107 protein-coding genes and 9 tRNA genes (1 of these 116 cut by a window edge) are annotated in these 114,190 nt (G+C 61.9%); 90 read left to right on the top strand and 26 right to left on the bottom strand.

Annotated features, from left to right (window positions below; translation table 11 throughout):
• Window positions 1-468 carry the 5' portion of a DMT family transporter gene (locus tag FEM01_RS05470; RefSeq protein WP_138218280.1) on the bottom strand. The gene continues 423 nt to the left of window position 1, outside the view, so only the first 468 of its 891 coding nucleotides appear in the window; the start codon lies at window positions 466-468; the stop codon falls past the left edge of the window.
• 81 nt (window positions 469-549) lie between these two features.
• Entirely contained in the window at window positions 550-1,317 is a 768-nt protein-coding gene (locus FEM01_RS05465; protein WP_138218279.1) for an AraC family transcriptional regulator, read from the bottom strand.
• 1,169 nt (window positions 1,318-2,486) lie between these two features.
• Between FEM01_RS05465 and FEM01_RS05460 the strand changes: the two genes are divergently transcribed.
• Window positions 2,487-3,302 carry a UDP-2,3-diacylglucosamine diphosphatase gene (locus tag FEM01_RS05460; RefSeq protein WP_138218278.1) on the top strand — a complete coding sequence of 272 codons (816 nt, stop codon included), beginning with the start codon at window positions 2,487-2,489 and terminating at the stop codon, window positions 3,300-3,302.
• Between the two features lie 66 nt (window positions 3,303-3,368).
• Here the strand turns inward: FEM01_RS05460 and FEM01_RS05455 are convergent, their stop codons facing one another.
• The gene (locus FEM01_RS05455; protein ID WP_138218277.1) at window positions 3,369-3,680 is read right to left on the bottom strand and encodes a DUF962 domain-containing protein; all 312 of its coding nucleotides are present in this window, start codon (window positions 3,678-3,680) and stop codon (window positions 3,369-3,371) included.
• Between the two features lie 156 nt (window positions 3,681-3,836).
• Between FEM01_RS05455 and FEM01_RS05450 the strand changes: the two genes are divergently transcribed.
• A complete protein-coding gene (locus tag FEM01_RS05450) occupies window positions 3,837-4,883 on the top strand; it encodes an AraC family transcriptional regulator (protein ID WP_138218276.1) in 1,047 nt (348 codons plus the stop codon).
• On the opposite strand, the gene FEM01_RS05445 is transcribed toward FEM01_RS05450, so the two are convergent.
• Complete coding sequence (locus tag FEM01_RS05445) at window positions 4,840-6,294, bottom strand: TrkH family potassium uptake protein (protein ID WP_138218275.1); 1,455 nt, start codon at window positions 6,292-6,294, stop codon at window positions 4,840-4,842. The two genes, FEM01_RS05450 and FEM01_RS05445, sit on opposite strands and share 44 nt — an antisense overlap.
• Window positions 6,295-6,465: 171 nt before the next feature.
• Here FEM01_RS05445 and FEM01_RS05440 point away from each other — a divergent pair, with 171 nt between their 5' ends.
• Entirely contained in the window at window positions 6,466-7,023 is a 558-nt protein-coding gene (locus FEM01_RS05440) for an NAD(P)H nitroreductase (RefSeq protein WP_138218274.1), read from the top strand.
• 23 nt (window positions 7,024-7,046) lie between these two features.
• On the opposite strand, the gene FEM01_RS05435 is transcribed toward FEM01_RS05440, so the two are convergent.
• From FEM01_RS05435 to FEM01_RS05410, 6 genes are all read right to left on the bottom strand, one after another.
• The gene (locus FEM01_RS05435; protein ID WP_138218273.1) at window positions 7,047-8,381 is read right to left on the bottom strand and encodes a sensor histidine kinase; all 1,335 of its coding nucleotides are present in this window, start codon (window positions 8,379-8,381) and stop codon (window positions 7,047-7,049) included.
• 69 nt (window positions 8,382-8,450) lie between these two features.
• On the bottom strand, window positions 8,451-8,867 hold the full coding sequence (locus FEM01_RS05430; protein ID WP_138218272.1) for a Spy/CpxP family protein refolding chaperone: 417 nt from the start codon (window positions 8,865-8,867) through the stop codon (window positions 8,451-8,453).
• A gap of 192 nt (window positions 8,868-9,059) precedes the next feature.
• Entirely contained in the window at window positions 9,060-9,737 is a 678-nt protein-coding gene (locus tag FEM01_RS05425) for a response regulator transcription factor (protein ID WP_138218271.1), read from the bottom strand.
• A 7-nt stretch (window positions 9,738-9,744) separates the two neighbouring features.
• Entirely contained in the window at window positions 9,745-10,131 is a 387-nt protein-coding gene (locus FEM01_RS05420) for a translation initiation factor 2 (RefSeq protein ID WP_138218270.1), read from the bottom strand.
• Between the two features lie 167 nt (window positions 10,132-10,298).
• A complete protein-coding gene (locus FEM01_RS05415; RefSeq protein ID WP_138218269.1) occupies window positions 10,299-10,598 on the bottom strand; it encodes a YciI family protein in 300 nt (99 codons plus the stop codon).
• Between the two features lies 1 nt (window position 10,599).
• The gene (locus FEM01_RS05410; protein ID WP_138218268.1) at window positions 10,600-11,196 is read right to left on the bottom strand and encodes a septation protein A; all 597 of its coding nucleotides are present in this window, start codon (window positions 11,194-11,196) and stop codon (window positions 10,600-10,602) included.
• 67 nt (window positions 11,197-11,263) lie between these two features.
• Between FEM01_RS05410 and FEM01_RS05405 the strand changes: the two genes are divergently transcribed.
• The 6 genes from FEM01_RS05405 to FEM01_RS05380 all read left to right on the top strand — a co-directional run bounded on the left by FEM01_RS05405 (window position 11,264) and on the right by FEM01_RS05380 (window position 17,721).
• Entirely contained in the window at window positions 11,264-12,124 is an 861-nt protein-coding gene (locus FEM01_RS05405) for a PHP domain-containing protein (protein WP_138218267.1), read from the top strand.
• Window positions 12,125-12,137: 13 nt separating this feature from the next.
• Window positions 12,138-12,767: an L-threonylcarbamoyladenylate synthase gene (locus FEM01_RS05400; protein ID WP_138218266.1), complete on the top strand. Its 630-nt coding sequence runs from the start codon at window positions 12,138-12,140 to the stop codon at window positions 12,765-12,767.
• Between the two features lie 125 nt (window positions 12,768-12,892).
• Window positions 12,893-13,591 carry a segregation and condensation protein A gene (locus FEM01_RS05395; RefSeq protein ID WP_171030923.1) on the top strand — a complete coding sequence of 233 codons (699 nt, stop codon included), beginning with the start codon at window positions 12,893-12,895 and terminating at the stop codon, window positions 13,589-13,591.
• Between the two features lie 11 nt (window positions 13,592-13,602).
• On the top strand, window positions 13,603-14,373 hold the full coding sequence (gene scpB / locus FEM01_RS05390) for an SMC-Scp complex subunit ScpB (protein ID WP_138218265.1): 771 nt from the start codon (window positions 13,603-13,605) through the stop codon (window positions 14,371-14,373).
• Window positions 14,374-14,606: 233 nt separating this feature from the next.
• Entirely contained in the window at window positions 14,607-15,671 is a 1,065-nt protein-coding gene (gene rluB, locus FEM01_RS05385; RefSeq protein WP_138218264.1) for a 23S rRNA pseudouridine(2605) synthase RluB, read from the top strand.
• 637 nt (window positions 15,672-16,308) lie between these two features.
• Window positions 16,309-17,721 (top strand): amino acid permease, encoded by a 1,413-nt coding sequence (locus FEM01_RS05380; RefSeq protein ID WP_138218263.1) that lies wholly within the window; start codon window positions 16,309-16,311, stop codon window positions 17,719-17,721.
• A 184-nt stretch (window positions 17,722-17,905) separates the two neighbouring features.
• On the opposite strand, the gene FEM01_RS05375 is transcribed toward FEM01_RS05380, so the two are convergent.
• Window positions 17,906-18,787 (bottom strand): LysR substrate-binding domain-containing protein, encoded by an 882-nt coding sequence (locus FEM01_RS05375; RefSeq protein WP_138218262.1) that lies wholly within the window; start codon window positions 18,785-18,787, stop codon window positions 17,906-17,908.
• 206 nt (window positions 18,788-18,993) lie between these two features.
• Between FEM01_RS05375 and ydiJ the strand changes: the two genes are divergently transcribed.
• Window positions 18,994-22,011, top strand: coding sequence for a D-2-hydroxyglutarate dehydrogenase YdiJ (gene ydiJ / locus FEM01_RS05370; protein WP_138218261.1), 3,018 nt, complete (start codon window positions 18,994-18,996; stop codon window positions 22,009-22,011).
• Between the two features lie 366 nt (window positions 22,012-22,377).
• On the opposite strand, the gene FEM01_RS05360 is transcribed toward ydiJ, so the two are convergent.
• From FEM01_RS05360 to phhA, 4 genes are all read right to left on the bottom strand, one after another.
• Window positions 22,378-23,568 carry an MFS transporter gene (locus FEM01_RS05360; protein WP_138218260.1) on the bottom strand — a complete coding sequence of 397 codons (1,191 nt, stop codon included), beginning with the start codon at window positions 23,566-23,568 and terminating at the stop codon, window positions 22,378-22,380.
• 97 nt (window positions 23,569-23,665) lie between these two features.
• On the bottom strand, window positions 23,666-23,794 hold the full coding sequence (locus FEM01_RS24485; protein WP_276610515.1) for a hypothetical protein: 129 nt from the start codon (window positions 23,792-23,794) through the stop codon (window positions 23,666-23,668).
• A gap of 242 nt (window positions 23,795-24,036) precedes the next feature.
• Window positions 24,037-24,393 carry a 4a-hydroxytetrahydrobiopterin dehydratase gene (locus FEM01_RS05355; RefSeq protein ID WP_138218259.1) on the bottom strand — a complete coding sequence of 119 codons (357 nt, stop codon included), beginning with the start codon at window positions 24,391-24,393 and terminating at the stop codon, window positions 24,037-24,039.
• A gap of 39 nt (window positions 24,394-24,432) precedes the next feature.
• Window positions 24,433-25,221: a phenylalanine 4-monooxygenase gene (gene phhA / locus FEM01_RS05350; protein WP_138218258.1), complete on the bottom strand. Its 789-nt coding sequence runs from the start codon at window positions 25,219-25,221 to the stop codon at window positions 24,433-24,435.
• A gap of 256 nt (window positions 25,222-25,477) precedes the next feature.
• On the opposite strand from phhA, the gene FEM01_RS05345 reads away from it, so the two are divergent.
• The gene (locus tag FEM01_RS05345; RefSeq protein WP_138218257.1) at window positions 25,478-27,037 is read left to right on the top strand and encodes a sigma-54-dependent transcriptional regulator; all 1,560 of its coding nucleotides are present in this window, start codon (window positions 25,478-25,480) and stop codon (window positions 27,035-27,037) included.
• A 95-nt stretch (window positions 27,038-27,132) separates the two neighbouring features.
• Here FEM01_RS05345 and FEM01_RS05340 read toward each other — a convergent pair whose 3' ends face one another.
• Window positions 27,133-27,387 (bottom strand): DUF2790 domain-containing protein, encoded by a 255-nt coding sequence (locus FEM01_RS05340; RefSeq protein ID WP_138218256.1) that lies wholly within the window; start codon window positions 27,385-27,387, stop codon window positions 27,133-27,135.
• Window positions 27,388-27,793: 406 nt separating this feature from the next.
• Here FEM01_RS05340 and acs point away from each other — a divergent pair, with 406 nt between their 5' ends.
• The 25 genes from acs to mgtE all read left to right on the top strand — a co-directional run bounded on the left by acs (window position 27,794) and on the right by mgtE (window position 50,010).
• Window positions 27,794-29,755, top strand: coding sequence for an acetate--CoA ligase (gene acs, locus FEM01_RS05335; RefSeq protein ID WP_138218255.1), 1,962 nt, complete (start codon window positions 27,794-27,796; stop codon window positions 29,753-29,755).
• 576 nt (window positions 29,756-30,331) lie between these two features.
• The gene (locus tag FEM01_RS05330) at window positions 30,332-31,117 is read left to right on the top strand and encodes an ABC transporter substrate-binding protein (protein ID WP_138218254.1); all 786 of its coding nucleotides are present in this window, start codon (window positions 30,332-30,334) and stop codon (window positions 31,115-31,117) included.
• Between the two features lie 92 nt (window positions 31,118-31,209).
• Window positions 31,210-31,899 (top strand): ABC transporter permease, encoded by a 690-nt coding sequence (locus tag FEM01_RS05325; protein WP_138218253.1) that lies wholly within the window; start codon window positions 31,210-31,212, stop codon window positions 31,897-31,899.
• Window positions 31,896-32,594, top strand: a complete 699-nt coding sequence (locus tag FEM01_RS05320; protein ID WP_138218252.1) for an ABC transporter permease — start codon at window positions 31,896-31,898, stop codon at window positions 32,592-32,594. Before FEM01_RS05325 ends, FEM01_RS05320 begins: the two co-directional genes overlap by 4 nt.
• 22 nt (window positions 32,595-32,616) lie before the next feature.
• Complete coding sequence (locus FEM01_RS05315) at window positions 32,617-33,381, top strand: ABC transporter ATP-binding protein (protein ID WP_138218251.1); 765 nt, start codon at window positions 32,617-32,619, stop codon at window positions 33,379-33,381.
• A gap of 104 nt (window positions 33,382-33,485) precedes the next feature.
• Complete coding sequence (gene argR / locus FEM01_RS05310) at window positions 33,486-34,466, top strand: transcriptional regulator ArgR (RefSeq protein ID WP_138218250.1); 981 nt, start codon at window positions 33,486-33,488, stop codon at window positions 34,464-34,466.
• Between the two features lie 342 nt (window positions 34,467-34,808).
• On the top strand, window positions 34,809-36,029 hold the full coding sequence (locus FEM01_RS05300) for an aspartate aminotransferase family protein (RefSeq protein WP_138218249.1): 1,221 nt from the start codon (window positions 34,809-34,811) through the stop codon (window positions 36,027-36,029).
• A gap of 137 nt (window positions 36,030-36,166) precedes the next feature.
• Window positions 36,167-37,186, top strand: a complete 1,020-nt coding sequence (aruF, locus tag FEM01_RS05295; RefSeq protein ID WP_138218248.1) for an arginine/ornithine succinyltransferase subunit alpha — start codon at window positions 36,167-36,169, stop codon at window positions 37,184-37,186.
• Between the two features lie 55 nt (window positions 37,187-37,241).
• Complete coding sequence (gene astA / locus FEM01_RS05290; RefSeq protein WP_138218247.1) at window positions 37,242-38,270, top strand: arginine N-succinyltransferase; 1,029 nt, start codon at window positions 37,242-37,244, stop codon at window positions 38,268-38,270.
• Window positions 38,271-39,734, top strand: a complete 1,464-nt coding sequence (gene astD / locus FEM01_RS05285) for a succinylglutamate-semialdehyde dehydrogenase (RefSeq protein WP_138218246.1) — start codon at window positions 38,271-38,273, stop codon at window positions 39,732-39,734. It abuts the gene before it with no gap.
• Between the two features lie 23 nt (window positions 39,735-39,757).
• Entirely contained in the window at window positions 39,758-41,107 is a 1,350-nt protein-coding gene (gene astB, locus FEM01_RS05280) for an N-succinylarginine dihydrolase (protein ID WP_138218245.1), read from the top strand.
• Between the two features lie 15 nt (window positions 41,108-41,122).
• Window positions 41,123-41,413: a topoisomerase II gene (locus tag FEM01_RS05275; protein ID WP_138218244.1), complete on the top strand. Its 291-nt coding sequence runs from the start codon at window positions 41,123-41,125 to the stop codon at window positions 41,411-41,413.
• 10 nt (window positions 41,414-41,423) lie between these two features.
• The gene (gene astE / locus FEM01_RS05270) at window positions 41,424-42,431 is read left to right on the top strand and encodes a succinylglutamate desuccinylase (protein WP_138218243.1); all 1,008 of its coding nucleotides are present in this window, start codon (window positions 41,424-41,426) and stop codon (window positions 42,429-42,431) included.
• A gap of 275 nt (window positions 42,432-42,706) precedes the next feature.
• Window positions 42,707-45,331 (top strand): alanine--tRNA ligase, encoded by a 2,625-nt coding sequence (gene alaS / locus FEM01_RS05265; RefSeq protein ID WP_138218242.1) that lies wholly within the window; start codon window positions 42,707-42,709, stop codon window positions 45,329-45,331.
• Between the two features lie 80 nt (window positions 45,332-45,411).
• Window positions 45,412-46,647, top strand: a complete 1,236-nt coding sequence (locus FEM01_RS05260) for an aspartate kinase (RefSeq protein WP_138218241.1) — start codon at window positions 45,412-45,414, stop codon at window positions 46,645-46,647.
• Between the two features lie 165 nt (window positions 46,648-46,812).
• Complete coding sequence (csrA, locus tag FEM01_RS05255) at window positions 46,813-47,001, top strand: carbon storage regulator CsrA (RefSeq protein WP_003254503.1); 189 nt, start codon at window positions 46,813-46,815, stop codon at window positions 46,999-47,001.
• A gap of 72 nt (window positions 47,002-47,073) precedes the next feature.
• Window positions 47,074-47,164: transfer RNA gene (locus FEM01_RS05250), tRNA-Ser, on the top strand.
• A gap of 48 nt (window positions 47,165-47,212) precedes the next feature.
• Window positions 47,213-47,289, top strand: a tRNA-Arg gene (locus FEM01_RS05245).
• A gap of 70 nt (window positions 47,290-47,359) precedes the next feature.
• A tRNA-Arg gene (locus tag FEM01_RS05240) sits at window positions 47,360-47,436 on the top strand.
• Between the two features lie 72 nt (window positions 47,437-47,508).
• A tRNA-Arg gene (locus FEM01_RS05235) sits at window positions 47,509-47,585 on the top strand.
• A 72-nt stretch (window positions 47,586-47,657) separates the two neighbouring features.
• A tRNA-Arg gene (locus tag FEM01_RS05230) sits at window positions 47,658-47,734 on the top strand.
• Window positions 47,735-47,806: 72 nt separating this feature from the next.
• Window positions 47,807-47,883: transfer RNA gene (locus FEM01_RS05225), tRNA-Arg, on the top strand.
• 72 nt (window positions 47,884-47,955) lie between these two features.
• Window positions 47,956-48,032: transfer RNA gene (locus tag FEM01_RS05220), tRNA-Arg, on the top strand.
• Window positions 48,033-48,104: 72 nt separating this feature from the next.
• A tRNA-Arg gene (locus FEM01_RS05215) sits at window positions 48,105-48,181 on the top strand.
• Between the two features lie 386 nt (window positions 48,182-48,567).
• Complete coding sequence (gene mgtE / locus FEM01_RS05210) at window positions 48,568-50,010, top strand: magnesium transporter (protein WP_138218240.1); 1,443 nt, start codon at window positions 48,568-48,570, stop codon at window positions 50,008-50,010.
• A gap of 95 nt (window positions 50,011-50,105) precedes the next feature.
• On the opposite strand, the gene FEM01_RS05205 is transcribed toward mgtE, so the two are convergent.
• Window positions 50,106-50,432 (bottom strand): Arc family DNA-binding protein, encoded by a 327-nt coding sequence (locus FEM01_RS05205; protein ID WP_138218239.1) that lies wholly within the window; start codon window positions 50,430-50,432, stop codon window positions 50,106-50,108.
• A 347-nt stretch (window positions 50,433-50,779) separates the two neighbouring features.
• Between FEM01_RS05205 and phnN the strand changes: the two genes are divergently transcribed.
• Window positions 50,780-51,391, top strand: coding sequence for a phosphonate metabolism protein/1,5-bisphosphokinase (PRPP-forming) PhnN (gene phnN, locus FEM01_RS05195; protein ID WP_138218237.1), 612 nt, complete (start codon window positions 50,780-50,782; stop codon window positions 51,389-51,391).
• 64 nt (window positions 51,392-51,455) lie between these two features.
• A tRNA-Arg gene (locus FEM01_RS05190) sits at window positions 51,456-51,532 on the top strand.
• Between the two features lie 42 nt (window positions 51,533-51,574).
• On the opposite strand, the gene FEM01_RS05185 is transcribed toward FEM01_RS05190, so the two are convergent.
• On the bottom strand, window positions 51,575-52,138 hold the full coding sequence (locus FEM01_RS05185; protein WP_205884542.1) for a hypothetical protein: 564 nt from the start codon (window positions 52,136-52,138) through the stop codon (window positions 51,575-51,577).
• 218 nt (window positions 52,139-52,356) lie between these two features.
• Between FEM01_RS05185 and FEM01_RS05180 the strand changes: the two genes are divergently transcribed.
• The gene (locus tag FEM01_RS05180) at window positions 52,357-53,355 is read left to right on the top strand and encodes a sensor domain-containing diguanylate cyclase (protein WP_138218236.1); all 999 of its coding nucleotides are present in this window, start codon (window positions 52,357-52,359) and stop codon (window positions 53,353-53,355) included.
• A 109-nt stretch (window positions 53,356-53,464) separates the two neighbouring features.
• Here the strand turns inward: FEM01_RS05180 and lpdA are convergent, their stop codons facing one another.
• From lpdA to FEM01_RS05160, 4 genes are read right to left on the bottom strand one after another with little or no spacing between them, the layout of a single operon-like run.
• Window positions 53,465-54,844: a dihydrolipoyl dehydrogenase gene (lpdA, locus tag FEM01_RS05175; protein WP_138218235.1), complete on the bottom strand. Its 1,380-nt coding sequence runs from the start codon at window positions 54,842-54,844 to the stop codon at window positions 53,465-53,467.
• A gap of 2 nt (window positions 54,845-54,846) precedes the next feature.
• Window positions 54,847-56,115: a dihydrolipoamide acetyltransferase family protein gene (locus FEM01_RS05170; RefSeq protein ID WP_138218234.1), complete on the bottom strand. Its 1,269-nt coding sequence runs from the start codon at window positions 56,113-56,115 to the stop codon at window positions 54,847-54,849.
• Window positions 56,116-57,174 (bottom strand): alpha-ketoacid dehydrogenase subunit beta, encoded by a 1,059-nt coding sequence (locus FEM01_RS05165; protein ID WP_138218233.1) that lies wholly within the window; start codon window positions 57,172-57,174, stop codon window positions 56,116-56,118.
• A 1-nt stretch (window position 57,175) separates the two neighbouring features.
• Complete coding sequence (locus FEM01_RS05160) at window positions 57,176-58,408, bottom strand: 3-methyl-2-oxobutanoate dehydrogenase (2-methylpropanoyl-transferring) subunit alpha (protein WP_138218232.1); 1,233 nt, start codon at window positions 58,406-58,408, stop codon at window positions 57,176-57,178.
• Window positions 58,409-58,604: 196 nt separating this feature from the next.
• Here FEM01_RS05160 and bkdR point away from each other — a divergent pair, with 196 nt between their 5' ends.
• Entirely contained in the window at window positions 58,605-59,090 is a 486-nt protein-coding gene (gene bkdR, locus FEM01_RS05155; protein ID WP_138218231.1) for a Bkd operon transcriptional regulator BkdR, read from the top strand.
• A gap of 147 nt (window positions 59,091-59,237) precedes the next feature.
• The gene (locus FEM01_RS05150; RefSeq protein ID WP_138218230.1) at window positions 59,238-60,575 is read left to right on the top strand and encodes an MFS transporter; all 1,338 of its coding nucleotides are present in this window, start codon (window positions 59,238-59,240) and stop codon (window positions 60,573-60,575) included.
• A 234-nt stretch (window positions 60,576-60,809) separates the two neighbouring features.
• On the opposite strand, the gene FEM01_RS05145 is transcribed toward FEM01_RS05150, so the two are convergent.
• The 4 genes from FEM01_RS05145 to flgA form a co-directional block, all read right to left on the bottom strand.
• The gene (locus FEM01_RS05145) at window positions 60,810-61,553 is read right to left on the bottom strand and encodes a flagellar brake protein (RefSeq protein ID WP_138218229.1); all 744 of its coding nucleotides are present in this window, start codon (window positions 61,551-61,553) and stop codon (window positions 60,810-60,812) included.
• A gap of 81 nt (window positions 61,554-61,634) precedes the next feature.
• Window positions 61,635-62,102, bottom strand: coding sequence for a flagella synthesis protein FlgN (locus tag FEM01_RS05140; RefSeq protein ID WP_138218228.1), 468 nt, complete (start codon window positions 62,100-62,102; stop codon window positions 61,635-61,637).
• A gap of 48 nt (window positions 62,103-62,150) precedes the next feature.
• Window positions 62,151-62,465, bottom strand: a complete 315-nt coding sequence (gene flgM, locus FEM01_RS05135) for a flagellar biosynthesis anti-sigma factor FlgM (RefSeq protein ID WP_138218227.1) — start codon at window positions 62,463-62,465, stop codon at window positions 62,151-62,153.
• A 186-nt stretch (window positions 62,466-62,651) separates the two neighbouring features.
• Complete coding sequence (gene flgA / locus FEM01_RS05130) at window positions 62,652-63,401, bottom strand: flagellar basal body P-ring formation chaperone FlgA (RefSeq protein WP_138218226.1); 750 nt, start codon at window positions 63,399-63,401, stop codon at window positions 62,652-62,654.
• Between the two features lie 63 nt (window positions 63,402-63,464).
• On the opposite strand from flgA, the gene FEM01_RS05125 reads away from it, so the two are divergent.
• The 49 genes from FEM01_RS05125 to flhB all read left to right on the top strand — a co-directional run bounded on the left by FEM01_RS05125 (window position 63,465) and on the right by flhB (window position 114,075).
• A complete protein-coding gene (locus FEM01_RS05125) occupies window positions 63,465-64,394 on the top strand; it encodes a chemotaxis protein CheV (RefSeq protein ID WP_138218225.1) in 930 nt (309 codons plus the stop codon).
• 50 nt (window positions 64,395-64,444) lie between these two features.
• Window positions 64,445-65,272, top strand: coding sequence for a protein-glutamate O-methyltransferase CheR (cheR, locus tag FEM01_RS05120; protein WP_138218224.1), 828 nt, complete (start codon window positions 64,445-64,447; stop codon window positions 65,270-65,272).
• Window positions 65,273-65,557: 285 nt separating this feature from the next.
• Window positions 65,558-65,965, top strand: coding sequence for a flagellar basal body rod protein FlgB (gene flgB, locus FEM01_RS05115; protein ID WP_138218223.1), 408 nt, complete (start codon window positions 65,558-65,560; stop codon window positions 65,963-65,965).
• A gap of 3 nt (window positions 65,966-65,968) precedes the next feature.
• Window positions 65,969-66,412, top strand: a complete 444-nt coding sequence (gene flgC / locus FEM01_RS05110; RefSeq protein ID WP_138218222.1) for a flagellar basal body rod protein FlgC — start codon at window positions 65,969-65,971, stop codon at window positions 66,410-66,412.
• 15 nt (window positions 66,413-66,427) lie between these two features.
• A complete protein-coding gene (gene flgD, locus FEM01_RS05105; RefSeq protein WP_138218221.1) occupies window positions 66,428-67,147 on the top strand; it encodes a flagellar hook assembly protein FlgD in 720 nt (239 codons plus the stop codon).
• Window positions 67,148-67,178: 31 nt separating this feature from the next.
• Window positions 67,179-68,540, top strand: a complete 1,362-nt coding sequence (gene flgE, locus FEM01_RS05100; RefSeq protein ID WP_138218220.1) for a flagellar hook protein FlgE — start codon at window positions 67,179-67,181, stop codon at window positions 68,538-68,540.
• 72 nt (window positions 68,541-68,612) lie between these two features.
• On the top strand, window positions 68,613-68,798 hold the full coding sequence (locus FEM01_RS05095) for a hypothetical protein (RefSeq protein ID WP_138218219.1): 186 nt from the start codon (window positions 68,613-68,615) through the stop codon (window positions 68,796-68,798).
• Window positions 68,799-68,982: 184 nt separating this feature from the next.
• Complete coding sequence (locus FEM01_RS05090) at window positions 68,983-69,723, top strand: flagellar basal body rod protein FlgF (RefSeq protein WP_138218218.1); 741 nt, start codon at window positions 68,983-68,985, stop codon at window positions 69,721-69,723.
• 47 nt (window positions 69,724-69,770) lie between these two features.
• Window positions 69,771-70,556, top strand: a complete 786-nt coding sequence (gene flgG / locus FEM01_RS05085) for a flagellar basal-body rod protein FlgG (protein ID WP_138218217.1) — start codon at window positions 69,771-69,773, stop codon at window positions 70,554-70,556.
• 33 nt (window positions 70,557-70,589) lie between these two features.
• Window positions 70,590-71,285 (top strand): flagellar basal body L-ring protein FlgH, encoded by a 696-nt coding sequence (flgH, locus tag FEM01_RS05080; protein WP_138218216.1) that lies wholly within the window; start codon window positions 70,590-70,592, stop codon window positions 71,283-71,285.
• A gap of 12 nt (window positions 71,286-71,297) precedes the next feature.
• Window positions 71,298-72,407, top strand: a complete 1,110-nt coding sequence (locus FEM01_RS05075; RefSeq protein WP_138219101.1) for a flagellar basal body P-ring protein FlgI — start codon at window positions 71,298-71,300, stop codon at window positions 72,405-72,407.
• Window positions 72,408-72,418: 11 nt separating this feature from the next.
• On the top strand, window positions 72,419-73,609 hold the full coding sequence (flgJ, locus tag FEM01_RS05070) for a flagellar assembly peptidoglycan hydrolase FlgJ (protein ID WP_138218215.1): 1,191 nt from the start codon (window positions 72,419-72,421) through the stop codon (window positions 73,607-73,609).
• 11 nt (window positions 73,610-73,620) lie between these two features.
• Window positions 73,621-75,675 (top strand): flagellar hook-associated protein FlgK, encoded by a 2,055-nt coding sequence (gene flgK, locus FEM01_RS05065; RefSeq protein WP_138218214.1) that lies wholly within the window; start codon window positions 73,621-73,623, stop codon window positions 75,673-75,675.
• Between the two features lie 13 nt (window positions 75,676-75,688).
• Window positions 75,689-77,260, top strand: a complete 1,572-nt coding sequence (locus FEM01_RS05060; protein ID WP_138218213.1) for a flagellar hook-associated protein 3 — start codon at window positions 75,689-75,691, stop codon at window positions 77,258-77,260.
• Between the two features lie 73 nt (window positions 77,261-77,333).
• On the top strand, window positions 77,334-80,900 hold the full coding sequence (locus tag FEM01_RS05055; protein WP_138218212.1) for a glycosyltransferase: 3,567 nt from the start codon (window positions 77,334-77,336) through the stop codon (window positions 80,898-80,900).
• Between the two features lie 181 nt (window positions 80,901-81,081).
• Entirely contained in the window at window positions 81,082-81,855 is a 774-nt protein-coding gene (rfbF, locus tag FEM01_RS05050; RefSeq protein WP_138218211.1) for a glucose-1-phosphate cytidylyltransferase, read from the top strand.
• Window positions 81,837-82,919, top strand: a complete 1,083-nt coding sequence (gene rfbG / locus FEM01_RS05045) for a CDP-glucose 4,6-dehydratase (protein WP_138218210.1) — start codon at window positions 81,837-81,839, stop codon at window positions 82,917-82,919. The genes rfbF and rfbG overlap by 19 nt, the downstream gene beginning before the upstream one ends.
• Window positions 82,920-82,961: 42 nt before the next feature.
• Window positions 82,962-83,522, top strand: coding sequence for a dTDP-4-dehydrorhamnose 3,5-epimerase (gene rfbC / locus FEM01_RS05040; RefSeq protein WP_138218209.1), 561 nt, complete (start codon window positions 82,962-82,964; stop codon window positions 83,520-83,522).
• The gene (locus tag FEM01_RS05035; protein ID WP_240791729.1) at window positions 83,519-84,391 is read left to right on the top strand and encodes an NAD-dependent epimerase/dehydratase family protein; all 873 of its coding nucleotides are present in this window, start codon (window positions 83,519-83,521) and stop codon (window positions 84,389-84,391) included. Before rfbC ends, FEM01_RS05035 begins: the two co-directional genes overlap by 4 nt.
• Window positions 84,381-85,448, top strand: a complete 1,068-nt coding sequence (locus tag FEM01_RS05030) for a class I SAM-dependent methyltransferase (protein WP_138218208.1) — start codon at window positions 84,381-84,383, stop codon at window positions 85,446-85,448. Before FEM01_RS05035 ends, FEM01_RS05030 begins: the two co-directional genes overlap by 11 nt.
• A gap of 17 nt (window positions 85,449-85,465) precedes the next feature.
• Window positions 85,466-86,203, top strand: coding sequence for a cephalosporin hydroxylase family protein (locus FEM01_RS05025; protein ID WP_138218207.1), 738 nt, complete (start codon window positions 85,466-85,468; stop codon window positions 86,201-86,203).
• A 32-nt stretch (window positions 86,204-86,235) separates the two neighbouring features.
• Entirely contained in the window at window positions 86,236-89,160 is a 2,925-nt protein-coding gene (locus FEM01_RS05020; protein WP_138218206.1) for a TIGR00180 family glycosyltransferase, read from the top strand.
• Between the two features lie 270 nt (window positions 89,161-89,430).
• The gene (locus FEM01_RS05015) at window positions 89,431-90,366 is read left to right on the top strand and encodes a ketoacyl-ACP synthase III (protein ID WP_138218205.1); all 936 of its coding nucleotides are present in this window, start codon (window positions 89,431-89,433) and stop codon (window positions 90,364-90,366) included.
• A gap of 249 nt (window positions 90,367-90,615) precedes the next feature.
• A complete protein-coding gene (locus tag FEM01_RS05010) occupies window positions 90,616-91,467 on the top strand; it encodes a flagellin domain-containing protein (protein ID WP_138218204.1) in 852 nt (283 codons plus the stop codon).
• A 71-nt stretch (window positions 91,468-91,538) separates the two neighbouring features.
• Entirely contained in the window at window positions 91,539-91,913 is a 375-nt protein-coding gene (locus FEM01_RS05005; protein WP_138218203.1) for a flagellar protein FlaG, read from the top strand.
• Window positions 91,914-91,992: 79 nt separating this feature from the next.
• Window positions 91,993-93,411 (top strand): flagellar filament capping protein FliD, encoded by a 1,419-nt coding sequence (gene fliD / locus FEM01_RS05000; RefSeq protein WP_138218202.1) that lies wholly within the window; start codon window positions 91,993-91,995, stop codon window positions 93,409-93,411.
• Window positions 93,412-93,544: 133 nt separating this feature from the next.
• On the top strand, window positions 93,545-93,940 hold the full coding sequence (gene fliS, locus FEM01_RS04995; protein ID WP_138218201.1) for a flagellar export chaperone FliS: 396 nt from the start codon (window positions 93,545-93,547) through the stop codon (window positions 93,938-93,940).
• 13 nt (window positions 93,941-93,953) lie between these two features.
• The gene (gene fliT, locus FEM01_RS04990) at window positions 93,954-94,250 is read left to right on the top strand and encodes a flagellar protein FliT (RefSeq protein ID WP_138218200.1); all 297 of its coding nucleotides are present in this window, start codon (window positions 93,954-93,956) and stop codon (window positions 94,248-94,250) included.
• A 167-nt stretch (window positions 94,251-94,417) separates the two neighbouring features.
• Window positions 94,418-95,893, top strand: coding sequence for a transcriptional regulator FleQ (gene fleQ, locus FEM01_RS04985; RefSeq protein ID WP_138218199.1), 1,476 nt, complete (start codon window positions 94,418-94,420; stop codon window positions 95,891-95,893).
• A gap of 160 nt (window positions 95,894-96,053) precedes the next feature.
• Entirely contained in the window at window positions 96,054-97,265 is a 1,212-nt protein-coding gene (locus tag FEM01_RS04980; protein WP_138218198.1) for a sensor histidine kinase, read from the top strand.
• Window positions 97,265-98,641, top strand: coding sequence for a sigma-54-dependent transcriptional regulator (locus FEM01_RS04975; RefSeq protein ID WP_138218197.1), 1,377 nt, complete (start codon window positions 97,265-97,267; stop codon window positions 98,639-98,641). Before FEM01_RS04980 ends, FEM01_RS04975 begins: the two co-directional genes overlap by 1 nt.
• Before the next feature lie 106 nt (window positions 98,642-98,747).
• Complete coding sequence (gene fliE, locus FEM01_RS04970) at window positions 98,748-99,080, top strand: flagellar hook-basal body complex protein FliE (protein ID WP_138218196.1); 333 nt, start codon at window positions 98,748-98,750, stop codon at window positions 99,078-99,080.
• 16 nt (window positions 99,081-99,096) lie between these two features.
• Entirely contained in the window at window positions 99,097-100,875 is a 1,779-nt protein-coding gene (gene fliF / locus FEM01_RS04965; RefSeq protein WP_138218195.1) for a flagellar basal-body MS-ring/collar protein FliF, read from the top strand.
• Window positions 100,868-101,887, top strand: a complete 1,020-nt coding sequence (gene fliG / locus FEM01_RS04960; protein WP_138218194.1) for a flagellar motor switch protein FliG — start codon at window positions 100,868-100,870, stop codon at window positions 101,885-101,887. The genes fliF and fliG overlap by 8 nt, the downstream gene beginning before the upstream one ends.
• 115 nt (window positions 101,888-102,002) lie before the next feature.
• Window positions 102,003-102,773 carry a flagellar assembly protein FliH gene (fliH, locus tag FEM01_RS04955; RefSeq protein ID WP_138218193.1) on the top strand — a complete coding sequence of 257 codons (771 nt, stop codon included), beginning with the start codon at window positions 102,003-102,005 and terminating at the stop codon, window positions 102,771-102,773.
• Window positions 102,763-104,124: a flagellar protein export ATPase FliI gene (gene fliI, locus FEM01_RS04950; RefSeq protein WP_138218192.1), complete on the top strand. Its 1,362-nt coding sequence runs from the start codon at window positions 102,763-102,765 to the stop codon at window positions 104,122-104,124. The genes fliH and fliI overlap by 11 nt, the downstream gene beginning before the upstream one ends.
• A gap of 3 nt (window positions 104,125-104,127) precedes the next feature.
• A complete protein-coding gene (gene fliJ / locus FEM01_RS04945; RefSeq protein ID WP_138218191.1) occupies window positions 104,128-104,580 on the top strand; it encodes a flagellar export protein FliJ in 453 nt (150 codons plus the stop codon).
• 124 nt (window positions 104,581-104,704) lie between these two features.
• Window positions 104,705-105,004, top strand: coding sequence for an STAS domain-containing protein (locus FEM01_RS04940; RefSeq protein ID WP_138218190.1), 300 nt, complete (start codon window positions 104,705-104,707; stop codon window positions 105,002-105,004).
• A 2-nt stretch (window positions 105,005-105,006) separates the two neighbouring features.
• Window positions 105,007-106,698: an ATP-binding SpoIIE family protein phosphatase gene (locus FEM01_RS04935; RefSeq protein WP_138218189.1), complete on the top strand. Its 1,692-nt coding sequence runs from the start codon at window positions 105,007-105,009 to the stop codon at window positions 106,696-106,698.
• A 66-nt stretch (window positions 106,699-106,764) separates the two neighbouring features.
• Window positions 106,765-107,112, top strand: a complete 348-nt coding sequence (locus FEM01_RS04930; RefSeq protein ID WP_138218188.1) for an Hpt domain-containing protein — start codon at window positions 106,765-106,767, stop codon at window positions 107,110-107,112.
• 71 nt (window positions 107,113-107,183) lie between these two features.
• Entirely contained in the window at window positions 107,184-108,506 is a 1,323-nt protein-coding gene (locus FEM01_RS04925) for a flagellar hook-length control protein FliK (RefSeq protein ID WP_138218187.1), read from the top strand.
• Between the two features lie 151 nt (window positions 108,507-108,657).
• On the top strand, window positions 108,658-109,155 hold the full coding sequence (gene fliL / locus FEM01_RS04920) for a flagellar basal body-associated protein FliL (protein ID WP_138218186.1): 498 nt from the start codon (window positions 108,658-108,660) through the stop codon (window positions 109,153-109,155).
• 10 nt (window positions 109,156-109,165) lie between these two features.
• Window positions 109,166-110,134: a flagellar motor switch protein FliM gene (gene fliM / locus FEM01_RS04915; RefSeq protein WP_138218185.1), complete on the top strand. Its 969-nt coding sequence runs from the start codon at window positions 109,166-109,168 to the stop codon at window positions 110,132-110,134.
• 47 nt (window positions 110,135-110,181) lie between these two features.
• On the top strand, window positions 110,182-110,637 hold the full coding sequence (gene fliN / locus FEM01_RS04910) for a flagellar motor switch protein FliN (protein WP_138218184.1): 456 nt from the start codon (window positions 110,182-110,184) through the stop codon (window positions 110,635-110,637).
• Window positions 110,638-111,099 carry a flagellar biosynthetic protein FliO gene (gene fliO / locus FEM01_RS04905; protein ID WP_138218183.1) on the top strand — a complete coding sequence of 154 codons (462 nt, stop codon included), beginning with the start codon at window positions 110,638-110,640 and terminating at the stop codon, window positions 111,097-111,099.
• Window positions 111,099-111,854 carry a flagellar type III secretion system pore protein FliP gene (gene fliP, locus FEM01_RS04900; protein ID WP_138218182.1) on the top strand — a complete coding sequence of 252 codons (756 nt, stop codon included), beginning with the start codon at window positions 111,099-111,101 and terminating at the stop codon, window positions 111,852-111,854. Before fliO ends, fliP begins: the two co-directional genes overlap by 1 nt.
• 22 nt (window positions 111,855-111,876) lie before the next feature.
• Window positions 111,877-112,146: a flagellar biosynthesis protein FliQ gene (gene fliQ / locus FEM01_RS04895; protein WP_138218181.1), complete on the top strand. Its 270-nt coding sequence runs from the start codon at window positions 111,877-111,879 to the stop codon at window positions 112,144-112,146.
• Window positions 112,147-112,153: 7 nt separating this feature from the next.
• Entirely contained in the window at window positions 112,154-112,930 is a 777-nt protein-coding gene (fliR, locus tag FEM01_RS04890) for a flagellar biosynthetic protein FliR (protein WP_138218180.1), read from the top strand.
• A gap of 2 nt (window positions 112,931-112,932) precedes the next feature.
• Window positions 112,933-114,075 carry a flagellar biosynthesis protein FlhB gene (flhB, locus tag FEM01_RS04885; RefSeq protein ID WP_138218179.1) on the top strand — a complete coding sequence of 381 codons (1,143 nt, stop codon included), beginning with the start codon at window positions 112,933-112,935 and terminating at the stop codon, window positions 114,073-114,075.
• Window positions 114,076-114,190: the final 115 nt, after the last annotated feature.

The raw sequence follows: 114,190 nt of genomic DNA, 5'->3' as shown, positions 1-114,190 counted from the left end.
TGAGAGCAACGCCCAGAGCAGCCCGCCAGTGGCTTTGCTGGCAAGGTCGAACTCAGGCGTCACCAGTACCAGGCCGATACTCACCAACACTACCAACAGGGCCTCGTTACGGCGGATGCGTTCGCGGAACAGCAGCCCTTCGAGGATCACCGTGAATGCCGGGAAGCTGGCGAAGCCCAGCGTGGCGATGGCTACACCACCTACCTTTACGGCGATGAAGAAACTTACCCAGTGTCCAGCCAGCAACACCCCGCCCAGCAACAGGCGGTGCAGGTCGGGCCTGCTCAATGTCTGCCAGGCCTGGCGCGTGAAGCCTGCGAACAGGCCCAGGGCGAGCACGGCGAAGACGGCGCGGCCAAAGACGATGATCGAGGGGCTGGCGCTGTTGGCCAGTTTGCCGAAGACGCCGGTTAGGCCGAAGAACAGCGCGCCGATGTGCAGGGCGCCGAGGGCGGTGCGGTGGTTCATGGGAGTCCTTTTGCAGGCGATGTTGATGCAACTGGCCAAGTCTAACGCTCAGGGCAAACGCCTGCTGTCGCCAGCCTTGCGTCAGTTGTCGCCAGACTCGCGCCGCAGTCTCAGTGGTGAGCAACCGAACGCCCGCAAGACTGCCGCCGAGAACGCGCTCTGCGACGCGTAACCCACCTGTGCTGCGATCTCGCCCACCGGCAAACGGGTTTCGTGCAGCAAGCGCCGGGCCTTCGACAGGCGGCGTTGACGGATGTAGTCCATTGGCGTCATCGCACATTCCTGGATGAAGCGTGCATGCAGGCGCGCGCTGGACAGGCCGGCCAGGCGGGCCAGGTCGGCTACCTGCAACGGGTGGGCGGCGTGCTGCTCGATATGCGCGTCGAAGGCGGTGTAGGGCAGGCGAGTGCTGGGTTTGATCTGGGCGGTGGCCTGCGGGTTGAGGCTGGCCAGCAGCAGTGCCGCGCCTTGGCGGGCGATCAGTGGGTCGTCCACCGGGCTTGCGGCGAGCCAGTCCACCAATTGCTGCTGGCGGTTGTCCAGGCCGAGGGCGGCGGGGTGGTCGAGCAGGCGGCGGCTGGCGTCGGCGTGGGCGCCTAGTTGGTCGCTGAGCCAATGGTCGCTTGGGATGTCCAGGACGAGGCAGTGGCTGCCGGTGGCGCTGGCGCAGGTGTGGTGGGCTCCGGCGGGGACTACGATCAGGCTTTGGCGGTCTATTCGGGCGCCTTGGCCTTGTACCTCGAAGTCCAGGCGGCCGTGGAGGCCGAACACCAGTTGTGGGTGGTCGTGGCTGTGGGCGATCAGGTCGTTGTGGTAGTGGCGTAAGGTGAGGAGGGGGCCGGTGGTCATCGGGGGATCCTTCTTCGCAGGGAGCAAGTGTACGCCCTGGTCTGGATTTGGCGCGGGTTTCGTGTTGGTTTGCTTGGTTACTGGTTTGTTTTTATAGATTTATGCGCATTCATTAGTGATGTCGACTTTGAGTCAACTTTCCGCCTTTACGGCGGGTCCCTTTTTGAAGCATCAAAAAGGAACCAAAAAATGCTCGCTCCATTCATTCGGCCCCTGCGCTTCGCTCCGGGGTTCCCTCGCTGCGGTGACTTGCGGGCCCGCGCGGCCTCCGACTTGCTACGCAAGTCTACATCTCGCGCCTTCGGCTGCGCCGAAGGGTGCTGCGCACCTTGGGCCCTCCAGCCACCTCCGCTCGGCCTACTGAAGTCGCGAAGTTACGGGTGGCGCCTGTACTTGCGCAGCTAACCGCTAGTTGCAGTTGTGGGGCCTCGGGATTACAGGACTGCGCCCAGCCTGAACCCAGCTCTGTACCTGTAGGAGATTACCCAGCCCTTTGGGCTGCGCTGTCGCGCAGAGAACTGATTTCGCAAGCGCGCCGCGTACCCTGTGGGAGCGGCGGTTCGGCGCCCCGACTTGCCCGCTCCCACAGATTCCTTCTAAATCAACAAGTTATGTGTAGTTCTATGAGGGCGGGCTCGCCCCGCGAACACCGGCGTAGCCGGTGCCATCCACTGCGAAATACATTCATCACTTCAAACAAATAATTCTGCTGCTCTTGCTCTTGCTCTTGCTCGGTGCTCTTGCTTCTAAGCGCGCAATAGCCCAGGCGCCGCCAATTGCGACTTCAGGAGGCCGAGTGTAGGCGTCTGTAGGGCCAGGTGCGCAGCACCCTTCGGCGTAGCCGAAGGCGCGAGATGTAGACTTGCGTAGCAAGTCGTAGGCCGCGCGGGCCCGAAAGGCGCCGGAGCGAGGGAACCCCTGCGCGCAGCGCAGGGGCCGGATGATGGAGCGAGCGGTTTTTGCCTACTTTTGCCCAAGAGCAAAAGTAGGTCGCCGTAAGGGCGAAAAGGTGACTAAAAGTCGACATCCAAAATGAATGTGCATACATCTCCAAAAACAAACCTCCTGATCCCGGAACCCGAACCCCCTCAGCTCAGATAGTCACAACCCCGCCACGAATCTGTCATCAACCCCTGCCAGTCTCCAGCAAACAGCGCCGGAGCCCCCCCATGACCCAAGCCGAACTCCCCCGCCCCTCACGCAAGCAGCGTGTCCGAACCCTGTGGATCTCCGACGTGCACCTCGGGACCCGGGACTGCCAGGCCGAACACCTCTCGCACTTCCTCAAGGGCTACCAGGCCGACCGTATCTACCTCGTCGGCGACATCATCGACGGTTGGAAGCTACGCAGCGGCATCTACTGGCCACAGGCCCACACCAACGTCATCCGCCGCCTGCTGACCCTAAGCAAGCGCGGCACTGAGGTGATCTACGTCACCGGCAACCACGACGAGTTCCTGCGCCGCTATTCCAAGCTCATCCTGGGCAATATCCAGCTGGTCGACGAGGCCGAGCACCTCACCGCCGATGGCCGGCGCCTGCTGGTGATCCACGGGGATCAGTTCGACGTGATCACCCGCTACCACCGCTGGCTGGCGTTTCTGGGCGATCGCGCCTACGAATTCACCCTGGTGCTCAACCGCTGGCTCAACCATTGGCGCGCCCGCTATGGCTACGGCTACTGGTCGCTCTCGGCGTACCTCAAGCACAAGGTCAAAGGTGCGGTGAACTTCATCAGCGACTTCGAAGATGCCATCGCCCACGAATGCACCAAGCGTGGTTTCCATGGCGTGGTGTGCGGGCATATCCATCACGCCGAGATCCGCCAGGTGGGCGAGGTCGAGTACCTCAATTGCGGCGATTGGGTCGAGTCGTGTACAGCGTTGATCGAGCATTGGGACGGGCAAATCGAGCTGTACCGCTTCGCTGATGCCCAGGCACGGGAGGCCGCGCAGCGTCTTGCAGAGCTTGGCGAACCGGCCTGAAGCGGTAATGATCTGATCGCAGGGCACGCTCGCATCTACGGCGCAGCGCCTGCCCTGCCGGCATTTTCAGAGGGCGATACGCCCCAGCAAGATGTCGCGGAACATGGCGAAATCGCCGATCAGGCTGTACCACGGGTGGCTGAAGGTGGCCGGGCGATTCTTCTCGAAAAAGAAATGTCCGACCCAGGCAAAGCCGTAGCCTGCCAACGGTACGACCAGCAGCAGCAACCAATTGCCACTGCCAAGGGTGTAGGCGAGCAGGGCAATTGCCAGGCTGGTCCCGACAAAATGCAGGCGTCTGCAGGTGGGATTATTGTGCTCGCCCAAATAGTACGGGTAGAACTCGGCAAAACTGCGGAACTGCGCTGTGCGGGTCATGGCGGTGCTTTCCGGGTCTGCGTGTCTGGAGGCAAGATACACGGCATGGAGCCTGAATCGAGTCTAGAGTGACTGAAAACGCCGACCAGTGACAATAAGCGCCAATTGAGTATCCTTTGGATTCATCGTTGGAGCGGTTAGCACAAGAAGCCTGTCATGAGTGAAAGAACCACGTCAGCCAGCTGGGCATCAGGGATCGTGAAGGCGCTAGAGCTGGAGGGGCTCGATTGCCAAGGTATGTTCAGGCAATTGGGGCTCGATTTCGCCGCCCTCGACGACCCCGACGCACGCTTTCCGCAGGACGCCATGACCCGTCTGTGGCAACTGGCGGTGGAGTTGTCCGGTAACGAGGCCATCGGCCTGAACATGGCTCGGGTGGTGCGTCCGGCCTCTTTCCACGTCGTCGGCTACGCGCTGATGTCCAGTCGCACCCTCGCCGAAGGTTTCGAACGCCTGGTGCGCTACCAGCGCATCATCGCCGAAAGCTCCGACCTGAGTTTTCGCTTGGGCCCGGAAGGTTATTCGCTGGTGTTGACCGTGCACGGCGACCACCTGCCGCCCACCCGTCACAGTGCTGAAGCGTCGCTGGCCTGCGCACTGTCGCTGTGTACCTGGCTCAGTGGTCGACCAATACAGCCTCGGCGCGTGCTGATTCAAGGGCCTCAGCCGAAGAATGTCGAACCCTACAAAGTGGCGTTCCACTCACCGCTGGTGTTCGATGCACCGCATGATGCGCTGGTGTTCGAGCGTGCAGACATGGAAGCGCCGCTACCTACCGCCAATGAAGCCATGGCTGTGCTGCACGACCGTTTTGCCGGCGAGTACCTGGCGCGGTTTTCCGAGAGTCGCGTGACTCATCGTGTGCGCCAGGTGCTTTGCCGTATCCTGCCTCAGGGCGAGCCCAAGCGCGAAAGCGTGGCCCAAGCCCTGCATCTGTCCCAGCGTACCTTGCAGCGGCGCCTGCAAGACGAGGGCACCAGCTTCCAGACCCTGCTCGACGACACCCGTCGGGAACTGGCTGAGCAGTATCTCGCCCAGCCTTCGACCACCTTGCTGGAAACCGCTTACCTGCTGGGCTTCGCTGACCCGAGCAACTTCTACCGGGCGTTCCGTCGCTGGTTCGATGTCACCCCCAGCGAGTACCGTGCGCGCCTGGCAGTCAGTGACGCCAAAACGCCGGCATGCACAATACCAGCACCGTGATGATCTCCAGGCGGCCCAGCAGCATGCCGCCAGCCAGAATCCACTTGGCCGCATCCGGTAGCGAAGCGAAGTTGCCGGCCGGGCCGATCACCTCGCCCAGCCCAGGGCCCACGCCGGAGACGGTGCTGGCCGCGCCGGTCAGCGCCGTCATCCAGTCTAGGCCGAGCAGCGACAGCAACAGGGCGATGATGCAGATGGTAATGGCGAAGAAGAACGAGAAGGTCAGGATCGAACGTACGATCTCTTCGTCGAGGCGGTGACCGTTGTACTTCTGCTTGATCACCGCGCGTGGGTGGATCAGTTGGTTAAGGCTCGCCTTGAGCAGGATGTAGGCCACCTGGAAGCGGAAGATCTTGATACCGCCGGCGGTGGACCCCGAGCACCCGCCAATGAACCCCAGGTAGAAGAACAGCATCAGCGAGAAGTTGCCCCACAGGCTGTAGTCGCCCAGGGCGAAGCCGGTGGTGGTCACGACCGAGGTGACGTTCAACGCGACGTGACGTAGGGCGTCGAGCCAGTGCAGGTTGGTGGTTGCCCAGTACCAAGTGCCGAGTACGATCCAGGTGGCCACCAGCAGCCCGAGAAAGCCCTGCACCTGCTGGTCGCGAAGCATGGCCTTGCGGTTGCCGCGCAGGGTCGCCACGTACAGTGTGAACGGCACACTGCCCATGATCATCACCACGACCGCGACCCAGTGCACGGCGGGGATGTCCCATTTGGCCAGCGACAGGTCGGAGGTGGAGAAACCCCCAGTGGAGATCGCCGACATGGCATGGTTTATCGCAGCGAACGGGCTCATCCCGGCCCACCAGAACGCCAGGCTGCCCAGCACGGTGATGCCGACGTATACCGCGACGATGTACTTGGCGACCATGTGCGAGCGCGGCATGACTTTCTCTGAGCGGTCGGACGACTCGGTCTGGAACAGCCGCATCCCACCGATGCGCAGCAGCGGCAGGATCGCCACCGCCATACCGATGAAGCCGATGCCGCCCAGCCAGTGCAGCATCGAGCGCCACATCAGGATACCCGGCGACATGCTGTCCAGTCCGCTGAGCACGGTCGAGCCGGTTGCGGTGATGCCGGACATGCTCTCGAAGAACGCGTCGGTGTAGCTGATGTGTTGGGTCAGCAGGAACGGCAAGGCGGCGAAGACGCAGACCACCACCCAACTGCTGACAGTCAGCAGGTACATGTCGCGTGGGCGCAGGTGCACGTGTTCGGGGCGTCCCTGGACCACCAGGCCTAGGCCTGCGACGAAGGTGATCATGCTCGACCAGAGGAACGACGGCATGTCGCCGGTGCGTTCGAAGACCACCAGGGTCGCCATGGGCACCACCATGCTCACCGCCAGGGTGATCAGGAAGATGCCGATGATGAAACCAATGATCCTTAAGGTCGGCAACGCCATGTGATCTGCTCTGACTGGCTATGAAAGGGGCGCCATTTTAAGCCGCAAGTTGCAAGCTGCAAGCTTCAAGTACGAACAAGGCGGTATCACGGCTGCTTTTTCTTGCGGCTTGCAGCTTGAAGCTTGCAGCTTGAGAATGGCGGCACTTTCAATCTGCCAGGAGGGTAGCCGATGGAGGCTCTCGACGCATTGCTCAACCGTGTTTCCGTGCCACGCCTGACCGAACCTGCGCCCAACGCCGCCCAGCGCGAGGCGTTGTTCCAGGCTGCGCTGCGTGCGCCGGATCACGGTCAGCTGCGCCCGTGGCGTTTCATTACCATCGAAGGCCAAGGCCGCGACAAGCTCGGTGAGCTGTTCGCCAGTGCCTTGCAGGCCAAGGGCGATGCCAGCCAGGCCGCGCTGGACAAGGCTCGCGCCATGCCGCTGCGGGCGCCCTTGTTGATCGTGGTGGTGGCGCGTTTGCAGGAACACTTCAAGGTGCCTAAGTCCGAGCAGCGCCTGGCCGCCGGTTGCGCCGCCCATGGCATCCTGATCGCCGCCCATGCCCAGGGCATCGGTGCGGTGTGGCGCACCGGCGACATGGCGTTCGATGCGCATGTGCACCAGGGCTTGGGGCTTGACGCCAATGAAGAGTTGATCGGCTACCTGTACGTCGGCACACCGGCCGCCGAGCCGCGCACGGCGCCAGTGCTGGCAACCGAGGATTACGTCAGCGCCTGGGGTGAGTAAACCGCTCCTGCGCCTGGGGGCGTTTATCCCCGGGCGCTGACGGGCTGGGGCAATTCCAGCGTTGCCACGAATCCACCCTGCGGGTGATTCGCCAGGCTCAGACTACCGCCATGGCGTTCGACTGCCTTGCGTGCGATCGCCAGCCCCAGCCCATGCCCCGGTGCTTGCTGTCCGGGTGCACGATAGAACGGCTCACCCAGCTGTGCCAGGTGCTCTGCTGGGGCGCCTGGGCCATGGTCGCGTACGCTCAGCACGATGCGTGTTTGCTCGTTTTTGGCACAGATCTCGATGGGTTGTCCGACCGGGTTGAAGCGCAGCGCGTTGCGCACCAGGTTGTCCACCGCCCGTTCGATCAGCGTTGGCCAGCCCAGCAGTGTCAGGCCTGGTTGTGCCTCCAGGCGTAGCTCCTGCTCTGGCGCGCTGAGTTGCGCATCCTTACGGACGCTGCCCAGCAGTGCGTTGAGGTCCACCGGCTCGGCGTGGGCCTGTTCGGCATCGACCCGCGCCAGTTCGAGGATTTCACTGATCAGCGCCTCCAGGCGATCGCACTCGCGGGTCAGGCGTGGCCACAGCACCTGGCGTTGTTCGGGCTCCGCCCGTTCGGCCAGGGCCAGGGCGATGCGCAGGCGTGCCAGTGGCGAGCGCAGCTCATGCGATACGTCGCGCAGTAGCTGGCGTTGGCTGCCGATCAGGCTTTGCAGGCGGGCGCCCATCTTGTTGAAGTCATTGGCCAGCACGCCGAACTCGTCACGGCGTACCGCCAGTCTTGCGAGGCTGTTCTGCTGGTAGCTGGTCTGTCCCAGGTCGTGTACTGCGCTACGCAGGCGGCTAAGGGGGCGGGTGATCGACAGCGTCACCAGCAAGCTGAACAAGGTCAGTACCACCAGGGCGATGCCCAGGGCGCTGATCGGCCAGATCAGGCTATCCCGGTGCCATTCCTCCAGCGCTGGATGCGGGATGCGGTAGATCAGTAGGTAAGTCTGGCCGGTGGTGGGGCTGGTGTACTCCTCGGTCAGCCGGCGCCAGGGCAGGCGGCGCTCGTCATTGTTCTGGCGCGCCTCGAAGGCGGCGGCGCGGCGCGGGAAAGTACCCGGCACAACCGCATCACCGCTGTCGTCTAGCACCTGCACGTCGATCTTGTAGCGCTCTTTACGTCGCTCCAGAAAGCGTTGCGAGGCATCCAGGCCCTCTTGCTCGTAATGCTGCGCCCAGCGGCTGGCCAAGGTGTTCAGCCCCGGATGACGACTGAGAATCCAAGTGTCCTGGTTGAGCATGTGGCCAAGCAGGATCGACAAGCCGGCGACCAGGGCGATAGCCAACCAGAAGCTGGCCAGGATGCGCCAGAACAGTGAACGCAAGACGAGCACCTCCGTGGAATGACAAAAGCCCGGCCCGCGAACAAGCGGGCCGGGCGTGGGGCTCACAGCTTACTGGGCCTTGCTGGCTTTTTCAGCTTTCCAGGCCTGGAACTCTTGCCACTCGGCCTTGCGTGCGGCGCGTTCCTTTTGCAGCTCGTCGAACTGCTTCTGCTGATCGGGCTTGAGCAGTGCGCGCACTTGGCTGTCGGTCTTGTCGTGGCTGGCCTTGAGCTCAGCCTGCATGGCTTTCTGCTCAGCGGCTGGGAGCTTGTCCAGGTAGCGTTCGGTGATGTCGCGGCGTTGCTTCATTTGCTCGCCCATCAGCTTGCCGATCTGCTGGCGTTGCTCGCGGCTCAGGTCCAACTGGGCGAACGGCGCGTCACCCCGGTGATGCGGGCCTTCGTGACGTGGGCCGCCTTCAGGCATGGCCATGGCCACGGTTGGCAGGGCGGCGGCGAACATCAGGGCGATAAGGGTCTTGCGCATGGTGTCTCTCCTGTCATGGGCCGGTGTTTACCGGATGAGCCCAGTCTAGGGAGATCAAGGTCAAGGGCGGTCAGGTGAGGGTAAAGGCTGGGTAAAGAGGAGCTAGCTTCAAGCTGCAAGCTGCAAGAAAGGGTGGGCCAGCATGCGATCTGCTCTTTCTTGTCGCTTGCAGCTTAAAGCTTGTGGCTGCCTTCAGAGGCTGTAGTAGTAGCCGCGGCTGCGCAGGGCGACGATGCGTGGGCGCCCGTCAGGGTGCGGGCCGATCTTCTTGCGCAGGTTGCTTACGTGCATGTCCAGGCTGCGATCGTACAGCGTGAGTTTTCGGCCCAGGCCAATCTGCGCCAGCTCCTGCTTGTCCAGCGGCTCGCCAGGCTGGCGCAGCAGCGCTTCGAGGATGCGGCTTTCGGAGAGCGTGAGAGTCATTTCGCGCTCGTCGATGCTCACCACCCCGCGCACCGGGCTGAAGGCCAGGTCGCCTATCTCGACCTGCGTGGCTGGTGCAGTGGGGTGGCTGCGGCGTAGCACCGCGCGCAGGCGGGCGGTCAGCTCGCGCGGGTCGCACGGCTTGGCCAGGTAATCGTCTGCGCCCAGTTCCAGACCCAGGATGCGGTCCAGCGGCTCGCCACGGGCCGACAGCATCAGCACCGGCAGCTCGGCGTGCTCGCTGCGCAATTGCTTGAGCAGTTCCAGGCCACTGCCGTCGGGCAGCATCACGTCCAGTACCACTGCCGCCGGAGCCTGGGCGGCCAAGGCCTGGCGCGCGCTCTGGCCATCGTGGCAGGCGCGAACGGCAAACCCTTCCTGGGTCAGCCAGCTGCCGAGCAGCTCGCAGAGTTCCTGGTCATCGTCAATCAGTAACAGCTCGCTCATGTCTCACTCAATTCAACCATTGACGGCGTCTTCTGTGTCCGCCGCTGGCTAAGATACCGCAGACGACCGATAACAGTGCAACGCCCGAGCCAATCAGGAACCATTGTTGCTGATCGGTCAGTAGGCGTTGCGAGGGGGTGGCGCTGGCTTGCAGCTCCTTTATGGACAGCTTGAGGCGTTGATTGTCCTGGCGCAGGCGGGCGAGTTGGGCGCTCTCGCGTTCGCTGACCTGGCTTTGCAACTGCTGTGCGAGCAGGTCGCGTTGTTTCTCGCTGTCTTCCAGGCGTTGCTGCAATTCGGTGATCCGTGCCCCGGCTTCCAGCGACAGCGGCTGTTCGGCCTTGGCCAGGGGGGAGAGCAGCAACAGGCAAAGCAGGATTGGACCTTGGCGCATTGGAACTCCTGATTGGAATCGGTTCAGGAGGTTGTCGGCCGTTACGCCGATTATCTGAATGGTCCTGACACAGAGTCGTCCCGTTCGCGGGTAAACCGGCTTCCAGTGGCATCGATGAACCTGTGGGAGCGGCTTTCCCCGCGAGCGGGGCAACTCGGTCTAGCGGTTTACGGCAGCACTTGCTTGAAAGGCTTGACCACCACCTTGTCGTACACGCCCGCTGCGATGTAAGGGTCGGCATCGGCCCAGGCTTGCGCTGCGGTTAGCGAGTCGAATTCGGCGACGATCAGGCTGCCGCTGAAACCGGCCTCGCCTGGGTCGTTGCTGTCGATGGCTGGATGCGGGCCGGCCAGGACCACGCGGCCTTCTGCCTTGAGCTGCTGCAGGCGCTCGATGTGCGCAGGGCGCGCGGCCAGGCGTTTTTCCAGGGAATTGGCGACGTCGCTGGCGATGATAGCGTAGAGCATGTCAGTCCTTGGGTTTGGAAGTGGACGGGTCGGTGTCGTGCAGGTGACGCGAAAGATACAAGCCTTGGGCCACCAGGAAGAGCACGGTCATGCCCAGGCTGCCGAACACCTTGAAGTCGACCCAGAAGTCCTGGAAGGTGAACGCGACGAACAGGTTTGCGGCGCCGCAGACCAGGAAGAACGCGATCCACGCGACGTTCAGGCGGTTCCAGATGGCATCGGGCAGGGTCAGCGCGTGGCCCATGATGCGCTTGATCAGCACCCGGTCGCCGATGAAGTGACTGCCGGCGAAGGCCAGGGCGAACAGCCAATTGACCACCGGTGCTTTCCACTTGAGGAAGGTTTCGCTGTGGAACGCCAGGGTCAGGCCACCGAACACCAGGCATGCCACCAGGGTGAGCAATTGACCTTTTTCCAGCTTGCCATGACGCAGGAACAGCGCGCCGTAGACCACTACCGAACTGGCGATCAGCATTGCCGTGGCGCTGTAGATGCCGCCGAACTCGAACGTGTGGCCAGCCAATTCGACCGTGCGTGGGTCCAGTTTGTAGACGATGAAGAACAGCAGCAGCGGGATGAAATCGATGAATTGTTTCACAATGGCAGCCAGAAGCGGGATGTGACGGCATAATAACAAACATCGATTCTTGCGAAAGCGCTTCACCATGAATGTTGATCTGCACTGTCACAGCACGGCCTCCGATGGCGCCCTGTCGCCCACGGCACTGGTCGCCCGGGCCCATGAGCATGGGGTGCAAACGCTCTCGCTCACCGATCACGACACCCTCGAAGGCCTGCCTGAAGCGCGCCAGGCCTGCACCGAGCTTGGCATGCGTTGGGTCAGCGGGGTGGAGCTGTCGTGCACCTGGGGGGGCGCCACCATCCACGTGCTGGGTTACGATTTTGCCCTCGATGCAGCGCCGTTGCTCGAGGCCATCGAGAGCCTGCATCGTGGCCGCTGGCTGCGCGCCGAGGAAATCGACCGCAAGCTCGCGGCAAAGGGCATGCCGGGCGCGCTGGAGGGCGCACGTGCAGTGCAGCAGGAACTGGGCGACAGCGGCAACGCCCCGGCCCGCCCGCATTTTGCCGAGTTCCTGGTGCGTGCAGGTTTCGTCAAGGACCGTGGCGAGGCGTTTCGCAAATGGCTGGGCGCTGGCAAGCTGGGAGACGTCAAGCTGCATTGGCCGACGCTCGAAGAAACTGTCGGGACGCTGCGCGAGTCCAACGCATGGGTGAGTCTTGCGCATCCGATGCACTACGAGCTAACCCGCAGCAAGCGCAGACGGCTGATTGCCGACTATATTCAGGCAGGTGGGCAGGCACTGGAAGTGGTCAACGGGATGATGCCGCCCGAGCAAGTGGGGACGATGTCGATCCTCACCCGTGAGTTCGGCCTGCTGGCAAGTGCTGGCAGCGATTTCCACGGCCCCGGCACCTGGGGCGAGATCGGTGCCTATCGGCCATTGCCCGAGGACCTGCCACCCCTGTGGCACCGATTCCGACATGAACAGCCTATGGCGGTATGAACAGGAAGACTCCGTGAGCCAATTTTTCCAGATCCACCCGGAAAACCCGCAGCCGCGCCTGATTCGTCAGGCCGTAGAGATCATCCGCAAGGGCGGGGTGGTGGTGTATCCGACCGATTCGGCCTATGCCTTGGGTTGCCAGATCGGCAACAAGGCTGCCATCGAACGTGTCAGGCGCTTGCGTGGCCTGGACAAGACCCACAATTTCACCCTGATGTGTTGCGACATGTCACAGCTGGGGCTGTACGCCAAGGTCGACACCGGCACGTTCCGTCTGCTCAAGGCCCACGTACCCGGCCCCTACACGTTCATTCTCAATGGCACCCGCGAGGTGCCGCGTTTGTTGCTGCATGAGAAGCGCCGCACCATCGGCCTGCGTGTGCCGGATCACGCCATTACCCTGGCGTTGCTGGCCGAGCTGGGTGAGCCGCTGATGAGCGTGAGCCTGATCCTGCCCGGCGACCATGAGCCAATGGTCGACCCCTACGAGATCCGCGAGCGCCTGGAGCACCACGTCGACCTGGTGATCGACGGCGGTTTCGGCGACCTGAAGGCTTCCACCATCATCGACCTGTCGGGCGATGAGCCCGAACTGATCCGCGAGGGCTGCGGAGACCCGAGCCCATTCATGGCCAACGTGTGAGCTTGGAAAACGCGCCCCAGGCGCAGGTCCCCGAGGCCCAGACGCCGTTCCAGATGCAACTGGCGCTGGTGTATGGCGAGGCGCTCACCGAAATGCCGGTGGACCTGTACATTCCGCCAGATGCCCTGGAGGTCTTTCTCGAAGCCTTCGAAGGGCCTTTGGACCTGCTGCTGTACCTGATCCGCAAGCAGAACGTCGATATCCTCGACATTCCGGTGGCCGAGATCACGCGCCAGTACATGAGCTACGTCGAGTTGATGAAAAGCGTGCGTCTGGAGCTGGCCGCCGAGTATCTGGTCATGGCCGCGATGCTGGCTGAGATCAAGTCGCGCATGCTGCTGCCGCGCTCGGCCGATGTCGAGGAAGAGGAGGGCGACCCGCGCGCCGAGCTGATCCGTCGCCTGCAGGAGTACGAACGCTTCAAGGCCGCCGCCGAAGGTATTGACGGGTTGCCGCGAGTGGGGCGCGATGTCCTTGTGCCACGCCTGGATGCGCCTCAGGCCAAGGCCCGCAAGCTGCTGCCCGAGGTGGCCCTGGAAGAAATCCTGCTGTCCATGGCCGAAGTCATGCGGCGCAACGATCTGTTCGAGAGTCACCAGGTTACCCGCGAAGTGTTGTCGACCCGCGAACGCATGAGCGACGTGCTCGAGCGCCTCAAGGGCGGCGGCTTCGTGCCGTTCGTTGAGCTGTTCAGCGCCGAGGAAGGCAAGCTTGGTGTGGTGGTCACCTTCATGGCGATTCTGGAGTTGGTGAAGGAATCGCTGATCGAACTGGTGCAGAATGAGCCCTTCGCCCCGATCCACGTCCGCGCCCGGACAGAGTGACCTGACGACCGATGAACCTGAATGAACCTCGCGAACTTGCCTCATTGATCGAGGCCTTTCTGCTTGCCTCGGGCAAGCCGCAATCGCTTGAACGCCTGTATGAGTTGTTCGAAGAGGCTGAGCGCCCGGCACCTGCGATCTTCAAGAAAGCCCTCGAGGTGCTTGCCAAGTCGTGCAATGGTCGGGCCTTCGAGCTCAAGGAGGTCGCCAGCGGCTATCGCCTGCAGATCCGCGAAAGCTATGCCCCCTGGGTGGGCCGGTTGTGGGAGGAGCGCCCGCAGCGCTACTCGCGTGCACTGCTCGAAACCCTGGCGCTGATTGCCTACCGTCAGCCGATCACGCGTGGCGAAATCGAGGATGTGCGCGGTGTGGCTGTCAACAGCAATATCATCAAGACGCTGATCGAGCGCGAGTGGATCCGTATCGTCGGCTACCGTGAGGTGCCCGGCCGCCCGGCGATGTTCGCCACCACCCGGGCGTTTCTCGACCATTTCAATCTCAAAAGTCTCGACGCGTTGCCAGCGCTGGCCGAATTGCGCGAACTGGAGCCTGAGCCGGAACCTGCGTTCGACCCGGACGATGCGCCCGTCCCGGCGTACCTGCAGGCCCTGGCCGATGCCAGTCTGGCGGAGGAAGAGGCGCCAGACGAGGCGAAGGCACAAACCAGCTTCCGCTCGCTGCTGGTGGAACTCGATGCCATGGAAGAGGGATTGAAGATCGATTTCGATGATTTGCGCGATGAAGCGCATGAGGATTCGGCGCAAGAAGACGGCAAGCTGTAATCCTGATTGCCTTTTAATGCCGCCTGCACCGCTAGTGAGGTGAGCGCCTCACCTGTGGGAGCGGGTTTACCGGAGTGCCGGACCACCGCGAAAGGGCCGGCACCGGCAACGGATAACCGTCAGGCAGAAAATCCTCTTGGGGTGCATAAAACCCTCTACCCTCCAGATGCGTTAATTGCTCAAACCGCGTATAGTGCGCGCCCGCTTTCACTACTACACCGGGAGGTGCCCAGATGAGTGACAAAGACCTGCAAGACCAACAACCCACCCCTCCGTCCGGCGAAAAACTGCAAAAGGTACTGGCGCGCATCGGCGTCGGTTCGCGTCGTGACGTCGAGGCCTGGATCAGCCAGGGCCGTATCAAGGTCAACGGCGTCGAGGCGACCTTGGGCCTGCGCGTCGACCTGCACGACGCCATTACCGTCGACGGCAAGCTGATCAAGCGCGTCGAGGCCGCTGAGGCGACCCGCCGGGTGATCATGTACAACAAGCCCGACGGCGAAATCTGCACCCGTGACGACCCTGAAGGCCGTCCGACCGTGTTCGATCGCCTGCCGCGCCCGAAAGAGGGGCGCTGGATCAACATCGGCCGCCTCGACATCAACACCACCGGCCTGCTGCTGTTCACCACCGACGGCGAGTTGGCCAACCGCCTGATGCACCCGTCCTACGAGATGGACCGCGAGTACGCGGTGCGTGTGCGGGGTGAGGTCGACGACGATATGCTTGAGCGCCTCAAGGCTGGTGTGATGCTCGAAGATGGTCCTGCCAAGTTCACCGATATCCAGAAAGCGCCGGGCGGCGAAGGCTTCAACCACTGGTTCCATTGTGTGGTTATGGAAGGTCGCAACCGCGAAGTTCGTCGCCTCTGGGAATCCCAGGGCGTGGTGGTGAGCCGTCTGAAGCGTGTGCGTTTTGGTCCGGTGTTCCTCAATTCCGACCTGCCCATGGGGCGCTGGCGCGAAATGAGCCAGAACGAAATCGACATCCTCTCCGCCGAGGTCGGTTTGCAGCCGGTAGCGCTGCCAGAGATGAACCTCAAGGCCAAGGACCGTCTGGAGCGCATGCAGCGCAAATCGACCCGTCCATTGGGCCGTGGCGAGCGCGTGCGTACCCTGCGTCCGGCCCAGGAGGGCGGCGCCGAACGTCCGGCCCGCGCACCACGCGAAGAGGCCGCACCACGCAAAGGTAGCCGTGGCAGTACGGTGGCTGAGCGTCCGAGCGAGATGCGCAAGCGTCCAGCGCGTGCGGAGGGCGACAAGCCGACTGGCCGTGGTCGCGGCAAGCCGCGCGGCTGATTCAGCCCGGTAGCGAAACAGCCAGCCTTCGGGCTGGCTTTTTTGTGGGTGCTGCAAATGCCCAAGCCACTGAATAGAAAACAGATTTTGCGCAGCTGGAAAGTTTTCAGACCATCTTGTAAAGAAATTTGTACGCTGGTTGCCAGGATTCGCTTCAAAATCCGATTTTTCCGGCACCTGTAAAAGAAACTTTCCAATCGTCGGCTGCCCTAGGCGCTCGCCCCTGGTCCAGGCCCCTTCCCAAATCCCCGCCCAACCGCTGAGATAGCGCCATTGCCACGTGCACAGCCGGGCCGCAGAGCCGGGCGAACAGAACAACAAATGGAGGCGCTATGTACGCCGATCACCTCGCCTTTTCGGGCCTTCACCCCAGGAACGCTGCGCTTTTTCTCAAGGAAACGGTGCAACGCGTTGACGCCTGCGCGTTTGCAGGGGTATACAGTGCGCCGCGTTTTACCTGTGACCCCTTTGCGTACCGCGCACTCTTGCTGACACCCGGCTGATCGGACTGGGCTCCTTGCCCTTGCGTCGATTGCCCGTCCAAGAAATCAAGGTAACCACCTTGCCCATTCCGCTGCGCCACGAGCGCGGTGGGTCCGATTCCGTCACAGATAAAAACAAGCAGGTGACTTCGTTCATGAGTGGACACAACCCTCAGACCGGCGAGCTCAAGCGTGGCTTGAAGAACCGCCATATCCAACTGATCGCCCTTGGTGGCGCCATCGGTACCGGATTGTTCCTCGGCTCGGCCGGGGTGATGAAATCCGCTGGCCCATCGATGATCCTCGGCTATGCCATCTGTGGTTTCATTGCCTTCATGATCATGCGCCAGCTGGGCGAGATGATCGTAGAGGAGCCTGTGGCCGGTTCCTTCAGCCACTTCGCGCACAAGTACTGGGGCGGTTTCGCAGGCTTCCTGTCGGGCTGGAACTGCTGGGTGCTGTACATCCTGGTTGGTATGTCGGAGCTGTCGGCAGTAGGCAAGTACGTGCATTACTGGTGGCCGGAGATCCCGACCTGGGTCACTGCTGCGGGCTTCTTCCTGCTGATCAATGCCATCAACCTGATGAACGTGAAGATCTTCGGTGAAGCCGAGTTCTGGTTCGCCATCATCAAGGTCGTGGCGATCGTGGCCATGATCGGCCTGGGCGCTTGGCTGCTGACTAGCGGCAATGGCGGCCCTGACGCTTCGCTGAGCAACCTGTGGTCCCACGGCGGCTTCTTCCCGCACGGGGTCAGTGGGTTGGTGATGGCCCTGGCGTTCATCATGTTCTCCTTCGGTGGCCTCGAAATGCTCGGTTTCACCGCCGCCGAGGCCGACAAGCCGAAGACTGTGATCCCGAAGGCGATCAACCAGGTCATCTACCGCATCCTGATCTTCTACGTAGGTGCCCTGGTGGTGCTGCTGTCGCTGACCCCGTGGGACAACCTGGTGGCGAGCATCGATGCCTCTGGTGGCAGCTACGGTTCCAGCCCGTTCGTCCAGGTGTTCTCGTTGCTCGGTAGCGACGTTGCCGCCAACTTGCTCAATTTCGTGGTCCTGACCGCCGCATTGTCGGTGTACAACAGCGGCACCTATTGCAACGCGCGCATGCTGCTGGGCATGGCCGAGCAGGGTGACGCTCCCGCGGCCCTGGCCAAGGTCGACAAGCGTGGCGTACCCGTACGCGCGATCCTGGTGTCGGCGGCGGTGACCCTGATCGCTGTGCTGCTCAACTACTGGATGCCGCAGAACGCCCTGGAGCTATTGATGTCGCTGGTGGTCGCGACCTTGGTGATCAACTGGGCGATGATCAGCTACTCGCACCTAAAATTCCGTCAGCACCTCGACCGTACCGGCCAGAAGCCGCTGTTCAAGGCGCTGCTGTACCCCTACGGCAACTACCTGGTGCTGGCGTTCGTGGTGCTGATCCTGGGTATCATGCTGCTGATTCCAGGGATCCAGATTTCGGTCTATGCGATTCCGGTGTGGCTGGTGGTGATGTACGTGGCTCACTTGCTCAAGGGCAAGCGTGGGGCGCAGACACGCGAAGGTAGTGTGGCCAGGTAAGCGACGCGGCTTCGCAAAAGCCCGATGTCAGGTAACTGGCATCGGGCTTTTTGTTGCCTGTGCTGGCCTTTTCGCGGGTAAACCCGTTCCCACAGAACGACGCATAACTTGTTGATTGAGCAGGGACCTTTGGGAGCGGGTTTGGCGCACATCCTGTGGGGCGGCAGCGCAAAGCATGCAAGGATCAAATTTGCTCCAGCAACCACCCACGAAACGCTCGCAACGATGGCAGCGCCTCGTTGCGGGGTGGGTAGATTAGGTAATAGCTGCGCTGGCTGGCGATCGGTGCGCCAGCGCTGACCAGCTCGCCACTGGCCAGCTCTTCCTCCACCAGGATGCGCGGCACAAGGCCGATGCCAATTCCGGCGCGAACTGCCTGGATCAGGTGCGAGGTCAGCTCGAAGCTAGGCCCCAGGCGCATAGCGCGGTGCGGCAGGGCGTGGTGGGAGAACCATTCTCCCCAGGCGTGCGGGTTGTTGGCCACGTTCAGCAACACCTGGCCGCTGATCCGCGTCGGGTCCCATTGGCCGTCGGCAGCACCCTGTGGCGGCAGGATCACTACCAGTTCCTCGGCGTGCAGGCGGTGACAAATGAGTCCGGGCAGGTCGTGGCTGGCCACGCCGATGGCGGCGTCGATCTCGCTGGTATCAAAATTGATCGCTTCGATACGTGAATGAATATGTACGAGCATGCCTGGGTGTGCGCCGTAGAACGCGTGCAGGCGCGGCAGCAGCCACTTGGAGCCGAAGGTCGGCAGGGTGGCCAGGCGCAGGGTGCCGACCCCGGACTGGTAGGCCAGTGCCTGCAACGTGGCGCTGCGGATACGCCCCAGGGCCTCGCTGAGTTCGCGTTGGTACAGGCGGCCGACGTCGGTCAGTTGCACCTGGCGGCCTTCGCGGCGGAACAGGGTCAGCCCCAGTTGCTGCTCCAGTGCCTGTACCTGGCGGCTCACCGCGCTCTGGGTCAGCGAAAGCTCTGCGGCGGCGCGGGTGTAGCTTTCATGCCGGGCGGCCGCTTCGAAGGCCAGCAGCAGCGACATCGATGGGGTCAGGTGGCGGTAATTCATTCATAAAGCTCATCGATAGCGGCAGGAATATCCGTTTGCCCCTGGCGCGAAACTACAGGAACATTGGTGCATACGTCATCCGCTGCGAATCCATTCATGCGCGAATGACAACTAAACGCATCTGTGCAAGCGAGCGAGCCCGCTTTCACAGCCCAGGCCTGACGCCTGAAACCGTGAACCAGCCCATACCAAGAGGCCATCCCCTGATGATCGCCCAGTTGCCGACCCGTGCGCCTGCCGCCAACTATCCTGAATTCCTCGAAGCGCTTAAGAACAGCGGCTTCCGCGGCCAGATCAGCGCCGACTACGGCACCCGCACGGTACTGGCCACCGACAACTCGATCTACCAGCGCCTGCCCCAGGCTGCGGTGTTCCCGCTGGACGCCGACGACGTGGCGCGGGTCGCCACGCTGATGGCCGACCCGCGTTTTCGCGACATCAAGCTGACCCCGCGCGGTGGCGGCACTGGCACCAATGGCCAGTCGCTGACTGATGGCATCGTCGTCGACCTGTCGCGGCACATGAATCGCATCCTCGAGATCAACGTCGAGGAGCGCTGGGTCCGGGTGCAGGCTGGTGTGGTCAAGGATCAGCTCAACGCCGCGCTCAAGCCGCATGGCCTGTTTTTCGCGCCTGAACTGTCCACCTCCAACCGCGCCACCGTCGGCGGCATGATCAACACCGACGCCAGCGGCCAGGGCAGCTGCACCTACGGCAAGACCCGCGACCATGTCCTTGAGCTGAACAGCGTCCTGCTGGGGGGCGAGCGCCTGCACAGCCTGCCGATCGACGACGCCACGCTGGAGCAGGCCTGTGCCGCCCCTGGTCGGGTCGGCGAAGTGTACCGCATGGCCCGCGAGATCCAGCAAACCCAGGCCGAGCTGATCGAAAGCACCTTTCCCAAGCTCAACCGCTGCCTGACCGGTTACGACCTGGCGCACCTGCGCGATGAGCAGGGCCGGTTCAACCTCAATAGCGTGCTGTGCGGCGCCGAGGGCTCGCTGGGCTACGTGGTCGAAGCCAAGCTCAATGTGCTGCCGATCCCAAAATACGCAGTGCTGGTCAACGTGCGCTACACCAGCTTCATGGACGCCCTGCGCGATGCCAATGCGCTCATGGCGCACAAGCCGCTGTCGATCGAGACCGTCGATTCCAAGGTGCTGATGCTGGCGATGAAAGACATCGTTTGGCACAGCGTCGCCGAGTACTTCCCGGCCGACTCCGAGCGGCCGACCTTGGGCATCAATCTGGTGGAGTTCTGCGGCGATGAGCCGGCCGAGGTCAACGCCCGGGTGCAGGCCTTCGTCGAACACTTGCAGGCCGATACCAGCGTCGAGCGCCTGGGTCATACCCTGGCCGAGGGGGCCGAGGCCGTGACCCGGGTGTACGTGATGCGCAAGCGTTCGGTGGGGCTGCTGGGTAACGTCGAGGGCGAAGTACGCCCGCAGCCGTTCGTCGAAGACACTGCCGTGCCGCCGGAACAGTTGGCTGACTACATCGCTGACTTCCGCGCGTTGCTCGATGGCTATGGGCTGGCCTATGGCATGTTCGGCCATGTCGATGCCGGGGTGTTGCACGTACGTCCCGCGCTGGACATGAAGGATCCGGCCCAGGCCGCGCTGGTCAAGCCAATCTCCGATGCGGTGGCGGCACTGACCAAACGTTATGGCGGCCTGCTGTGGGGCGAGCACGGCAAGGGCCTGCGCTCGGAATACGTGCCGGAGTACTTCGGCGAACTGTACCCGGCCTTGCAGCGTCTGAAGGGTGCGTTCGACCCGCACAACCAGCTCAACCCTGGCAAAATCTGCACTCCGCCGGACAGCGCTGAAGGCTTGACCCCGGTCGATGGCGTGACCCTGCGTGGCGACCTCGATCGGACTATCGACGAGCGTGTCTGGCAGGACTTCGGCAGCGCCGTGCACTGCAACGGCAACGGCGCCTGCTACAACTACGACCCCAACGACGCTATGTGCCCGTCGTGGAAGGCCACCCGTGAGCGTCAGCACTCGCCCAAAGGGCGCGCCTCGCTGATTCGCGAATGGCTGCGCTTGCAGGGCGAGGCCAATATCGATGTGTTGGCCGCCGCCCAGCGCAAGGCATCGTGGTTCAAGGGCCTGCCAGCGCGGCTGCGCAACAGCCGGGCCAAACATCAGGGCCAGGCCGATTTCTCCCATGAGGTGTACGACGCCATGGCGGGCTGCCTGGCGTGCAAGTCGTGCGCGGGGCAATGCCCGATCAAGGTCAATGTGCCGGACTTCCGCTCGCGCTTCCTCGAGTTGTACCACGGCCGCTACCAGCGCCCGCTGCGTGACTACCTGATCGGCTCGCTGGAATTCACCATTCCGTACCTGGCCCACGCGCCTGGGCTGTACAACGCGGTGATGGGGTCGAAGTGGGTCAGTCGCTTGCTGGCGGACAAGATCGGCATGCTCGACAGCCCGCTGATCAGCCGCTTCAACTTCCAGTCCACCCTGACCCGCTGCCGGGTCCAGGTGGCCAGCGTGCCGGCCCTGCGCGAACTGACGCCTGCCCAGCGCGAGCGCAGTATCGTGCTGGTGCAGGACGCTTTCACCCGCTACTTCGAGACGCCGTTGCTGGCGGCGTTCATTGAGCTGGCCCATCGCCTAGGCCACAAGGTATTCCTGGCGCCCTACAGCGCCAACGGCAAGCCGCTGCATGTGCAGGGCTTCCTTGGCGCGTTCGCCAAGGCGGCGATCCGCAATGCCACCCAGCTCAAGGCGTTGGCGGACTGTGGTGTGCCTCTGGTGGGCTTGGACCCGGCCATGACCCTGGTGTATCGCCAGGAGTACCAGAAGGTCGATGGCGTGGACTGCCCGCCCGTGCTGCTGCCTCAGGAGTGGCTGATGAATGTGCTGCCTGAGCAGGCTGCGCCTGGCGCGGGCAGCTTCCGTCTGATGGCCCACTGCACCGAGAAAACCAACGTGCCGGCCAGCACCAAGCAGTGGGAGCAGGTGTTCGCGCGCATAGGGCTCAAGCTGGTCACCGAGGCCACTGGTTGCTGCGGCATGTCCGGCACCTATGGGCACGAGGCGCGTAACCAGCAGACCTCGAAGACCATTTTCGAGCAGTCCTGGGCGACCAAGCTGGACAAGGACGGTGAGGCGTTGGCGACCGGCTATTCGTGCCGCAGCCAGGTCAAGCGCATGACCGAGAAACAGTTGCGCCATCCGCTGGAGGTGGTGCTGCAGTACGCGCAGCGCTGAGTGGTCTCAAGCCTGCACCGGCCTCTTCGCGGGTAAACCGGGGCGCCGAACCACCGCTCCCACAGGATTGCGCGAAACCTGAATCCAGCGCTGTACCTGTAGGAGATCACCCAGCCCTTTGGGCTGCGCTGTCGCGCAGAGAACTGATTTCGCAAGCGCTCCGCGTACCCTGTGGGAGCGGGCTTGCCGGAGTGCCGGACCACCGCGAAGCAGGCGACTCGGTGTATGGCACCGGCTTTGCCGGTGTTCGCGGGCAAGCCCGCTCCCACAGGATTGCGCAGGGTCTCAAGCTTGCGCTGTACCTGTGAGAGCGGCGGTTCGGCGCCCCGGTTTACCCGCGAAGAGGCTGGCGCAGATTCGAGCAGATCAGCTGTTCTGGCGCAGTCGCCGTGCCTGCCGGTACAGATACAAACTCAACACCAATCCACACGCCGCCGCCGCTGCTGCAAACAAAAACATCGAAGCGAACCCGAACCCCGCTGCCACCGCGCCCACCAGTGGGCCGGTGATCCCCAACGACAGGTCGATGAACAGCGAGTACGCGCCCACCGCCGCGCCCCGGTTGGCCGCCGACACTTGATTTACCGCCTCGACCCCCAGTGCGGGGAACACCAGCGAGAAGCCGAACCCGCTCAATGCCGCACCGGCCAAGGCCAGGTGCGGGTTGGGCGCCAACCACAGCATCAGCAGCCCCAGCGTCTCCACCGACAGGCAGGCGATGGCCACGCGAAAGCCGCCAATACGGTTGATCAGGTTGCCGAACATCAGCCGCGCGCAAATGAAGCTAGCGCCGAACAGGCTCAGGGTCAGAGCTGCGTTCGGCCAGTTGCGACTGGTGTAGTACAGGGTGATGAATGTGGCGATTGTACCGAAGCCGATCGAGCCCAGGGCCAGCCCCGACCCATGTGGGAAGACTTTGCCCAATACCCGCAGGAACGGCAGACGCACGCCAGCCACCACCGGGGCGGCGCGCTTGGGCCAGGCCAGCAACACCCCCAGCACGCCGAGCAGGATGATGCTCACGCCCATGCTCCACATCCCGAGGTTCTTGACCATCAGTACGCCCAGCGGCGCGCCGATGGCCAGTGCGCCGTAGCTGGCAATGCCGTTCCAAGAGATGACCTTGGCGGTATTGTTCGCGCCAACCCGGCCAATGCCCCAGCCGATCGAGCCCGAGCCCACCAAGCTTTCAGCGCTGCCTAGCACCAGGCGACCGATCAGCAGGCACGCAAGGCTCAGCCAAGGCCAGGCCGTGAGGAAGTTGCAGGCCAGCATGAATACGCCGCTCAGGCCGCAGCCGGCCAAACCCCACATGACCGCCTTTTTGCTGCCGAGGTTGTCGATGATGCGGCTGGCGGTCGGGCGGCTGAGCAGGGTGGCGAGGTACTGCACACTGATCACCAGGCCCGCGATTACGGCGCTGAAGCCCAGTTGGTTGTGTACATAGCCTGGCAGGACGGCGAGGGGAATGCCGATGTTCAGGTAGCCGATGAAGGTGAACAGAACGATGGAGACGACTTGCAGGGTGACCGCAAGGGGGCGCGGTGAATCGGGCATGGGGGCCTTCGGTGGGCAGAGGGTCTGGACGGTGTGAAAACGCGATGACGGGGAGGTTCCCACAAGCCAGCCGTTTTCACACTGTCGATGGGCGCGGTTAGTCCTGGTCGGCGCTGGATTGATCGTCGCTGCCAGGTTCGACGGCAGGCGTCGGTTCGGCGTGGGCAGCAACGGATTGCTCTTCGGGGTTCAGGCTTGGGAAGGGAAGATTCGGGATTTCATGCATCTCGTCGTTCCTCGCAAGTGTGAGTGAGAAGGCTGCGCTTGGCGCGTGAGGGCTTCGAAAAGCTGGGGCAGGATACCGCAGTGCGGATGACAGTTTGAAAATTTTCCGGCACGTCTGTCGGTTTTGCGTGCGGATATCGGACGGGGAGGAGGTCGTGAGTGTATTGATAGTCTGGGCGCAAGCAAGGCACTTGCGGGTACCGCGAGCACCGGCGAAGCCGGTGCCATCCACGTGGTACGGACCTATTTGCGGCCTTCTGCGCCTTTCGCCACCTCATCGGTGCGTGCGCACATGATGAAGTCGTTGCGGTGCAGGCCCTTGATCGAGTGGCTCCACCAGGTAACGGTGACCTTGCCCCATTCGGTCAGCAAGCCTGGATGATGGCCTTCGGCCTCGGCGATGTCGCCGACGGCGTTGGTGAAGGCCAGGGCGTGCTTGAAGTTCTTGAACAGGAACACACGCTCAAGCTCCATGTGGCCGTCGCGTACTTCGATGCTCCAGTCCGGGATCTCGCGGATCAGCTCCGCCAGCTCTTCATCGGTAACCTTCGGCGCGTCGGCGCGGCAGGCTTCGCAGTGGGCTTGGTTCAAGGCATTCATGGTGATTTTCCGGTTTGAATTGTTATCGACAAGGGCGGCTCACGCCGCCGCCTTCGGGGGAAACTTCGGGGCGTGTAGCCCCAACTGCATGGCCTGTTGGACCATGCCTGCGATGTCCTCGTGAGCCAGGTCGAACAGGCGCTTGAGGTTGGGTAGCACGAAGTACACAGGCTGCAGGATATCGATACGGTATGGCGTGCGCATGGCCTCGATGGGGTCGAAGGCCTGGTACTCAGGCTCGCCGGACAGGCTGTAGACCGTCTCCTTGGGCGAGGAAAGGATGCCGCCGCCATAGATCTTGCGGCCCTGGGCGGTGTCCATCAGGCCAAATTCGATGGTCATCCAGTACAAGCGTGCCAGGAACACGCGCTGTTCCTTGCTCGCGGCCAGGCCAAGCTTGCCGTAGGTGTGGGTGAATTCGGCGAAGAATGGGTTGGTCAGCAGCGGGCAGTGGCCGAAGATCTCGTGGAAGATGTCGGGCTCTTGCAGGTAGTCCAGCTCCTGCGGTGTGCGGATGAAGGTGGCCACCGGGAAGCGCTTGCTGGCCAGCAGCTCGAAGAACGTCTGGAACGGGATCAGCGCCGGCACCCGGGCGACCTGCCACCCGGTCGTGGCGCCCAGCACTTTGTTGATCTCGCCCAACTGCGGGATGCGCTCATGTGGCAGCTTGAGCTGCTCGATGCCGTCGAGATATTCCTGGCACGCCCGGCCTTCGATGACCTTCATCTGACGGGTGATCAGGGTGTTCCATACCCTATGCTCTTGCTCGGGGTAGTCGATAAAGCCGTGCGCATCGGGCTCGCGTGCCACGTAGTGCGTCTGTTTCATGTGGCTCTCCAGGTGAGGGCTTCTTGTTATGAGTGGAACATGCCCTAGAAATATCCCGGCCAGAGCAGCTTTGCAGGGGGGAGAGGCTGAGGTAAACGGCGGCGCGATCGCTGTTTTTGTAACGTTTATTTTACAAAAATCGCGATGTCGCGGAAAATCGGGTGCCTGAGGCTGGCTGTCGTGGGGTTTTTGTCAGCTTATCTTTACGACTTTTCTGCGTGACGAAGCGAAACTTCCCGCGCTCCTGGGGTTTTCCATGCGTATCAAAGTGCATTGCCAGAACCGCATCGGCATTCTGCGCGACATCCTCAACCTGTTGGTCGAGTACGGTATCAACGTGCTGCGTGGCGAAGTCGGCGGCGACCATGGCAATGCCATCTACCTGCATTGCCCGAACTTGATCAACTTGCAGTTCCAGGCGCTGCGGCCGAAGTTCGAGTCCATCGCCGGGGTGTTCGGGGTCAAGCGGGTCGGGCTGATGCCCAGTGAGCGGCGGCACATGGAGCTCAACGCGTTGTTGGGGGCGCTGGATTTCCCGGTGCTGTCGGTCGATATGGGGGGCAGTATCGTCGCCGCCAACCGGACGGCTGCGCAGTTGCTCGGGGTGCGCGTGGATGAGGTGCCGGGGTTGCCGCTGTCACGCTATGTCGAGGATTTTGACCTGCCAGAGTTGGTGCGGGCTAACCAGTCGCGCATCAATGGGCTGCGCATCAAGGTCAAGGGCGATGTGTTCCTGGCCGACATTGCTCCGCTGCAATCGGAGCACGATGACAGCGAGGCATTGGCAGGCGCGGTACTGACCCTGCACCGCGCCGACCGTATTGGCGAGCGCATCTATAACGTACGCAAGCAGGAACTGCGGGGCTTTGACAGTATCTTTCAAAGCTCGCGGGTCATGGCCGCGGTGGTGCGCGAGGCGCGGCGCATGGCGCCGCTGGACGCGCCGCTGTTGATCGAGGGCGAAACGGGTACTGGCAAGGAACTGCTGGCGCGTGCCTGTCACCTGGCCAGCCCGCGTGGCCAGGCGCCGTTGATGGCCCTCAATTGCGCGGGCTTGCCCGAGTCGATGGCCGAAACCGAGCTGTTCGGCTACGGCCCAGGTGCCTTCGAGGGGGCACGGGCCGAGGGCAAGCTCGGGTTGCTGGAGCTGACTGCCGGGGGCACCTTGTTCCTCGATGGGGTTGGCGAGATGAGCCCTCGCTTGCAGGTGAAATTGCTGCGTTTTCTCCAGGATGGATGCTTCAGGCGGGTCGGCAGCGACGAGGAGGTGTACCTGGATGTGCGGGTGATTTGCGCGACCCAGGTCGACCTGTCCGAATTGTGCGCGCGCGGCGAGTTCCGCCAGGACCTGTATCACCGTTTAAACGTGCTGTCGTTGCACATTCCGCCGTTGCGTGAGTGCATGGATGGGCTGGATGGGCTGGTACAGCACTTCCTCGACCAAGCCAGTCGGCAGATCGGTTGTGCAATGCCGCGCTTGTTACCCACGGCGATGGACAAGTTGGCGCACTATCATTGGCCAGGCAATGTACGGCAATTGGAAAATGTATTATTCCAGGCCGTTTCATTATGCGAAGGCGGCGTGGTGAAGGCGGAGCATATTCGTCTGCCAGATTATGGTGCACGTCAGCCGTTGGGTGAATTTTCCCTGGAGGGCGATCTTGCGCAGATTGTCGGGCGCTTTGAAAAAGCGGTGTTGGAACGTTTGCTGAATGACTTTCCAAGTAGTCGGGCGCTGGGCAAAAGATTAGGTGTTTCACACACGACGATTGCCAATAAGTTACGTGATTATGCCGTGGGCAAGTCGGCGCAGTGAAATAGAAAGTTCACGTGTCGAGCGGATCTCAAGGGCCGGCCTGCGGCCACATGATTGTCGTGGTGCAGGCCGGTCTGGCGATGGGGTTGGGCGAATCAACCGTTGGAGCAACCGTTACCCATGACGCGGTATTCGAGAATGTGCTTCTGGCCCTTGGAGTCCTCGTAGGTCATGCGCGCGGGCACCACTTCGCAGACATTCGGAACTTCGCTCATGGAAATGACGCGGGCGATATCCAAGTGCTGCGCGTAACTGTACTGTTCGACCGGAATCTGCTCGGCATCTTTTGCCTCGCCGGCCATTGCCGCGCCGCAAAGACTGCCAAGTACCAATACCAGTAAAGCTTTCATTTTCAATTTACCTGTCTAAGGTCGTAAGGGGGCACGCGGCGCTTGTGGCGCCGCGAGTACAACGAGTTTCAATGTTCTGAATGAACTGCCGATTAACTTGCCTGCGTGGGGGTGTTAGCGGAAGTTAATCGCATTGCCGTTGCTGGCGAGATGAATTTTAGGGGCGCTGGCGCGCCTGAAACAGAGCGGGTTTTGATAAAGACTGTTGGCGGAATCTGTAACAATCACCGCTCGACAGTAAAGCGGTCTTTGTGGAAGTGGCTGTATGCCATGACCTAGAGCGGTCGTTCCATTTTCCTGGGGGTGCAGTCGGTCGTGTTACTACCAACGTCGAATGGCCTATGACGCTCTGGTACAGTTACAAACGGTCCCATACAAAAACAACTATTACACCGAGGTAACACAGATGAGTGCGGCTCCACTGTATCCCGTTCGTCCCGAGGTTGCGGCCAGTACCCTGACCGACGAGGCCACCTACAAGGCCATGTACCAGCAATCGGTGATCAACCCGGACGGATTCTGGCGCGAGCAAGCCCAGCGTCTGGACTGGATCAAGCCTTTCACCAAGGTCAAGCAGACCTCGTTCGACGACCATCATGTCGATATCAAGTGGTTCGCCGATGGCACTCTGAACGTTTCCTCAAACTGCCTGGATCGTCACCTCGAAACGCGCGGCGACCAGTTGGCGATCATCTGGGAAGGCGATGACCCTTCCGAGCACCGCAACATCACCTACCGCGAACTTCACGAGCAGGTCTGCAAGTTCGCCAACGCCTTGCGTGGCCAGGACGTGCACCGTGGCGATGTGGTGACCATCTACATGCCAATGATCCCTGAGGCCGTCGTCGCCATGCTGGCGTGCGCCCGTATTGGCGCGATCCACTCGGTCGTGTTCGGTGGTTTTTCTCCCGAGGCCCTGGCTGGGCGCATCATCGACTGCAAATCCAAGGTGGTGATCACCGCCGACGAAGGGGTGCGCGGTGGTCGCCGCACGCCGCTCAAGGCCAATGTCGACCTGGCCCTGACCAACCCTGAAACCAATAGCGTGCAGAAGATCATCGTGTGCAAGCGCACCGGTGGCGACATCGCCTGGCACCAGCATCGCGACATCTGGTACGAAGACCTGATGAAGGTCGCCTCCAGCCACTGCGCGCCGAAGGAAATGGGGGCCGAAGAAGCGCTGTTTATCCTTTACACTTCCGGTTCCACCGGCAAGCCCAAGGGGGTGTTGCACACCACTGGCGGTTATCTGGTGTATGCCGCACTGACCCATGAGCGGGTCTTCGACTATCGCCCGGGCGAGGTGTACTGGTGCACCGCGGATGTGGGTTGGGTCACCGGCCACAGCTATATCGTGTATGGCCCGCTGGCCAATGGTGCGACCACCTTGCTGTTCGAAGGCGTGCCTAACTACCCGGACATCACTCGTGTGTCGAAGATCATCGACAAACACAAGGTCAACATCCTCTACACCGCCCCCACCGCCATTCGCGCCATGATGGCTGAAGGCCAGGCTGCGGTGGCCGGTGCCGACGGTTCCAGCCTGCGTCTGCTGGGTTCGGTAGGTGAGCCGATCAACCCGGAAGCCTGGAACTGGTACAACAAGGCCGTGGGCAAGGAGCGTTGCCCGATCGTCGATACCTGGTGGCAGACTGAAACCGGCGGCATCCTGATCAGCCCGCTGCCGGGTGCCACGGCGCTCAAGCCTGGCTCAGCCACGCGTCCGTTCTTCGGCGTGGTGCCGGCACTGGTGGACAACCTGGGTAACCTGATCGATGGCGCCGCGGAAGGCAACTTGGTGATCCTCGACTCCTGGCCGGGCCAGTCGCGTTCGCTGTACGGCGACCACGACCGCTTCGTCGATACCTACTTCAAGACCTTCCGCGGCATGTACTTCACCGGTGACGGTGCGCGTCGCGACGAAGACGGCTACTACTGGATCACAGGCCGGGTGGACGATGTGCTCAACGTCTCGGGCCACCGTATGGGGACCGCCGAGATCGAAAGCGCCATGGTCGCCCACTCGAAAGTCGCCGAGGCGGCGGTGGTGGGCGTGCCGCACGACATCAAGGGGCAGGGTATCTATGTGTACGTCACCCTCAATGCAGGCGAAGAGCCGAGTGAGCAGCTGCGCCTGGAACTGAAGAACTGGGTGCGCAAGGAAATCGGCCCGATTGCCTCGCCGGACGTGATCCAGTGGGCCCCGGGATTGCCGAAGACGCGTTCGGGCAAGATCATGCGACGTATCCTGCGCAAGATCGCCACCGGCGAATACGACGCACTGGGTGATATCTCCACGTTGGCTGATCCGGGTGTGGTGCAGCACCTGATCGACACCCACAAGGCCATGAGCCTGGCGTCGGCTTGATCGAGGTAAGCCGTGTCGGTGGCGTGCGAGCGGCGTTAGGGCCAGATCTGCCCTGACAGACATCGCACCGGCTATGTGAAGCCGCCTAATGAAAACCCCGCCGGGCAACCGGCGGGGTTTTTGCTTTACTCAAGGGAGGAGGGAACTGTTACTCCGACATTCATCGGTAACTGATGTTGTCGGAGCTTTCGCACAATGCTGGGGCTTGTGGAAACACTCATGCGCCAAACCGGGGCGTTTTCGTCGTCTTTTTACCTGAGGTGACACGCTGGACTTGCCGGAATTCAAGGGTTTGCGAATAATGGGCCCGCTTATTGCTTTGGATAAAGGTTATTTTCCTTTTGCTCTTGCATAATTTGCAAGGGCTGTCAACATCGCCCGCCGCGGTTTCAGGCGCTTCTATAACTAGTTGTCGCTTTGAAGAAATATCGACTAAAGGGCTGTCGTTAGAATGCCACTCACTCGCTCGTGGTCTGCGACCTTGGTCGAAACCTGCGCGGCTCGCGTTGTACCCATTCGCATAGCGGGCAGCCGTTACAACTGCCTCGTATTGCCCCGTACCGATGGAGTTACCTGATGAAGAAGCTCGCACTGTTTGGCGCCCTGGCGCTTTCCATGTTTTCCCTGGTATCGCAGGCCGATGAAAAGCCGTTGAAGATCGGTATCGAGGCTGCTTACCCACCCTTCGCCTTCAAGCAGCCTGATGGCAGTATTGCTGGGTTCGACTACGACATCGGCAACGCCCTGTGCGAAGAGATGAAAGCCAAGTGCACCTGGGTCGAACAGGAGTTCGACGGCCTGATCCCGGCGCTGAAAGTGCGCAAGATCGACGCGATCCTGTCGTCGATGTCGATCACCGAAGACCGCAAGAAATCCGTCGATTTCACCAAGCGCTACTACCTCACCCCAGCGCGCCTGGTCATGAAGGAAGGCGCTGTGGTCAGCGATAGCCTCGATGAGCTCAAGGGCAAGAAGATTGGCGTACAGCGCGGCTCGATCCATGACCGCTTCGCCAAGGAAGTGCTGGCCCCCAAAGGCGCTACTGTCGTGCCGTATGGCACGCAGAACGAAATCTACCTGGATGTCGCTGCCGGTCGCCTGGACGGCACCGTGGCTGATGCGACCCTGCTCGAAGACGGTTTCCTGAAAACCGATGCCGGCAAAGGCTTCGCCTTCGTCGGTCCGGCGTTCACCGACGTGAAATACTTCGGCGACGGTGTGGGTATCGCTGTGCGCAAGGGCGACAAGGCTAACGCCGAGCGTATCAACGCCGCGATCGACGCCATCCGCGCTAACGGCAAATACCAGGCAATCGAGAAGAAGTACTTCAACTTCGATATCTACGGTCCGGAATCCAAGTAAGCCGTCGAGTCTCACCTGTGCAATGGTGCAAACAGCAGGATCGCTGAGGTTTGCACCATTTTTTCATTCCCAAGCCCTGAGGAATTCCAATCATGTTGAAAGGCTATGGGGCAGTCATCCTCGACGGGGCGTGGCTGACGCTGCAGCTCGCCCTGTCGTCGATGGCCCTGGCCATCGTCCTCGGCCTGATCGGCGTGGCGCTGCGTTTGTCGCCGGTGCGTTGGCTGGCCTGGCTGGGGGATCTGTACTCCACGGTGATCCGTGGCATCCCGGACCTGGTACTGATCCTGCTGATCTTCTACGGTGGCCAGGACATCATCAACCGGGTCGCGCCGCTGGTTGGCTATGACGACTACATCGACCTGAACCCGATGGCGGCCGGTATCGGTACGTTGGGCTTCATTTTCGGTGCCTATCTTTCGGAAACCTTCCGTGGCGCCTTCCTGGGGATTCCCAAGGGCCAGGCCGAGGCCGGTGCGGCGTATGGCATGAGCGGGGTGCAGGTGTTCTTCCGAATCATGGTGCCGCAGATGATCCGTCTGGCGATTCCAGGTTTCACCAACAACTGGCTGGTACTGACCAAGGCCACGGCTCTGATTTCGGTGGTGGGCCTGCAAGATATGATGTTCAAGGCCAAGCAGGCTGCCGACGCCACCCGCGAACCCTTCACCTTCTTCCTGGCGGTGGCTGCGTTGTACCTGGTGCTCACCAGTGTCTCGCTGCTGGCGCTGAAGTACCTCGAGAAGCGCTACTCGGTTGGCGTCAAGGTGGCTGAGCTATGATTTTCGACTACAACGTGATCTGGGAGGCCATGCCGCTGTACGTGGGCGGCCTGCTGACCACCCTCAAATTGCTGGCGCTGTCGCTGTTCTTTGGCCTGCTGGCGGCGATTCCGCTGGGCTTGATGCGAGTGTCGAAACAGCCGCTGGTGAATATGAGCGCCTGGCTCTACACCTACGTGATCCGTGGCACGCCGATGCTGGTGCAATTGTTCCTGATCTACTACGGCCTGGCTCAGTTCGAGGCGGTGCGCGAGAGCGTCCTGTGGCCGTGGCTGTCCAGTGCGACCTTCTGCGCTTGCCTTGCGTTCGCCATCAATACCAGTGCCTACACCGCCGAGATCATCGCCGGCAGCCTCAAGGCCACGCCGCACGGTGAGATCGAGGCGGCCAAGGCGATTGGCATGTCGCGCATGAAGATGTACCGCCGCATCCTGCTGCCCTCGGCGCTGCGCCGTGCGCTGCCGCAGTACAGCAACGAGGTGATCATGATGTTGCAGACCACCAGCCTGGCGTCGATCGTCACCCTGATCGATATCACCGGTGCCGCACGCACGGTCAATGCCCAGTACTACCTGCCTTTCGAGGCCTACATCACGGCAGGCGTGTTCTACCTGTGCCTGACCTTCATCCTCGTACGCCTGTTCAAGATGGCCGAACGCCGCTGGCTCGGCTACCTGGCGCCGCGCAAGCACTGACCGCTCTGTGAGAACCGACAGCATGTACAAACTTCAAATCCAGGACCTGCACAAGCGCTACGGCAGCCACGAGGTCCTCAAGGGCGTCTCCCTCGAGGCCAAGGCGGGCGATGTGATCAGCATCATCGGCTCCAGCGGCTCGGGCAAGTCCACCTTCCTGCGCTGCATCAACCTGCTCGAGCAGCCCCACGGCGGCAAGATCCTGCTCAATAACGAAGAACTCAAACTGGTGGCTGGCAAGGATGGCGCGCTCAGGGCTGCCGACCCGAAGCAGCTGCAGCGCATGCGTTCGCGCCTGTCGATGGTGTTCCAGCACTTCAACCTGTGGTCGCACATGACGGCCCTTGAGAACATCATCGAGGCACCGGTTCACGTGCTGGGCGTGAACAAGAAAGAGGCCCTGGAAAAGGCTGAACACTACCTGGCCAAGGTGGGTGTGGCCCATCGCAAGGACGCTTTCCCGGGGCATATGTCGGGGGGCGAGCAGCAGCGCGTGGCAATCGCCCGCGCCTTGGCCATGGAGCCTGAGGTGATGCTGTTCGATGAACCCACCTCGGCGCTCGACCCGGAGCTGGTAGGCGATGTGCTCAAGGTGATGCAGTCGCTGGCCCAGGAGGGTCGCACCATGGTCGTGGTTACCCATGAGATGGGCTTTGCCCGCGAGGTTTCCAACCAGCTGGTGTTCCTGCACAAAGGGTTGGTGGAGGAGCGTGGCTGCCCGCGCGAAGTGCTGGTCAATCCGCAGTCGGAGCGGCTCAAGCAGTTCCTCTCGGGCAGCCTGAAGTAAAGCTGCACTTTTGCACCAGAATGGGGCATGCTGCGTGGTGCACGTAGCCTGCTTCCTGCGCCACAGGCGCGCACCACCTTCTTTCAGGTTTCGGACCACGCCCTATGACCACCCAGCGAATCGGATTTCTCATCTGGCCCAGCACGCGGCCGCTGACCCTGGCGTTGGCCGAAGAAGTGTTGCTGGTGGCTCAGCGGGTGCATCCGGATGTGGTCTACGAGCAGGTATTCCTGCACGCCGAAGCGGCTCAGGAGGGCGCCTGGCGCTTGCCGGGCGAGGCCTGGAATGGGCGCCTGGAAGGTTGCCATAAGCTCTTTCTGATGGCGGATGAGCCGCCTGCCGCGGTAGGTGCGGCGTTGTCTGCGGCGCTCAAGCAACTGGCCCGGGGTGGCTGCATGATCGGCGGCTTGTCGGCTGGCGTGTATCCACTGGCTGCATTGGGTTTGCTCGATGGCTACCGGGCCGCAGTTCATTGGCGCTGGCAGGACGATTTCGCCGAGCGCTTCCCCAAAGTGATCGCTACCAGTCACCTGTTCGACTGGGATCGTGACCGCCTGACGGCCTGCGGCGGCATGGCACTGACCGACCTGCTGCTGGCGGTGCTGGCCCGCGACCATGGTGCGGAGCTGGCGGGCGCGGTGTCCGAGGAGCTGGTGGTCGAGCGCATTCGTGAAGGGGGCGAGCGGCAACGTATTCCGCTGCAAAACCGTCTAGGTTCTAGCCATCCCAAGCTCACCCAGGCCGTGCTGCTGATGGAGGCCAATATCGAAGAGCCTTTGACCACGGATGAAATCGCCCAGCACGTGTGCGTCTCGCGGCGTCAGCTGGAGCGCATCTTCAAGCAGTACCTGAGCCGCGTGCCGAGTCAGTATTACCTGGAGCTGCGCCTGAACAAGGCGCGGCAGATGCTGATGCAGACCAGCAAGTCGATCATCCAGATCGGCTTGTCGTGCGGATTCTCGTCCGGGCCGCATTTCTCCAGCGCCTACCGCAACTTCTTTGGCGCCACCCCGCGTGAAGACCGCAACCAGCGGCGCAGCAGCAGCCCGTTCGAGCTGAGTTCGGCGCCTGCCGAAAAGGGCTGATTTCTTTATTGCTTGTGCTGGCCCTTTTCGCGGGCAAGCCCGCTCCCACTGGACCTGCACAGCATTTGAAACCTGTGCGGTCCCTGTGGGAGCGGGCTTACCCGCGAAAGGGCCGGGACAGGTAACATCCTTTCTTATGTGAACACCCGTTCACCCAGCCCCTGTCTCCCTTTACACTGCGCGATTGCGACACTGTTTGTCGCATTGCCGAAAGCCTTGTTAAAACAGGGTTTGGCGCTGTAACAAGTTGTCGCCTGGCAGCAAGGACAGGCGCCGATCAGTCCTTACAATCCCCCCATCGCTGGCCACTTCCAGACCAGCGTTCCTCTTCAGGAGACTCAGATGTCCGTTGAGCAAGCCCCGGTGCAACGTGCCGATTTCGACCAGGTGATGGTCCCCAATTATTCTCCGGCGGCCTTCATTCCTGTGCGAGGCGAGGGTTCCCGAGTATGGGACCAGTCGGGTCGCGAGCTGATCGACTTTGCCGGCGGCATCGCCGTCAACGCGCTGGGTCACTGCCATCCGGCGTTGGTCAAGGCCCTGACCGAGCAGGCCAACACCCTCTGGCACGTCTCTAATGTGTTCACCAACGAGCCGGCACTGCGCCTGGCGCACAAGCTGGTGGACGCGACCTTCGCTGACCGGGCGTTCTTCTGCAACTCCGGCGCCGAGTCCAACGAAGCGGCCTTCAAGCTGGCCCGTCGCGTGGCCCACGACCGTTTCGGTGCGGAAAAAAACGAGATCATCGCCACCGTCAACAGCTTCCACGGCCGCACCCTGTTCACCGTGAGCGTGGGTGGCCAGCCGAAGTACTCTGACGGTTTCGGCCCGAAGATCACCGGCATCAGCCACGTGCCATACAACGACCTGGAAGCGCTCAAGGCACAGATTTCCGACAAGACCTGCGCTGTGGTGATTGAGCCGATCCAGGGTGAGAGCGGCGTGGTGCCGGCTGATAAGGCCTACCTGGAAGGCGCGCGCAAGCTGTGTGACGAGCACAATGCCCTACTGATCTTCGATGAAGTGCAGACCGGCGTTGGCCGCACCGGCTCGCTGTATGCCTACCAGCACTACGGCGTGACCCCGGATATCCTGACCAGCGCCAAGAGCCTGGGCGGCGGTTTCCCGATCGGCGCGATGCTGACCACCAGCGAGCTTGCCAAGCACCTGGCCGTCGGCACCCACGGCACCACCTATGGCGGCAACCCGCTGGGCTGCGCGGTGGCGTGTGCGGTGCTGGACGTGATCAACACCCCCGAGACCCTGGCGGGCATCAAGGCCAAGCACGCGCGTTTCAAGACCCGTCTCGAGAAGATCGGCCAGGATACCGGCCTGTTCAGCTTGGTGCGCGGCGTGGGCTTGCTGATCGGCTGCGTGCTGAGCGAGGCCTGGAAGGGCAAGGCCAAGGACGTGCTCAACGCGGCTGAAAAAGAAGGCGTCATGGTGCTGCAGGCAGGCCCTGACGTGGTGCGTTTCGCCCCGAGCCTGGTGATCGAGGATGCCGACATCGACGAAGGCATGGACCGTTTCGAGCGCGCCGTGGCGCAACTGATCAAGGCCTGACCGGCCTTGTTCGCCGGCCCTGTGCAGGGCCGGCGGCACCTGAATTCAAGGCGGGCACCTGCTGGCAGGTGGTGGCGTGTGCCCGCTGTTTTTCCGTGTCGATGTGAGCGGCACGCTTTCCCCAAAGGAGTGACACCATGCTGGTGATGCGCCCCGCGCAAATGGCGGATCTGAACGAAGTGCAGCGCATGGCTGCCGACAGTCCGGTGGGTGTCACCTCGCTACCGGACGATGCCGGCCGCCTGGGCGACAAGATCGCCGCCTCGGAAACCTCCTTCGCCGCCGAAGTGAGCTTCAACGGTGAAGAGAGCTATTTCTTCGTGCTCGAGGACAGCGACACCGGCAGGCTCGTCGGGTGCTCGGCCATCGTCGCCTCGGCCGGCTATTCCGAACCGTTCTACAGCTTTCGCAACGAAACCTTCGTGCATGCCTCGCGCGAGCTGAAAATCCACAACAAGATTCATGTGCTGTCGCTGTGCCATGACCTGACCGGCAACAGCCTGCTGACCAGCTTCTATGTGCTGCCCGAGTTGGTGGACAGCGGCTGGGCCGAGCTGAATTCGCGCGGCCGCCTGCTGTTCATGGCCTCGCACCCTGAGCGTTTCGCCGATGCAGTGGTCACCGAAATCGTCGGCTACAGCGACGAGCAGGGTGAGTCGCCGTTCTGGGATGCCATCGGACGCAATTTCTTCGACTTGAACTACGCCGATGCCGAGCGTCTGTGCGGCTTGAAGAGCCGTACCTTCCTGGCTGAGCTGATGCCGCATTACCCGATCTACGTGCCGCTGTTGCCTGACCAGGCCCAGGAGGCCATGGGGCAGGTGCACCCGCGCGCGCAGATCACCTTCGACATTCTCATGCGCGAAGGCTTCGAGACCGAACACTACATCGACATTTTCGACGGCGGGCCGACCCTGCATGCGCGCGCCTCGGGCATCCGCTCGATCGCCCAGAGCCGTGTAGTACCGGTCAAGCTCGACGATAGCCCGGTCAAGGGCACGCGCCCGTACCTGGTGTGCAATGGTCAGTTGCAGGATTACCGCGCCGTACTGCTGGAGCTGGATTGGGTGCCGGGCAAACCGGTCATCTTGAATGCACAGGCAGCGGATGCACTGGGTGTCGGCGAGGGCGCCAGTGTGCGCCTGGTCGCGGTCTGAAACGCCGGAACAGTGAGTTTTGCGGCAGGCCACGCCCGCTGCACAAGGAGAAAGCATGATCGTTCGTCCCGTACGCAGCAGCGATTTACCCGCGCTGATCGACCTGGCCCGCAGCACTGGAACTACCGGGCTGACTACACTGCCGGCCAATGAAGAGCGACTCGCCCGGCGTGTGGGTTGGGCCGAGAAGAGTTTCAGCGGCCAAGCCGAGCGCGGCGACACGGACTACCTGTTCGTGCTGGAGAACGATGAGGGCCTGGTGGTGGGCATCAGCGCCATCGCGGGTGCCGTGGGTTTACGCGAGCCTTGGTACAACTACCGGGTCGGCCTGACTGTCAGCGCCTCTCAGGAACTGAACATCTACCGTGAAATCCCCACGTTGTTCCTGGCCAATGACCTGACCGGCAACTCGGAACTGTGCTCGCTGTTCCTGCGCAGCGATTACCGCAGCGGGCGTAACGGTCACCTGCTGTCCAAGTCGCGGATGCTGTTCATCGCCGAATTCCCCGACTTGTTCGGTAAGAAAATCATCGCCGAAATGCGCGGCATGTCTGATGAACACGGCCGTTCGCCTTTCTGGGAAAGCCTGGGCCGACACTTCTTCAAGATGGAGTTCAGCCAGGCCGACTACCTCACCGGCGTTGGCAACAAGTCGTTCATCGCCGAGCTGATGCCCAAGTTCCCGTTGTACACCTGTTTCCTGTCGGAGGCTGCGCGCAGCGCGATTGGTCGCGTGCACCCGGACACCGAGCCTGCGCTGGCGATGCTCAAGCGTGAAGGCTTCAACTACCAGGGGTTCGTCGACATCTTCGACGCCGGCCCTGCCATCGAATGCGAGACCGCCAAAATCCGCGCGGTGCGCGAAAGTCAGACCCTGGTGCTGGCCGTCGGTACCCCGGGCGATGACGCGACGCCTTACATCATCCATAACCGCAAGCGCGATGACTGTCGTATCACTGCCGCCCCCGCGCGCCTGGCAGCCGGTACCTTGGTGGTCGATCCCTTGACCGCCAAGCGCCTACGCATGGGGGTCGGCGACAACGTGCGCGCGGTGCCGCTGACAGCCAGTCGGGAGGCCCAGTAAATGACCACGCATTTCATTGCCGGTGCATGGCAGGCCGGGCTCGGCGAGCCGCTGCAATCGCTCAATCCAGTCACCCAGGCCGTGGTTTGGGCTGGGCAGGGTGCCGATGCGAGCCAGGTCGAGGCCGCCGTTGCGGCGGCGCGCCAGGCTTTCCCTGGCTGGGCGCAACTGAGCCTGGATGCGCGCATCGCCGTCCTCGAAGCATTTGCCGCTTCACTCAAGGCCCGCGCCGACGCGTTGGCGCAGTGCATTGGCGAGGAAACCGGCAAGCCGTTGTGGGAGTCGGCGACTGAAGTTACCAGCATGGTCAACAAGGTGGCGATCTCGGTGCAGAGCTACCGGGAGCGTACCGGCGAAAAAAGCGGCCCACTGGCTGACGCCACCGCTGTGTTGCGGCACAAGCCGCACGGTGTGGTGGCCGTGTTCGGCCCATACAACTTCCCTGGACACCTGCCCAACGGCCATATCGTCCCGGCGCTGTTGGCGGGCAACTGTGTGGTGTTCAAACCCAGCGAGCTGACCCCTAAGGTCGCTGAGCTGACGGTGCAATGCTGGATCGAAGCCGGGTTGCCGGCAGGGGTGCTCAATCTGTTGCAGGGCGCCCGAGAGACAGGCGTCGCCTTGGCTGCCAACCCTGGCATCGACGGCTTGTTCTTCACCGGCTCTAGCCGTACCGGTAACCTGCTGCACCAGCAGTTCGCCGGGCGCCCTGACAAGATTCTCGCCCTGGAAATGGGCGGCAACAATCCGCTGGTGGTCGACGAGGTCAAGGACCTGGATGCGGCGGTGTACACCATCATCCAGTCGGCGTTCATTTCTGCCGGGCAGCGCTGCACGTGTGCCCGTCGTCTGCTGGTGCCGCAAGGCGCCTGGGGCGACCGTTTGCTTGCGCGCCTGGTGGAAGTCAGCCGTGGCCTGAGCGTCGGCGCCTTTGATCAGCAACCGGCGCCGTTCATGGGCTCGGTGATTTCGCTGCAGGCTGCACAGGCGCTGCTGACAGCCCAGGCCGAACTGCTCGGCAAGGGCGCTGTGGCCCTTTTGCCAATGACCCAGCCGCAGGTCGGTTCCGCGTTGCTCACCCCTGGTCTGCTGGATGTCACCGGGGTGGCCGGGCGCCCGGACGAAGAGTTGTTTGGGCCGCTGTTGCAGGTGATTCGCTACGCCGACTTCGATGCTGCCATCGAGGAGGCCAATAACACCCAATATGGCCTGGCCGCTGGCCTGTTGTCGGACTCCAACGCGCGCTACCAGCACTTCTGGTTGCGCAGCCGTGCAGGTATCGTCAACTGGAACAAGCAACTGACTGGCGCTGCCAGCAGCGCGCCGTTCGGGGGTGTCGGTGCCAGTGGCAACCACCGCGCCAGTGCGTATTACGCAGCCGACTATTGCGCCTACCCTGTGGCATCGCTGGAGACCGCCAGCCTTGCATTGCCGGCGACTCTGACGCCGGGCGTCACCCTATAACAACCGGTCTCGGAGCCTAGCCGATGAAATCCTACGAAGTGAATTTTGATGGCCTGGTGGGGCCGACCCACAACTATGGCGGCTTGTCCTACGGCAACGTGGCCTCGCAGAGCAACAGCCAGCAGGGTTCCAACCCGCGCGAAGCGGCGCGCCAGGGCCTGGCGAAGATGAAAGCGTTGATGGACATGGGCTTCAAGCAGGGCGTGCTGGCTCCGCAAGAGCGCCCGGATGTGGCAGCACTGCGCCGCCTGGGCTTCTCGGGCAGTGACGCCGAGGTGATTCAAGGTGCCGCCAAGCAAGCCATGCCCTTGCTGGTGGCCAGTTGCTCGGCGTCGAGTATGTGGGTGGCCAACGCCGCGACCGTCAGCCCGAGCGCCGATACTGCCGATGGTCGCGTGCACTTCACTGCCGCCAACCTCAATTGCAAGTACCACCGCAGCATCGAGCACCCGACCACCAGCCGCGTGCTGGGGGCGATGTTCCACGACGCGCGCGTTTTTGCCCATCACGAGGCGCTGCCGGCAGTGGCGCAGTTCGGTGACGAAGGGGCGGCCAATCACACGCGTTTCTGCCGCAGCTACGGCGAGGCCGGCGTCGAGTTCTTCGTCTACGGCCGCAGCGCCTTCGACAGCCGCTACCCGGCGCCTCAGAAGTATCCGGCGCGCCAGACCCTGGAGGCTTCGCAGGCAGTGGCGCGTCTGCACGGGCTGAGCGAGGGTGGGGTGGTCTACGCTCAACAAAATCCCGCGGTGATCGACCAGGGGGTGTTCCACAACGATGTGATCGCGGTGGGCAACGGTGAGGTGCTGTTCTACCACGAGGACGCGTTTCTTGAAACCGAAGCGGTGCTTGCCCAGCTGCAGGCTAAACTGGCCAGCAAGGGCGGTAATTTCCAGGGCATTTGCGTGCCGCGTTCGGCGGTTACGGTAGAGGACGCAGTGCGCTCCTACCTGTTCAACAGCCAGTTGCTCAGCCGCGACGACGGCTCGATGCTGCTGGTCGTGCCGGAGGAGTGTCGCAACAACGAGCGCGTATGGGACTACTTGCAGCAACTCACCCACCAAGGCGGTGCGGTGAAGGAGGTCAAGGTATTCGACCTCAAGCAGAGCATGCAGAACGGCGGCGGCCCGGCTTGCCTGCGCTTGCGCGTGGCGCTGAAAGAATCGGAACTGGCGGCGGTCAATCCAGGCGTTATCATGACCGCCCCGCTGTACGACACCCTGGTGCAGTGGGTCGACAAGCACTACCGCGATCGCCTCGGTGAAGCGGACCTGGCCGACCCACAGTTGCTGGACGAATGCCGCACGGCACTGGATGAACTGACCGGCATTCTCAAGCTGGGCTCGGTCTATCCGTTCCAACGCCAACCTTGATAGAGAGAATTTGCAATGTCCGATGCCCTGCGCCTGATCCTGGAAGATGAAGACGGCACCCAGCTGGAAACTTCCTGCACCCGCTTTGCCGTGGTCTGGCAAGGCAAGGAGGTCTGGATTCAGCAGGACGGCCGTGGCCAGTTGCTGATCGGTGTCGACGTCGAGGAAGGCGATGCGGAGTACGCCAACCTGCTGCTGCGCCCGATGGCCACCAACCTGGTGAGCCTGCAACTGGAGATGGAACCGGCCGATGCCGGTGAAGACGACGATCACGTCCACGGCCCGGACTGCGGCCACCACCACTAAGGAAGCGCCTATGCTCGCCCTTGGCAAATTGCTTGAGCTGACCCTGACCGATCACGAACCGGCCGAGAAGACCCAAGTGACTCCCAGGGGCGTGCGTTTGCGCTGGCTGGGGGAGGGCGCGCTGGAGGTGCGTCCGCCCGAAGCCGAGGACTGCCAGCTCGACCTGTTGCTGTCGGCCGGGATCCATGGCAACGAGACTGCGCCGATCGAGCTGCTTGAACGGCTCCTGCATGGGGTGGCCAACGGCAAGATCAAGCCTCGGGCCAGGATATTGTTCCTGTTCGGCAATCCGGCGGCGATCCGCAAGGGCGAGCGTTTCATCGAGCAGGATATCAATCGCCTGTTCAATGGCCGGCATGAGCTTTCCAGTGGGTTCGAGGCGTTGCGTGCTGCAGAGCTCGAGCAGTTCGCTCGGGTGTTCTTCAGCAAGCCTGAGCGTACCCGCCTGCACTACGACCTGCACACGGCCATTCGTGGCTCGAAAATCGAGCAGTTCGCACTTTATCCGTACAAGGAAGGGCGCAAGCACTCGCGCCGCGAGTTGGCCCGCCTGGCGGCGGCCGGTATGGAAGCGGTGCTATTGCAGAGCAAGTCATCGATTACCTTCAGCGCTTTCACCTACGAGCAGCTCGACGCCGAGGCCTTTACCCTGGAGCTGGGCAAGGCGCGTCCGTTCGGGCAGAACGAGCAGGTCAATCTTGATCGGCTCGAAGCGCGGCTGATTCAGATCATCGAGCACACCGAGCCTGAAACCGAGCAGTCCCTCGAGGGCCTGAAACTGTTCAGCGTGGCCCGTGAGATCATCAAGCACAGTGACAATTTCCACCTGCACCTGCCCGCAGACATCGAGAACTTCTCCGAACTGAGCAAGGGCTACCTGCTGGCCGAGGACCTCGCCGAGACGCGCTGGATCGTGGAGGAGGAGGGGGCGCGGATCATCTTCCCTAACCCCAAGGTACGCAATGGCTTGCGCGCCGGCATTCTGATCGTGCCGGATTCGGGGCAGCGCCTGGACTGACGGCCGCCCGCGCGTTTAGGTGGGATCCTGATCGGGGTTGAATGCCCTTTCATCAGCACCTATTCGCTTTTCCCCTCCCTTGGCTGCTAATCGGCTTGCCAGTGACGAAAGCCTGCATTTAGCATCGCGCCATGTCTTTTTGGTTTTCAAGCCGCTAAAAACCGTCCAAACGACGGTTTCTATCGCATAAACACACTGCACCCAGACTGCAGGACCGATATAATGCGGCCCTTTGCCGTCGTTTCGACGTGGCCGCCGTTTCCGTGGAAGAACCTATGAAAAGCGCAGAAATCCGTGAAGCCTTCCTTCGCTTCTTCGAAGAGCAGGGACACACTCGCGTCGCCTCCAGCTCCCTGATCCCGGGCAATGACCCGACCCTGCTGTTCACCAATGCCGGTATGAACCAGTTCAAGGACTGCTTCCTCGGTCAGGAAAAACGCGCCTACACCCGCGCGGCCAGCAGCCAGAAATGCGTGCGCGCCGGCGGCAAGCACAACGACCTGGAAAACGTCGGCTACACCGCTCGTCATCACACCTTCTTCGAAATGCTGGGCAACTTCAGCTTCGGTGACTACTTCAAGCGCGATGCCATCACCTTCGCCTGGACCTTCCTGACCTCGGACAAGTGGCTGAACCTGCCGAAGGAAAAACTCTGGGTCACCGTCTACGCCAGTGACGACGAAGCCTACGACATTTGGACCAAGGAAGTCGGTGTGCCGGCCGAGCGCATGGTGCGCATCGGTGACAACAAAGGCGCCCCGTACGCCTCCGACAACTTCTGGACCATGGGCGACACCGGCCCTTGCGGCCCGTGCACCGAGATCTTCTATGACCACGGCGCCGACATCTGGGGTGGCCCGCCTGGCTCGCCAGAAGAAGACGGTGACCGTTACATCGAGATCTGGAACAACGTCTTCATGCAGTTCAACCGCACTGCCGATGGCGTCCTGCACCCGCTGCCAGCCCCGTCGGTGGACACCGGCATGGGCCTTGAGCGCATCAGTGCGGTGATGCAGCACGTGCACTCGAACTACGAGATCGACCTGTTCCAGAACCTGCTGGACGCGGCGGCCAAGGCCATCGGTTGCAGCAACGAAGGCCAGGCTTCGCTGAAAGTGGTCGCCGACCACATCCGCTCCTGCGGCTTCCTGATCGCCGACGGCGTGCTGCCGTCCAACGAAGGCCGCGGCTACGTGCTGCGCCGCATCATTCGTCGCGCTTGCCGGCATGGCAACAAGCTGGGGGCCAAAGGCAGCTTCTTCTATCAGATCGTCGCGGCCCTGGTGGCCGAGATGGGCGAGGCCTTCCCGGAACTCAAAGGCCAGCAGGCACACATCGAGCGCGTGCTCAAAGCTGAAGAAGAGCAGTTCGCCAAGACCCTGGAGCAGGGCCTGCGTATCCTCGAACAGGACCTGGCCCAGCTCGAGGGTTCGGTAGTGCCGGGTGATGTGGTGTTCAAGCTGTACGACACCTACGGCTTCCCGATGGACCTGACCGGCGACATCGCCCGCGAGCGCGAACTGACCCTCGACGAGGCCGGCTTCGAGCGGGAAATGGAAGCTCAGCGCGAGCGTGCCCGTTCCGCCAGCGCCTTTGGCATGGACTACAACAGCCTGGTCAAGGTCGACACGGCTACCGATTTCCTCGGTTACGACGTCACCGAAGGCCAGGGCAAGGTGATTGCCCTGTACAAGGACGGTCAGGCTGTCGAGCAGTTGGGCGAAGGCGAGCAGGGCGTCGTGGTCCTGGACCGCACCCCGTTCTATGCCGAGTCCGGTGGCCAAGTGGGCGACACCGGCTTCCTGCAAGCCGGTGCAGTGCGCTTCGACGTGCGTGACACCACCAAGACCGGTGGCGCCTTCCTGCACCACGGCGTAGTCGCCAGCGGTGCGCTGAGCGTCGGGGCCACGGTCGAGGCCAAGGTCGACGCCGAGGTGCAGCACGCCACGTCGCTGAACCACTCCGCGACCCACTTGCTGCACGAAGCGCTGCGCCAGGTGCTGGGCGAGCACGTGCAGCAGAAGGGCTCGTTGGTCGACAGCCAGCGCCTGCGTTTTGACTTCAGCCACTTCGAGGCGGTCAAGCCTGAGCAGATCAAGGCCCTGGAAGAAATCGTCAACCGCGAAGTGCGGCGCAATACCGAAGTGCAAACCGAGCTGACCGACATCGAGACTGCCAAGGCCAAGGGCGCCATGGCGTTGTTCGGTGAGAAGTACGGCGATACCGTGCGTGTGTTGAGCATGGGCGGCGACTTCTCCGTCGAGCTGTGCGGTGGTATCCACGCCAAGCGTACCGGCGACATCAGCCTGTTCAAGATCATCAGCGAGGGCGGTGTGGCCTCTGGCGTACGCCGTATCGAAGCGGTCACCGGCGCTGCTGCACTGGCCTACCTGAACGCTGCCGAAGAGCAGGTCAAGGAAGCTGCGCAACTGGTCAAGGGCAACCGTGACAACCTGATCGACAAGCTGTCGGCTGTGCTTGAGCGCAACCGTCAGCTGGAAAAGCAGCTCGAGCAGCTGCAAGCCAAGGCCGCCAGCGCCGCCGGGGACGATCTCTCCAATGCGGCCGTTGAGGTCAAGGGTGCCAAGGTGCTCGCCGCCCGCCTGGATGGGCAGGATGGCAAGGCGCTGCTGGCGCTCGTCGATCAACTGAAGAACAAGCTCGGCCACGCAGTGATCCTGCTGGGCAGTGAGCATGAGGGCAAGGTCGTGCTGGTGGCTGGCGTGACCAAGGACCTCTCCGGCCAACTCAAGGCTGGCGACCTGATGAAACAAGCCGCTGCGGCGGTCGGTGGCAAGGGCGGTGGTCGCCCGGATATGGCCCAGGGCGGTGGCGTTGACGTCGCAGCCTTGGACAGCGCCCTGGCCTTGGCAGTGCCGTTCGCCGAGCAGGGACTTTGAGATGCAGGGGCGGCGGCCTGGTCGCCGTCCCTCATGTTGGATTGTTTTTTGGGGCCCTTGTGGGCTGAGGCACCTTTGAAATGGCGTTGATCGTACAGAAATTTGGCGGTACCTCTGTCGGTTCCATCGAGCGGATCGAGCAGGTTGCCGACAAGGTCAAGAAATTCCGTGAGTCGGGCGACGACCTGGTGGTCGTGCTGTCGGCCATGAGCGGTGAAACCAACCGCCTGATCGACCTGGCCAAGCAGATCTGCGATAAACCAGAGCCTCGCGAGTTGGACGTCATCGTCTCGACTGGCGAGCAGGTGACCATCGCATTGTTGGCCATGGCCTTGATGAAGCGTGGCGTACCGGCGGTCTCGTATACCGGCAACCAGGTGCGCATCCTTACCGATAGCGCTCACAACAAGGCGCGCATCCTGCAGATCGACGACCAGAAGATTCGCGCCGACCTCAAGGCCGGGCGTGTGGTCGTGGTGGCCGGTTTCCAGGGCGTCGACGAGCACGGCAATATCACCACCCTCGGGCGTGGTGGTTCGGATACCACTGGCGTGGCCTTGGCGGCAGCGCTCAAAGCCGATGAGTGCCAGATCTACACCGATGTCGATGGCGTCTACACCACCGACCCGCGCGTCGTGCCTCAGGCCCGGCGCCTGGAGAAGATCACCTTCGAAGAGATGCTGGAAATGGCCAGCCTCGGCTCCAAGGTGTTGCAGATTCGTTCGGTGGAGTTCGCCGGCAAGTACAACGTTCCGCTGCGCGTGCTGCACAGCTTCAAGGAGGGTCCGGGTACCCTCATTACCATTGATGAAGAGGAATCCATGGAACAGCCGATCATTTCCGGTATCGCCTTCAACCGTGATGAGGCCAAGCTGACCATTCGTGGCGTCCCGGACACTCCAGGCGTCGCCTTCAAGATCCTCGGCCCGATCAGCGCCGCGAACATCGAAGTAGACATGATCGTGCAGAACGTTTCGCACGATAACACCACCGACTTCACTTTCACCGTGCACCGCAACGAGTACGAGAAAGCGTTGAGCGTGCTGGAAAACACTGCTCGCGAAATCGGCGCACGTGAAGTCAGCGGCGACACCAAGATCGCCAAGGTGTCCATCGTCGGTGTTGGCATGCGTTCTCACGCCGGTGTCGCCAGCCGCATGTTCGAAGCCCTGGCCAAGGAGAGCATCAACATCCAGATGATCTCCACCTCCGAGATCAAGGTCTCGGTCGTGATCGAAGAGAAGTACCTGGAGCTGGCTGTTCGCGCGCTGCACACCGCGTTCGAGCTCGATGCACCTGCCCGACAGGGCGAGTGACGCGCAGCCAAGAGGGGCGCGGCTTGCCGCGCCCTTCGCGTTTCTGGCTTTTGGAGGGGCTTCTGTCCAGGCGCCTTCAATCGCCAACCGGGCAATGCCGTCGTCCCCGGCACTGCCTGTTTTTCACAGACTGTTATTCCTGTAGATCCCTGTAAGGAGAAAAGTATGCTGATTCTGACTCGTCGGTGCGCCGAGAGCCTGATCATTGGAGATGGTGAGATCACCGTGACGGTCCTGGGTGTCAAGGGCAACCAGGTGCGTATTGGCGTGAGCGCGCCCAAGGAAGTGGCCGTTCACCGCGAAGAAATCTACCTGCGAATCAAGAAAGAGAAGGACGAAGAACCAAGCCTTTAATTTTTTTGAAGTTTTTTTCAAAAAAGGGTTTGCAAACGGGGAGGGGTCTGGTTAATATACGCCCCGTGTTGCGGTGAGGTGGCCGAGTGGCCGAAGGCGCTCCCCTGCTAAGGGAGTATACCTCATAAGGGTATCGGGGGTTCGAATCCCCCCTTCACCGCCATTATTTGCCTAGAGCGCTTCTGGCGATCTGAATGGCACAGTAAGCCACGGACTCATAGCTCAGCTGGATAGAGTACTCGGCTACGAACCGAGCGGTCGGAGGTTCGAATCCTCCTGAGTCCGCCACTTTTGAAGTGGCTTTGTTTGCAAGGTCGCTTCAATCAACCAGTGGTAACCTGGTCTAAAAATAACCCACGGACTCATAGCTCAGCTGGATAGAGTACTCGGCTACGAACCGAGCGGTCGCAGGTTCGAATCCTGCTGAGTCCGCCATTTTTGAAGTGGCTTTGCTTGCAAAGACGCCTCAACAAGCCAGTGGTAACCTGGCCTAAAACTACCAACCACGGACTCATAGCTCAGCTGGATAGAGTACTCGGCTACGAACCGAGCGGTCGCAGGTTCGAATCCTGCTGAGTCCGCCATTTTTGAAGTGGCTTTGCTTGCAAAGACGCCTCAACAAGCCAGTGGTAACCTGGCCTAAAACTACCAACCACGGACTCATAGCTCAGCTGGATAGAGTACTCGGCTACGAACCGAGCGGTCGCAGGTTCGAATCCTGCTGAGTCCGCCACTTTTGAAGTGGCTTTGCTGACGAAGACGCTTCAACAAGCCAGTGGTAATCTGGTCTAAAACTACCAACCACGGACTCATAGCTCAGCTGGATAGAGTACTCGGCTACGAACCGAGCGGTCGCAGGTTCGAATCCTGCTGAGTCCGCCACTTTTGAAGTGGCTTTGCTGACGAAGACGCTTCAACAAGCCAGTGGTAATCTGGTCTAAAACTACCAACCACGGACTCATAGCTCAGCTGGATAGAGTACTCGGCTACGAACCGAGCGGTCGCAGGTTCGAATCCTGCTGAGTCCGCCACTTTTGAAGTGGCTTTGCTGACGAAGACGCTTCAACAAGCCAGTGGTAATCTGGTCTAAAACTACCAACCACGGACTCATAGCTCAGCTGGATAGAGTACTCGGCTACGAACCGAGCGGTCGCAGGTTCGAATCCTGCTGAGTCCGCCATATCTGAAAAGCCCGCTTATCAAAGCGGGCTTTTTCTTTATCTACTGCATTCACTGCGGTAGCGCTCGATTGGCCGGCTGAGGCTAGATGCCAATCACTCCGGGTTTTCCTGCCTTTACCCGTTCATGTGCTTTTTACCGTCTGTGCGCCGTCGCACTGTTGGCTTCGAGCGTTGTCACAGCTTTAGCGCGCAAACGATTGTTCTGGCCAAAAATTTAAGCGATCCGACAGCTTGTACAGTGTATGATTGCGCCCGTCAGCCCCGCCGGGGCTTGTGGAATCCCACCATGGACTTACCCAGTAGTTACTCGTTAATCCGTTTCATACAGCCAGATCTGCCTGATTGAATCTCCCGGCGTGCCCACTGCTGGGAGTGGAGTTCGCCTATGACTGAAATCGAAGTAAAGAAAGCCCAAGAGAGCCTGCAGGATCGCCTGGCTCAGGTGATCGAGCTGCTGCAGCGCCAGCGGGTGGTCGAAGACCTGACGCACCGTCAGGAAGGCCACCACCACGACCTGGTGGAAAACCTCGTCCATCGCCAGAACCTCGTCGAACTGCAACGCAAGCTTGACGACCTTCACCCTGCCGACATCGCCTATATCCTCGAAGCCTTGCCGCTGGAAGACCGTCTGACGGTCTGGCAGTTGGTACGTTCGGATCGCGACGGCGATATCCTGCTCGAAGTCTCCGACGCTGTACGCCAGACCCTGATCGCCGATATGGACGATCACGAGCTTTTGGCTGCCGCCAAGGAAATGGACGCCGACGAACTCGCCGATCTCGCGCCTGAGCTGCCACGCGATGTTGTCCACGAGCTGATGGAAAGCCTCGATGCCCAGCAGCGCGAGCGCGTGCGCTCGGCCTTGAGCTACGACGAGGAGCAGGTCGGTGCGCTGATGGACTTCGAGATGGTGACCATCCGCGAAGACGTCAGCCTCGAAGTGGTGCTGCGTTACCTGCGTCGCCTCAAGGAGCTGCCTGGGCACACTGACAAGCTGTTTGTCGTCGACTACGACGGCAAGCTCAAGGGCGTGTTACCGATCAAGCGTCTGCTGGTGAACGACCCGGATAAGAAGGTCGCCGACGTCATGGCCAACGACCCGGTGGCATTCCACCCCGAGGAAGATGCCTATGACGCGGCTCAGGCCTTCGAACGTTACGATCTGGTGTCTGCCCCGGTGGTGGACAAGAACGAGCGCCTGATCGGTCGTTTGACCATCGATGAGATGGTCGATCTGATCCGCGAGGAAAGCGAAAGCGAAGTGCTCAACATGGCCGGCTTGCGTGAAGAGGAAGACATCTTCGCGTCGGTCTGGCGCTCGCTGCGCAACCGTTGGGCCTGGTTGGCCATCAACCTGATCACGGCCTTCCTCGCTTCGCGGGTCATCGGCCTGTTCGAAGGCTCCATCGAAAAACTGGTGGCGTTGGCCGCATTGATGCCGATCGTGGCCGGTATCGGTGGCAACTCCGGCAACCAGACCATCACCATGATCGTGCGTGCCATGGCGCTTGATCAGGTGACGCCGGGCAACACCAGTCGCCTGATGCGCAAGGAGCTGGCGGTATCACTGCTCAATGGTCTGATCTGGGGTGGGGTGATCGGGGCGGTGGCGTTCTGGCTGTATGGCAGCTGGTCGTTGGGCTTGGTGATGACCGCCGCCATGACCTTGAACTTGCTGCTTGCGGCGCTGATGGGGGTGTTGATTCCGATGACTCTGACGCGCCTTGGTCGCGACCCGGCTATGGGGTCGAGTGTGATGATCACTGCCGTCACCGACAGCGGTGGCTTCTTCATCTTCCTTGGGCTGGCCACCTTGTTCCTGCTCTGATGCAGTAGGGGTGCCCACGCGGTAGGCATCGCATGAGCCGCACACGAAAAAGCCAGCTTTCGCTGGCTTTTTCGTGTGCGGCGTCAGTTGCTCGATCAGGACGCGTCGGCGGCCATCTCTACATCGTGGGCGATGAGGGCAACCAGTGCGTTCTGCTGTCGGTGTGACAGTTGACGGAAACGCTGCAACAGCTCGCGTTCGTGCAGGCTGAGCTCTGGGCTGTCCAGGCGCATGCTCAGCTCGTCACCCAGCGCACCTTCCTGAAGAAGGCTCTGTTCCAGGCGGGCGATGATCTCGGAGTTCATGCTGCGGTGATGGTTGCGCGCTACCTCGGCAATGCGCTCTCGCATCCCATCTGGCAGGCGGACGACGAACTTGTCAGCGGTGCGGCTCGAATAGATAGCCTGTTTCATTGGGCGCATATAAATTGACCGGTTGTTCTGGTTCAGGGGAAGCGGTTCTCAAATTGGCCGCACGGTGGTGGTACGACCGCGGCGACGACAAAATGTTCAACCGTCGTTGGATTTTGGTTAGTCATCTTGCCTCAATGTCGCCGTTTCCTTGGCGTCAATTCTGTGACAAATAGTGATCTGGATAAAGGCTTTCTGCCAGTACCAATTATCAGAAATGAGCACTGGTTTGAAAAGTTTAACGTTCATCCATTCCCACCGGTGTCAGGCCTTTGTCGTCAAAATCTGGTAACAGGCGGCAAAGACAAGGGAAAAAGCCTAGAATGCGCGCGTTCACCCTCATAATGAGCATAGTGGCTATGCAACATGACGCAAGCGGCACATTGCCTCTGCCTGGGCGACTGATCTTCCTGATCGGACCGTCCGGTTCTGGAAAAGATTCCCTGATCGACGCTGCCAGGGGGGCGTTGCAAGTCGCAGGGGTAGACATCGCCCGAAGGGTCATCACCCGCTCTGCCGAGGCTAAGGGTGAAGCCGCTCAGGGCGTCGACCCGCAGCGTTTCGAAGGTATGCGCGCAGAGGGCGCATTCGCCTTGGACTGGCGCGCCAATGGCTTGAGCTATGGCATCCCGGTTCAGATTGAGCAGTGGCTGGCGGCGGGACGTTCGGTGCTGGTCAATGGCTCACGTGGGTATTTGCCGCAAGCGCGTCGCCGCTACCCGGATCTGCTGGCCGTTGGCCTTACCGTCGCGCCCGAAGTGCTACGTGCCCGGCTGCTGGCGCGTGGGCGAGAGAGCCCCGTTGAAATCGAGCAGCGCCTGGCGCGCAACGCCAGCCTGGCGCCCTATGACAGCGACGTTCACGTGCTGGATAACTCGGGCCCGCTGGACAGCGTCGTGCAGGCATTGCTCGGGCTTTTGCGCGAGCAGGGCCTGCTTGGGAATTCTCCGACGGGCAAACTGCCTGATTGAGGCATGACAAACGGCTGCATGCTGGTTAACATGCACGCCGTCTTCAGCGTACAACGCTCGACAGGTCTCAGTAGCTCAATTGGATAGAGCATCCCCCTCCTAAGGGGAAGGTTGCAGGTTCAAATCCTGCCTGGGACGCCATTCCCCTCATGCGCTGGGCTTGCCCCGGTCCCGGTCAGCCATTCAAAGCTCGGCTGTCTTTTGTTTCTCGCTACGTTCAGCCTCCGATGCCGCCACTGCCAGGCCGCTACCGACCTGCTGCGCCTGCTTCTCTGCCTGCTGCTGCAGTTTGGCTTGGGTCTTGATTTCGACGTCTTCCTTGATCCGTTGTGCGATCTTATCGTCGATCTGCGCTTTCTTTTCAGGCGGCAGGTTGTTGTAGTCCTCCTCGGTCAGCCCCAGCTCCTGAAGCATCTTCTCCTTGATTTTTTCCTCCGGCGACTTGGCCATATAGTCGTGGAAGTTCTGTGCCGCCGTGCTTTGCTCCTGTTTACCGACGCTGGCCTGCCGGCGCGCATCGTTGTCGGGGTTCTGGAGCATCACCAGCAGCTTGGCGAAGGCTTCTTTCTGATTGTCTTCGGTATTGTGCTGCGAGAGGCTGCCCTGGCTGTTGCGCTGCGCTGTGGTATCGGCGGTTGCCGTTACCGGTTGCACCGGCGTGAACTGGCTCAACGCGAGTTCGCCGCTGACGCGGTTCTGCTGCTGGAGGGCGGTCTGCCACCCCAGCCCGTTCAATGCGATGCTCATAGTCTGTTCCTGACTGAGTCGATGGACGCCTGTAAAACGGCAAAAGCTGTGCCAGCGCTCGTAAACCCTTAAAATCCCAAGAATTGGCTATTCTGGTGGGACGCGGGTTGGCACGAGCTTGCCCGCCAGAGGAACGGGATTGCCGCTGGCGGCAATCGAGTGAGCTAACGGCAATCCCTGACAGGGACGCAGCCGCTGAACTGCGAGGGAGTGGGGCGATGAGTGAGGTTACAAAGCCGGTGCCAACCGGCTTCACCGAGCAGCAACTGCACACTCTGTTCGAGTTGGTCAGCGACGGGATCTGGGACTGGAATGCCAACACCGGCTATGTGTATCGCAATCCAGGCTGGTACGCGATGCTCGGCTATCCCAGCCATTCCCTGGATAATTCGGTGTTCACGTGGGAAAACCTGATCCACCCCGAGGATTACCCGCGGGTGATGGCCCATTTTGAGGCCTATCTCGATCACCGCAGTGAACGCTATCGCATCGAATATCGTTGCCGTTGCCAGGATGGCAGCTACCTGTGGATCGAGGACAGCGGGCACATTATTGCGCACAACCCGGATGGCTCGGTGGCGCGCATGCTCGGTGCCCATCGCAACATCGATGCCGGCAAGCGGCTGGTTGCGGAGCTTGAACTGCGCAACAAGTCGCTGGAGAGCCTAGTGGCCGAGCGTACTCAAGAGCTGTCCTGGGTCAACCAGCAGTTGCAACGGCAACTGGACGAAAACCGCATGCTGGCTGAGCGTGACCCGCTGACCCGCACGGCCAACCGTTATCATCTGGAGAACACCTTGCAACAGGCCTGTGAGCGCGCCCGGCGCTTTCGCGAGCCGCTGGCGCTGATCGTCATGGACCTGGATGACTTCAAGCCCATCAATGACGTGCACGGGCATGCCCGCGGCGATGCGGTGTTGATCGAGGTGACCGAGCGCGTGCGCCAGTGCCTGCGCGAGCATGACCTGCTGGCGCGCTGGGGCGGTGATGAGTTTGTCGTGGTGCTGCCGTGTACCTCGCTTGCCGACGCGCGCGAGGCTGCCCAGCGAATTCGTCAGGCACTGGCGACGCTTGAGCCAGTAGGGGATTGTCGGCTGAGCATGAGTTATGGGGTGGTGCAGTGGCGCGCAGGCGAAAGTCAGCAAGGCCTGCTGGCACGGGCCGATCAGGCGTTGTACCGGGCCAAGGCGGCGGGCAAGAACACCGTTGCCGAGTGAGGGTTTGGCGTTGTGCGCTCATGCTGACTATGCCTGAGCGGCCAGGCAAAAAAATGCCCGCGACGCCTGGTAACGTCACGGGCCAACTCGGCTTTCGCCGCTTCAGTACCTAGACGTGTAGCGCATGCCCCAGCGCTTTGAGCGCCGCTTCCTGTACGGCCTCACCCAGAGTGGGGTGGGCGTGGATGGTGCCGGCCACATCTTCCAGGCGCGCGCCCATCTCCAGCGACTGGGCAAAGGCTGTGGACAGTTCAGACACTGCCACCCCCACCGCCTGCCAACCCAGGATCAGGTGATTGTCCCGTCGGGCCACGACCCGCACGAAACCGCTGTTCGATTCCAGGCTCATTGCCCGGCCGTTGGCGGCGAAAGGGAACTGCGCGACGATGCAGTCGACGCCTTGCTGGCTGGCCTGCTCGGGCGTGGCACCGACCACGACGACTTCGGGGTCGGTGAAACACACCGCAGCGATTGCGTTCGGCTCGAAACGGCGCGCCTTGCCGGCGATCAATTCAGCGACCATCTCGCCCTGGGCCATGGCACGGTGGGCCAACATCGGCTCGCCGGCCACGTCCCCAATGGCCCAGACGTTGCGCATGCTGGTCTGGCAGCGCGCGTCGATGGCAATGGCGGCGCCGTTCATCTTCAGGTCCAACTGTTCCAGGCCGAAACCGTGGGTGCGCGGTCGGCGCCCAACGGCCACCAGCACCTGATCGGCCTCGATGCGCAGCTCGTTGCCTTGGCCGTCCCGAGCACTCAGGCAACCGTTGGCATAGTGCTGTACGCTGTGGCCCAGATGCAGATCCACGCCCAGTTTCTTCAGTGACGCGGCCACCGGCGCCGTCAGTTCGGCGTCGTAGGTGGGCAAGATGCGTTCGCGCGCCTCGACCACACTGACCCTCGCTCCCAGTTTGCGGTAGGCGATGCCCAGTTCCAGGCCGATGTAGCCACCACCGACCACGACCAAGTGGTTAGGCACTGACTTGGGCGCCAGCGCTTCGGTGGACGAGATCACCGCGCCGCCGAGCGGTAACATTGGCAACTCGACGCTGCTGGAGCCGGTCGCCAGCAGCAGGTGCTCGCACTGAATGCGCTGGCCGTCCACTTCGACGTGCTTGCCGTCGAGGATTTTTGCCCAGCCATGGATCACCTTCACGCCCTGTTTCTTCAGCAAGGTCGCGACACCGCTGGTGAGTCGGTCGACGATGCCATCTTTCCATTCCACGCTGCGTGCAATATCCAGGCGCGGTGACGACACGCTGATGCCAAGCGGCGAGGGTTCAGTGAAGCGACTGGCCTGATGGAACTGTTCGGCCACATGGATCAGCGCTTTGGATGGAATACAGCCGATGTTCAGGCAGGTGCCGCCCAGTGCTTGGCCTTCGACCAGTACCGTGGGGATGCCCAGTTGTCCGGCACGGATGGCCGCCACGTAGCCGCCCGGGCCGCCGCCGATGATCAACAAGGTTGTCTGGATAGTCGGTTGCATGCTTACTCCACGAACAGGCAGGCGGGTTGTTCGAGCAGGCCGCGCATGGCCTGGATGAACAGGGCTGCATCCATGCCGTCGACCACACGATGGTCGAACGAGCTGGACAGGTTCATCATCTTGCGCACGACGATCTGCCCGTCGACCACCACCGGGCGTTCAACCATGCGGTTGACGCCGACGATTGCCACTTCCGGGGTGTTGACCACCGGTGTACTAACGATCCCGCCCAGTGCGCCGAGGCTGGTGAGGGTGATGGTCGAGCCTGACAACTCGTCACGGTTTGCCTTGTTGTTGCGTGCGGCGTGGGCCACTCGCGCGATTTCACTGGCGTTACCCCACAGGCTGCCGGCCTCGGCATGGCGTAGAACCGGCACCATCAGACCATTGTCAGCCTGGGTGGCGATGCCCACATGCACCGCGCCATGGCGGGTGATGACCTGCGCTTCGTCGTCGTAGGTGGCGTTGATCTGCGGGAACTCGCGCAGGGCGACGACCATTGCACGAACCAGGAACGGCAGCAGCGTCAGCTTGCCGCGGCTTTCGCCATACTTTGCGTTGAGCTGTTGGCGCAAGGCTTCCAGGGCGGTGACGTCGATTTCCTCGACATAACTGAAGTGGGCCACGCGACGCTTGGCATCCTGCATGCGCTGGGCGATCTTGCGACGCAGGCCGATGACTGGCACCTGTTCGCTGTCGTTGCGTCGGGCATAGCCGCTGGGGGGCTGGCTCGCACTGATGTGCGGTCTGCTGATGAAGGCGTCGAGGTCTTCATGCAGGATGCGCCCGGCTGGACCACTACCCTGTACGTAGCGCAGTTCGATGCCGGCATCCAGCGCACGCTTGCGCACGGCCGGGGAGGCCAAGGGTTTGTCGTGCGGCTCGCGTGGGACGATGGGCGCTGCTGGGTGTTGCGCAGCGATTGTCGGTTGCGCCGGCGTGTGCGGTTCGGTGTGAGGCTTGGCCGGTACTGGCTCGGGTTCGGCTTCTGCGGGTTTGGCCTGGGGCGTATCGATGTGGTTGCCGCCGCCTTCGACCTCGATGCGGATCAGCTCGCTGCCCACCGCCATGACTTCGCCGGGCTGGCCGCCCAAAGCCAGGACCTTGCCGCTGACCGGCGAGGGGATTTCAACCGTGGCTTTGTCGGTCATGACATCGGCGACGACCTGGTCTTCGGCGATCACATCGCCGACCTTGACGAACCATTCCACCAACTCGACCTGCGCGATGCCTTCACCGATGTCCGGCATCTTGATGACGTGCGTGCCCATTCAGACCTCCATGACCCGTTTCAATGCCGCGCCGACTCGCGAAGGACCGGGGAAGTAGGCCCATTCCTGTGCGTGGGGGTAGGGGGTATCCCAGCCGGTGACACGCTCGATCGGTGCTTCAAGGTGGTGGAAGCAGTGTTCCTGCACCAGCGCCACCAGCTCAGCGCCGAAGCCGCAGGTGCGCGTCGCTTCATGCACTACCACACAGCGCCCGGTCTTTTTCACCGACTCGACGATGGTCTCCAGATCCAGCGGCCAGAGGCTGCGCAGATCGATCACCTCGGCATCGACGCCGCTCTCTTCGGCGGCCACCTGCGAAACGTACACGGTGGTGCCGTAGGTCAGCACGGTGACGTCGTTGCCGGGGCGGGCGATGGCTGCCTTGTCCAGTGGTACGCGGTAGTAACCGTCTGGCACGGTGCTGTGCGGGTGCTTGGCCCAGGGCGTTACCGGGCGCTCGTGATGGCCGTCGAACGGGCCGTTGTACAGGCGCTTGGGTTCAAGGAAAATCACCGGGTCGTCGCATTCGATCGAGGCGATCAGCAGCCCTTTGGCGTCGTAGGGATTGGACGGCATCACGGTGCGCAAGCCGCACACCTGGGTGAACATCGCTTCCGGGCTCTGGCTGTGGGTCTGGCCGCCATAGATGCCCCCGCCGCAGGGCATGCGCAGGGTCAGTGGCGAGATGAACTCGCCGGCCGAACGGTAGCGCAGGCGCGCCATTTCCGACACGATCTGGTCGGAGGCGGGGTAGAAGTAGTCGGCGAACTGGATCTCCACCACCGGGCGCAGTCCGTAGGCGCCCATGCCCACGGCGGTGCCGACGATGCCGCTTTCGGAGATCGGTGCGTCGAACACCCGCGATGTGCCGTACTTGGCCTGCAGGCCTTCGGTGCAGCGGAACACGCCGCCGAAGTAACCCACGTCCTGGCCGTAGATCACCACGTTGTCATCGCGTTCGAGCATCACGTCCATGGCCGAGCGCAGGGCCTGGATCATGGTCATGGTGGTGGTGGACATGGCGTTTTCCAGGTCGATGCTGTTGTTGTGGTCGTTCATCTCAAACCCCCAGTTCCTGGCGTTGACGGCGCAGGTGGTCGGGCATGTCCTTGTACACGTCCTCGAACATCGAGGCGGCGCTTGGGATGTGGCCGTTGCTCAGGGTGCCGTACTGTTCGGCCTCCTTCTGGGCCTTTATCACCTCGGCTTCAAGCTCGGCGGTGACCGCCTGGTGCTCGTCTTCGGACCAGTGGCCGGCCTTGATCAGGTGCTGCTTCAGGCGAGCGATCGGGTCGCCCAGCGGGAAGTGGCTCCAGTCGTCGGCGGGGCGGTACTTGGATGGGTCGTCCGAGGTGGAATGAGGGCCGGCGCGGTAGGTCACCCACTCGATCAGCGTCGGGCCAAGGCCGCGGCGGGCGCGTTCGGCGGCCCAGCGCGAGGCGGCGTACACGGCGACGAAATCGTTGCCGTCTACCCGTAGCGAGGCAATGCCGCAGCCCACACCACGACCGGCGAAGGTGGTCGACTCCCCGCCTGCGATGGCCTGGAATGTCGAAATCGCCCATTGGTTATTGACCACGTTGAGAATCACCGGAGCACGGTACACGTGAGCGAAGGTCAGGGCCGTGTGGAAGTCGGACTCGGCCGTGGCGCCATCACCGATCCAGGCCGAGGCGATCTTGGTGTCGCCCTTGATTGCAGAAGCCATGGCCCAACCGACCGCCTGCACGAACTGGGTGGCCAGGTTGCCGCTGATGGTAAAGAAGCCGGCTTCGCGCACCGAATACATGATCGGCAACTGACGGCCCTTGAGTGGATCGCGCTCGTTGGACAGCAGTTGGCAGATCATCTCGACCAGCGACACGTCGCGGGCCATCAAGATGCTCTGCTGGCGGTAGGTGGGGAAGCACATGTCGCTACGGTTGAGCGCCAGCGCCTGGGCACTGCCGATGGCTTCCTCGCCCAGGCTCTGCATGTAGAAGGACATTTTCTTCTGGCGCTGGGCAACCACCATGCGGCTGTCGAAGATGCGCGTCTTGAGCATGGCGCGCATGCCCTGGCGTAACACGCTTGGGGCGATGTCCTCGGCCCATGGGCCTAAGGCGTCGCCGTGCTCGTCGAGCACGCGTATCAGGCTGCCGGAAAGGTCAGCGGTGTCTGCCGGCTCGACATCGATGGGAGGCTTGCGGACTTGCCCTGCGTCGTTCAGGCGCAGGTAGGAGAAATCGGTCTGGCAGCCTGGCCGGCCTGTGGGCTCGGGCACATGCAAACGCAGGGGGGCGTACTCGTTCATGCTTTTACGCTCGCTCGGATGTTGTTTTTGTGAGCTTTGAAGCGGTCGCCGCTGAGTGCCGGCTCGTGACTGGCAGGTCAGCGTCAGTTACATCATAGGGGGGCTGACGGAGAATTTTTCTCTCAAGTTCGTTGCCTTTGTTTGGCGCGGGAGATAAACATTCCGCACAAACACAAAAACCGGGTGAATTTGTCTGATGCGCAAACTGGATCGCACCGATATCGGCATTCTCAACAGCCTTCAGGAAAACGCGCGGATCACCAATGCGGAGCTGGCGCGTTCGGTGAACCTATCGCCCACCCCCTGTTTCAACCGGGTCAAGGCCATGGAAGAGCTTGGGGTGATCCGCCAGCAGGTGACCTTGCTGTCGCCCGAGGTGCTGGGGCTGGACGTCAACGTATTCATTCACGTGAGCCTTGAAAAGCAGGTGGAGCAGGCGTTACACCGCTTCGAGGAGGAGATCGCCGAGCGGCCCGAGGTGATGGAGTGCTACCTGATGACGGGGGACCCGGATTACCTGTTGCGGGTGCTGCTGCCCAGCATCCAGGCGCTCGAGCGTTTTCTCGACTATCTGACCCGCTTGCCCGGGGTGGCCAACATTCGCTCCAGCTTCGCCCTCAAGCAGGTGCGCTATAAGACGGCGCTGCCGTTGCCGGCCAACGGCATGACCTTGCGCGAGTGAGCGCTGCGCCATGGTCTGTGCGCGACGTAAGGTGTAACAAGCGCGCCGCCCGTGTTTTTTTCGATTACGCAGGCCTGCACCCCAGCCGTTTTGCCCTTATGCTAGCGTGCACCGCTGCCACCTGACCCAGGGAGCTTTTCGGGACGTATGCGCACTATCTGGAAACCGTTTCAGTCGTTGTATTTCGCCGCGTTGATGATGTTGATCGGCTCGGGCTTGCTCAGTACCTACCTGGCCTTGCGCCTGGCTGCTGAGCATGTCGATAGCCTATGGGTCGGTGCGCTGATGGCCGCCAACTACTTCGGCCTGGCAGTGGGCGGCAAGGTCGGGCATCGGCTGATCGGGCGGGTAGGGCACATCCGTGCCTACGCCACCTGCGCTGGCATTGTTGGCGCGGCCGTGCTCGGCCATGGCATGACCAGTTGGCTGCCGGTATGGGTTGGCCTGCGCATGATCGTCGGCCTCGGCATGATGTGCCAGTACATGGTCATCGAGAGTTGGCTCAACGAGCAGGCCGATGCCAAGCACCGTGGCGCGGTGTTCAGCGGCTACATGATCGCCTCTTACCTGGGACTGGTACTGGGGCAACTGATCCTGGTGGTACACCCGCAACTGGGGCCGGAGCTATTGATGCTGGTGGCCATGTGCTTCGCCCTGTGCCTGGTTCCGGTCGCTATGACGCGGCGCATTCACCCTGCGCCATTGCGTCCTGCACCGATGGACCCTAAGTTCTTCATCAAGCGCGTGCCGCAATCGCTGTCCACCGTGCTCGGATCGGGCCTGATCGTCGGCTCGTTCTACGGTTTGGCGCCGTTGTATGCCGCTAACCAGGGCCTGAGCACCGAACAGATCGGTCTGTTCATGGGGAGCTGCATTTTTGCCGGCCTGCTGGTGCAGTGGCCGTTGGGCTGGTTATCCGACCGTTACGACCGCGCGGTGCTTATCCGCAGCGTGGCCATTGGCTTGGCTGTGGCCTCGGCGCCGTTGGCCATTTTGCCGAGCGTGCCTTTGGAGCTGTTGTTCGGCATCGGCTTCGTCATTTCGCTGTTGCAATTCGGCCTGTATCCGCTAGCCGTGGCATTTTCCAACGACCACGTAGAAAGTGAGCGCCGCGTGTCGCTGACGGCCATGCTCCTGGTGACCTATGGCGTGGGGGCTTGCATCGGGCCATTGGCGGCCGGCGTGCTGATGAAGCTGCTGGGGCCGCAGATGCTCTATGCCTTCTTCCTGTTCTTCGCGCTGGTACTGGTCTGGCGTATCCGTCCTCAGGCCGTTACGGGCCTGCATCAGGTACAAGATGCGCCGCTGGGGCACGTGGCCATGCCGGCAGCTGGCTCGCCCTTGTCGGCGGCGCTTGATCCACGGGTTGACGAGCAGACCGTCCAGGACGTGATGCAGGCACCGGTGGCGGCGGAAGATACCGAAGAAGAACCTGCTGCACCCGGGCCGCGCCAGGCCGAGCCAGAGTTGGGTCGACCGACCTAGTGCCTTGTCTGGGAAATGCGTTCCCTTTTGATGAATGACCGGAGTGTTCGGCCAAGGCACCGCCGAAAGTGAACAGCTTGTTTCCGAGACAGGGCACTGACAGAGCGATGCGCAGTTGCCCAGCTCAGTTGGGGGAGCTTTACCCGTGCTGTGGTCGGCAGGTGGTGTTTCGTATCCTCTGTGCGAATGAAAAACGCCACCCGAGTGGGTGGCGTTTTCAGAAGGCTCGAGCGATCAGTAGTCGTCTTTGTCGAAGCGCCGCGCCTCGCGTTGCAGCTGGTAGACGAAGCTTTCGATCTTGCGCTGTGCCTGGCCGTTCAGGTTGTGGAAGCGCACGCCAGCGAAAGTGGTGTTGATACGTTCTTCGAAGTGCAGATGGCGCAGCTCGACCATGGTGTCTGACAGGCCTAGCGGGTTGGCGGCCTTGAAGCGTTCGTACACCTGCCCCAGTTGTAGGCGATCTTCGATGTCGCCGTCAAAGCGCAGCTTGCAACCGGTAGCCGAGATGTCCAGCAACTTGCCACGCAGGGCGCCGTTACCCTTGAGGTGGGTGCCATCGAGGATCACCTCGACCAACTGCGAGAGCTTCAGCGCGGCGCGGAACGCATTGCGGCGCTGGTGGTAGGTGACTTCCTCGGGCAGCGGGCCGCGATAGCAGCGGTGGCCGTCGATTTCGGTAATGGTCAGGGGGGTGTTGCATTCCCAGGCGATGCGCACGCCGTCGTGGAAGCCCTCGACACGGAACGGTTCGCCGTTCTCGATGTACTTTTCGCCGTCTCGGGGGATCATTTCGTCCAGGGCGAGAACACCGGTGTCTCGGTCCACGTGCACCACATAGCTCTGGAACCGCTGGCTGCGCTCATGGAAAGTGAGAATCAGCGGGTCGTGGCTCTCCAGCAATTGGCGCAGGTTGGCCGTGATCTCCAAAGGGGTGTTTAGCACCTTCGGTGGCTGGGGGGCATCGGTTTCATTGAACACGGGTTATCAATCTCCAGGCAAAAACGACACACGCAAGTAACGGCATTTTGCCAGTATGTTCCGTGCCTTGAATAGAAACAATCACACTTGGCTGAGCGCCCGGGGCTTGGCCATCGGAGAGGTAGCGCCACGGCTGTCGTACAGCGACGGAGAATCGCCGCCGTTGAGGATTCTGATCTGGTTGGCCGTGACGTTTTGCTGCATCTGAATGATCCGGCCGTTGGTCTCGTTGACTTTCTGGCAGGTATCCATCAATTGGGTGAGCACGTCGAGTTGCTGCAGGATGATGTCGCCGTTGGCCGATTGTGCGGCCACCGCCATGACGCCTGCGCGATCGGCGCTGAAACCTTGGCCAATGAGCAATTGGTTGCGCCGCTGGCCCTGCTGCTCGAGCAAGACGATCAAAGACTGCTTGCGTGCCAGGATCTGTTCCAGCACCACCATGTCGCGACCATGCAGGGCGACTGCTTCCCTCTTGAGAAGGTCAAGCAGTTCCTCGGTAGGTGCGATGTCGTCTTCGATCAGTTGCAGCAGAGTGATGTCGTGCATGGCTAACTCTTGGCTGTGTTGCGTCCTTGAAGTCAGCGCGCCAAACGGTTAGCGCTGAGCTTCGAAATCGAGCAGTTTGCTGGCGACCCGGCCGGCATCGACCTTGTAGCTGCCGTCTGCGATAGCCTGCTTCAACTCAGCCACGCGGGCACTGTTGACGGTGGGCTGGTCGCGCAGCTTGTCGCTGATCTTCTGCAACTGCTGTGCCTCTTGGCTGAGATGTACCGATTCTCCGCTGGCATTGCTACGCACGGTGGTTTCGCTGGCTTCACCGGCTTTTTCGGGGCTGCCCGATGCCGTGTTGCTGCGAACGCCGCCTGTGACGGACGGAGAATTATTCAAACGACTGAAGTCGATGACCATGATCAGAACCTCTGGGTATTGGGACGCATGCCTTGTTTTCGGCCAACCCGAAATAAACTTTAGGCACGAATGCGTCGCCGCCTGTCAGCAGGCATGCGTCACCCGATTTCCGACACAGTTTAGGGGCAGCGGTTGCGCGCCGCCAGTCTTGCGTCGTTCGCCGGCACTTCGTTGTCGGGGGTCGTGCTACATTGCCACCTCGACTTGGCCAGGCCCTGTCACACGGGCCTTCACCACACGTTTGGAGTTCAGGTTGCGCACCCGGATCTGTTCCTGCAAGCCGCCTTTGCTCAGTGCTTCGCCCGGCATGCGCACGCTCAGGTTGCCGCTGCGGGCGATGATCACCACCTGATCGCCCTTGCGCACCACTTCGGCTTGCTCGATATGCACCTGCGTCAGCACCTGGTCGTGCACCACCGGGCGCACCAGTTTCATGCCCACGGCCTGCTCCAGCGTGGTGAGGTAGCCCTGGCCGAGTGTGCCGACATCGCGTTCGCGCAGGCCTACGTCGCCTTCCTCGATCACGCTTTCGCGCTTGAGCGGCCGGGTCATCACCACCACGTCGCGCAATAGGCGCACTTGCGCCGGAACGTAAACCGTCCAGGGCGAGCTGCCGTCACAGCGGACCTTCACCGTTACGCGTCCCAGTGGCGCGGGGCTTTCCAGTGAGGCGTCAAGTTGCTGGCTGCACAGTGGCATGCGCAAGCGCGGGTCGAGGTTGTTGACCTGGATCTCATAGCGCCCCTGGGTTTGGGTGCTAGCCAGATAATCTTCCACCGTGAATTCAAGAAACCCTTGAGTGACACCGATAAGCTGTTCAGGCAAGGTGAACGCCTCCGCCAGTGTACGAGCGCTGGGTGCCATGAGGCACAAGGCGGCGAGCGAGCTAGTCAGCAGGCGCGTCAGTCGTCGGGAAAATGTCGTTTTCGTGTACATGGTGCTCAAAAAAGCAAAGCCCGTGCCGATTTGGTACGCAGGCAATCGTTCAAGGAGTCCGGCATGGCTGGAGTGATGGATTCGGTCAACCAGCGCACGCAGCTGGTGGGGCAGAATCGCCTGGAGTTGCTGTTATTTCGCCTCAATGGCGAGCAGCTCTACGGCATCAATGTGTTCAAGGTCCGGGAGGTGCTGCAGTGCCCGGCACTGACGCTGCTGCCCAAGGCTCATCCGGTGGTGCGCGGGGTGGCCAACATTCGTGGGGCGACCATCCCGATCCTGGATCTGTCCATGGCCACGGGGCTGCCGGGGTTGCAGGAAGACACCCGTAGCAGCTTCGTGATCATCACCGAATACAACACCAAGACCCAAGGTTTCCTGGTGCATTCGGTAGAGCGCATCGTCAACATGAACTGGGAAGAGATCCACCCGCCACCCAAGGGCACCGGGCGCGATCACTACCTGACGGCGGTGACGCGGGTCGACAACCGCATGGTTGAGATCATCGACGTGGAAAAAGTGCTTGCGGAGGTTTCACCGTCGTCACAGTCGGTGTCGGCAGGTGTAGTGGATGCTGAGGTGGCTGACAAGGCCGTGATGCTGCGGGTGCTGACCGTCGACGACTCGTCGGTGGCGCGCAAGCAGGTCAGCCGTTGCCTGCAAACCGTCGGTGTCGAGGTGGTGGCGCTCAATGACGGTAAGCAGGCGTTGGACTACCTGCGCAAGCTGGTCGATGAGGGCAAGCGGCCGGAGGACGAGTTCCTGATGATGATTTCCGACATTGAAATGCCGGAAATGGACGGCTATACCCTCACCTCAGAAATCCGCAGCGATCCACGCATGCAAAAGTTGCACATCTGCCTGCATACTTCGCTTTCCGGGGTATTCAACCAGGCAATGGTGAAGAAGGTCGGTGCCGATGACTTCCTGGCCAAGTTCAGGCCGGATGATCTCGCCCAGCGCGTGGTCGATCGGATCAAGGCAATGCATTGAATTAGCCGGGGTACGCCCCGGCTTTAGTGATTTGAAAAGAGGCGGCAGCTTTGTCTACGGGTAATTTGGATTTCGAACAGTTCCGGGTCTTCCTGGAGAAAGCCTGTGGCATCCTGCTGGGCGAGAATAAGCAGTACCTGGTGTCCAGCCGTCTCAACAAGTTGATGGAGCAGCAGGGTATCAAATCGTTGGGCGAGCTGGTCCAGCGCATCCAGACCCAGCCGCGTAGCGGTCTGCGCGAGCAGGTGGTCGATGCCATGACCACCAACGAGACGTTGTGGTTTCGCGACACCTATCCGTTCGAGGTGCTCAAGAGCAAGGTCATCCCTGAGTTCATCAAGCAAAACCCAGGGCAGCGCCTGCGTATCTGGTCGGCTGCCTGTTCCTCTGGCCAGGAACCGTACTCCATCTCAATGGCCATCGACGAGTTCGAGCGCAGTAATATCGGTCAGTTGAAAATGGGTGCGCAGATCGTCGCCACAGACCTGTCAGGCTCCATGTTGACCAACTGCAAGACCGGCGAGTACGACAGCCTGGCTATCGCCCGGGGGCTTTCGCAGGAGCGCCTGCAGCGTTATTTCGACACCAAGGGGCCGGGGCGCTGGGCGGTCAAGGCGCCGATTCGCAGTCGTGTCGAGTTCCGCTCCTACAACTTGCTCGACAGTTATGCGCCGTTGGGCAAGTTCGATATCGTGTTCTGCCGCAACGTACTGATCTATTTCTCGGCCCAGGTCAAGAAAGACATCCTCATGCGCATCCATGCCACCCTCAAGCCCGGTGGCTACCTGTTCCTTGGCGCTTCCGAGGCGCTCAACGGATTGCCTGAGCACTACCAGATGGTCCAGTGCAGCCCGGGGATCATCTACCAGGCCAAGTAAGGCGTTGAACGAAGGCCGGTGTCGCAAGACGCCGGCCTTTTTCGTTCTTGGGCGGTGTCGCAGCAAGAGGCAAGTCCTGGCGTCAATTTTCCGTTTTGCCGCTTTTGCCACCCGGCAATTGCCGCTTGTCTGCCATTGGGCGGAACCGCTTTGCCGCTTTTCTGGCATCCATCGATCGCCTTAGGGGCGTGCAGCCCCGTGAATTCGGTCTTTGGCAAAACTGGCACAGGGCTTGCTAAAGCTTTGCCAACGAAATTCCGGTCAACCTTCGAAGGTTTCCCCGACATGAGCATCAGCTTCGACAAAGCGCTCGGCATCCACGAAAAGGCACTGAGCTTCCGCGCTCAGCGCGCCGAAGTGCTGGCCAACAACATCGCCAACGCCGACACGCCCAACTACAAGGCACGTGACATGGACTTCTCGTCGGTGCTCGCCGCCGAGGCGGACAAGCAGCAGAAGGGTCGTATCACCCTTGAGCGCACCGACAGCCGGCACATCGAGGCTGAAGGCCTGGCCATGGCTGACGACAGCCTCAAGTACCGTACCCCGACTCAGCCATCGATTGACCAGAACACTGTGGACGCGCAGATCGAGCAATCGAACTACGCCGAGAACGCCATCAATTTCCAGGCCAGCTTCACCTTGCTCAACAGTAAATTCAAAGGGCTGGTGTCGGCCCTGCGCGGAGAGTAATTCATGTCCCTTTCCAGTGTTTTCAATATCGCCGGTAGCGGCATGAGCGCGCAGAACACCCGCCTCAACACCGTCGCCTCCAACATCGCCAACGCCGAGACCGTCTCGTCGAGCATCGATCAGACCTACCGTGCCCGCCACCCGGTATTCGCCACCACCTTCCAGAACGCGCAAAACGGCACGGGCCAGTCGCTGTTCGAGGATCAGGGTGAGGCTGGGCAGGGTGTTCAGGTGAGCGGCATCGTCGAGGACCAGAGCAACCTGGAGGCTCGCTACGAGCCTAACCACCCGGCGGCGAACAAGGACGGCTATGTCTATTACCCGAATGTCAACGTGGTCGAGGAGATGGCCGACATGATCTCCGCCAGCCGTTCGTTCCAGACCAATGCCGAGCTGATGAACACCGCCAAGACCATGATGCAGAAAGTGCTGACCCTGGGTCAGTAATAAGGAACCCAGACCATGGCTATCGATACCAGCACCACGGGTGTGAATCTCAACGACGTGCTCGCGGCATCCGGCGTCAGCTCCGGCACCAGCAAGAGCGCGCTCAGCGGAACGACCACCAAGACCACCGGTAACGACACCCTCGGCAAGGACGCGTTCCTGCAGCTGCTGGTGACTCAGATGCAGCACCAGAACCCGCTGGACCCGCAGGACAACGGTGAGTTTGTTGCCCAGCTGGCACAGTTCAGCAGCTTGGAAGGCATCACCTCGCTGAATGAATCGGTTTCCGCCATTACCAGCGCCATGGCCTCGTCGCAGGCCCTGCAAGCCTCCTCGCTGGTTGGTCGCTCGGTGATCGTGCAGAACGACAAGGCGGTCGTCGACACCGCCGAGAGCTTCAATGCCCAGTTCGTTGTGCCGCAGGCGATCAGCGAAGCGAAGATCACCATCACCGACAAGGACGGCAAGACCGTCAAGACCATCGAGTTGGGCGAGCAGAAAGCCGGTTACGCCGATTTCATCTGGGACGGCACCAACAGCAGTGGCGAGAAGGTCGATCCGGGCACCTACACCTTCACTGCCACCACCACGGTGGATGGTCAGTCGGTGCAGATGAACACCCTGCTGCCCGCCAAGGTCACCAGTGTCAGCTTCAACACCACTGGCGAGATGGTCCTGAACCTGGCTGGGGTTGGCAAGGTTTCGCTGTCCGACATCCAAACCATCGGTATCTAAGGCCGACAGAACGGCAAAAAGGAGCAACAGCATGTCTTTCAATATCGGTCTTAGCGGTCTGTACGCGGCCAACAAGCAACTGGATGTCACCGGTAACAACATCGCCAACGTCAATACCACCGGCTTCAAGTCGTCGCGCGCCGAATTCGCCGACGTGTACGCTGGCGCCAACCGCCTGGGCGTGGGCAAGAACCAGGTCGGCAACGGCGTGCGCCTGGCGGCGATCTCCCAGCAGTTCACCCAGGGCGATGTGAACAACACCGGCAACGTGTTGGACATGGGCATCCAGGGGACTGGCTACTTCATCCTGTCCGACAACGGCTCGATGGTGTACACCCGTGCGGGTGCTTTCCAGAGCAACAAGGACAACTATGTGGTTACCTCGGACGGCCTGCGCCTACAAGGCTATGCCGCCGATGCCAATGGCAACATCAAGAAGGGCATCCTGACTGATCTGAGGATCGACACCTCGGCGCTGGCGCCGAAGGCGACCTCGCTGATCGACCAGGGCATCAACCTGAACTCCGAAGCCGACGATATCCCACTGCCGACCGCCACGCCGCCGGGGCCTGGCGAAATCGCCTTCGACCCGTCCGATGACACCACGTACACCAAGTCGTTCGCCACCAAGGTGTATGACACCCAAGGTAACGAACACACCATGGAGCAGTTCTATCGCAAGACCGATCAGAACGAGTGGACCATGTATACCCTGATCGACGGTCGCAATCCGATGGATCCTTCCAGTACCTCGCCACTGATCGGCACCATTTCGTTCAATGAAGATGGCACCGTGAAAGCGATGGACGCCGACGCCACCAGTATCCCGGTCGGCGCGCCGGCCACTGCCGAGTGGGCTGTGACCAACAACACCTTCAGCCTCAAGGGTTGGATTCCGGCGACTCAGGATTCCTCGGGTAACTGGGTGTCCAACGGTTCGGCCGAGAACACCGCTGGCATGCGCCTGTCGATGAACAGCACCACCTCCTACAACACCGAGACCGCGCGCTCGTCGCAGTCCCAGGACGGCTACGCCACCGGTATTCTGTCGAGCCTGTCGATCGACTCCACCGGCGTGATGTTCGCCAGCTTCAGTAACCAGCAGTCCCGCGCCATCGGTCAGATCGCCCTGGCGAGCTTTGCCAACGACCAGGGGTTGCAGCAGATCGGTGGTACTCGCTGGACCGAGACCTTCTCTTCGGGTATTCCGGGCATCGACTCGCCGAAGACTGGCATTCTGGGTAGCGTCGAGTCCAACTCGCTGGAAGCCTCGAACGTCAACCTGACCCAGGAGTTGGTCGAGCTGATCAAGGCGCAGAGCAACTACCAGGCTAACGCCAAGACCATCTCTACTGAAAGCACCATCATGCAGACCATCATCCAGATGACCTGATACGGCCTGACTGAGCGTGTTCGGCGAACCCCTTTGCGTGCGAAGGGGTTCGTCGTTTTTGCAGGAGGGATCATGAACAAGTTGCTTGTGGCGTTGCTAGTCGCGTTCTGCCTGTGTCAGGCCCAGGCCGGCACTGCACCCTGGTGGCGCTGGGAAAGCCAGGCCGACGGGCGCCTGGTGTGTTCGCAATGGTCGCCGGGGGAGGGCTGGAAGAAGTTCGCCGGGCCCTACACCAATGCGGGGTGTCGCGAGCCTTGATGTTGTGTTGCCACCCACCGGCAATTCCGCGCCGGTTATCCGACGGCGCGCCCGCTGATCGGTCCTGCAAAAGCCCGATTCCACGGGCTTTTTCGTGTTTTTCAAAAGTTGGTTCGGAACTTGCTTTGTAGCCTGTACAGCAACGGCGAGCGGCAAACGATCGCCAGTGCAGCGGAGGATGACTGTGGACAAGATGCTTTACGTGGCCATGACCGGCGCCAGCCAGAACGCGCTGGCGCAAAAGGCCCACGCCAACAACCTGGCGAACATTTCCACCAATGGTTTCCAGAAAGACCTCGAACAGGCGCGCTCGATGCCGGTGTTCGGCGACAGCTTTCCGTCGCGCGCCTACGCCATGACCGAGCGGCCGGCCACCGATTTCAGTGAAGGCCCGCTGGTCGAAACCGGGCGTGACCTGGATGTGGCGGTGTCCGGCAAGGGGTTCATTGCCGTGCAGGCGCCCGACGGCAGCGAAGCCTATGTGCGCACCGGCAGCCTGAACATTGACGCCCTGGGTGTGCTGCGTGCCGGCAACGGTATGCCGGTACTCGGCAATGGCGGTCCTATCGCGGTGCCGCCGGAGCAGAAGGTCGAGGTAGGGGCTGACGGCACCATCAGCATCCGCTCCATGGGCGAAGGTCCGCGGGTGATGGCTGAGGTGGACCGCATCAAGCTGGTCAATCCCGCTACCACCGCCATGACCAAGGGTCTGGACGGCATGATCCATACCAAGAGCGGGCAGCCTGCCGACATCGACCCGACTGTACGCGTGGTGTCGGGCTTCCTGGAAGGCAGCAACGTCAATGCGGTCGAGGAAATGACCTCGGTGCTGGCGCTGTCCCGTCAGTTCGAACTGCACGTGAAAATGATGAACGCAGCCAAAGAAGGCGATGAAGCCATGGCGCGTGTTTTGCAAATCGGCTAACCACACTTGAACGGGTGCCGTAAAACAGGCGCACGAGGAGAACACTGATGCTTCCGGCTCTTTGGGTCGCTAAAACCGGCCTGTCCGCCCAGGACACCAATCTGACCGTCATTTCCAACAACCTGGCCAACGTCTCGACCACCGGCTTCAAGCGTGATCGCGCCGAGTTCCAGGACCTGCTGTACCAGATCAAACGCCAGCCGGGCGCGCAGTCCACCCAGGACAGCGAGCTGCCGTCGGGCCTGCAGGTCGGTACCGGTGTGCGCATCGTCGGCACCCAGAAGAACTTCTCCGTCGGCAGCCTGCAAACCACCGAAAACCCGCTGGACCTCGCGGTCAATGGCCGTGGTTTCTTCCAGGTTTTGCAGCCCGATGGCACCGTTTCGTATACCCGTGACGGCACCTTCCACCTGAACGCTGACGGTCAGGTGGTCACCGTCAATGGCTTCCCGCTGGAGCCTGCGATCGTGGTGCCCAACAACGCCCAGACCTTCACGGTTGGCCAGGACGGCACTGTCTCGATCACCGTTGCTGGCAACGCCGCACCCCAGGTGATCGGTAACCTCCAGACCGCCGACTTCATCAACCCGGCCGGTCTGCAAGCCATTGGCGACAACCTGTTCCTGGAAACCGCTGCCAGCGGCGCGCCGCAGGTTGGCACGCCAGGCCTGAACGGCTTCGGCACCACCCTGCAACAGACCCTGGAAAACTCCAACGTCAGCACGGTGGAAGAGTTGGTCAACATGATCACCACCCAGCGTGCCTACGAGATGAACTCCAAGGTCATCTCCACCGCCGACCAGATGCTGTCGTTCGTTACCCAGCAGCTGTAAGCCCTGAGCCAGTAACACCGTGAGGTAAGTGTCATGAAGCGTCTGTTGTCCGTTTTCGCCCTTGGGGGGGCGGTGTCGTTGGCCGGTTGCGTCGCGCCGACGCCCAAGCCCAACGACCCGTACTACGCGCCGGTTCTACCGCGCACCCCGTTGCCGGCGGCGGCCAACAACGGTTCGATCTACCAGTCCGGCTTCGAGCAGAACCTGTATTCTGATCGCAAGGCGTTCCGGGTGGGTGACATCATCACCATCACCCTCAACGAGCGTACCTCCGCGAGCAAGAACGCCGGATCCCAGGTTGCCAAGGACAGCACCGCGAACCTCGGCCTGACCTCGCTGTTCGGTGCCGTGCCCAACACCAACAACCCGCTGGGCAGCGGCGACCTTACGCTGAACGCTGGCTACAGCGGCACCCGGGCCACCAAGGGTGCTAGCACCGCCTCGCAAGGTAACACCCTGACCGGTTCGATCACCGTCACCGTGGCCGAGGTGTTGCCCAACGGCATCATTGCCGTGCGCGGCGAAAAGTGGATGACCCTGAACACCGGTGAAGAGCTGGTGCGCATCGCCGGCATGATCCGTGCCGACGACATCGCCACCGACAACACCGTACCGTCCACCCGTGTGGCCGATGCGCGCATTACCTATTCGGGTACCGGTTCGTTCGCCGATGCCAGCCAACCCGGTTGGCTGGACCGCTTCTTTATCAGCCCGCTCTGGCCCTTCTGAGTACGGATGACCATGTTCAACGCTAGGCGGTTGATTGCCGCGACACTCCTGCTGACCTGCGCGTTCGGTGCCCATGCCGAGCGTCTGAAGGATATCGCCAGCATTTCCGGCGTACGTGCCAACCAGCTGATCGGCTACGGTCTGGTGGTGGGCCTGGCCGGTACGGGCGACCAGACCACCCAGACCCCGTTCACCCTGCAGACCTTCAACAACATGCTCTCGCAGTTCGGTATCAAGGTGCCGGCAGGCTCGGGCAACGTGCAGTTGAAGAACGTCGCTGCGGTGTCGGTGCATGCGGACTTGCCGGCCTTCGCCAAGCCAGGCCAGGTAGTCGATATCACCGTGTCGTCGATTGGTAACTCCAAGAGCCTGCGCGGTGGCAGCCTGCTGATGACCCCGCTCAAGGGGATCGACGGCAACGTCTACGCCATCGCCCAGGGCAACCTGGTGGTTGGCGGTTTCGATGCCGAAGGCCGTGACGGCTCGAAGATCACCGTCAACGTACCGTCGGCCGGTCGGATTCCTGGCGGCGCCACGGTCGAGCGTGCGGTGCCGAGTGGTTTCAACCAGGGCAACAGCTTGACCCTGAACCTCAATCGTCCCGATTTCACCACCGCCAAGCGTATCGTCGACAAAGTCAACGAACTGCTCGGTCCTGGCGTGGCCCAGGCCTTGGACGGCGGCTCGGTGCGCGTCAGTGCGCCGATGGATCCGAGCCAGCGGGTCGATTACCTGTCGATCCTCGAGAACCTGGAGATCGATCCCGGCCAGGCTGTAGCCAAAGTCATCATCAACTCGCGTACCGGTACCATCGTGATCGGTCAGAACGTCAAGGTGTCGCCTGCGGCGGTCACCCACGGCAGCTTGACGGTGACCATCACCGAAGATCCAATCGTCAGCCAGCCAGGCCCGCTCTCCAACGGCCAGACCGCCGTGGTGCCGCGCTCGCGAATCAACGCCCAGCAAGAGGCCAAGCCGATGTTCAAGTTCGGCCCTGGCACCACGCTGGATGAGATCGTCCGTGCGGTGAACCAGGTAGGCGCTGCCCCCGGCGACCTGATGGCGATCCTCGAAGCCCTGAAACAGGCCGGTGCGTTGCAGGCCGACCTGATCGTGATCTGAGGACGCCGCTGATGAATCCGAAAAGCCTGGTTTCCAGCCCCGCCGACAGTGGCGCCTTCACTGACCTCAATCGCCTGAACTCGCTCAAGCATGGTGACCGCGACAGCGATGCCAACGTGCGTAAGGTGGCCCAGGAGTTCGAGTCGCTGTTCGTCAGCGAGATGCTCAAGGCTTCGCGCAAGGCGTCCGACGTGCTGGCTGACGAAGACAGTCCGATGAACAGTTCGACGGTCAAGCAGTACCGTGACATGTACGACCAGCAGCTGGCGGTGAGCATGTCTCGCGAGGGCGGCGGGATCGGCCTGCAGGATGTGCTGGTGCGGCAGTTGTCGAAGAACAAGGCGGCTCCCGTCAACACCAGCCCGTTCCCGCGTATCGAAGGCAAGGCCCCGACGCTGTGGGGCGCCAAAGTGGACGAGCAGGCCAATACGACCCAGTCCACCGTGCACCGCAACGACGTGGCGGCGCTCAACTCGCGCCGTCTGGCCTTGCCAGGCAAGCTCACCGACCGCCTGCTGGCCGGTATCGTACCGTCGGCGGCCACCCCCAACACGGCGGCTTTGCCGCTGCGTGACGGCCAAACCCTGGTCGATGGCGTGGTCAAGGGCGATTGGCAGCCGGCACAGACCTTCGGCGTCGGCACCGACGGCACGCGCATTCTCGGACGGGCCGTGGCGCAACCGCCGCTGGCGCCGAAGAAAGCCTTCGCCGACAGTGACGCCTTTGTCGCCACCATGCTGCCGATGGCTGAGCAAGCCGCCAAGCGCATCGGCATCGACCCGCGCTACCTGGTGGCCCAGGCTGCCCTGGAAACCGGCTGGGGCAAGTCGGTCATGCGCAACAGCGATGGCAGCAGCAGTCACAACCTGTTCGGCATCAAGGCCACCGGCAACTGGCAAGGGGGCGAGGCGCGGGCGATCACCAGCGAATTCCGCGATGGACAGTTCGTCAAGGAAACCGCCGCGTTCCGTTCGTATGATTCGTACCAAGACAGTTTCCACGACCTGGTCAGCCTGTTGCAGAACAATTCGCGCTATCAAGAAGCGGTGAAGTCGGCCGATAAACCAGAACAGTTCGTGCGAGAGCTGCAAAAGGCCGGGTACGCAACCGACCCGAACTACGCCAGCAAGATCTCGCAGATCGCAAGACAGATGAAGTCGTACGAGAGCTACGCGTCGCTCGGTACCACCACGAAACTTTAAGGGCTTGAACCATGGCGAGTTTGCTAAACATTGGTATGTCGGGACTTGGCGCTGCGCAGTCGGGGTTGTACACCCTCGGTAGCAACATCGCCAATGCCGATGTCGAGAGCTACTCGCGCCAGCAGGTCGTGCAGAAAACCAAGGGTGGCCAACAGGTTGGCCAGGTGTTCATCGGCACCGGCACCACCTTGGCCGACGTACGCCGGGTCTATAACGCCTATCTGGAAAGCCAGCTGCGCACTACCACCTCGTTGTCTAGCGACGCTACCTCGTACCTGAACCAGATCACGCCCCTGGACACAGCCCTGTCCAGTGCCGATACCGGTATCACTGCGGCTCTGCAAAGTTTCTTCAGTGCCTTGCAGGACGCCTCGGCCAAGCCAACCGAAGACGCCTCGCGCCAGTTGCTCCTGACCAGCGCGCAATCGCTGGCCAAACGCTTCAACACCCTGTCTTCGCAGTTGAACCAGCAGAACAGCAACATCAACAGCAACATGGCGTCGTTGGCCTCCCAGGTGAACAACCTGACTGCGACCATCGCCGACCTCAATGCGCAAATCTCCAAGGTCGGTGCCATCACCGGCCAGCCCAACGACCTGCTGGACCAACGCGACGGTGCCGTGCGTCAACTGTCGTCGCTGATCGGCGCCGACGTGGTCGAGCAAAAGAACGGCAACTACGACATCTACCTGAAGAACGGCCAGGCGTTGGTATTGGGCAACACCACCCAGACCATCGGCGTAGCCGCCAGTGCCACCGATCCGACGCGCATGAGCCTGATCCTCAACCGCGGCTCGACGCAAATGGACATCACCAACAGCACTACCGGTGGTGAACTGGGCGGCCTGATCCGCTACCGCAAGGAAACCCTGGACCCGGCGCTCAACGAGCTGGGGCGCGTGGCGCTGGTGGTGGCCGATGCCATCAACCGTCAACTGGGCCAAGGCATCGACAAGAACGGCGAGTTCGGCGCCAGTCTGTTCGCCGACATCAACAGCGCCAAGTCCATCGCCAACCGCAGTGTCGCCAAGACTGGCAACAGCGCAGGTTCCGGCAACCTCGACGTGACCATCAAGGACACCGGCAAGCTGAGCACCAGCGATTACCAGGTGACCTTCACCAGTGCTACTGGCTACACCGTGCGCAAGCTGCCCGAAGGCACCGACATGGGCAGCTACGACCTGAGCGACGACCCGGCGCCGGTGATCGACGGCTTCAGCCTGTCGCTCAATGGCGGTGGAATGAGCGCCGGTGACAGCTTCAAGATCACCCCGACCCGCAACGAAGCTGCGAGTATCAATGCGACCCTGACCGATCCCAAGCGCCTGGCTATGGCCGCGCCCCTTACCGCCGTCAGCGGTTCGGGCAACAAAGGCACTGGCTCGATTACCCAGCCGACGTTGACCTCACTGGTGGACATCTACGATGCCACCCAGAAGGCTGATTTGCAGACGGGCTTGAAGTACTCCACCCCGGTCAAGTTGGTGTTCGGCGACGACACCGCTTCGCCGCAGGCCTACACCCTGTTCGACGCCCAAGGCAACAACATCGGCAGCGGCACCATCGTGCCGGGCCAGGACAACGCCCTGCAGCTGTCGGTGCCGATGGTCGATGCCAGTGGCAACCCGATTTATGAAGCCGATGGCGTTACCCAGAAGACCTTCGGTTTCGAGATGAACGTGGCGGGTGTGCCCAAGACCGGCGATAGCTTCACCGTGTCGCTGACTGCCTCGGGCTCGGCCGACAACCGCAACGCCCAATCGGTGCTCGATCTGCAGACCAAGCCCACGGTCGAGGTGAATGCCGATGGCAAGGGCATCAGCTTCACTGACGCTTACGCAAAGCTTGTGTCCAACGTCGGCGGCAAGACGGGGCAGGCGCAGATGGACAGTGACGCCACCACCGCGCTGAAGAAGTCGGCACTGGATGCCCGCGACAACTTGTCAGGGGTGTCGGTCGATGAAGAGACCGGCAACCTGATCAAGTTCCAGCAGTACTACACCGCGTCGTCGCAGATCATCAAGGCGGCCCAGGAAACCTTCGCCACCCTGATCAACAGTCTTTAAGGAATCGTAGATCGTGAGCGTACGCATCTCTACTTCGCAGTTCTACAACACCACCAGCGCCAACTATCAGCGCAACTTCGCCAGCCTGGACAAGACCCGTCAGGAGGCCAGCGACGGTATCCGCGTGCGCACTGCCGCCGACGATCCGGTCGGTGCCGCGCGCCTGTTACAGCTTGAGCAGCAGCAGAACATGCTCAAGCAGTACAGCGACAACATCGTCAGCGTGCGTAACTCGCTGGGCTCGGCCGAAAGCACGCTGACCTCAATCGGGCATATTCTGCAGCGTGTCAACGAACTGGCGGTGAGTTCGGGTAACGCGGGCATGACCGACGACGACCGTAAATCCAACGCTGCGGAGCTGGAGGCGCTGGAGCAACAGCTGTTCTCGCTGATGAACAGCAAGGATGAGAACGGCAAGTACCTGTTCTCGGGCTCCAAGGGTGACACCCAGCCCTATGTGCGCAACGCTGACGGCACCTACACCTACCAGGGCGACCAGACCCAGCTCAAGCTGCAGGTCGGCGATGCTTTGACCCTGGCGGCCAACGAGACCGGCTACGATGCGTTCGAGCAGGCACTGAACACCAGCCGCAGCGAAACTCAACTGACCTCGCCGGCCACCGATGACGGTCGCGTTAGCCTGTCCAATGGCCAGGTGTCGGGCAGCTCGGTGTACAACGACCGCTTCCGTAGCGGCGAGCCCTACAGCATCGAGTTCACCAGCAGCACGCAGTTCAAGATCACCGATGCCAGCGGCAACGACGTGACCCTGGAAGCCACCCAGGGCGGCAAGTTCGACCCTAACGGCGACAACACCATGATCAGCTTCCGCGGGGTCGACCTGCGTCTGGCTGTCAGTTTCCAGGCGGGCGACGCCGCCGACCCGGATGCGGCCATCGCCGGCCACACCTTCAGCCTGAGCTCCAAGGCCGATCAGATCAGCGGTACCCGTAGCGCCGGCAACAGTTCTTCTGCGCAGATCACTGACGCCACCATCACCGACCAGGCGGCCTACAAGGCAGCGTTCCCGGAAGGTGCGGTGCTCAAGTTCACCAGCGCCACTGATTTCGAGCTGTACGCATCGCCCGTGACCGCCAACAGCCGTCCTGTCACCAGTGGAACTCTGAGTGGCACCACCGCCACGGCCATGGGCGTGGAGTTCGAGCTGTCCGGCGCGCCAGCGGCTGGTGATTCGTTCGGCGTCAAGGTCGATACCCACCAGACCCAGAACATCCTGGACACCATCGGCCAACTGCGCACCGCGCTGAACACGCCTATCGATGGCGACCCGGCGGCCACGCAGAAATTCAAGGCTGCGCTGGATTCGGCTATCGGCAACATCAGCAGTGCCACCAATCAGGTGTCTTCCTCCATCAGCGCCATTGGTGGTCGTGGTCAGGCACTGGACGTGCAGGCCGAAACCAACGAAGCCCTGAGCGGTGAGAATACCAAGACCCAAAGCTCGATTCGCGACAGCGATCCGGCCACCGTCATGCTGCGCCTGCAGATGCAGACCAACATGCTCCAGGCCTCGTTGCAGGCCTATGCCAAGGTGGCGAGTCTGTCGCTGGTCAACTACATCTGACCGCGCCTGACGCGTCGTCAACCATGCGCCGCCACCGTCAGGTGCGGCGCATTTTTTTTGCAAGGTCGTCATCGTGAACGAAAAGCCACTGGTCAGCATCGTCATTCCCGCCTACAACCCTCGATTCTTCGCCATGGCGCTGCAAAGCGCCCTCGGCCAGAGTTACCCCGCGCTGGAAGTGCTGGTATGCGACGACAGCGAGGGCGAGGAGATCGAAGCCATCGTCCGCGCCGTGCAGGATGATCCGCGCCTGCGCTTTGTGCGCAATTCGTCGCGCAAGGGCTTCGTCGGCAACCTGCTGCACGCGGTGGGGCTGGCCCGCGGCGAGCTGGTCAAGGTGCTGTGCGATGACGACCGCCTGTTCCCGCTGTGCGTGGAGCGCCAGGCCGAGGTGCTGCTGGCGCATGAGGAGGTCGGCCTGGTGCTGTCCCAGCGCGTGCTGTGCGACGAGAACAACTACATCCTGCCCATGCGTGTGGCCAATACCCGTTTCGCCGCCGTCGACAGCCTGTTCAAGGGCGAGGACATGCTGGCGTTGCTCGATGGCCGGCCGGTGAATTTTATCGGTAACTTCTCTGCCGCGCTGATGCGTCGCGAACAGGCCCTGGGGTTCTTGCAGGCATTGACCGGTGAAGGCATGACCTTCGTCGCACTGCTCGACCTTGCGCTGTTCGTGTGCCTGATGCGGCGCGCCAACATGGTCATGCTCAGCGAGCCCGGGCTGATCGAGCGCCTGCATCCGCAGCGCCTGAGCAAGCAAGAGGCGGTGGCCCAAGCGCAGGCCCAGGAATGGCGCTGGCTGATGCAAATGCTCGCTGCGCGCAGCGGCGAAGCCGCGCCGGCCAGCGGATGGGTGCGTTATGTGCCGGTGCAGGAGGCCGCCCAGCAGCCGCGCAACTGGCAGGAACTGTGCCTGGTACGCGTCATCAGCAACTGGCAGATGCGCCTGAAAGGCCGCGTGGGCAGCGATTGCGAAAGCTACGCCGAACTCTACGAACATTGGTTGGCGGCGCGACACTTCAGCGATGTGCAGCGCCGCTTGCTGCCGCAGACCGTCGCGGCCTGGCCGCGTCAGCCACGGATCGTCCCGGTGGTGCTGGATAGTGCCGGTGATGCCCAGGCCCTGGCACAGACCCTCGCTAGCCTGGAGGCACAGCTGTACCCGGTGCATGCCTGCGTGGTGCTGGCTGAGCACGTGCCGAGCAGCGACCTCGCGCTGATCCATCAACCGTTGCAGCAGGACTGGTCGCGGCAGGTCAATCAGGTGTTGGTCTCGCTGCCGGAGGCTGACTGGATCTACCTGTTGCGTGCCGGTGATCAGCTGGACGAGGCCGCGCTGCTGCTGCTGGCCGAACGCGCCGCGGTGTTTCCAGGTGTGGCATGCATTTACAGCGACGAAGGCTGCTGGGTGGATGGCAAGCCTGGCGAGCCGGTTTTCAAACCTGATTTCAACCTCGACTTGCTGCGCAGCTATCCCTACGTCGGACGGACCCTGGCATTTGCCCGCGACGCCGTTGTGGACCTTGGCGGTTTTGCCAGTCAGTTCGCCGAGCTGTCACCGCACGATCTGCTCTGGCGCCTGGTCGAGCAGCGTGGACCGCAGGCGGTGGAGCATATCGCCGAAATCCTGGTGCAATCGACCTTCAGTTTCGCCCAGTGGCTGTCGTTGCCAGTGGTCGAGGCGCAGAGCGAGCCGGTGTTGGCGGCGCACTTGGAGCGGCTTGGCGTGGCCCATCGCATCCGCCATGACGACATGCCGCTGCTCAACCGGGTTGACTACCTGCACGAGGGCAGCCCGCTGGTCTCGGTGATCGTCCCGGCGACCGCCGAGCTTGCACGCTTGCACGCCTGCGTGCAGTCGCTGATCGAACATACCCATGGCCATTACGAAGTGTTACTGGTGGCGGACCAGTCCCAGGATCAAGACGTCGAGGCGTGGTTGCAGGCCATGGGCGAGCTGGATGCGCAGATGCTGCGCGTGGTGCGCCTGCCGGGCCAGCAGTCGCGTGAGTCGCTGCTCGATGCGGCGGCCGGCCAAGCGCGCGGCGAGTACTTGCTTTTGCTCGACGCTTCGCTGCAGGTGTTCGATGAGCATTGGCTTCAGGAGCTGTTGCAGCATGCCCGTCGCCCTGAGGTGGCGGTGGTCGGTGCCAAGCTGATCGATGTGCAGGGCCGGGTTGTCGAGGTGGGGCGCGTGCTGGGTGTTTCCAGCGTTGCAGGCCCTGCGTTCGCCGGTGAGGAGCTGCAAGCCCGAGGCTATCTGCAACGCTTGCAGGTGGTGCAGAACTGGAGCGCGGTCGGCGGCGACTGCCTGATGGTGCGTAAGGCTGTGTTCGACGAGTTGGGCGGGCTTGCCGGCCAGGCGTTGGCCCAGGGGCTGGCTGAGCTGGACCTGTGTCTGCGCGCCGGGCGCCTGGGTTATCTGGTGGTGGGCACGCCGTATGCGTTGCTGCTCAAGGCTGGCGCGACCGCGCCGGGCACGCCGCTTGACCCGGAGCAGGCGCTGGAGCAGCAGCAGGCGTTCTGCGAGCGCTGGTTGAGCAAGGTGGTGCGCGATCCGGCCTATAACCCAAGTCTTAGCTTGGCCACCGCCGACTTCAGCCTCGAACCGAGCCTACGCGGCAGCTGGAACCCGCTGTGCGCGCGGGCGCTGCCGTCCGTGCTGGGTTTGCCGGTCAACGATACCGCTGTAGGCCACTATCGGGTCAGTCAGCCGTTCCAACAATTGGAGGCAGCCGGTCGGGTGGTCGGGCGCATCGCCTATGAGTCGCCCAGCGTCGTGCAGTTGGCGCGCATGGACCCTGACGTGATCATCCTGCAACTGCGCCATGCCGATGACTCGGTGCGTGACATTGAGCGCATCGCGCGTTTCTCCAATGCCCGCCGGGTCTACGAGATTGACGACTATGTGCTCAGCGCGCCGAAGAAGAATACCCACGCCCGTAACAAGCCAGCCGATATCGAGCAGCACCTGCGCCGCGGCATTGGCCTGTGCGACCGGGTGGTGGTAACCACCCAGGCGCTGGCCAACGCCCTGGCCGACATGCATCGCGATATCCGCGTGGTGCCCAACATGCTCGCGCCGCACCTGTGGACCAACCTGCCGCCGAGCCGCCGTGGCAGCTCCAGCAAGCCGCGTGTGGGCTGGGGTGGCGGCACCAGCCACAGCGGCGACCTGGAGATCATTGCCGAGGTGGTGCGCGAGCTGGCGAACGAGGTGGAGTGGGTGTTCTTCGGCATGTGCCCAGAGGCGCTCAAGCCGTATATCCACGAGTACCACCCGGGCGTGCCGCTGCAGGCGTATCCGGCCAAGCTTGCCAGCCTCAACTTGGACCTGGCCCTGGCACCGTTGGAATTCCATATCTTCAACGACTGCAAGAGCAACCTGCGCCTGTTGGAGTACGGCGCCTGCGGCTACCCGACCATCTGCACCGATACCGAAGCCTATCGCGGCTACTTGCCGTGTACTCGGGTATACAGCAACAGCACTGAGGAATGGTTGAAGGCGATCCGCATGCACTTGAGCGACCCGGCAGCCAGCTACCGCATGGGGGATGAGTTGCGCGAGGCGGTGATGCGCGACTTCGTGCTGCGCGACGACAACCTGCGGCACTGGGAGTGGGGGTGGTTGGCGGACTGACCGTCGCTGCCAGGATTGGGGCTGCTGTGTAGCCCATCGCCAATCCTTGTCCATTGGGGGCCTGCTGCGGCCCCCTTTTCATGTCCAGTGAATCTTGGCGCAGTTCCTGCAATAACCCTGGCTATCGCCATAAATCCTTCACCCTGGGGGTCCGGGGGGCGCGAAGCACATGAGGAAAACGATGAAGGCAGTCATTCTGGCGGGTGGACTCGGCACGCGGATCAGCGAAGAGTCGCACCTCAAGCCCAAACCGATGATCGAAATCGGTGGCAAGCCAATTCTTTGGCACATCATGAAGCAGTACTCGGCCCACGGCATCCACGACTTCGTGATCTGCCTCGGTTACAAGGGCTACGCGATCAAGGATTTCTTCGCCAATTACTTCCTGCATACCTCCGATGTCACCTTCGACATGTGCAACAACCGCATGGACGTCCACCAGAACTACAGCGAGCCGTGGCGCGTGACCCTGGTAGACACCGGCGAGGAAACCATGACCGGTGGCCGCCTGCGACGTGTGTCGCGCTACCTCGAAGGCGAAGAGGCATTCTGTTTCACCTACGGCGACGGCGTCTCGGACCTGAACATCGGCGCGCTGGTGGACTTCCATCGCCGCCACGGCAAGCTGGCCACGGTCACCGCCGTGCAGCCGCCGGGGCGCTATGGCGCGTTGCAGCGTGACGGCGATCAGGTCCTGGGTTTCAGTGAAAAGCCCCGTGGTGATGGTGGGTGGATCAACGGCGGCTTCTTCGTTTTATCGCCCAGGGTAATTCCTTATATCGCCGACGATGCCACCCCATGGGAGTCCGAGCCATTGACCAACCTGGCCCGCGAGGGGCAGTTGATGTCGTTCGAGCATGACGGCTTCTGGCACCCGATGGACACCCTGCGCGACAAGAACCACCTCGAGCACCTTTGGAGCAGCGGGGAGGCACCATGGAAGCAGTGGGCCTGAACCCCGCGTTCTGGCAGGGCAAGCGCGTCCTGGTCACTGGCCATACCGGCTTCAAGGGCAGCTGGCTGGTCCTCTGGTTGCAGCGCCTGGGCGCCCAAGTGACCGGCTTTGCCCTGGACCCGGCCACCGAGCCGAACTTGTTCGAGCTGGCCCGTGCCGGAGAAGGCATCGATGATCGGCGTGGCGATGTGCGTGACCTGGGCGTGCTGCTGGAACTGATGGCCGAAGTCGAGCCTGAAATCGTCCTGCACCTGGCCGCGCAGCCGCTGGTTCGTGAAGGCTACCGCGACCCTCTGGGCACATATTCGACCAACGTCATGGGCACCCTCAACCTGCTGGAGGCCATGCGTCAGGTAGGTGGCGTGCGCGCCTGTGTGGTGGTCACGACCGACAAGGTCTATGCCAACCAGGAGTGGTCCTGGCCGTACCGTGAGAATGAAGCCTTGGGCGGGCACGATCCCTACAGCAGCAGCAAAGCCTGCTGCGAGATCCTGACGCAGTCCTACAGCGCGTCGTTCTTCCCCCCCGAGCGCCACGCCGAGCACGGCCTGAGCCTGGCCACGGCGCGTGCCGGCAACGTGCTGGGCGGCGGCGATTTCTCTCCCGAGCGACTGATCCCCGATGTGCTGAAGGCCTGGAGCGAGGGCGAGCAAGTGACTCTGCGCATGCCCCACGCTGTTCGCCCTTGGCAGCATGCGCTGGAGCCGCTGGCCGGCTACCTGCAACTGGCCGCCGCGCTTTACGAGCATGGCCAGCGCTTTGCCGGGGCGTGGAACTTCGGGCCGAGCGATGAGGACATGTGCAGCGTTGGAGATGTGGTCGAGTTGATGGCCGCGCAGTGGCCGCAGGCGCCGGGCATCGTCGTGCAGCAGAGCGACATGCATGAGGCCGGTCTGTTGCGTCTGGACAGCTCCCGGGCCCGGAAACTGTTGGCCTGGCGCCCGCGTTGGTCGTTGCACGAATGCCTCGGCCAGACCCTGGGATGGCATCTTGCTTGGCGCAAGGGCGTGGACATGCGCGCGGTCAGCCTGACTCAGCTTAGCCAATACGAGGAGTCGCTATGAGCCAGTACCTTGAGCGGCCACGGCCCTGTGTAAGGAATCTCAATGAATGATTTTGATGTGCACGCGCTCCCTCTGGAGGGGCTGTGTCTGATTCAGCAGAAAGTCTTTACCGATCATCGCGGGCGCTTTGCCCGGTTGTTCTGCCAATCGCGCCTGCAGGTACAAGGCAAGCGCTTTGACATTCGCCAGATCAACCACTCACATACGCTCGGCAAAGGCAGTGTGCGCGGCCTGCATTTTCAGTATGCCCCGCATGCCGAAAGCAAACTCATTACCTGCCTTGCCGGCGCGATCTGGGATGTGGCGGTTGACCTGCGGATCGATTCGCCCACGTATCTGCAGTGGCATGCCGAAGAGCTGGCGGCCGGCGATGGCCGCAGCCTGTTGATCCCAGCCGGGTTCGCGCACGGGTTTCAGGTGTTGAGCGAAGAGGCGACCATTCTCTATTGCTCCGATGCCGACTACAGCCCTGCCCACGAATCGGGTATTGGGCCGGAGGATACAGCGCTGGCCATCGCTTGGCCGCTGCCAGTGACCAATCTGTCTGCCCGGGATGCCGCACATCCGCCGATTGACGCAGGTTTTAGCGGGGTGCGCTTGTGAGTTGCCTGCCGGCCAAGGTGCTGGTGACCGGTGCCACGGGGTTCGTTGGCCAACATTTGGTGGCTGCGCTGTTGGCCGCTGGCGTGCAGGTGCGTGCGGTTGCCCGTTCGTCCGAGCGCGCGCGCGTGCTGCCCTGGTTCGACCAGGTGGAGTTCGTAGCGGCGGATATCCACGATCAAGCCCTGGACGTGCAGGCTTTGACCGATAGCGTCGACGCGCTCGCCCACCTGGCGTGGTCAGGGCTGCCGAACTATCAGCAGGCCTTTCATTACGAGGTCAACCTGCCGGCGGACTTACAGTTCATCAAGCGCGTGGTCGCCGCCGGGGTGGGGCAGGTGATGGTTACCGGGACCTGCTTCGAATATGGCCTGCGCAATGGACCGCAGAGTGAAACCGATGCTGCTCAGCCGGCTACTGCCTATGGGCTGGCGAAGAATGCCTTGCGTCTGTTCCTTGAGCACATGCGTCAACAAACACCTTTCACGCTGCAGTGGGTGCGGCTGTTCTACCTGTATGGCCCTGGGCAAGCGGCCAATAGCCTGCTGGCTAGCCTAGACCGGGCAATCGACCAAGGGCATGCGCAGTTCCCCATGTCTGCCGGGGAGCAGTTGCGTGACTACCTGCCCATTGAGCAGGTTGCCGCGCATCTACTGGCCATCCTTGGCAGGCGCGAATTTTCCGGTGTGGTCAATTGTTGCAGCGGCGAGCCGATATCGGTTCGGTCGCTGGTCGAACAGCACCTCGCACGGCGCAACAGCCGCATGGCGCTGCAGCTAGGTCATTACCCGTATTCTGCCCACGAACCGATGGCGTTCTGGGGCGATCCGCAGCGGCTGCGGCAACTGACAGGAGAGCAGCATGGCGCGTGAACTGTATCGGGCCGCGGGGCTGCCGGTCTTGCAGAACCGCACATTCGCAACCGCCCAGCAGGCCCGCGCGTGTGGCGCGGCGGACGTGCTGCTGGTGCAGGATGAGGTCAGTGGCCTGGTGTTCAACCAGGTCTTCGATCCCAGCAAGCTGGTGTACGACGCCGACTACCAGAACGAGCAGGCCCATTCGCCGCACTTTCAGCGTCATCTGGAGGCTGTCGAAGGCATTCTGGCCCGTCACTTCAGAGGCACGAGTCTGGTGGAGGTTGGCTGCGGCAAGGGTTATTTCCTGCAGATGTTGCGTGAGCGCGGCTATGCCGTGAAAGGCGTTGATCCGTCCTATGAAGGGCAGAGCGATGATGTGGTCTGCGCACCCTTTACTCGCGAGCTGGGTATCCAGGCCGACGGTGTGATTCTGCGCCACGTGCTCGAACACATTCAGGACCCCTGTGCATTTCTTGGCGAAATCGCCGAGGCCAATGAGGGTGGGTTGATCTACATCGAGGTGCCGTGTTTCGACTGGATCATTGAGCGCTGCGCCTGGTTCGATGTGTTCTACGAGCACGTCAACTATTTCCGCCTGGACGACTTTACCCGCATGTTCGGCCGCGTTGTCGAGAGCGGACATCTGTTTGGCGGTCAGTACCTGTATGTCGTTGCTGACCTTGCGAGCCTGCGGGCGCCGCGTCAGGCATTCGCCCCGCTGTCGCTGCCAACGGCCTTCAAGGCCGGCGCCGACATTGCCGCGCGTGCCCTGTTGGCCCAGCCTGAGCGGCGTGTCGCCCTTTGGGGGGCGTCTTCCAAGGGCGTGATCTACTCGCTGTTCCTGCTGCGTGCCGGTGTGCCCATCGATTGCGTGGTCGATATCAACCCAGACAAACAAGGTCGTTTTCTTCCGCTGAGCGGGCAGTTGGTGTCATCGCCTGAGCAGCTACTCCAGACACTGCCTGCCGGGGCGCTGATCCTGGTAATGAACTCCAACTATCTGGACGAAATTCGTCATATGACCGGTGGCCGGTATACCTATCTGGCCGTAGATGGCGTCACGGCCTCCTGAACTTCAAGGAATTTCACATGCAAGACAATCATCCCAACGCCATATTCGCCCGTGAGTGCGAGGCCGAAATCAGCGCTCAGGCAGCGGATCAGAAAGTCCAGGGCCTGGCTCGCGATTTCTTCAACGAGTCGGCCAGGCACAAGTACAGCTACCACTTCTCGTGGATGGGGCGGCCGATCATCCAACTGCCTCAGGACATGATCGCCATGCAGGAGCTGGTGTGGCGCATCAAGCCGGACCTGATCATCGAATGCGGTATCGCCCACGGCGGCTCGATCATCTACTACGCGTCGCTGCTGCAGTTGGTGGGTCATGGTCAGGTGCTGGGCATCGACGTCGACATCCGACCGCACAACCGCCAGGCCATCGAAGAGCACCCCATGGCCCACCGTATCAGCATGTTGGAAGGCTCCAGCGTCGCGCCGGAAATGGTTGCCGAGGTGGCACGCATCGCTGCGGGTAAAAAAGTCATCGTGGTGCTGGACTCCAACCACACCCATGATCATGTCTTGCAGGAGCTGCGTGCCTATGCGCCGCTGGTGTCGGTCGACAGTTACTGCGTGGTGATGGATACCGTGGTCGAAGACATGCCGGCCGACTTCTTCCCGGATCGGCCATGGGGCCATGGCGACAATCCGAAAACCGCCGTGTGGCAGTACCTGAAAGAAAACGGTGACTTTGAAATCGATCGCCCGCTGCAGGACAAGCTTTTGCTGACCGTCGCGCCGGATGGCTATCTGCGCCGAGTGCGCTGATCAATATCGTGGATCTCAAGCAGGAACGCCTTATGCCGTATCAGCAAAACCCGTGCATCGACAGCTCGCTGCGCGAGCGCTTCACTGTCGTGGTTATTACCCATAATCGCCCGGCGTTTCTGCGTCGGACCTTGCACTACTATCGGAATTTCCCCGCCAGCATCCTGGTGCTCGACTCCTCCGCCCAGAGCAATGCCGCCCTGCTGGATGACTACCCAAACGTTGACTACCGGCACCTGCCGCAGTTCACCTACAAGGGCTTGCAGGACAAGGTCAGCTACGGGGTCAATGAAGTCCGCACGCCCTACATGACCTTCGCTGCTGATGACGACTTCCTGCTGCACGAGGGCATGGTGAGATCCCTCGAGTTCCTGGAGCAGCATCCCGATTACGGCATGTGCCATGGCTACGGCATGATGTACGTCGGGCGCGGTACCCGGGTGGACTTCTATCGGCGTGACAAGCGCGTGCAGGAAGACTACTGCGCTGAGCCGGGGCAGCGCCTGATCGAGTTCATGGGGCAGTTCCTGCCGCCATTTTATGCAGTCACCCGCACCGCGTTGCTGCAGCAGTGGTATGCCTTGCTGCCGCCGGGTACTAATTTCGAATGGCAGGAGATCGGTCATACCTTCTACCTGCTAGCCAACGCCAAGGCGCGGATTCTGCCGATCCCTTACGCAGTGCGCGAGATCAACTATGGTGCCTCGGAGCACAGCACCAACGTGCTGACCGTGCTGGCGCTGCAGGACGAGCAGTCGCAGCGTGGGCGCGAAGCCTTCGCCGAATTCCTCGCCTCCATCCCAACCGCGTTGAGCGGGCAGGGGGCAGAGGCAGTCAAGCGTATTGCCTTGGACAGTTTCAAGGCTATGGCTGAGGGCCTGCTCACGGGGCGTGCGCTACAGGGCTGCTTGATCGTTCGCTCGTACTGGTCACAGCCCAAGGCCGAGCCGGAGCGGATTTTCGGCGAGCGGCAGTTCGTCGAGATGCCGTTCTACAACCAGCCTACCTTCGACCTGCTGGCTGAATGCGAATTCCTGATTCACACCATGCCGGCCGGTCGCCAGCAATTGCTGGAGCTTGAACCGATCCTGCTGCGTCAGTCGCAGTTGCTGCAAGTGCAGGCCAACGATGATGCGCGGACCCGCCGCAGCCGCTTGTGGGAAGCGCTGACGCTGAGCCCGTTCAACCGCGTCGTGGTCCAGCAGTTGCTGGCGTCGTTGGAAGAGGCCGGCGAAGACAGCGAAGCGGCGTCGCTGCGCGCGTGGCTGGGCAAGCTCGACAGCGTGCCGTGCTTTGACAGCCAGGCGCTGCTCGACAGCTTGCCATCGGGGCGTCTGTTGAACTGGCTGAAGGCCCGCGAACCGAGCGCCGAGCAGGCGCGCAGTGCGGCTCAGCACCTGGCGCAGCATCAGGGGGGGCCGAGCTTCGGCATCCTGCTGCTGGACCTGGACGCTGACATGGCCAAGTTGCAGGCGACCTTCGACAGCCTGATGAACGGCCACTGCCGTGCCTTCAAGGTGGTGGTGCTGACTACCGGCGAGCTGCCGGCGGTCACCCATGCGCAGCAGACCGTGCACTTCGTCAAGGTCAGCACGCAGGACTACGTTCAGCGCCTGAATGAAGCCGCCCGCGAGCTGGGCACCGACTGGCTGCTGCTGGCCGAAAGTGGTGATCGCTTCACCGTCGGTGGTTTGTTGCGCGCCGGTCTTGAGTTGTTGAATGTCGACGGTGTGCGTGCCGTGGCCATGGATGAGCTGCACAGCCAGACCGATGGTTCGCTGCGCGAAGTGCTGCGCCCGGGCGTCAACCTCGACCTGCTGCAAAGCGTGCCGGGGTTGATGGCGCGCCACTGGCTGGTGCGCCGAGACCTGTGGCTGGCCTGTGGCGGCTTCGATGCGCAGTATCCCCAGGCACTGGAGTTCGACCTGCTGCTGCGCCTGATCGGCGAAGGTGGCATGGCCGGCCTTGCGCACCTCGCCGAGCCGCTGCTGATCTGCACGGCACCTGGCACCGACGAGCATGACCAGCAGCGCAGTGTGCTGGCCCACCACATCAAGCAGCGTGGCTACGCCGCAGCGATCGGCATGAACCATCCGGGCGTGCTACAGGTCGACTATCGCCACGAGGCGCGTCCGCTGGTTTCGATCGTCTTGCATTGCCAGGACAATTTCGACGAGCTACAGGCGTGCCTGGTCAGCGTGCTGCAGCGTACCCGCTACCAGAATCACGAGATCCTGATCGCCGACAACGCCAGCCAGAGCGCCGCGCTGCGCGACTGGTTGGGAAGCCTGGCAGCCGCTGGCAGCCGGGTGCGGGTGATTCGCAGCGAGCAGGCGCTGGCTCCGGCGGCCATGCTCAACCTGGCTTGCCGTGAGGCGCGCGGCGAGTACCTGGTACTGCTCGACAGTTCTGCCGAAGTGCTCAACGCCAACTGGCTTGAAAGTCTGCTCAACCAGGCCCTGCGTCCGGAAGTCGGGGTGGTGGGCGGCAAGCTGCTGGGCGCCGATGGCAAGGTGGTGGAGGCCGGCCTGGTGCTGGCAGGTCAGGCGGGTGTGCGTGCAGCGTTCGCCGGAGAGGCCAAGGACGCGGCGGGTTATCTGCAGCGCTTGCAGGCCGAACACAATGTCTCGGCGGTGTCTGGGTGTGTGATGGTGCGCGCCGAGCTGCTGCGGGCGGCGGGTGGTCTGGATGAACAGGCCACGGACGTGCGCGCCGCGCAGGTCGATCTGTGTCTACAGGCCGCCGCTTCCGGCCTGCTGGTGGTGTTGACGCCACAGGCTCAGGCGGTGCGACACGCGGCCGTCAACGACGATGCGTTGGCCTGTCCGGTGCTGCGCCAGCGTTGGGCTCAGGCCCTGGCGCAAGACCCTTGCCACAACGCCAGCCATCGGCATGACGGCCAGTTGTTCAGCCTCGACCTCGAGGCTCGAGTGCAGTGGCAGGCGCTGATCGGCTGACGCCGAGCTGGCAGTTGCATGGAGCCCTGGTCGTCGAGTGACGGCCAGGGCTTTTTCATTTGTCGGTACGGTCAGCCAAGCCCTTGTGTCGATTCGACAAAAAGAGCGTGACCTGAGAGTCATAACGCGCATCTTCACTGTATATTGTCGAAACCGGGAACCGCTGCGTCGCACCCGGACAAGCCGTCAGGGATAGGGCCGCCCCCATCGCCTGGCGTTTTTCTGTTGAAGGCGCGCGGGTATTTCGCTGTTACTGAATTGGGAAGCCATATGATTGGCATTAAAAGCATCGCCAGTTACGTGCCAACTGAAGGCGTGGACAACTACGCCCAGGGCGCGAAATTCGGCAAGGATCAGGATTTCATCTTTGGCAAGATCGGTTCGACCTTCTTGCCGCGCAAGGAAGCTGGCCAGGAAACCTCCGACCTGTGCGTCGAGGCTGCCAAGAACCTGTTCGCTGCCAACCCTTCGCTGGATCCTGCAGCCATTGATGTCGTGATCGTCGTCACCCAGAACGGCGACGCCGAAGGCCTGCCGCACACCGCGGCCATCGTCCAGCACAAGCTGGGCCTGCCGACTGCGATTGCTGCCTTCGATATCTCGCTGGGCTGCTCGGGCTATGTCTATGGCTTGTACGCGATGAAGGGCTTCATGGAAGCAGCGGGCCTGAAGAACGGACTGCTGCTTACCGCTGATCCATATTCGAAGATCGTCGACCCGGAAGATCGCAATACCACCATGCTGTTCGGTGATGCCGCCACCGCCACCTGGATGGGCGAGGGTGCTGCCTGGCAACTGGGCAAGTCGTTGTTCGGCAGCGACGGTGCCGGTGCCGAGCATCTGCGCACCACCGACGGCAAGTTCTTCATGAACGGCCGCCAGGTCTACAACTTCGCCTTGGTGAAGGTGCCGGCGCACCTTCAGCAGTTGCTCGAAGCCAGTGAGCTTAAGGCGGGCGACATCGACTTGTACTGCCTGCACCAGGGCAGCGCGGCGATCGTCGATGCGGTGTCCCAGCGTTTCGACGAGGGCGAGTACAAGCACAAGTTCGTCAAGGACATGGTCGAGACCGGCAACACCGTGTCGTCGAGCATCCCGTTGCTGCTGGAAAAGCATGTGATTGGCTCGCAGCACCAGCGCGTTGCGTTGAGCGGCTTCGGCGTGGGCTTGTCGTGGGGCTCTGCGATCATCGAGCGCCGCGACTGACCGTTGTTTGCCATCGCAAGACGCCGCCGCTTCAGGCGGCGTTTTTGTTTCTGCTGCATCAAAGGGCGCGCCTGTAATCTGGCGTCAAGTCCTTGATTTCATTGGGCTGGCAGGATGCCAGTAATTTTTTTCGAAAATCCGCTAAAGCAACCCGCCCTGACGACGATAACTATTACGAAGGTTCTCTGTGCCACACCCGGCGAATGCCAGGGCCGGAAGCCGTAGTACCCATATCACGAGGAATTCGTCATGGCTTTGACCGTAAACACCAACACCACCTCCCTGGGCGTTCAGAAGAACCTGAACCGTGCTACCGATGCCCTGAGCACCTCGATGTCCCGTCTGTCCTCCGGCCTGAAAATCAACAGCGCCAAAGACGACGCCGCCGGCCTGCAGATCGCTACCCGCATGACCTCGCAGATCCGCGGTCAGACCATGGCGATCAAAAACGCCAACGACGGTATCTCCATCGCACAGACCGCTGAAGGCGCGATGCAAGAGCAGACCAACATCCTGCAGCGTATGCGTGAACTGGCCGTCCAGTCGCGTAACGACTCCAACAGCACCGAAGACCGCATAGCTCTGAACAAAGAGTTCGCCCAGATGTCCGACGAGCTGACCCGTATCGCCAACTCGACTCAGCTCAACGGCAAAAACCTGCTGGACGGTTCGGCTGGCAAGATGACCTTCCAGGTCGGTTCGAACTCCGGTGCTGACAACCAGATCTCCATCACTCTGGACAGCGGCTTCGACGCTGCTACCCTGAGCGTTGACTCGGCTACCATCGCGATCACCGGTTCGACTTCCGACGAAGCCGAAGCCAGCATGAACGCTGCTCTGGACGCCATCGACGCCGCTCTGCAGACCATCAACACCACTCGTGCTGACCTGGGTGCTTCGCAGAACCGTCTGACCAGCACCATCAACAACCTGCAGAACATCAACGAAAACGCCGAAGCTGCCCGTGGCCGTGTACAGGACACCGACTTCGCCGCTGAAACTGCCCAGCTGACCAAGCAGCAGACTCTGCAGCAAGCTTCGACTTCGGTTCTGGCCCAGGCCAACCAGCTGCCATCCGCCGTACTGAAACTGCTTCAGTAATCGCTGATGGTAACCGGCGGGGGAGTGCATAATAGGGCACTTCCCCGCCTTTTCGTTGCGAGGTGGTAGAAATGGACATGAGCGTCAAGCTGAATCTGTCCTACCCGGCCGCTCGTCCGGCCGAGCAGGTAGGCGAGAAGCCGGCTGCCCAGTCGGTACAAAACAACCATGGCAGTGATTCGCTGGAACCTACGGCAATCAGCGCTGCCGATAGTGCAAACGATATCGAAAAGGTCAAAAGCGCCGTATCGGATATCGAAAAATTTCTCAGTACGACACGACGCAGCCTGGAATTCTCCACGGACGAAGAATCCGGCAAGATCGTGGTCAAGGTCATCGCCAGCGAGACCGGTGAGCTGGTTCGTCAGTTGCCCTCCGAAGAGGCACTGCGAATCGCCAACAGCCTCAGCGATGTCAACAGTATTCTGTTCGATGCCAAGGTCTGACCTGGCAGCGAGCATCCTGAAGTAATTCATGTCGGCCCGGCAGGAGCGGGGAAGGCGCGTAAATCAAGAGGGACACAGCATGGCAACCATTACTTCCTCCGTTGGTATCGGTTCGGGTCTTGAGATCGGTACGATCGTCCAGACCCTGGTAAACGCTGATACGGCGGCCAAGAAGGCCCAGATCGCTCGCCAGACCAGCAATAACTCGGCAATGATCTCGGGTATCGGTGCGCTGCGCAGTGCCCTCACTGCATTCACCACCTCCATGGGCAAGCTCAACGACAGCACTTCGCCGGCGTTCAACGCCTATGCGGCTACGTCGGCCAACGAGGGTGTGATCAAGGTCACGGCCAGCAACAAGGCGGTGGCCGGCAGCTACAGCATTGCCGTGGAAGCCCTGGCAACCAGCTCAAAGGTTGCCAGCCAGAGCTTCGCCAGCAGCACCACGGCGATCAGTGAAGGCGACATGGTCATCGGTGTGGGCACTGGCACCAGCTATACCGTCAAGGTGGGCGCGGGTGCCACGCTCGAATCGGTGCGTGACCAGATCAACAAGGAGCTGGGTGCCAGCGGTATCTCTGCCAACATCGTCAACGGCAAGGATGGTTCGCGCCTGGTGTTGAGCTCCAGCACCACCGGTGCCGGTAACGACATCTCCGTGACCGGTGATATCGCCGAACTGCAGATCGATGGCACCCAGTCGATGAGCCAAAACGCCAATGGCGCTGGTTTCATCGAGGCGGCGGCTCAGGATGCCAAGCTGACCATCGATGGTCTGGTGGTGACCAGCTCCACCAACAAGGTGGCCGATGCAGTCAGCGGCCTGACCCTTGAGCTCACCGGTGTCAGCGCCTCCAGTGGCAACGCCTTCACTAGCACCAAGGTCACCGTGGCCACCAACAACGACGGCCTGAAAACCTCCATTCAGAGCTTCGTTGACGCCTACAACACCCTGCAGAAAGCCATCACTTCGCTGACCTCCACCTCTGAGGATGCAGATGGCAACATCGTGTTGGGTTCGCTGACCAACGACCCGACCACACGCTCCCTGTTGGGTGATGTCCGCAAGGTGCTGAGCGAAGTCGGTTCGGGTGATCGCCTGACCAGCCTCAGCCAGCTGGGTATCAACACCACCAAGGACGGCACCCTCGAGTTCAACAGCACCAAGTTCACCGCGGCGATGAACGACAAAAAGCTGGGTAATGAGGTGCAGGAGCTGTTCACCGGTGACAACGGCATCATTGCCCGCATGAACAAGGCAATCGACCCGTACAACAAGACCGACGGTAGTCTGGCTACGCGTAAGTCTGGTCTGGATAAAATCGCCAAGAACCTCAGTGATCAGCAGGACGCGCTGGACCGTCGTATCGACGCGTTGACCACCTCGTTGACCAAGCAATACGCGACCTTGGACGCCAACCTGGGCAAGATGAAGGCCCAGGCCTCGCAGATCACCGCGATCTTCGAAGCGCTCAACGCCCAGGCGAAGAACTCCTGATACGCTGATGGCGCCAAAAGCCCGGCGACGCCAACCTGGTGTCCCGGGCTTTTTGTTTTTCCCCTAAAGTTTTTTGACGTGTCGGCGATACACTGGCTATAGGCAACTTTTTTCGCTGCAACGAGGTAGATTCATGAACCCGATGTTGGCCCTTCGGCAATACCAGAAAGTCAACGGCGTGGCGCAGACTTCCGAAGCCAGTCCGCACCGCCTGGTGCAAATGCTCATGCAGGGTGGCCTGGACCGCCTGGCCCAGGCCAAGGGTGCTATCGCACGCAAGGACGTGGCCCAGAAGGGCATCCTGATCGGCAAGGCCATCGACATCATCGGCGGCTTGCGCGAAGGTCTGGACCTGGAAAACCACGCTGAGAGCCTGGCTGACCTGGACAGTCTCTACACCTATATGAGCCGCCGTTTGGTCGAAGCCAACGTGAAAAGTGATCCGGCGATCATCGACGAAGTAGCGCGCCTGCTGATCACGGTCAAGGAAGGTTGGGACGCGATCGCCGAGCCTGTGGCGACGCCGTGATCCAGGAGGTGGTATGAGCGAGGTGATCGAGCGTATCGAACAGACCCGCGAGGCGCTGCTGTCGGCGCTGGCCAGTCGTGACTGGGATGCGGTGGGGGAACTCGATCTGGAATGTCGGATTTGCGTCGAGGACGTGTTGGCCGAGGCGAGCAGCAACGAGAGGGCGGTGCGCGCGAGCCTCGAGGAGTTGCTGGCGGTCTACCGGCAGTTGATTGATGTCGCCAGTGGTGAACGGCAATCGATAGTCGACGAGATGATGCAGATACGTCAGGCGAAAAGCGCCGCGAAGGTATACCATCTGTTCTCTTGACCACGAGCGATACGAGAAATAGCGCGCCATTAATTTGACTGCACGCTATTTTTTGACTTAACTAGTGGCTGTTTTCGAATTTCAGACGTCCGAACACTGACCATTCAGTCGGAATGATGTCGAGCTCGCCCCCAGGGCGCCGATATGACTAGGGAAGTTGCTATTGCATGTGGCGTGAAACCAAGATTCTCCTGATCGATGACGACAGCGCACGCCGCCGCGATCTGGCGGTGGTTCTGAATTTCCTCGGCGAAGAAAACCTGTCCTGTTCCAGTGATAACTGGCAGCAGGTGGTCGAGTCGTTATCGTCTAGTCGTGAAGTGCTGTGCGTGCTGATCGGGGCTGTGAATGCTCCGGGTAGTGTGCTCGGGCTTCTTAAGACAGTGGCTGGGTGGGATGAGTTCCTTCCGGTGTTGCTTCTGGGTGAAATTTCTTCTGCGGAGTTCCCCGAAGAGCTGCGTCGGCGCGTGCTTTCGAACCTCGAAATGCCGCCGAGCTACAGTCAGCTGCTCGATTCGCTGCACCGTGCGCAGGTCTACCGCGAGATGTACGATCAGGCTCGCGAGCGCGGCCGCCAGCGCGAGCCCAACCTGTTCCGCAGTCTGGTAGGCACCAGTCGTGCGATCCAGCATGTGCGCCAAATGATGCAGCAGGTGGCCGATACCGACGCCAGCGTGCTCATTCTCGGTGAATCCGGTACCGGCAAGGAGGTGGTCGCGCGCAACCTGCACTACCACTCCAAGCGCCGCGAAGCCCCGTTCGTGCCGGTCAACTGCGGTGCTATTCCGGCCGAGCTGCTGGAAAGCGAACTGTTCGGTCACGAGAAGGGAGCATTCACCGGGGCCATCACCAGCCGTGCCGGGCGCTTCGAGCTGGCCAACGGCGGTACGCTGTTCCTCGATGAGATCGGCGACATGCCGTTGCCAATGCAGGTCAAGCTGCTGCGTGTGTTGCAGGAGCGCACCTTCGAACGCGTGGGCAGCAACAAGACCCAGAGCATTGACGTGCGCATCATCGCGGCTACTCACAAGAACCTCGAGAGCATGATCGAGGACGGCACGTTCCGCGAAGACCTCTATTATCGTCTGAATGTCTTCCCTATCGAGATGGCGCCCCTGCGCGAGCGTGTCGAGGACATTCCGCTGCTGATGAACGAGCTGATCTCACGCATGGAGCATGAGAAGCGCGGTTCGATCCGCTTCAACTCGGCCTCGATCATGTCGCTGTGTCGCCACGGTTGGCCGGGTAACGTTCGCGAACTGGCCAACCTGGTGGAGCGCATGGCGATCATGCATCCGTACGGTGTGATCGGTGTTTCCGAGCTGCCAAAGAAATTCCGCTATGTCGATGACGAAGACGAGCAGTTGGTGGACAGCCTGCGCAGTGACTTGGAGGAGCGGGTGGCGATCAATGGCCATACACCGAGCTTTGCCAGCCACGCGATGCTGCCGCCTGAGGGCCTGGACCTGAAGGACTATCTGGGCGGGCTGGAACAAGGCCTGATCCAGCAGGCGCTGGATGATGCCAATGGCATCGTTGCGCGTGCCGCTGAGCGTCTACGCATCCGTCGTACCACGTTGGTGGAAAAAATGCGTAAGTACGGCATGAGCCGCCAAGGTGGCGAGGAGCAGGCGGAGGATTGACGCCTGTTCGGCCTTGGGGTTGGGGTGGGTTTGTCCTAGCGGGCGCTTGTGGCGCGCGGTGGGTGGCCCGTTTGGACTATTTCCCCATCCCCGGCACGGCTATTGCTATATCGCTGGCATCACACCGTTTTTATGACGGTCAGCCACGCGAGAGAGCACGATGCCCCAGGCCGCCCATCACTCCCGAGTCCCTGCCTTGCAGGGGAGCCTCCCGGTCGAGCAGGAAAGCCGACTGGGCCTTGAACAGGCCTTCGCCCTGTTCAGCCAGGTATCGACCCAGCTCACCGAGTCCTACGGGATGCTCGAGGCGCGCGTCAGCGAGCTCAAGGGTGAACTGGAGGTCGTCAGCGACCAGCGTATGGCCGAGCTTGGTGAAAAAGAGCGCTTGGCCAATCGTCTGCAAAACCTGCTGGACCTGCTACCGGGTGGGGTGATCGTGATCGATGCCCAGGGCTGCGTGTCCGAGGCCAACCCGGCCGCTTGCGAGCTGCTGGGCGAGCCACTGATCGGTCAGCTATGGCGTCAGGTCATTGCCCGCAGTTTCGCCCCGCGCAAGGATGACGGCCACGAAGTCTCGCTGCGCGACGGTCGGCGCCTGTCGATCGCGACCCGTTCGCTGGACGCCGAGCCGGGCCAGTTGGTGCTGCTGACCGACCTGACTGAAACCCGTCGCCTGCAAGACCAGTTGGCGCGTCATGAGCGACTGTCGTCGCTGGGGCGCATGGTCGCTTCGCTGGCTCATCAGATCCGTACCCCGCTTGCCGCAGCGATGCTCTATGCCGGTCATCTGGCTGATGGCGAGCGTGACTTGCCATTTGAAACCCGTCAGCGTTTTGCCGGTAACCTCAAGGAGCGGTTGCAGGAGCTGGAGCATCAGGTGCGCGATATGTTGGTGTTTGCTCGGGGCGAGCTGCCGTTGGGCGAGCGCTTGACCCCCAAGGCTTTGTTCCAGGCCTTGCAGCAGGCCGCGCAGGTGCATGTACAGGGGCATGCGGTGCGCTGGCAGTGCGATATCCATCTGGGTGAGTTGCTGTGCAATCGCGATACCCTGGTGGGCGCCTTGCTCAATCTGATCGATAACGGTCTGCAGGCCAGTGTCGAGCCGGCGCGCCTGAAAGTGCATCTGTACCGCCGTGCGCAAAACCTTCACCTGTGCGTGAGCGACGCTGGCTGCGGCATCGATGCCGAGTTGCTGGCGCGGCTGGGTGAGCCATTCCTCACCACCAAGACGACCGGCACCGGGCTAGGACTGGCGGTGGTCCAGGCGGTGGTGCGTGCCCACCAAGGGACGCTGCGACTGCGTTCCAAGCCTGGGCGCGGTACCTGTGCCCACGTGGTACTGCCGCTGATCGGCGCAATGGAGGAGCACTGATGGATATCAAGGTGCTGTTGGTCGAGGATGATCGGGTGTTGCGCCAGGCGCTGGTCGATACCCTGGAAATCGGCGGATTCGCCCACCGTGCGGTGGGGTCGGCCGAAGAGGCCTTGCAGGCGGTGGGGCAGGAGGCATTCAGTCTGGTGGTCAGCGATGTGAACATGCCGGGCATGGACGGGCATCAGTTGCTCGCCCAGCTGGGGCGCAACCATCCTGAGCTACCCGTGCTGCTCATGACCGCCCACGCCGCGGTCGAGCGGGCTGTCGACGCCATGCGCCAGGGGGCGGTTGACTATCTGGTCAAGCCGTTCGAGCCGCGTGCCCTGCTCAGTCTGGTGGAGCGGCACGCGGCGGGTCACTTGGGGGCTGCCGAGCAGGAGGGCCCAGTGGCCTGCGAACCGGCCAGTCGGCAGTTGCTGGAGCTGGCTGCGCGGGTGGCGCGCAGCGATTCGACCGTGTTGATCTCGGGTGAGTCGGGCACTGGCAAGGAGGTGCTGGCACGCTTCATTCACCAGCAATCGCCGCGGGCCGATGCGCCGTTCGTGGCGATAAACTGTGCTGCGATCCCCGATAACATGCTCGAAGCCACCTTGTTCGGCCATGAGAAGGGCGCCTTCACCGGTGCGATCGCGGCCCAGGCTGGCAAGTTCGAGCAGGCCGATGGCGGCACCCTGCTGCTCGACGAGATTTCCGAAATGCCCCTGGCGCTCCAGGCCAAGCTCCTGCGTGTACTGCAAGAGCGCGAAGTGGAGCGGGTAGGGGGGCGCAAGCCGATCGCCTTGGATATCCGTGTACTGGCCACCACCAACCGCGACCTGACGGGCGAAGTGGCGGCTGGACGGTTCCGTGAAGATCTCTATTACCGGCTGTCGGTGTTCCCTTTGGCCTGGCGCGCCCTGCGCGAGCGCCCGGCGGATATCCTGCCACTGGCTGAGCGGTTGCTGGCCCGGCATGTCGGCAAGATGAAACACGCCCCCGTGCGCCTGTCGGCCGATGCTCGCGCCTGTCTGCAAGGCTATGCCTGGCCGGGTAACGTGCGTGAATTGGACAATGCGTTGCAGCGGGCCCTGATCCTGCAGCAGGGCGGGGTGATCGAAGCGGCGGATTTCTGTCTGGGAGGTGTCATTCCGTTGTCGGCTCCGCAAGTGGCCACTATTGAGCCATTATCCGGGGAATTGACGGTTGAGGCGGGTGGCCTTGGCGACGACATGCGCCGTCACGAGTACCAGATGATCATCGATACCTTGCGTGCCGAGCGTGGGCGTCGCAAGGAGGCCGCCGAGCGACTGGGCATCAGCCCGCGTACGCTGCGCTACAAGCTTGCGCAGATGCGTGATGCCGGGCTTGATGTGGAGGCCAGCCTATTCGGCTGAAACACCGTTTTGAATGTTCGATGGGTGGGCTGGCACTCCTCTTGCTAGCTCCAGCCTATCCGCTGCATGACTGTCAAAAAAATGCGGCCGCCGGAGAGAGAAGTCCATGACCCAAGGTGTTGAATTCAATCGTCTGATGTTGGACATGCGTGCCATGCAGGCCGACGCCATGTCCCTGCCCAAGACTGTCGCCGCTCCTGAGCTGGCACCAGGGCAGAGCAGCTTCGCCGACATGCTTGGCCAGGCGATTGGCAAGGTGAACGACGTTCAGCAGGCTTCCAGCCAACTGTCCAACGCCTTCGAGATTGGCAAGAGCGGCGTGGATCTGACCGATGTGATGATCGCTTCGCAGAAGGCTTCCGTGTCGTTCCAGGCACTTACCCAGGTTCGTAACAAACTGGTGCAAGCGTACCAGGACATCATGCAGATGCCGGTTTAAGGGCGAGAGTTGAGTCATGGCCGAAGCAGTCGTCGATAACGCCCCCGCCAAGAGCGGCCCGCCAGCAGCCAAGCCGCCGCTGTTCGGCCTGTCGTTCCTGGAGAATATCTCGCAGATGCCCATGCTGCGCCAGATCGGTCTGCTGGTCGGCCTGGCCGCTAGCGTGGCCATCGGTTTTGCCGTGGTGCTGTGGTCGCAACAGCCGGACTACCGTCCGCTGTACCCCAGTCTGGCCGGCATGGACACCAAGCAGGTCATGGAGACCCTGGGCGGCGCTGACATTCCCTATCGCGTGGAGCCAAACTCTGGCGCACTGTTGGTCAAGGCCGACGATCTCTCCCGTGCGCGCCTGAAACTTGCAGCAGCCGGGGTGGCGCCGAGCGACGGTAACGTCGGTTTCGAGCTGCTCGACAAGGAGCAGGGCCTGGGCACCAGCCAGTTCATGGAAGCCACCCGCTATCGCCGTAGCCTGGAGGGTGAGCTGGCGCGCACCGTTTCGAGCCTGAACAACGTCAAGGCCGCCCGTGTGCACCTGGCCATTCCGAAAAGCTCGGTGTTCGTGCGTGACGAGCGCAAGCCAAGCGCTTCGGTACTGGTCGAGCTGTATCCGGGGCGCGCCCTGGAGGCCGGGCAGGTGATGGCCATCGTCAATCTGGTCGCTACCAGCGTGCCTGAGCTGGACAAGTCCCAAGTCACCGTGGTCGACCAGAAGGGCAACTTGCTCTCCGAGCAGATTCAGGACACCGCCCTGACCATGGCCGGCAAGCAGTTCGATTACAGCCGTCGCATGGAAGGCATGCTCACCCAGCGTGTGCACAATATCCTGCAACCGGTGCTGGGCAACGACCGTTACAAGGCCGAAGTCTCGGCCGATATCGACTTCAGTGCCGTCGAGTCCACCTCCGAGCAGTTCAATCCTGACCAGCCCGCGCTGCGTAGCGAGCAATCGGTCAACGAACAGCGCTCCAGCAGCCAGGGGCCGCAAGGCGTACCGGGTGCGTTGAGCAACCAGCCGCCAGGTCCTGCATCGGCGCCGCAGACCACTGGCGGCACCGCTGGTGCGACAGGTCCGATCCAGCCAGGCCAGCCGCTGGTCGACTCCAATGGCCAGCAGGTCATGGACCCGGCCACTGGTCAGCCGATGTTGGCGCCGTACCCCAGCGACAAGCGCCAGCAAAGCACCAAGAACTTCGAGCTGGACCGCTCCATCAGTCACACTCGTCAGCAGCAGGGTCGCCTGACCCGCTTGTCGGTGGCCGTGGTCGTGGACGATCAGGTCAAGCCCGGCGCAGCCAGCGGCGAAGTCACCCGTACGCCCTGGGGCGCCGAGGATCTGGCGCGCTTCACCCGCCTGGTGCAGGATGCGGTGGGCTTCGATGCCAGCCGTGGCGACAGCGTGACGGTGATCAACGTGCCATTCGCCGCCGACCGTGGCGAGGAGCTGGCCGACATCGCGTTCTACCAGCAGCCGTGGTTCTGGGACATCGTCAAGCAAGTGATGGGCGTCCTGTTCATCCTGGTGCTGGTGTTCGGTGTGCTGCGGCCTGTGCTCAACAACATCACCGGTGGCGGCAAGCAGGCTGCCACGGACAGCGACATGGAACTGGGCGGTATGATCGGTCTGGATGGCGAACTGGCCAACGACCGCGTCAGCCTGGGTGGTCCTTCAAGCATCCTGTTGCCGAGCCCGACCGAGGGTTATGAGGCGCAGCTCAACGCAATCAAGGGCCTGGTGGCCGAAGATCCGGGTCGCGTGGCCCAGGTCGTGAAAGAGTGGATCAACGACGATGAGTGACAACCGAGCCGTTACCGCCAAGCTGAGCCGCGTCGACAAAGCGGCGATCCTCCTGCTCTCGCTCGGTGAGACCGACGCGGCGCAGGTCCTGCGCCACATGGGGCCCAAGGAAGTGCAGCGGGTCGGCGTGGCCATGGCGCAGATGGGCAATATCCATCGCGAACAGGTCGAACAGGTGATGAGCGAGTTCGTCGAGGTGGTGGGCGACCAGACCAGCCTGGGCGTTGGCTCCGATGGCTACATTCGCAAGATGCTCAATCAGGCTCTGGGCGAGGACAAGGCCAACGGCCTGATCGACCGTATCCTGTTGGGTGGCAATACCAGCGGCCTGGACAGCCTCAAGTGGATGGAGCCGCGCGCGGTGGCTGACGTCATCCGCTACGAGCACCCGCAGATCCAGGCCATCGTGGTCGCCTACCTCGACCCCGACCAGGCCGGCGAGGTGCTGGGCAACTTCGACCACAAGGTACGCCTGGACATCGTCCTGCGCGTGTCGTCGCTCAACACAGTGCAGCCGGCGGCGCTCAAGGAACTGAACCAGATTCTGGAGAAGCAGTTCTCGGGCAACTCCAACGCCGCGCGTACCACGCTGGGTGGTATCAAGCGTGCTGCGGACATCATGAACTTCCTCGACAGCTCGGTCGAAGGCGCACTGATGGATGCGATCCGCGAAATCGACAGCGACCTGTCCGAGCAGATCGAAGACTTGATGTTCGTGTTCAACAACCTGGCCGATGTCGACGACCGTGGCATTCAGGCGTTGTTGCGCGAAGTGTCTTCCGATGTGCTGGTGGTGTCGCTCAAGGGCGCCGACGAGCGAGTCAAGGACAAGATCTTCAAGAACATGTCCAAGCGTGCTTCGGAGCTGCTGCGCGACGACCTGGAGGCCAAGGGGCCGGTACGGGTCAGCGACGTGGAGACGGCGCAGAAGGAAATCCTCACCATCGCCCGGCGCATGGCCGACGCTGGCGAGATCGTGCTCGGTGGCAAGGGCGCCGAGGAAATGATTTAAGTCTCAAGTTGCGAGCCTCAAGCTGCAAGAGAAGGCCGGCGTACGTATCTGCTTTTTCTTGTGGCTTGCAGCTTGAAGCTTGTCGCTCGACCCCATTTCATCTGTAGGCGTTGCCATGTCCACCACCGAACACCCCAGCGACCTGATCCGCGCCCGCGACCTCGAAGGTGTTGATCTCTGGGCGCTGCCTAGCTTCGACCCGGAGCCCGAGCCTGAACCGGAACCTGAGCCTGAGGTCGTTGAAGAAGTCGAAGAGGTGCCGCTGGAAGAAGTCCAGCCGCTGACCCTCGAAGAACTCGAAGCCATCCGTCAGGAGGCTTACAACGAAGGCTTCGCCACCGGTGAGCGCGAAGGTTTCCATAGCACTCAGCTGAAGGTGCGCCAGGAGGCCGAAGTGGCTCTGGCGGCCAAGCTGCAGCAGCTCGAACAGCTGATGGGCCACCTGCTGGAGCCGATCGCCGAGCAGGACACCCATATCGAGAAAGGCATGGTGCAACTGGTCGCGCACATGGCGCGGCAAGTCATCGGCCGCGAGCTGCGCAGCGACTCCAGCCAGATCACCCATGTGCTGCGCGAAGCCCTGAAGCTGCTGCCGATGGGCGCCGACAACATCCGCATCCACCTCAACCCGCAGGATTTCGAGCAGGTCAAGGCGCTGCGCGAGCGGCACGAGGAAAACTGGAAGCTGCTCGAAGACGAAGCGTTGCTGCCGGGCGGTTGCCGTATCGAGACCCTCCACAGCCGCATCGATGCGAGCATGGAAACCCGTATCGAAAAAGCCATCGCGCAACTGTTCGACCAGTCCCATGACCAGGCGCTGCACCCGGCTGCCCCGGATATTTCACTGGCGCTCGACGCGCGCGTGGGTGAGACCGATGCGCCTTGAACGCACCAGCTTCGCCAAGCGTCTTGAGGGCTATCAGGACGCCGTGAAGCTACCGGACCAGCCGGTGGTCGAAGGCCGTCTGCTACGCATGGTCGGCCTGACCCTGGAGGCCGAGGGCTTGCGCGCCGCTGTAGGCAGTCGCTGCCTGGTAATCAATGACGACAGCTACCATCCTGTGCAGGTGGAGGCCGAAGTGATGGGCTTTGCCGGCACCAAGGTGTTCCTGATGCCGGTTGGCAGCATCGCCGGCCTTGCCCCGGGTGCGCGAGTGGTACCGCTGGATGACAGTGGCCGTCTGCCCATGGGCATGAGCATGCTCGGTCGCGTGCTCGATGGTGCCGGTCGCGCGTTGGATGGTAAGGGCGGAATGAAGGCAGAGGATTGGGTGCCGATGGACGGCCCGATCATCAACCCGCTCAACCGCGACCCGATCAGCCAGCCGTTGGACGTGGGCATTCGCAGCATCAACGGCCTGCTCACCGTCGGTCGTGGCCAGCGCCTGGGGCTGTTCGCCGGTACCGGTGTCGGTAAGTCGGTGTTGCTCGGCATGATGACCCGCTTTACCGAGGCGGAGATCATCGTGGTCGGGCTGATTGGCGAGCGGGGCCGCGAGGTGAAGGAGTTCATCGAGCACATTCTTGGCGAGGAAGGCCTCAAGCGTTCGGTGGTGGTGGCGTCCCCGGCGGACGATGCGCCGTTGATGCGTCTGCGCGCGGCCATGTACTGCACGCGTATCGCTGAATACTTCCGCGACAAGGGCAAGAACGTGCTGTTGCTGATGGACTCGCTGACGCGCTTTGCCCAGGCCCAGCGTGAAATTGCCCTGGCCATTGGTGAGCCGCCTGCTACGCGTGGTTATCCGCCTTCGGTGTTCGCCAAGTTGCCTAAGCTGGTGGAGCGTGCCGGCAACGGCGAGCCCGGTGGTGGCTCGATCACAGCCTTCTACACCGTGCTTTCCGAAGGCGATGACCAGCAGGACCCGATCGCTGACTCCGCCCGTGGTGTGCTCGACGGCCATTTCGTGCTGTCTCGGCGGTTGGCTGAAGAAGGGCACTATCCTGCCATCGATATCGAAGCCTCGATCAGCCGGGTGATGCCGCAGGTGGTCGATGCCGATCACCTGCGCCAGGCGCAGAAGCTCAAGCAGCTGTGGTCACGCCTGTCGCAGAGCCGCGACTTGATCAGTGTCGGTGCGTATGTGGCCGGCGGCGACCCGGAGACGGACCTGGCCATCGCCCTGCAACCGAAGATGGTCGATTACCTGCGCCAGGCCTTGGACGAGAACGTGCCCATGGCTCAGAGCCGGGCCGAACTCGAGGCGATTTTCACCCCGCCGGCAGCGGGGCGATAGGCCGTGGGGCTGCCAAGTCGCGCTGCGCGTTTGGCTCCGGTGGTCGAGATGGCCGAGGAGACTGAGCGCAAGGCCGCGCAGCGCGTCGGGCATTTCCAGCAGCAACTGGCCCAGGCACAGGCCAAGCTGGCAGAGCTTGAGACGTTTCGCGAAGGTTATCAGGCGCAATGGATCAATCGCGGCGGGCAGGGCGTCAATGGCAGCTGGCTGGTCAACTACCAGCGCTTTCTCGGGCAGTTGGAGACCGCCATGACCCAGCAACGCCAGAGCATGGCGTGGCACCAGAACAACCTCAACAACGCGCGTGGCAGTTGGCAGCAGGCGTATGCCCGTGTGGAAGGCCTGCGCAAGTTGGTGCAGCGTTACATGGACGAGGCGCGTCGCGCCGAGGACAAACGTGAACAACGCTTGCTGGATGAGTTGTCACAGCGCCTGCCACGCCAGAGCACGCTCTGACCGGGGCACGCTGGCGTTGTCGGTCAGGCCCTGTGCGCAGCCGCTCCAGCGGTCACCTTGCACCCCAGGATACCCCCTGCTAAACCTTCCAGTAGCATTCGCCATCATCGAAGGAATCGCTCGCATGGCACTCGAAACCGATCTTTCGCCGGACAAGAAGAAGCTGACGATCAGGGTCAAGGGTCGTTTCGACTTCGGCAAGCACGCGCAATTCAAGCAGGTCTACGAGGGTCTTCGACTGGAGTCGGTTGTGGTCGACCTCAAGGATGCCACTTACCTGGATAGCTCTGCATTGGGCATGCTCCTATTGTTGCGCGACTATGTGGGCGGTAATGAGCCTGACATTCGGGTGGTCCACGCCAGCCCTGACGTGCGCAAGATCCTGGCTATCTCCAATTTCGAACAACTCTTTGATATTAGTTGAGCATGTCTGCCGAACCGGCGTTGCGTGTGCTGGTGGCCGAAGATGGCGCCGCCGATCGCCTGTTGCTGGCGCAGATCGTGCGCCGTCAGGGGCATCAGGTGTGGACGGCGGAAAACGGTGAGCAGGCGGTGGCGCTGTTTCTCGAACAGCGCCCGCAGTTGGTGTTGCTCGATGCGCTAATGCCGGTCATGGACGGTTTCGAGGCAGCCCGGCGAATCAAGGCGCTGGCCGGCGAAGCGCTAGTCCCGATCATCTTTCTCACTTCGCTCAACGAGGAGCAGGCGCTGGTGCGTTGCCTTGAGGCTGGAGGCGACGATTTCATGGCCAAGCCCTACAGTCCGATCATCCTTGCGGCCAAGATCCGCGCCATGGATCGCCTGCGTCGGTTGCAGGCAACCGTGTTGCAACAGCGTGACCAGATCGCCCGGCACCACCATCACTTGCTCAACGAGCAGCGTGTGGCCAAGGCCGTGTTTGACAAGGTTGCGCACTCCGGCTGCCTCAACGCGCCAAATATTCGCTACCTGCAATCGCCTTACGCCTTGTTCAACGGTGACCTGTTACTGGCGGCCTTCACCCCCGGTGGCGACATGCACGTGCTGCTCGGTGACTTTACCGGGCACGGCCTGCCCGCTGCGGTGGGTGCCATGCCGTTGGCCGAAGTGTTCTACGGCATGACTGCCAAAGGCTACGGCCTGGTGGAAACGCTGCGCGAGATGAACGCCAAGCTCAAGCGCATCCTGCCGGTGGACATGTTCTGCTGTGCGCTGCTGGTCAAGGTGGGTTTTCAGCGCGGTACGGTCGAGGTTTGGAACGGTGGCATGCCTGATGGCTATCGTTTGTCTGCAACGGGCGAGGTGCTGGGGGTGTTGCCGTCACGGCATTTGCCGCTCGGTATCCTGTCTTGCGAGCAGTTCGACGACCGCACCGAGGTGCTGCCGTTGGCGGTGGGCGAGCGCTTGCTGCTGCTGTCCGATGGCGTGGTCGATAGCACTGATGTCAGCGAGCGCCTGTTTGGTGTCGAGCGCCTGCGGCGGGTGTTGGCTGACAACCGTGATCCAAGCCTGCTATTCGAAGAGGTCATGCAGGCGCTGGCACATTTTGGTGGGCAGTCACGGGACGATATCAGCTTGTGCGATGTGCGCATGCTCGGGCCCGAGGAGGTCAGCGCACAGCCGGTGGTGTACTCCGACAGCGGGCGTTCTAGCCCGCTGGATTGGTCGATGCAGTTTGAGTTGCGCGGCGAGAGCCTGAGTCGCTTCAATCCGATTCCGTACCTGGTGCAACTCTTGCAGGAAATTCATGGCCTGCGGCCAAGCAGCGGCATCCTCCATAGTGTGCTCAGCGAACTCTACTCCAATGCCTTGGAGCATGGTGTGCTGGGCCTGGATTCCAGGATCAAGCGCGACGCTCAGGGCTTCTGCGAGTACTATCGCCTACGCAGCGAGCGCTTGGCGCAAGCGCCGGACGGTTTCGTGCGTATTGGCCTGAAGGTGGAACCGTATCCCCAAGGTGGGCGTCTGACGATCGAGGTCCGTGACAGCGGTGCGGGCTTTGATGCGGATGAGGTGTTGGCACGCCGCCCTGTCGAGCATGGCTTTCACGGCCGAGGGCTAGGCCTGGTCAGTCGCTTGGGGCACGACGCGCAGTGGCTGGAAGGCGGTCGATTGGCGCGGGTGATGTTCCAGTGGTAGAGCGAGGGCGGGTCGGGCAGCGTTGCCCGACCTAGCTTCAGGTGGGCTTGATCAGGGAGTGAGCAAGTGATGGACATACATATTGATCACAAGGTCCTTAGCGATCTGCGCGAGGTCATGGAAGATGGCTACCTGCAATTGCTGGAAACCTTTCTTGAAGACTCCGAGCGGCGGCTGAGCCAGCTGCATGAGGCCAAGGACGCCGCCGAGCTGGGCTTGGCCGCCCACAGTTTCAAAGGCAGCAGTGGCAACATGGGGGCAGTGGGCCTGGCTGGGCTTTGCCAGCAATTGGAGGAGCGGGTCAAGCAATTGCCGCTTTACGGTATCGAGGACCTGATCAATCGTATCGACCAGGAATACCTCGAAGTGCAGCGCTTCTACCGCAACGAACGGCAGCGGATTTCTGCACAGTAACCAGACCTGGCTCGACTTTTGCCTGTCTTTACCCAGACGTTTTTTCAAGTTTCTGGCGTGGAGACCTTTCAATGCCTGTCGCACCCAATCCATTGTTGCAAGCCGGCCTGCTGAACAAGACCTCGCGTTCGGTCACCGGGGGTGTGGACAAACCGCTGCAGGCACCCGCCGATCAGGGCTCGGGCTTCGACAAGGTCATGGCCCGGCAAGGCCGTGACGCGGTGTCCAAGCGTGATGACAAGGTTGCCCAGGCCCCGGCGCAGCCCAAGCCAAAGGACAAGCCTGAACCTGCCGCTGGCGGCAAGAAGGATGACGTTGCCGCGCCAACCGTTGCCGATGACGGCAATAGCTTGCCAGCGACTCCAGTGGCTGACGCCAGCCAGGATGGCAGCAGCGACCCGGCAGCGTCCTTGGATTCGAACCTGGTAGCCGGGCAGGTCACCGATGCCCAGCCTGGCGCGCAGTTGCTCCAGGCTCAGGCCGAAGCCGTAGCGCCCGTTCTGCAACAGGCTGCCGCGCAGCCGCAAGCCGCCGAACAGCCGGTGCAGGAGGCTGTGGCCGAGGCATTCGATCCCGAGGCCGATCCGCTGGCTGATATGCCGGCGCTGCGCATGGCTCTGGAGCACAGTGCCCAAGCCAAAGGGACGACCTCGGCGCATGCCAGCAGTCGCAACGAGAACGCCGCCGCGCAATCGAGCGACCCCAACTCGGGTGCCGTCAATACCTTGGCGAACCTGGTCGAAAAGGCTGACGCCGAACCTGGCCAATCCGAAGGGGGCGACAAGGCCTTTGCGGGCTTGATCGACGACGGCCTGAAAGACCTCAAGGGCGCCAGCAGTGACACTCGCGTGGATGATTTCGCCAATCGCCTGGCCAATCTGACCCAGGCGGCGACTGCCAAGACGGCTAATGCCGTGCCGGTGACCCCGAGCCCCTTGGCGCAGCCGTTGGCGATGAACCAGGGCGCCTGGACTGAGGGGCTGGTCAACCGGGTCATGTACCTGTCCAGCCAGAACCTCAAGTCGGCGGATATCCAGCTTGAGCCTGCCGAGCTGGGGCGTTTGGACATTCGCGTCAATGTGGCGGCGGATCAGTCGACCCAGATCCACTTCGTCAGCGGTCACGCCGGTGTGCGCGACGCGCTCGACAGTCAGGCCTATCGCCTGCGTGAGTTGTTCGCCCAGCAGGGGCTTTCCCAGCCTGATGTCAGCGTCGCCGACCAGTCTCGTGGCCAGCAGCAACAGCAAGCCCAGCAGCAGGGCTCGAACCTGTCCGGCGTGGCTGCGCGCCGTGCGGCCGGTGGTGCGGCCGAGGGTAATGAGCTGGCGGATGCTGCTCGCCCGCTGGAACAACAGGTGGTGATCGGCGACAGCGCGGTCGATTACTACGCCTGAAATGCCTGGTCGATCGCGGCGCATCGATCCCAGGTGCGCTGCGATACATTGGGTTTATTCGCTCGAACGATAGCGCCGACAAATCTGGCATAACACTTGCTCAAGCCTCGTCATCCTTCTTTGAAACCTCGATGGACGACGGATTATTGGCATGGCGAAGAGCGAAGCAGTGAAAGACCCCGCCGCTAAAGGCAAACTCAAGCTGATCCTGCTGCTGGTAGTGGCCCTGCTGCTGGCGATCGGCCTCTCGGTGGGCGCCACGTGGTTCTTCATGCACAAGAGCGAGCCTGCGCCAGCACCCGACGCAGCGGCCGCCAACGTCAAGCAGGCCGCGATCTACGAGCCCCTGGCGCCGGCCTTCGTGGTCAACTTCAACCAGAACGGGCGTCAGCGCTACATGCAGGTGAGCATCACCATGCAGGGCCGCAACCAGGCAGATCTGGATGCCCTGAAAGTGCACATGCCGGTGATCCGCAACAACCTGGTGATGATGTTCTCCGGCCAAGGTTTCGACACCCTGGCTGCCAGTTCGGTAGGCCAGGAAATGCTGCGCCAGAAAGCCACCGCGGTGGTCCAGGAAGTGGCCCAGAAGGAAGTCGGCAAGCCGGTCATCGACCAATTGCTGTTCACCAATTTCGTATTGCAGTAGGAGCACACAGATGGCCGTGCAGGACCTGCTGTCCCAGGATGAGATCGACGCCCTGCTGCATGGGGTGGACGATGGTCTGGTACAAACCGAGAGTGCTGGCGACCCGGGCAGCATCAAAAGTTACGACCTGACCAGTCAGGATCGTATCGTTCGGGGTCGCATGCCGACCCTGGAAATGATCAACGAGCGTTTCGCCCGTTACACCCGCATCAGCATGTTCAACCTGCTGCGCCGCTCTGCGGACGTTGCGGTAGGCGGCGTGCAGGTGATGAAGTTCGGCGAGTACGTGCATTCGCTGTACGTGCCTACCAGCTTGAACTTGGTCAAGATCAAGCCGCTGCGCGGTACTTCGCTGTTCATTCTCGACGCCAAGCTGGTGTTCAAGCTGGTGGACAACTTCTTCGGCGGCGACGGCCGTCACGCCAAGATCGAGGGTCGTGAATTCACTCCCACGGAGCTGCGTGTGGTGCGCATGGTGCTGGACCAGTGCTTCGTTGACCTCAAGGAGGCCTGGCAGGCGATCATGCCGGTCAACTTCGAGTACATCAACTCCGAGGTCAACCCGGCCATGGCCAACATCGTCGGCCCGAGCGAGGCGGTGGTGGTTTCGACCTTCCACATCGAGCTTGACGGCGGCGGTGGCGACCTGCACGTAACCATGCCGTACTCGATGATCGAGCCGGTGCGCGAGATGCTCGACGCTGGCTTCCAGTCCGACCTGGATGATCAGGATGAGCGCTGGGTCAAGGCCCTGCGCGAGGACGTGCTGGACGTCAACGTGCCGCTTTCGGCCACCGTTGCCCGCCGCCAGATGAAACTGCGCGACATCCTGCACATGCAGCCGGGCGACGTGATCCCGGTAGAGCTGCCCGAGCATCTGGTGCTGCGTGCCAATGGCGTGCCGTCGTTCAAGGCGCGGTTGGGCTCGCACAAGGGCACGCTGTCCCTGCAGATCATCGACCCGATCGTGCGCCGTTGAAGGCGTAACGCTCGAACCCAACGAATTGAATGCCTGTCGAGGAAATCATGGCTAACGAAAACGAGATCAATTCTCCAGAAGAGCAGGCCCTGGCCGATGAGTGGGCTGCGGCGCTCGAGGAGACCGGCGATGCCGGCCAGTCCGACATCGACGCGCTGCTGGCCGGCGACGGCGGTGGCGATCGCTTGCAGATGGAGGAGTTCGCAAGCTCGCCGAAGCCGAACGAGAACGTCAGCCTCGAAGGCCCTAACCTGGATGTGATCCTCGACATTCCGGTGAGCATCTCCATGGAAGTCGGCAGCACCGAAATCAGCATCCGCAACTTGTTGCAGCTCAACCAGGGCTCGGTCATCGAACTCGACCGCCTGGCCGGCGAGCCGCTGGATGTGCTGGTCAACGGCACCTTGGTAGCTCACGGTGAAGTGGTGGTGGTCAACGAGAAGTTCGGCATCCGCCTGACTGACGTGATCAGCCCCAGCGAACGCATCAAGAAGTTGCGCTGAGTGAAAGCCACATTGCGGGCCATCGCGGCCCTGGCTGCGCTGCTGGCTAGCGAAGCGGTGATCGCCGCCGCCGAGCCTGCGCTAGCGACTGCTGCCGCCGCCGCGCCTGCGGCGCCCGGTGGCTTGGGCGCGCAATTGGCGCAGACGGTGTTCGGCCTGCTGCTGGTGGTGGCTTTGATTTTCGGCCTGGCCTGGGTGCTGCGCCGCATGCAGGGCAACGCCCGACAGGGCGCGCCGGTGATCGATATCGTCGGCATCCGCGCCATCGGTCCGCGTGACCGTCTGTTGCTGGTGCAAGTCGGCAAGGAGCAGATCCTGATCGGTCACACGCCAGGCAGTATCGAGGCCCTGCACGTGCTGGCCGAACCTGTCGAGGTGCCGGCTGCGTCGCGCCAGGCCACGCCGGAATTCGCCCAGCGGCTGCTCGAGCTGATGGGCAAGGATCATAAGGACAAGACGTGATGAACGGCGCTGCGCGCTTGCTGTTGACCCTGGCGCTGTTGTTGGCGGCGCCGTTGGCCCTGGCTGCCGACCCGCTGTCGATTCCGGCCATCACCCTGTCCAATGGGGCGGACGGGCAGCAGGAGTATTCGGTCAGTCTGCAAATTCTGCTGATCATGACGGCGCTGAGCTTCATTCCCGCGTTCGTCATCCTGATGACCAGCTTCACCCGTATCATCATCGTGTTCTCTATCTTGCGTCAGGCGCTGGGCTTGCAGCAGACACCGTCGAACCAAGTGCTCACAGGCATGGCGCTGTTTCTGACCATGTTCATCATGGCTCCAGTGTTCGAGAAGGTGAACAGTGGGGCCATCCAGCCCTATCTGGCCGAACAGATGACTGCTCAGCAAGCCATCGACAAGGCCCAGGGCCCGCTCAAGGACTTCATGCTGGCGCAAACCCGGCAGAGCGACTTGGACTTGTTCGTGCGCCTGTCCAAGCGCACCGATATCGCCGGGCCTGACCAGGTCCCGCTGACCATCCTGGTGCCGGCATTCGTCACCTCCGAGCTGAAGACCGCCTTTCAGATCGGCTTCATGATCTTCATTCCGTTCCTGATCATCGACATGGTGGTGGCCAGTGTGCTGATGGCGATGGGTATGATGATGCTCTCGCCGTTGATCATCTCGTTGCCGTTCAAGATCATGCTGTTCGTGCTGGTGGATGGTTGGGCGCTGATCATGGGCACCCTTGCCGGCAGTTTCGGCGGCGTTTGACGCTGCCCCAGGAGAGCGACCCATGACCCCTGAAGTTGCCGTCGACCTGTTTCGAGACGCCCTCTGGCTAACCACGCTGATGGTCGCCATCCTGGTGGTTCCCAGCTTGCTGGTGGGCCTGGTGGTGGCGATGTTCCAGGCCGCCACGCAGATCAACGAACAGACCCTGAGCTTTCTGCCGCGCCTGCTGGTGATGCTGGTCACGCTGATCGTTGCGGGCCCGTGGCTGGTGCAGAAGTTCATGGAGTATTTCATTGGCCTGTACACCAGCATTCCGCAGTTGATCGGTTGATGCCGCCATGCTGGAGCTGACCGACACGCAGATCGGCACCTGGGTCGCGACGTTCATCCTGCCGTTGTTCCGGGTTACGGCGGTGCTGATGACCATGCCGATCTTCGGGACCCGCATGCTGCCGGCGCGGGTGCGTCTGTATGCGGCGGTGGCAATCACCGTGGTGATCGTGCCGGGGTTGCCGCCGCTGCCTGAGATCGATCCGTTGAGTCTGCGCGGGGTGATGCTGTGTGGCGAGCAGATCATCGTCGGCGCGCTGTTCGGTTTTGCGCTGCAGTTGCTGTTCCAGGCGTTCGTGATCGCCGGGCAGATCATCGCTGTGCAGATGGGTATGGCGTTCGCCTCGATGGTCGATCCGGCCAACGGGGTCAACGTGGCGGTGGTCAGCCAGTTCATGACCATGCTGGTGAGCGTGCTGTTCTTGCTGATGAACGGTCATTTGGTGGTGTTCGAGGTGTTGACCGAGAGCTTCACCACCTTGCCTATCGGCAATGCCTTGGTGGTCAATCATTTCTGGCAGATGGCTGGGCGCCTGAGCTGGGTGCTAGGGGCAGGGCTGCTGCTGATCCTGCCGGCGATCGCCGCGCTGCTGGTGGTGAACATCGCGTTCGGTGTGATGACCCGTGCGGCACCGCAGTTGAACATTTTCTCCATCGGTTTTCCGCTGACGTTGGTGCTGGGTATCGGCATCTTCTGGGTAGGCTTGGCCGATATCCTTTCCCACTACCAGGCGCTGGCCAGCGAAACGCTACAGTGGCTGCGTGAACTTGCACGGGCGCGCTGAGCATGGCAGAGAGCGAGAGCGGTCAGGACAAGACAGAAGAACCCACCGACAAGCGCAAGCGCGACGCGCGCGAAAAAGGTGAGATCGCCCGGTCCAAGGAACTCAACACTGTGGGCGTTACCTTGGCCGGAGCTGGTGGCTTGCTTGCGTTCGGCGGTTCCCTGGCCGAGTCGTTGATGAGCATGATGCGCATGAACTTCTCCCTCACTCGCGAGGTGATCGTGGATGAGCGCAGCATGGGTGCGTTCCTGCTGGCGTCGGGCAAGATGGCCATCTGGGCGACGCAGCCTGTGCTGATCCTGTTGTTTGTGGTGGCTTTCGTTGCGCCTATCGCGCTGGGTGGTTTCCTGTTCTCCGGCAGCTTGCTGCAACCGAAGTTCAGCCGCATGAACCCGCTGTCGGGGATCAAGCGTATGTTTTCGATGCATGCCTTGACCGAGTTACTCAAGGCGTTGGCGAAGTTCTTCGTGATCCTGATCGTGGCGCTGCTGGTGCTGTCCAGCGACCGTCAGGCGTTGTTGTCGATCGCCAACGAGCCGTTGGAGCAGGCGATCATCCATAGTGTGCAGGTGGTGGGCTGGAGTGCGCTGTGGATGTCGGCAGGGTTGCTGCTGATCGCGGCGGCGGATGTGCCGTTCCAGCTGTGGCAGACCCACAAGAAGCTGAAGATGACCAAGCAAGAGGTCAAGGATGAGTACAAGGACAGCGAGGGTAAGCCCGAGGTCAAGCAGCGTATCCGTCAACTGCAGCGCGAGGCCTCGCAGCGGCGCATGATGGCGGCGGTGCCTGAGGCTGATGTGATCATCACCAACCCGACGCACTATGCCGTGGCGTTGCAGTACGACCCGGAGAAGGGCGGGGTGGCGCCGTTGCTGTTGGCCAAGGGGACTGACTTCATTGCCTTGAAGATTCGCGAGATCGGGGTGGAGCATAAGGTGCAGATCCTTGAGTCGCCGGCGTTGGCGCGGGCTATCTACTATTCCACCGAGCTTGAGCAGGAGATTCCGGCGGGGCTTTACCTGGCGGTGGCGCAGGTGTTGGCTTATGTGTTTCAGATTCGGCAGTATCGGGCTGGGCGTGGGAAGGCGCCTGAGCCTTTGAAGAAGGATTTGCCGATTCCTGATGATTTGCGGCGTGATGAGTGATTGGTTTGTTTGTTGGTTTTGATGGCGGTATGCGCATTCATTATTGATGTTGACTTTGAGTCACCTTTCCGCCCTTACGGCGGGTAACTTTTTGAAGGATCAAAAAGTCACCAAA

The sequence above is a fragment of the Pseudomonas mosselii genome, from assembly GCF_005796105.1.
In the GTDB taxonomy this organism is placed as follows: domain Bacteria; phylum Pseudomonadota; class Gammaproteobacteria; order Pseudomonadales; family Pseudomonadaceae; genus Aquipseudomonas; species Aquipseudomonas mosselii_C.
This window is presented reverse-complemented; position numbering and strand designations above follow the sequence as displayed.

Coding starts and splice junctions, on each gene's coding strand:
- FEM01_RS05275 (WP_138218244.1), top strand. CDS start 41,123: ATGTCCGATGCCCTGCGCCTGATCCTGGAAGATGAAGACGGCACCCAG.
- FEM01_RS05355 (WP_138218259.1), bottom strand. CDS start 24,393: ATGAATGCCTTGAACCAAGCCCACTGCGAAGCCTGCCGCGCCGACGCG.
- flgE (WP_138218220.1), top strand. CDS start 67,179: ATGTCTTTCAATATCGGTCTTAGCGGTCTGTACGCGGCCAACAAGCAA.
- flgG (WP_138218217.1), top strand. CDS start 69,771: ATGCTTCCGGCTCTTTGGGTCGCTAAAACCGGCCTGTCCGCCCAGGAC.
- phnN (WP_138218237.1), top strand. CDS start 50,780: ATGCAACATGACGCAAGCGGCACATTGCCTCTGCCTGGGCGACTGATC.
- astA (WP_138218247.1), top strand. CDS start 37,242: ATGATCGTTCGTCCCGTACGCAGCAGCGATTTACCCGCGCTGATCGAC.
- fliT (WP_138218200.1), top strand. CDS start 93,954: ATGAGCGAGGTGATCGAGCGTATCGAACAGACCCGCGAGGCGCTGCTG.
- FEM01_RS05465 (WP_138218279.1), bottom strand. CDS start 1,317: ATGACCACCGGCCCCCTCCTCACCTTACGCCACTACCACAACGACCTG.
- FEM01_RS05460 (WP_138218278.1), top strand. CDS start 2,487: ATGACCCAAGCCGAACTCCCCCGCCCCTCACGCAAGCAGCGTGTCCGA.
- FEM01_RS04975 (WP_138218197.1), top strand. CDS start 97,265: ATGGATATCAAGGTGCTGTTGGTCGAGGATGATCGGGTGTTGCGCCAG.
- astD (WP_138218246.1), top strand. CDS start 38,271: ATGACCACGCATTTCATTGCCGGTGCATGGCAGGCCGGGCTCGGCGAG.
- acs (WP_138218255.1), top strand. CDS start 27,794: ATGAGTGCGGCTCCACTGTATCCCGTTCGTCCCGAGGTTGCGGCCAGT.
- lpdA (WP_138218235.1), bottom strand. CDS start 54,844: ATGCAACCGACTATCCAGACAACCTTGTTGATCATCGGCGGCGGCCCG.
- fliM (WP_138218185.1), top strand. CDS start 109,166: ATGGCCGTGCAGGACCTGCTGTCCCAGGATGAGATCGACGCCCTGCTG.
- FEM01_RS05165 (WP_138218233.1), bottom strand. CDS start 57,174: ATGAACGACCACAACAACAGCATCGACCTGGAAAACGCCATGTCCACC.
- FEM01_RS05020 (WP_138218206.1), top strand. CDS start 86,236: ATGCCGTATCAGCAAAACCCGTGCATCGACAGCTCGCTGCGCGAGCGC.
- fliE (WP_138218196.1), top strand. CDS start 98,748: ATGACCCAAGGTGTTGAATTCAATCGTCTGATGTTGGACATGCGTGCC.
- astB (WP_138218245.1), top strand. CDS start 39,758: ATGAAATCCTACGAAGTGAATTTTGATGGCCTGGTGGGGCCGACCCAC.
- fliD (WP_138218202.1), top strand. CDS start 91,993: ATGGCAACCATTACTTCCTCCGTTGGTATCGGTTCGGGTCTTGAGATC.
- FEM01_RS05315 (WP_138218251.1), top strand. CDS start 32,617: ATGTACAAACTTCAAATCCAGGACCTGCACAAGCGCTACGGCAGCCAC.
- FEM01_RS05030 (WP_138218208.1), top strand. CDS start 84,381: ATGGCGCGTGAACTGTATCGGGCCGCGGGGCTGCCGGTCTTGCAGAAC.
- FEM01_RS05430 (WP_138218272.1), bottom strand. CDS start 8,867: ATGCGCAAGACCCTTATCGCCCTGATGTTCGCCGCCGCCCTGCCAACC.
- fliN (WP_138218184.1), top strand. CDS start 110,182: ATGGCTAACGAAAACGAGATCAATTCTCCAGAAGAGCAGGCCCTGGCC.
- FEM01_RS04940 (WP_138218190.1), top strand. CDS start 104,705: ATGGCACTCGAAACCGATCTTTCGCCGGACAAGAAGAAGCTGACGATC.
- flgH (WP_138218216.1), top strand. CDS start 70,590: ATGAAGCGTCTGTTGTCCGTTTTCGCCCTTGGGGGGGCGGTGTCGTTG.
- fliQ (WP_138218181.1), top strand. CDS start 111,877: ATGACCCCTGAAGTTGCCGTCGACCTGTTTCGAGACGCCCTCTGGCTA.
- FEM01_RS05320 (WP_138218252.1), top strand. CDS start 31,896: ATGATTTTCGACTACAACGTGATCTGGGAGGCCATGCCGCTGTACGTG.
- FEM01_RS05025 (WP_138218207.1), top strand. CDS start 85,466: ATGCAAGACAATCATCCCAACGCCATATTCGCCCGTGAGTGCGAGGCC.
- FEM01_RS05450 (WP_138218276.1), top strand. CDS start 3,837: ATGAGTGAAAGAACCACGTCAGCCAGCTGGGCATCAGGGATCGTGAAG.
- argR (WP_138218250.1), top strand. CDS start 33,486: ATGACCACCCAGCGAATCGGATTTCTCATCTGGCCCAGCACGCGGCCG.
- FEM01_RS05095 (WP_138218219.1), top strand. CDS start 68,613: ATGAACAAGTTGCTTGTGGCGTTGCTAGTCGCGTTCTGCCTGTGTCAG.
- FEM01_RS05150 (WP_138218230.1), top strand. CDS start 59,238: ATGCGCACTATCTGGAAACCGTTTCAGTCGTTGTATTTCGCCGCGTTG.
- fleQ (WP_138218199.1), top strand. CDS start 94,418: ATGTGGCGTGAAACCAAGATTCTCCTGATCGATGACGACAGCGCACGC.
- FEM01_RS05170 (WP_138218234.1), bottom strand. CDS start 56,115: ATGGGCACGCACGTCATCAAGATGCCGGACATCGGTGAAGGCATCGCG.
- rfbC (WP_138218209.1), top strand. CDS start 82,962: ATGAATGATTTTGATGTGCACGCGCTCCCTCTGGAGGGGCTGTGTCTG.
- csrA (WP_003254503.1), top strand. CDS start 46,813: ATGCTGATTCTGACTCGTCGGTGCGCCGAGAGCCTGATCATTGGAGAT.
- mgtE (WP_138218240.1), top strand. CDS start 48,568: ATGACTGAAATCGAAGTAAAGAAAGCCCAAGAGAGCCTGCAGGATCGC.
- flgJ (WP_138218215.1), top strand. CDS start 72,419: ATGAATCCGAAAAGCCTGGTTTCCAGCCCCGCCGACAGTGGCGCCTTC.
- FEM01_RS04980 (WP_138218198.1), top strand. CDS start 96,054: ATGCCCCAGGCCGCCCATCACTCCCGAGTCCCTGCCTTGCAGGGGAGC.
- rfbF (WP_138218211.1), top strand. CDS start 81,082: ATGAAGGCAGTCATTCTGGCGGGTGGACTCGGCACGCGGATCAGCGAA.
- FEM01_RS05005 (WP_138218203.1), top strand. CDS start 91,539: ATGGACATGAGCGTCAAGCTGAATCTGTCCTACCCGGCCGCTCGTCCG.
- fliI (WP_138218192.1), top strand. CDS start 102,763: ATGCGCCTTGAACGCACCAGCTTCGCCAAGCGTCTTGAGGGCTATCAG.
- FEM01_RS05205 (WP_138218239.1), bottom strand. CDS start 50,432: ATGCGCCCAATGAAACAGGCTATCTATTCGAGCCGCACCGCTGACAAG.
- FEM01_RS04925 (WP_138218187.1), top strand. CDS start 107,184: ATGCCTGTCGCACCCAATCCATTGTTGCAAGCCGGCCTGCTGAACAAG.
- FEM01_RS05180 (WP_138218236.1), top strand. CDS start 52,357: ATGAGTGAGGTTACAAAGCCGGTGCCAACCGGCTTCACCGAGCAGCAA.
- FEM01_RS05415 (WP_138218269.1), bottom strand. CDS start 10,598: ATGCTCTACGCTATCATCGCCAGCGACGTCGCCAATTCCCTGGAAAAA.
- flgB (WP_138218223.1), top strand. CDS start 65,558: ATGAGCATCAGCTTCGACAAAGCGCTCGGCATCCACGAAAAGGCACTG.
- fliF (WP_138218195.1), top strand. CDS start 99,097: ATGGCCGAAGCAGTCGTCGATAACGCCCCCGCCAAGAGCGGCCCGCCA.
- FEM01_RS05420 (WP_138218270.1), bottom strand. CDS start 10,131: ATGCGCCAAGGTCCAATCCTGCTTTGCCTGTTGCTGCTCTCCCCCCTG.
- fliR (WP_138218180.1), top strand. CDS start 112,154: ATGCTGGAGCTGACCGACACGCAGATCGGCACCTGGGTCGCGACGTTC.
- FEM01_RS05330 (WP_138218254.1), top strand. CDS start 30,332: ATGAAGAAGCTCGCACTGTTTGGCGCCCTGGCGCTTTCCATGTTTTCC.
- flgM (WP_138218227.1), bottom strand. CDS start 62,465: ATGGTCATCGACTTCAGTCGTTTGAATAATTCTCCGTCCGTCACAGGC.
- phhA (WP_138218258.1), bottom strand. CDS start 25,221: ATGAAACAGACGCACTACGTGGCACGCGAGCCCGATGCGCACGGCTTT.
- FEM01_RS05380 (WP_138218263.1), top strand. CDS start 16,309: ATGAGTGGACACAACCCTCAGACCGGCGAGCTCAAGCGTGGCTTGAAG.
- scpB (WP_138218265.1), top strand. CDS start 13,603: ATGAACCTGAATGAACCTCGCGAACTTGCCTCATTGATCGAGGCCTTT.
- FEM01_RS05325 (WP_138218253.1), top strand. CDS start 31,210: ATGTTGAAAGGCTATGGGGCAGTCATCCTCGACGGGGCGTGGCTGACG.
- bkdR (WP_138218231.1), top strand. CDS start 58,605: ATGCGCAAACTGGATCGCACCGATATCGGCATTCTCAACAGCCTTCAG.
- FEM01_RS05125 (WP_138218225.1), top strand. CDS start 63,465: ATGGCTGGAGTGATGGATTCGGTCAACCAGCGCACGCAGCTGGTGGGG.
- FEM01_RS04935 (WP_138218189.1), top strand. CDS start 105,007: ATGTCTGCCGAACCGGCGTTGCGTGTGCTGGTGGCCGAAGATGGCGCC.
- FEM01_RS05300 (WP_138218249.1), top strand. CDS start 34,809: ATGTCCGTTGAGCAAGCCCCGGTGCAACGTGCCGATTTCGACCAGGTG.
- FEM01_RS05445 (WP_138218275.1), bottom strand. CDS start 6,294: ATGGCGTTGCCGACCTTAAGGATCATTGGTTTCATCATCGGCATCTTC.
- FEM01_RS05360 (WP_138218260.1), bottom strand. CDS start 23,568: ATGCCCGATTCACCGCGCCCCCTTGCGGTCACCCTGCAAGTCGTCTCC.
- FEM01_RS05405 (WP_138218267.1), top strand. CDS start 11,264: ATGAATGTTGATCTGCACTGTCACAGCACGGCCTCCGATGGCGCCCTG.
- FEM01_RS05440 (WP_138218274.1), top strand. CDS start 6,466: ATGGAGGCTCTCGACGCATTGCTCAACCGTGTTTCCGTGCCACGCCTG.
- alaS (WP_138218242.1), top strand. CDS start 42,707: ATGAAAAGCGCAGAAATCCGTGAAGCCTTCCTTCGCTTCTTCGAAGAG.
- FEM01_RS05375 (WP_138218262.1), bottom strand. CDS start 18,787: ATGAATTACCGCCACCTGACCCCATCGATGTCGCTGCTGCTGGCCTTC.
- fliH (WP_138218193.1), top strand. CDS start 102,003: ATGTCCACCACCGAACACCCCAGCGACCTGATCCGCGCCCGCGACCTC.
- FEM01_RS05160 (WP_138218232.1), bottom strand. CDS start 58,408: ATGAACGAGTACGCCCCCCTGCGTTTGCATGTGCCCGAGCCCACAGGC.
- fliP (WP_138218182.1), top strand. CDS start 111,099: ATGAACGGCGCTGCGCGCTTGCTGTTGACCCTGGCGCTGTTGTTGGCG.
- FEM01_RS24485 (WP_276610515.1), bottom strand. CDS start 23,794: ATGCATGAAATCCCGAATCTTCCCTTCCCAAGCCTGAACCCCGAAGAG.
- FEM01_RS05075 (WP_138219101.1), top strand. CDS start 71,298: ATGTTCAACGCTAGGCGGTTGATTGCCGCGACACTCCTGCTGACCTGC.
- astE (WP_138218243.1), top strand. CDS start 41,424: ATGCTCGCCCTTGGCAAATTGCTTGAGCTGACCCTGACCGATCACGAA.
- ydiJ (WP_138218261.1), top strand. CDS start 18,994: ATGATCGCCCAGTTGCCGACCCGTGCGCCTGCCGCCAACTATCCTGAA.
- FEM01_RS05260 (WP_138218241.1), top strand. CDS start 45,412: ATGGCGTTGATCGTACAGAAATTTGGCGGTACCTCTGTCGGTTCCATC.
- rluB (WP_138218264.1), top strand. CDS start 14,607: ATGAGTGACAAAGACCTGCAAGACCAACAACCCACCCCTCCGTCCGGC.
- FEM01_RS05140 (WP_138218228.1), bottom strand. CDS start 62,102: ATGCACGACATCACTCTGCTGCAACTGATCGAAGACGACATCGCACCT.
- FEM01_RS05015 (WP_138218205.1), top strand. CDS start 89,431: ATGATTGGCATTAAAAGCATCGCCAGTTACGTGCCAACTGAAGGCGTG.
- fliG (WP_138218194.1), top strand. CDS start 100,868: ATGAGTGACAACCGAGCCGTTACCGCCAAGCTGAGCCGCGTCGACAAA.
- flgK (WP_138218214.1), top strand. CDS start 73,621: ATGGCGAGTTTGCTAAACATTGGTATGTCGGGACTTGGCGCTGCGCAG.
- FEM01_RS05340 (WP_138218256.1), bottom strand. CDS start 27,387: ATGAAAGCTTTACTGGTATTGGTACTTGGCAGTCTTTGCGGCGCGGCA.
- flgA (WP_138218226.1), bottom strand. CDS start 63,401: ATGTACACGAAAACGACATTTTCCCGACGACTGACGCGCCTGCTGACT.
- aruF (WP_138218248.1), top strand. CDS start 36,167: ATGCTGGTGATGCGCCCCGCGCAAATGGCGGATCTGAACGAAGTGCAG.
- flgD (WP_138218221.1), top strand. CDS start 66,428: ATGGCTATCGATACCAGCACCACGGGTGTGAATCTCAACGACGTGCTC.
- flhB (WP_138218179.1), top strand. CDS start 112,933: ATGGCAGAGAGCGAGAGCGGTCAGGACAAGACAGAAGAACCCACCGAC.
- FEM01_RS05185 (WP_205884542.1), bottom strand. CDS start 52,138: ATGAGCATCGCATTGAACGGGCTGGGGTGGCAGACCGCCCTCCAGCAG.
- FEM01_RS05345 (WP_138218257.1), top strand. CDS start 25,478: ATGCGTATCAAAGTGCATTGCCAGAACCGCATCGGCATTCTGCGCGAC.
- FEM01_RS05425 (WP_138218271.1), bottom strand. CDS start 9,737: ATGAGCGAGCTGTTACTGATTGACGATGACCAGGAACTCTGCGAGCTG.
- rfbG (WP_138218210.1), top strand. CDS start 81,837: ATGGAAGCAGTGGGCCTGAACCCCGCGTTCTGGCAGGGCAAGCGCGTC.
- fliL (WP_138218186.1), top strand. CDS start 108,658: ATGGCGAAGAGCGAAGCAGTGAAAGACCCCGCCGCTAAAGGCAAACTC.
- flgC (WP_138218222.1), top strand. CDS start 65,969: ATGTCCCTTTCCAGTGTTTTCAATATCGCCGGTAGCGGCATGAGCGCG.
- FEM01_RS05010 (WP_138218204.1), top strand. CDS start 90,616: ATGGCTTTGACCGTAAACACCAACACCACCTCCCTGGGCGTTCAGAAG.
- FEM01_RS05455 (WP_138218277.1), bottom strand. CDS start 3,680: ATGACCCGCACAGCGCAGTTCCGCAGTTTTGCCGAGTTCTACCCGTAC.
- fliS (WP_138218201.1), top strand. CDS start 93,545: ATGAACCCGATGTTGGCCCTTCGGCAATACCAGAAAGTCAACGGCGTG.